The sequence below is a fragment of the Bacillus sp. WC2507 genome, assembly GCF_052656125.1.
Window position 1 is genome coordinate 1651793 of record NZ_JBQXPN010000001.1, and the last position, 114396, is coordinate 1766188.

At 35.1% G+C, this 114396-nt stretch carries 130 protein-coding genes, 1 pseudogene and 3 riboswitches (2 of these 134 only partly in view); of the genes and pseudogenes, 89 read left to right on the top strand and 42 right to left on the bottom strand.

The genetic code is table 11. From position 1 onward, the window contains the following. A protein-coding gene (locus ACUN28_RS08930; protein WP_000180385.1) for a nitroreductase family protein crosses the window boundary here: on the bottom strand, nt 1-225 show its start. It extends 393 nt beyond the left edge of the window; the window shows 225 of its 618 coding nt (coding positions 1-225); its start codon is at nt 223-225; its stop codon lies beyond the left edge, outside the window. 331 nt (nt 226-556) lie between these two features. On the opposite strand from ACUN28_RS08930, the gene ACUN28_RS08935 reads away from it, so the two are divergent. The 4 genes from ACUN28_RS08935 to ACUN28_RS08950 all read left to right on the top strand — a co-directional run bounded on the left by ACUN28_RS08935 (nt 557) and on the right by ACUN28_RS08950 (nt 4297). After that, entirely contained in the window at nt 557-1849 is a 1293-nt protein-coding gene (locus ACUN28_RS08935; RefSeq protein ID WP_016086455.1) for a GGDEF domain-containing protein, read from the top strand. A gap of 90 nt (nt 1850-1939) precedes the next feature. Then, nucleotides 1940-3076 (top strand): serine hydrolase domain-containing protein, encoded by a 1137-nt coding sequence (locus tag ACUN28_RS08940; protein ID WP_445423374.1) that lies wholly within the window; start codon nt 1940-1942, stop codon nt 3074-3076. Nucleotides 3077-3080: 4 nt separating this feature from the next. Continuing rightward, on the top strand, nt 3081-3959 hold the full coding sequence (locus ACUN28_RS08945; RefSeq protein WP_016086457.1) for an NAD(P)-dependent oxidoreductase: 879 nt from the start codon (nt 3081-3083) through the stop codon (nt 3957-3959). A 5-nt stretch (nt 3960-3964) separates the two neighbouring features. Next, entirely contained in the window at nt 3965-4297 is a 333-nt protein-coding gene (locus tag ACUN28_RS08950) for a DUF3909 family protein (protein WP_016086458.1), read from the top strand. 51 nt (nt 4298-4348) lie between these two features. Here ACUN28_RS08950 and ACUN28_RS08955 read toward each other — a convergent pair whose 3' ends face one another. The 6 genes from ACUN28_RS08955 to ACUN28_RS08980 all read right to left on the bottom strand — a co-directional run bounded on the left by ACUN28_RS08955 (nt 4349) and on the right by ACUN28_RS08980 (nt 9372). After that, nucleotides 4349-4624: a hypothetical protein gene (locus ACUN28_RS08955; RefSeq protein ID WP_016086459.1), complete on the bottom strand. Its 276-nt coding sequence runs from the start codon at nt 4622-4624 to the stop codon at nt 4349-4351. A gap of 307 nt (nt 4625-4931) precedes the next feature. After that, nucleotides 4932-5444 (bottom strand): 1,2-dihydroxy-3-keto-5-methylthiopentene dioxygenase, encoded by a 513-nt coding sequence (locus tag ACUN28_RS08960; protein WP_016086460.1) that lies wholly within the window; start codon nt 5442-5444, stop codon nt 4932-4934. Beyond that, on the bottom strand, nt 5422-6060 hold the full coding sequence (locus ACUN28_RS08965) for a methylthioribulose 1-phosphate dehydratase (protein WP_016086461.1): 639 nt from the start codon (nt 6058-6060) through the stop codon (nt 5422-5424). The genes ACUN28_RS08960 and ACUN28_RS08965 overlap by 23 nt, the downstream gene beginning before the upstream one ends. Beyond that, a complete protein-coding gene (gene mtnX / locus ACUN28_RS08970) occupies nt 6057-6716 on the bottom strand; it encodes a 2-hydroxy-3-keto-5-methylthiopentenyl-1-phosphate phosphatase (protein WP_016086462.1) in 660 nt (219 codons plus the stop codon). The genes ACUN28_RS08965 and mtnX overlap by 4 nt, the downstream gene beginning before the upstream one ends. Next, entirely contained in the window at nt 6713-7957 is a 1245-nt protein-coding gene (mtnW, locus tag ACUN28_RS08975) for a 2,3-diketo-5-methylthiopentyl-1-phosphate enolase (protein WP_016086463.1), read from the bottom strand. Before mtnW ends, mtnX begins: the two co-directional genes overlap by 4 nt. A 64-nt stretch (nt 7958-8021) precedes the next feature. After that, nucleotides 8022-8129: riboswitch (SAM riboswitch) on the bottom strand. A gap of 64 nt (nt 8130-8193) precedes the next feature. Beyond that, nucleotides 8194-9372 carry a pyridoxal phosphate-dependent aminotransferase gene (locus ACUN28_RS08980; protein ID WP_016086464.1) on the bottom strand — a complete coding sequence of 393 codons (1179 nt, stop codon included), beginning with the start codon at nt 9370-9372 and terminating at the stop codon, nt 8194-8196. Between the two features lie 14 nt (nt 9373-9386). On the opposite strand from ACUN28_RS08980, the gene ACUN28_RS08985 reads away from it, so the two are divergent. The 4 genes from ACUN28_RS08985 (at nt 9387) to ACUN28_RS09000 (ending at nt 13022) form a co-directional block, all read left to right on the top strand. Then, nucleotides 9387-10250, top strand: a complete 864-nt coding sequence (locus ACUN28_RS08985; RefSeq protein ID WP_016086465.1) for a carbon-nitrogen family hydrolase — start codon at nt 9387-9389, stop codon at nt 10248-10250. A 71-nt stretch (nt 10251-10321) separates the two neighbouring features. Beyond that, a riboswitch (SAM riboswitch) is annotated at nt 10322-10463 on the top strand. Nucleotides 10464-10552: 89 nt separating this feature from the next. After that, a complete protein-coding gene (gene mtnK, locus ACUN28_RS08990) occupies nt 10553-11734 on the top strand; it encodes an S-methyl-5-thioribose kinase (RefSeq protein WP_016086466.1) in 1182 nt (393 codons plus the stop codon). Continuing rightward, a complete protein-coding gene (gene mtnA, locus ACUN28_RS08995) occupies nt 11731-12786 on the top strand; it encodes an S-methyl-5-thioribose-1-phosphate isomerase (protein WP_016086467.1) in 1056 nt (351 codons plus the stop codon). The genes mtnK and mtnA overlap by 4 nt, the downstream gene beginning before the upstream one ends. 74 nt (nt 12787-12860) lie before the next feature. Further along, nucleotides 12861-13022 (top strand): YvrJ family protein, encoded by a 162-nt coding sequence (locus ACUN28_RS09000; RefSeq protein ID WP_000393331.1) that lies wholly within the window; start codon nt 12861-12863, stop codon nt 13020-13022. 132 nt (nt 13023-13154) lie between these two features. On the opposite strand, the gene ACUN28_RS09005 is transcribed toward ACUN28_RS09000, so the two are convergent. Further along, entirely contained in the window at nt 13155-13931 is a 777-nt protein-coding gene (locus ACUN28_RS09005) for a 3-hydroxybutyrate dehydrogenase (protein ID WP_016086468.1), read from the bottom strand. Between the two features lie 195 nt (nt 13932-14126). On the opposite strand from ACUN28_RS09005, the gene ACUN28_RS09010 reads away from it, so the two are divergent. From ACUN28_RS09010 to ACUN28_RS09025, 4 genes and pseudogenes are all read left to right on the top strand, one after another. Continuing rightward, nucleotides 14127-14459 carry a PadR family transcriptional regulator gene (locus ACUN28_RS09010; RefSeq protein ID WP_000107987.1) on the top strand — a complete coding sequence of 111 codons (333 nt, stop codon included), beginning with the start codon at nt 14127-14129 and terminating at the stop codon, nt 14457-14459. Then, the gene (locus ACUN28_RS09015) at nt 14459-15223 is read left to right on the top strand and encodes a DUF1129 domain-containing protein (RefSeq protein WP_016086469.1); all 765 of its coding nucleotides are present in this window, start codon (nt 14459-14461) and stop codon (nt 15221-15223) included. The genes ACUN28_RS09010 and ACUN28_RS09015 overlap by 1 nt, the downstream gene beginning before the upstream one ends. Before the next feature lie 16 nt (nt 15224-15239). Next, nucleotides 15240-16001 (top strand): DUF1129 domain-containing protein, encoded by a 762-nt coding sequence (locus ACUN28_RS09020; RefSeq protein ID WP_016086470.1) that lies wholly within the window; start codon nt 15240-15242, stop codon nt 15999-16001. A gap of 51 nt (nt 16002-16052) precedes the next feature. After that, nucleotides 16053-16351 (top strand): annotated as a pseudogene (locus ACUN28_RS09025) (DNA-binding protein). Between the two features lie 15 nt (nt 16352-16366). Here ACUN28_RS09025 and ACUN28_RS09030 read toward each other — a convergent pair. Continuing rightward, entirely contained in the window at nt 16367-16984 is a 618-nt protein-coding gene (locus tag ACUN28_RS09030) for an ImmA/IrrE family metallo-endopeptidase (RefSeq protein WP_016086471.1), read from the bottom strand. Between the two features lie 177 nt (nt 16985-17161). Between ACUN28_RS09030 and ACUN28_RS09035 the strand changes: the two genes are divergently transcribed. The 3 genes from ACUN28_RS09035 to ACUN28_RS09045 all read left to right on the top strand — a co-directional run bounded on the left by ACUN28_RS09035 (nt 17162) and on the right by ACUN28_RS09045 (nt 19327). After that, on the top strand, nt 17162-17455 hold the full coding sequence (locus ACUN28_RS09035; RefSeq protein WP_000288327.1) for a DUF3928 family protein: 294 nt from the start codon (nt 17162-17164) through the stop codon (nt 17453-17455). 107 nt (nt 17456-17562) lie between these two features. Next, nucleotides 17563-18012, top strand: coding sequence for an NUDIX hydrolase (locus tag ACUN28_RS09040; protein ID WP_033659765.1), 450 nt, complete (start codon nt 17563-17565; stop codon nt 18010-18012). 139 nt (nt 18013-18151) lie between these two features. Further along, nucleotides 18152-19327 (top strand): acetyl-CoA C-acetyltransferase, encoded by a 1176-nt coding sequence (locus tag ACUN28_RS09045; protein WP_016086473.1) that lies wholly within the window; start codon nt 18152-18154, stop codon nt 19325-19327. 29 nt (nt 19328-19356) lie between these two features. Here the strand turns inward: ACUN28_RS09045 and ACUN28_RS09050 are convergent, their stop codons facing one another. Both ACUN28_RS09050 and ACUN28_RS09055 read right to left on the bottom strand, forming a co-directional pair. Further along, nucleotides 19357-20082 (bottom strand): AAA family ATPase, encoded by a 726-nt coding sequence (locus tag ACUN28_RS09050; RefSeq protein WP_016086474.1) that lies wholly within the window; start codon nt 20080-20082, stop codon nt 19357-19359. A gap of 10 nt (nt 20083-20092) precedes the next feature. After that, entirely contained in the window at nt 20093-20362 is a 270-nt protein-coding gene (locus tag ACUN28_RS09055; RefSeq protein WP_016086475.1) for a hypothetical protein, read from the bottom strand. 148 nt (nt 20363-20510) lie between these two features. On the opposite strand from ACUN28_RS09055, the gene ACUN28_RS09060 reads away from it, so the two are divergent. Next, nucleotides 20511-21239 carry a DUF4184 family protein gene (locus ACUN28_RS09060; protein ID WP_016086476.1) on the top strand — a complete coding sequence of 243 codons (729 nt, stop codon included), beginning with the start codon at nt 20511-20513 and terminating at the stop codon, nt 21237-21239. A 36-nt stretch (nt 21240-21275) separates the two neighbouring features. Continuing rightward, on the top strand, nt 21276-22040 hold the full coding sequence (locus ACUN28_RS09065) for a hypothetical protein (RefSeq protein WP_016086477.1): 765 nt from the start codon (nt 21276-21278) through the stop codon (nt 22038-22040). A 46-nt stretch (nt 22041-22086) separates the two neighbouring features. Here ACUN28_RS09065 and ACUN28_RS09070 read toward each other — a convergent pair whose 3' ends face one another. Beyond that, a complete protein-coding gene (locus tag ACUN28_RS09070) occupies nt 22087-22518 on the bottom strand; it encodes a DUF3997 domain-containing protein (protein WP_016086478.1) in 432 nt (143 codons plus the stop codon). A 131-nt stretch (nt 22519-22649) separates the two neighbouring features. On the opposite strand from ACUN28_RS09070, the gene ACUN28_RS09075 reads away from it, so the two are divergent. From ACUN28_RS09075 to ACUN28_RS09085, 3 genes are all read left to right on the top strand, one after another. Further along, nucleotides 22650-23105 carry an RDD family protein gene (locus tag ACUN28_RS09075; protein ID WP_016086479.1) on the top strand — a complete coding sequence of 152 codons (456 nt, stop codon included), beginning with the start codon at nt 22650-22652 and terminating at the stop codon, nt 23103-23105. 250 nt (nt 23106-23355) lie between these two features. Beyond that, nucleotides 23356-23454, top strand: coding sequence for a hypothetical protein (locus ACUN28_RS09080; RefSeq protein WP_000145657.1), 99 nt, complete (start codon nt 23356-23358; stop codon nt 23452-23454). A 96-nt stretch (nt 23455-23550) separates the two neighbouring features. Next, nucleotides 23551-24027, top strand: a complete 477-nt coding sequence (locus tag ACUN28_RS09085) for an SDR family NAD(P)-dependent oxidoreductase (protein WP_016086480.1) — start codon at nt 23551-23553, stop codon at nt 24025-24027. 63 nt (nt 24028-24090) lie between these two features. Here ACUN28_RS09085 and ACUN28_RS09090 read toward each other — a convergent pair whose 3' ends face one another. Beyond that, complete coding sequence (locus ACUN28_RS09090; protein ID WP_016086481.1) at nt 24091-25191, bottom strand: ABC transporter ATP-binding protein; 1101 nt, start codon at nt 25189-25191, stop codon at nt 24091-24093. A 261-nt stretch (nt 25192-25452) separates the two neighbouring features. On the opposite strand from ACUN28_RS09090, the gene malL reads away from it, so the two are divergent. Continuing rightward, on the top strand, nt 25453-27129 hold the full coding sequence (malL, locus tag ACUN28_RS09095) for an oligo-1,6-glucosidase (protein WP_033659764.1): 1677 nt from the start codon (nt 25453-25455) through the stop codon (nt 27127-27129). Nucleotides 27130-27168: 39 nt separating this feature from the next. Here the strand turns inward: malL and ACUN28_RS09100 are convergent, their stop codons facing one another. After that, nucleotides 27169-28929, bottom strand: a complete 1761-nt coding sequence (locus ACUN28_RS09100) for an alpha-glycosidase (protein WP_016086483.1) — start codon at nt 28927-28929, stop codon at nt 27169-27171. Between the two features lie 323 nt (nt 28930-29252). On the opposite strand from ACUN28_RS09100, the gene ACUN28_RS09105 reads away from it, so the two are divergent. From ACUN28_RS09105 to malR, 4 genes are all read left to right on the top strand, one after another. Next, on the top strand, nt 29253-30512 hold the full coding sequence (locus tag ACUN28_RS09105) for an extracellular solute-binding protein (RefSeq protein WP_016086484.1): 1260 nt from the start codon (nt 29253-29255) through the stop codon (nt 30510-30512). Nucleotides 30513-30576: 64 nt separating this feature from the next. Then, nucleotides 30577-31878, top strand: a complete 1302-nt coding sequence (gene malC / locus ACUN28_RS09110) for a maltosaccharide ABC transporter permease MalC (RefSeq protein WP_016086485.1) — start codon at nt 30577-30579, stop codon at nt 31876-31878. Continuing rightward, complete coding sequence (gene malD / locus ACUN28_RS09115; protein WP_001022595.1) at nt 31879-32721, top strand: maltosaccharide ABC transporter permease MalD; 843 nt, start codon at nt 31879-31881, stop codon at nt 32719-32721. A 280-nt stretch (nt 32722-33001) separates the two neighbouring features. Then, nucleotides 33002-34024, top strand: coding sequence for a maltose operon transcriptional repressor MalR (gene malR, locus ACUN28_RS09120; protein ID WP_016086486.1), 1023 nt, complete (start codon nt 33002-33004; stop codon nt 34022-34024). Between the two features lie 14 nt (nt 34025-34038). Here the strand turns inward: malR and ACUN28_RS09125 are convergent, their stop codons facing one another. Both ACUN28_RS09125 and ACUN28_RS09130 read right to left on the bottom strand, forming a co-directional pair. After that, nucleotides 34039-35202 (bottom strand): aminotransferase A, encoded by a 1164-nt coding sequence (locus ACUN28_RS09125; RefSeq protein ID WP_016086487.1) that lies wholly within the window; start codon nt 35200-35202, stop codon nt 34039-34041. 123 nt (nt 35203-35325) lie between these two features. Then, on the bottom strand, nt 35326-35526 hold the full coding sequence (locus ACUN28_RS09130) for a hypothetical protein (RefSeq protein ID WP_000929285.1): 201 nt from the start codon (nt 35524-35526) through the stop codon (nt 35326-35328). Nucleotides 35527-35835: 309 nt separating this feature from the next. On the opposite strand from ACUN28_RS09130, the gene kinB reads away from it, so the two are divergent. Continuing rightward, entirely contained in the window at nt 35836-37110 is a 1275-nt protein-coding gene (kinB, locus tag ACUN28_RS09135) for a sporulation sensor histidine kinase KinB (protein ID WP_016086488.1), read from the top strand. 38 nt (nt 37111-37148) lie between these two features. On the opposite strand, the gene ACUN28_RS09140 is transcribed toward kinB, so the two are convergent. Beyond that, nucleotides 37149-37898, bottom strand: a complete 750-nt coding sequence (locus ACUN28_RS09140) for a DUF3967 domain-containing protein (protein ID WP_016086489.1) — start codon at nt 37896-37898, stop codon at nt 37149-37151. Between the two features lie 237 nt (nt 37899-38135). Here ACUN28_RS09140 and nucA point away from each other — a divergent pair, with 237 nt between their 5' ends. Then, nucleotides 38136-38570 carry a DNA-entry nuclease gene (nucA, locus tag ACUN28_RS09145; RefSeq protein ID WP_000811502.1) on the top strand — a complete coding sequence of 145 codons (435 nt, stop codon included), beginning with the start codon at nt 38136-38138 and terminating at the stop codon, nt 38568-38570. Nucleotides 38571-38605: 35 nt separating this feature from the next. Beyond that, nucleotides 38606-38995: a competence protein ComJ gene (comJ, locus tag ACUN28_RS09150; RefSeq protein ID WP_000424013.1), complete on the top strand. Its 390-nt coding sequence runs from the start codon at nt 38606-38608 to the stop codon at nt 38993-38995. A gap of 37 nt (nt 38996-39032) precedes the next feature. Here the strand turns inward: comJ and metE are convergent, their stop codons facing one another. Beyond that, nucleotides 39033-41321, bottom strand: coding sequence for a 5-methyltetrahydropteroyltriglutamate--homocysteine S-methyltransferase (gene metE / locus ACUN28_RS09155; RefSeq protein ID WP_016086490.1), 2289 nt, complete (start codon nt 41319-41321; stop codon nt 39033-39035). Between the two features lie 128 nt (nt 41322-41449). Continuing rightward, nucleotides 41450-41638: riboswitch (cobalamin riboswitch) on the bottom strand. 332 nt (nt 41639-41970) lie between these two features. Between metE and ACUN28_RS09160 the strand changes: the two genes are divergently transcribed. Beyond that, nucleotides 41971-42402, top strand: a complete 432-nt coding sequence (locus tag ACUN28_RS09160) for an NUDIX hydrolase (RefSeq protein WP_016086491.1) — start codon at nt 41971-41973, stop codon at nt 42400-42402. Between the two features lie 180 nt (nt 42403-42582). On the opposite strand, the gene ACUN28_RS09165 is transcribed toward ACUN28_RS09160, so the two are convergent. Both ACUN28_RS09165 and ACUN28_RS09170 read right to left on the bottom strand, forming a co-directional pair. Next, the gene (locus ACUN28_RS09165; RefSeq protein ID WP_016086492.1) at nt 42583-43158 is read right to left on the bottom strand and encodes a PadR family transcriptional regulator; all 576 of its coding nucleotides are present in this window, start codon (nt 43156-43158) and stop codon (nt 42583-42585) included. 151 nt (nt 43159-43309) lie between these two features. Then, nucleotides 43310-44851 (bottom strand): MDR family MFS transporter, encoded by a 1542-nt coding sequence (locus tag ACUN28_RS09170; protein ID WP_000445746.1) that lies wholly within the window; start codon nt 44849-44851, stop codon nt 43310-43312. A gap of 427 nt (nt 44852-45278) precedes the next feature. On the opposite strand from ACUN28_RS09170, the gene ACUN28_RS09175 reads away from it, so the two are divergent. Beyond that, nucleotides 45279-45779 carry a hypothetical protein gene (locus tag ACUN28_RS09175; RefSeq protein ID WP_016086493.1) on the top strand — a complete coding sequence of 167 codons (501 nt, stop codon included), beginning with the start codon at nt 45279-45281 and terminating at the stop codon, nt 45777-45779. 31 nt (nt 45780-45810) lie between these two features. On the opposite strand, the gene ACUN28_RS09180 is transcribed toward ACUN28_RS09175, so the two are convergent. After that, a complete protein-coding gene (locus ACUN28_RS09180; protein ID WP_016086494.1) occupies nt 45811-46044 on the bottom strand; it encodes a phage holin in 234 nt (77 codons plus the stop codon). 163 nt (nt 46045-46207) lie between these two features. Between ACUN28_RS09180 and ACUN28_RS09185 the strand changes: the two genes are divergently transcribed. Both ACUN28_RS09185 and ACUN28_RS09190 read left to right on the top strand, forming a co-directional pair. Beyond that, complete coding sequence (locus ACUN28_RS09185) at nt 46208-46849, top strand: diguanylate cyclase domain-containing protein (protein ID WP_016136806.1); 642 nt, start codon at nt 46208-46210, stop codon at nt 46847-46849. A gap of 653 nt (nt 46850-47502) precedes the next feature. Then, a complete protein-coding gene (locus ACUN28_RS09190; RefSeq protein ID WP_016086497.1) occupies nt 47503-48165 on the top strand; it encodes a YkyA family protein in 663 nt (220 codons plus the stop codon). A gap of 31 nt (nt 48166-48196) precedes the next feature. Here the strand turns inward: ACUN28_RS09190 and ACUN28_RS09195 are convergent, their stop codons facing one another. Beyond that, a complete protein-coding gene (locus ACUN28_RS09195) occupies nt 48197-48655 on the bottom strand; it encodes a YkyB family protein (RefSeq protein WP_000804864.1) in 459 nt (152 codons plus the stop codon). A 177-nt stretch (nt 48656-48832) separates the two neighbouring features. Between ACUN28_RS09195 and ppx the strand changes: the two genes are divergently transcribed. Both ppx and ACUN28_RS09205 read left to right on the top strand, forming a co-directional pair. Then, nucleotides 48833-50371 carry an exopolyphosphatase gene (gene ppx / locus ACUN28_RS09200; protein ID WP_033660115.1) on the top strand — a complete coding sequence of 513 codons (1539 nt, stop codon included), beginning with the start codon at nt 48833-48835 and terminating at the stop codon, nt 50369-50371. A gap of 107 nt (nt 50372-50478) precedes the next feature. Beyond that, complete coding sequence (locus ACUN28_RS09205) at nt 50479-52587, top strand: polyphosphate kinase (RefSeq protein ID WP_033660114.1); 2109 nt, start codon at nt 50479-50481, stop codon at nt 52585-52587. Between the two features lie 174 nt (nt 52588-52761). Here ACUN28_RS09205 and ACUN28_RS09210 read toward each other — a convergent pair whose 3' ends face one another. Next, on the bottom strand, nt 52762-52989 hold the full coding sequence (locus ACUN28_RS09210; protein WP_016086500.1) for a hypothetical protein: 228 nt from the start codon (nt 52987-52989) through the stop codon (nt 52762-52764). A gap of 97 nt (nt 52990-53086) precedes the next feature. After that, nucleotides 53087-53944 (bottom strand): metallophosphoesterase, encoded by an 858-nt coding sequence (locus ACUN28_RS09215; RefSeq protein WP_016086501.1) that lies wholly within the window; start codon nt 53942-53944, stop codon nt 53087-53089. Between the two features lie 243 nt (nt 53945-54187). Between ACUN28_RS09215 and fadH the strand changes: the two genes are divergently transcribed. The 3 genes from fadH (at nt 54188) to ACUN28_RS09230 (ending at nt 57096) form a co-directional block, all read left to right on the top strand. Further along, the gene (fadH, locus tag ACUN28_RS09220) at nt 54188-54952 is read left to right on the top strand and encodes a 2,4-dienoyl-CoA reductase (RefSeq protein WP_016086502.1); all 765 of its coding nucleotides are present in this window, start codon (nt 54188-54190) and stop codon (nt 54950-54952) included. Between the two features lie 255 nt (nt 54953-55207). Then, complete coding sequence (locus ACUN28_RS09225; protein ID WP_016086503.1) at nt 55208-56425, top strand: EAL domain-containing protein; 1218 nt, start codon at nt 55208-55210, stop codon at nt 56423-56425. A gap of 182 nt (nt 56426-56607) precedes the next feature. Continuing rightward, complete coding sequence (locus ACUN28_RS09230; protein ID WP_016086504.1) at nt 56608-57096, top strand: DUF3993 domain-containing protein; 489 nt, start codon at nt 56608-56610, stop codon at nt 57094-57096. A 93-nt stretch (nt 57097-57189) separates the two neighbouring features. Here the strand turns inward: ACUN28_RS09230 and ACUN28_RS09235 are convergent, their stop codons facing one another. Continuing rightward, entirely contained in the window at nt 57190-57426 is a 237-nt protein-coding gene (locus ACUN28_RS09235) for a glutaredoxin family protein (RefSeq protein ID WP_016086505.1), read from the bottom strand. Between the two features lie 233 nt (nt 57427-57659). Between ACUN28_RS09235 and ACUN28_RS09240 the strand changes: the two genes are divergently transcribed. From ACUN28_RS09240 to ACUN28_RS09285, 10 genes are all read left to right on the top strand, one after another. After that, entirely contained in the window at nt 57660-57896 is a 237-nt protein-coding gene (locus tag ACUN28_RS09240) for a YkuJ family protein (protein WP_000055151.1), read from the top strand. 216 nt (nt 57897-58112) lie between these two features. After that, the gene (locus tag ACUN28_RS09245) at nt 58113-58262 is read left to right on the top strand and encodes a hypothetical protein (RefSeq protein WP_016086506.1); all 150 of its coding nucleotides are present in this window, start codon (nt 58113-58115) and stop codon (nt 58260-58262) included. 74 nt (nt 58263-58336) lie between these two features. Then, complete coding sequence (locus tag ACUN28_RS09250; protein ID WP_000896654.1) at nt 58337-58855, top strand: ribonuclease H-like YkuK family protein; 519 nt, start codon at nt 58337-58339, stop codon at nt 58853-58855. A 108-nt stretch (nt 58856-58963) separates the two neighbouring features. Then, on the top strand, nt 58964-59155 hold the full coding sequence (gene abbA / locus ACUN28_RS09255) for an antirepressor AbbA (RefSeq protein ID WP_016086508.1): 192 nt from the start codon (nt 58964-58966) through the stop codon (nt 59153-59155). 170 nt (nt 59156-59325) lie between these two features. Further along, a complete protein-coding gene (cbpB, locus tag ACUN28_RS09260) occupies nt 59326-59769 on the top strand; it encodes a cyclic-di-AMP-binding protein CbpB (RefSeq protein ID WP_016086509.1) in 444 nt (147 codons plus the stop codon). 143 nt (nt 59770-59912) lie between these two features. Next, the gene (locus tag ACUN28_RS09265; protein ID WP_016086510.1) at nt 59913-60797 is read left to right on the top strand and encodes a LysR family transcriptional regulator; all 885 of its coding nucleotides are present in this window, start codon (nt 59913-59915) and stop codon (nt 60795-60797) included. Nucleotides 60798-60868: 71 nt separating this feature from the next. Then, the gene (gene dapD, locus ACUN28_RS09270; RefSeq protein ID WP_016086511.1) at nt 60869-61591 is read left to right on the top strand and encodes a 2,3,4,5-tetrahydropyridine-2,6-dicarboxylate N-acetyltransferase; all 723 of its coding nucleotides are present in this window, start codon (nt 60869-60871) and stop codon (nt 61589-61591) included. A gap of 60 nt (nt 61592-61651) precedes the next feature. Beyond that, on the top strand, nt 61652-62782 hold the full coding sequence (locus tag ACUN28_RS09275) for an N-acetyldiaminopimelate deacetylase (RefSeq protein ID WP_016086512.1): 1131 nt from the start codon (nt 61652-61654) through the stop codon (nt 62780-62782). 254 nt (nt 62783-63036) lie between these two features. Beyond that, the gene (locus ACUN28_RS09280; protein ID WP_016086513.1) at nt 63037-63903 is read left to right on the top strand and encodes a cytochrome d ubiquinol oxidase subunit II; all 867 of its coding nucleotides are present in this window, start codon (nt 63037-63039) and stop codon (nt 63901-63903) included. Nucleotides 63904-63986: 83 nt separating this feature from the next. Beyond that, entirely contained in the window at nt 63987-64652 is a 666-nt protein-coding gene (locus ACUN28_RS09285; RefSeq protein WP_000504032.1) for a potassium channel family protein, read from the top strand. Between the two features lie 38 nt (nt 64653-64690). Here ACUN28_RS09285 and rnjA read toward each other — a convergent pair whose 3' ends face one another. Together rnjA and ACUN28_RS09295 are read right to left on the bottom strand one after the other, a co-directional pair. Continuing rightward, a complete protein-coding gene (rnjA, locus tag ACUN28_RS09290; protein ID WP_000670370.1) occupies nt 64691-66358 on the bottom strand; it encodes a ribonuclease J1 in 1668 nt (555 codons plus the stop codon). A gap of 4 nt (nt 66359-66362) precedes the next feature. After that, nucleotides 66363-66575, bottom strand: coding sequence for a DNA-dependent RNA polymerase subunit epsilon (locus ACUN28_RS09295; RefSeq protein WP_016086514.1), 213 nt, complete (start codon nt 66573-66575; stop codon nt 66363-66365). A 546-nt stretch (nt 66576-67121) separates the two neighbouring features. Between ACUN28_RS09295 and ACUN28_RS09300 the strand changes: the two genes are divergently transcribed. Beyond that, entirely contained in the window at nt 67122-67895 is a 774-nt protein-coding gene (locus ACUN28_RS09300; RefSeq protein ID WP_016086515.1) for a Cof-type HAD-IIB family hydrolase, read from the top strand. A gap of 58 nt (nt 67896-67953) precedes the next feature. On the opposite strand, the gene def is transcribed toward ACUN28_RS09300, so the two are convergent. Together def and ACUN28_RS09310 are read right to left on the bottom strand one after the other, a co-directional pair. Beyond that, entirely contained in the window at nt 67954-68508 is a 555-nt protein-coding gene (gene def / locus ACUN28_RS09305; RefSeq protein WP_016086516.1) for a peptide deformylase, read from the bottom strand. Between the two features lie 166 nt (nt 68509-68674). Beyond that, nucleotides 68675-68821: a YjcZ family sporulation protein gene (locus ACUN28_RS09310; RefSeq protein WP_000274562.1), complete on the bottom strand. Its 147-nt coding sequence runs from the start codon at nt 68819-68821 to the stop codon at nt 68675-68677. A 513-nt stretch (nt 68822-69334) separates the two neighbouring features. Here ACUN28_RS09310 and pdhA point away from each other — a divergent pair. The 5 genes from pdhA to ACUN28_RS09335 all read left to right on the top strand — a co-directional run bounded on the left by pdhA (nt 69335) and on the right by ACUN28_RS09335 (nt 74695). Continuing rightward, the gene (gene pdhA / locus ACUN28_RS09315) at nt 69335-70450 is read left to right on the top strand and encodes a pyruvate dehydrogenase E1 component subunit alpha (protein WP_000536893.1); all 1116 of its coding nucleotides are present in this window, start codon (nt 69335-69337) and stop codon (nt 70448-70450) included. Nucleotides 70451-70453: 3 nt separating this feature from the next. After that, nucleotides 70454-71431 carry a pyruvate dehydrogenase complex E1 component subunit beta gene (gene pdhB / locus ACUN28_RS09320; protein WP_000068162.1) on the top strand — a complete coding sequence of 326 codons (978 nt, stop codon included), beginning with the start codon at nt 70454-70456 and terminating at the stop codon, nt 71429-71431. A gap of 93 nt (nt 71432-71524) precedes the next feature. Then, on the top strand, nt 71525-72814 hold the full coding sequence (gene pdhC, locus ACUN28_RS09325; protein WP_016086517.1) for a pyruvate dehydrogenase complex dihydrolipoyllysine-residue acetyltransferase: 1290 nt from the start codon (nt 71525-71527) through the stop codon (nt 72812-72814). 5 nt (nt 72815-72819) lie between these two features. Then, complete coding sequence (lpdA, locus tag ACUN28_RS09330; protein WP_000260106.1) at nt 72820-74232, top strand: dihydrolipoyl dehydrogenase; 1413 nt, start codon at nt 72820-72822, stop codon at nt 74230-74232. A gap of 235 nt (nt 74233-74467) precedes the next feature. Continuing rightward, entirely contained in the window at nt 74468-74695 is a 228-nt protein-coding gene (locus ACUN28_RS09335) for a hypothetical protein (RefSeq protein ID WP_016086518.1), read from the top strand. 1 nt (nt 74696) lies between these two features. Here the strand turns inward: ACUN28_RS09335 and ACUN28_RS09340 are convergent, their stop codons facing one another. Next, nucleotides 74697-75089, bottom strand: a complete 393-nt coding sequence (locus ACUN28_RS09340; RefSeq protein WP_016086519.1) for a DUF1885 family protein — start codon at nt 75087-75089, stop codon at nt 74697-74699. Nucleotides 75090-75216: 127 nt separating this feature from the next. Here ACUN28_RS09340 and ACUN28_RS09345 point away from each other — a divergent pair, with 127 nt between their 5' ends. From ACUN28_RS09345 to ACUN28_RS09360, 4 genes are all read left to right on the top strand, one after another. After that, nucleotides 75217-75513 carry a DUF3055 domain-containing protein gene (locus tag ACUN28_RS09345; protein ID WP_033659890.1) on the top strand — a complete coding sequence of 99 codons (297 nt, stop codon included), beginning with the start codon at nt 75217-75219 and terminating at the stop codon, nt 75511-75513. A gap of 194 nt (nt 75514-75707) precedes the next feature. Beyond that, on the top strand, nt 75708-75836 hold the full coding sequence (locus tag ACUN28_RS09350) for a GapA-binding peptide SR1P (protein WP_000536778.1): 129 nt from the start codon (nt 75708-75710) through the stop codon (nt 75834-75836). A 59-nt stretch (nt 75837-75895) separates the two neighbouring features. Then, nucleotides 75896-76024 carry a GapA-binding peptide SR1P gene (locus ACUN28_RS09355; protein WP_016086521.1) on the top strand — a complete coding sequence of 43 codons (129 nt, stop codon included), beginning with the start codon at nt 75896-75898 and terminating at the stop codon, nt 76022-76024. A gap of 45 nt (nt 76025-76069) precedes the next feature. Next, nucleotides 76070-76165, top strand: a complete 96-nt coding sequence (locus ACUN28_RS09360) for a GapA-binding peptide SR1P (RefSeq protein ID WP_016086522.1) — start codon at nt 76070-76072, stop codon at nt 76163-76165. A gap of 67 nt (nt 76166-76232) precedes the next feature. Here the strand turns inward: ACUN28_RS09360 and ACUN28_RS09365 are convergent, their stop codons facing one another. Together ACUN28_RS09365 and speA are read right to left on the bottom strand one after the other, a co-directional pair. Next, a complete protein-coding gene (locus tag ACUN28_RS09365; protein WP_016086523.1) occupies nt 76233-77063 on the bottom strand; it encodes a protein-glutamine gamma-glutamyltransferase in 831 nt (276 codons plus the stop codon). A gap of 75 nt (nt 77064-77138) precedes the next feature. Further along, the gene (gene speA, locus ACUN28_RS09370; protein WP_016086524.1) at nt 77139-78611 is read right to left on the bottom strand and encodes an arginine decarboxylase; all 1473 of its coding nucleotides are present in this window, start codon (nt 78609-78611) and stop codon (nt 77139-77141) included. 366 nt (nt 78612-78977) lie between these two features. On the opposite strand from speA, the gene ACUN28_RS09375 reads away from it, so the two are divergent. After that, nucleotides 78978-79247, top strand: a complete 270-nt coding sequence (locus ACUN28_RS09375; protein ID WP_016086525.1) for a UPF0223 family protein — start codon at nt 78978-78980, stop codon at nt 79245-79247. Nucleotides 79248-79328: 81 nt separating this feature from the next. Here ACUN28_RS09375 and ACUN28_RS09380 read toward each other — a convergent pair whose 3' ends face one another. Further along, a complete protein-coding gene (locus ACUN28_RS09380; RefSeq protein WP_000175087.1) occupies nt 79329-79955 on the bottom strand; it encodes a YktB family protein in 627 nt (208 codons plus the stop codon). 206 nt (nt 79956-80161) lie between these two features. Between ACUN28_RS09380 and ACUN28_RS09385 the strand changes: the two genes are divergently transcribed. Further along, the gene (locus ACUN28_RS09385) at nt 80162-80350 is read left to right on the top strand and encodes a hypothetical protein (RefSeq protein ID WP_001250166.1); all 189 of its coding nucleotides are present in this window, start codon (nt 80162-80164) and stop codon (nt 80348-80350) included. An 88-nt stretch (nt 80351-80438) separates the two neighbouring features. Next, complete coding sequence (locus ACUN28_RS09390; protein ID WP_016086526.1) at nt 80439-81230, top strand: inositol monophosphatase family protein; 792 nt, start codon at nt 80439-80441, stop codon at nt 81228-81230. 44 nt (nt 81231-81274) lie between these two features. Here ACUN28_RS09390 and ACUN28_RS09395 read toward each other — a convergent pair whose 3' ends face one another. After that, a complete protein-coding gene (locus ACUN28_RS09395) occupies nt 81275-81454 on the bottom strand; it encodes a DUF5325 family protein (RefSeq protein WP_000400129.1) in 180 nt (59 codons plus the stop codon). Nucleotides 81455-81594: 140 nt separating this feature from the next. Between ACUN28_RS09395 and typA the strand changes: the two genes are divergently transcribed. The 3 genes from typA to ACUN28_RS09410 all read left to right on the top strand — a co-directional run bounded on the left by typA (nt 81595) and on the right by ACUN28_RS09410 (nt 84187). Further along, the gene (typA, locus tag ACUN28_RS09400) at nt 81595-83439 is read left to right on the top strand and encodes a translational GTPase TypA (protein WP_000914755.1); all 1845 of its coding nucleotides are present in this window, start codon (nt 81595-81597) and stop codon (nt 83437-83439) included. Nucleotides 83440-83595: 156 nt separating this feature from the next. Continuing rightward, nucleotides 83596-83898 carry a YlaH-like family protein gene (locus ACUN28_RS09405; RefSeq protein ID WP_016086527.1) on the top strand — a complete coding sequence of 101 codons (303 nt, stop codon included), beginning with the start codon at nt 83596-83598 and terminating at the stop codon, nt 83896-83898. A gap of 13 nt (nt 83899-83911) precedes the next feature. Beyond that, nucleotides 83912-84187: a hypothetical protein gene (locus tag ACUN28_RS09410; protein WP_001258133.1), complete on the top strand. Its 276-nt coding sequence runs from the start codon at nt 83912-83914 to the stop codon at nt 84185-84187. A gap of 35 nt (nt 84188-84222) precedes the next feature. Here the strand turns inward: ACUN28_RS09410 and ACUN28_RS09415 are convergent, their stop codons facing one another. Further along, on the bottom strand, nt 84223-84423 hold the full coding sequence (locus ACUN28_RS09415; protein WP_001995040.1) for a YlaI family protein: 201 nt from the start codon (nt 84421-84423) through the stop codon (nt 84223-84225). A 145-nt stretch (nt 84424-84568) separates the two neighbouring features. Here ACUN28_RS09415 and ACUN28_RS09420 point away from each other — a divergent pair, with 145 nt between their 5' ends. Together ACUN28_RS09420 and ACUN28_RS09425 are read left to right on the top strand one after the other, a co-directional pair. Then, nucleotides 84569-85024: a pyridoxamine 5'-phosphate oxidase family protein gene (locus ACUN28_RS09420; RefSeq protein WP_016086528.1), complete on the top strand. Its 456-nt coding sequence runs from the start codon at nt 84569-84571 to the stop codon at nt 85022-85024. Nucleotides 85025-85270: 246 nt separating this feature from the next. Then, nucleotides 85271-86599, top strand: a complete 1329-nt coding sequence (locus ACUN28_RS09425; RefSeq protein ID WP_000358079.1) for a PhoH family protein — start codon at nt 85271-85273, stop codon at nt 86597-86599. A 45-nt stretch (nt 86600-86644) separates the two neighbouring features. Here the strand turns inward: ACUN28_RS09425 and ACUN28_RS09430 are convergent, their stop codons facing one another. Next, entirely contained in the window at nt 86645-87142 is a 498-nt protein-coding gene (locus tag ACUN28_RS09430; protein WP_016086529.1) for a hypothetical protein, read from the bottom strand. Nucleotides 87143-87292: 150 nt separating this feature from the next. On the opposite strand from ACUN28_RS09430, the gene ACUN28_RS09435 reads away from it, so the two are divergent. From ACUN28_RS09435 to pyc, 3 genes are all read left to right on the top strand, one after another. After that, complete coding sequence (locus tag ACUN28_RS09435) at nt 87293-87580, top strand: YlaN family protein (protein WP_000135695.1); 288 nt, start codon at nt 87293-87295, stop codon at nt 87578-87580. Nucleotides 87581-87705: 125 nt separating this feature from the next. Next, nucleotides 87706-88887 carry a putative lipid II flippase FtsW gene (gene ftsW / locus ACUN28_RS09440; RefSeq protein ID WP_016086530.1) on the top strand — a complete coding sequence of 394 codons (1182 nt, stop codon included), beginning with the start codon at nt 87706-87708 and terminating at the stop codon, nt 88885-88887. A 323-nt stretch (nt 88888-89210) separates the two neighbouring features. Beyond that, on the top strand, nt 89211-92657 hold the full coding sequence (pyc, locus tag ACUN28_RS09445) for a pyruvate carboxylase (RefSeq protein WP_016086531.1): 3447 nt from the start codon (nt 89211-89213) through the stop codon (nt 92655-92657). Between the two features lie 85 nt (nt 92658-92742). Here pyc and ctaA read toward each other — a convergent pair whose 3' ends face one another. Next, nucleotides 92743-93678 carry a heme A synthase gene (gene ctaA, locus ACUN28_RS09450; protein ID WP_016086532.1) on the bottom strand — a complete coding sequence of 312 codons (936 nt, stop codon included), beginning with the start codon at nt 93676-93678 and terminating at the stop codon, nt 92743-92745. Nucleotides 93679-94175: 497 nt separating this feature from the next. Between ctaA and ctaB the strand changes: the two genes are divergently transcribed. From ctaB to ctaG, 6 genes are all read left to right on the top strand, one after another. Next, complete coding sequence (ctaB, locus tag ACUN28_RS09455) at nt 94176-95099, top strand: protoheme IX farnesyltransferase (RefSeq protein ID WP_001015062.1); 924 nt, start codon at nt 94176-94178, stop codon at nt 95097-95099. A 93-nt stretch (nt 95100-95192) separates the two neighbouring features. After that, entirely contained in the window at nt 95193-96242 is a 1050-nt protein-coding gene (gene coxB / locus ACUN28_RS09460) for a cytochrome c oxidase subunit II (protein WP_000745268.1), read from the top strand. Between the two features lie 60 nt (nt 96243-96302). Next, entirely contained in the window at nt 96303-98138 is a 1836-nt protein-coding gene (ctaD, locus tag ACUN28_RS09465; RefSeq protein WP_170959983.1) for a cytochrome c oxidase subunit I, read from the top strand. Next, complete coding sequence (ctaE, locus tag ACUN28_RS09470) at nt 98138-98761, top strand: cytochrome c oxidase subunit III (protein WP_000557861.1); 624 nt, start codon at nt 98138-98140, stop codon at nt 98759-98761. The genes ctaD and ctaE overlap by 1 nt, the downstream gene beginning before the upstream one ends. Before the next feature lie 3 nt (nt 98762-98764). After that, nucleotides 98765-99097, top strand: a complete 333-nt coding sequence (gene ctaF, locus ACUN28_RS09475; protein ID WP_000985703.1) for a cytochrome c oxidase subunit IVB — start codon at nt 98765-98767, stop codon at nt 99095-99097. An 85-nt stretch (nt 99098-99182) separates the two neighbouring features. Next, complete coding sequence (ctaG, locus tag ACUN28_RS09480; RefSeq protein ID WP_016086534.1) at nt 99183-100088, top strand: cytochrome c oxidase assembly factor CtaG; 906 nt, start codon at nt 99183-99185, stop codon at nt 100086-100088. A 36-nt stretch (nt 100089-100124) separates the two neighbouring features. Here the strand turns inward: ctaG and ACUN28_RS09485 are convergent, their stop codons facing one another. Further along, nucleotides 100125-100490, bottom strand: coding sequence for a YugN family protein (locus tag ACUN28_RS09485; protein ID WP_016086535.1), 366 nt, complete (start codon nt 100488-100490; stop codon nt 100125-100127). A 206-nt stretch (nt 100491-100696) separates the two neighbouring features. On the opposite strand from ACUN28_RS09485, the gene ACUN28_RS09490 reads away from it, so the two are divergent. The 6 genes from ACUN28_RS09490 (at nt 100697) to ACUN28_RS09515 (ending at nt 104232) form a co-directional block, all read left to right on the top strand. Further along, nucleotides 100697-101731, top strand: a complete 1035-nt coding sequence (locus ACUN28_RS09490; RefSeq protein WP_016086536.1) for a CAP domain-containing protein — start codon at nt 100697-100699, stop codon at nt 101729-101731. 185 nt (nt 101732-101916) lie between these two features. After that, complete coding sequence (locus ACUN28_RS09495) at nt 101917-102360, top strand: YlbD family protein (RefSeq protein WP_016086537.1); 444 nt, start codon at nt 101917-101919, stop codon at nt 102358-102360. 12 nt (nt 102361-102372) lie between these two features. Further along, nucleotides 102373-102618: a YlbE-like family protein gene (locus ACUN28_RS09500; RefSeq protein WP_001200991.1), complete on the top strand. Its 246-nt coding sequence runs from the start codon at nt 102373-102375 to the stop codon at nt 102616-102618. A gap of 82 nt (nt 102619-102700) precedes the next feature. Further along, on the top strand, nt 102701-103273 hold the full coding sequence (locus ACUN28_RS09505; RefSeq protein ID WP_033657734.1) for a histidine phosphatase family protein: 573 nt from the start codon (nt 102701-102703) through the stop codon (nt 103271-103273). A gap of 116 nt (nt 103274-103389) precedes the next feature. Further along, nucleotides 103390-103839: a YlbF family regulator gene (locus ACUN28_RS09510; protein ID WP_000634355.1), complete on the top strand. Its 450-nt coding sequence runs from the start codon at nt 103390-103392 to the stop codon at nt 103837-103839. Nucleotides 103840-103965: 126 nt separating this feature from the next. Then, the gene (locus ACUN28_RS09515; protein WP_002080814.1) at nt 103966-104232 is read left to right on the top strand and encodes a YlbG family protein; all 267 of its coding nucleotides are present in this window, start codon (nt 103966-103968) and stop codon (nt 104230-104232) included. Between the two features lie 55 nt (nt 104233-104287). Here ACUN28_RS09515 and ACUN28_RS09520 read toward each other — a convergent pair whose 3' ends face one another. Next, nucleotides 104288-104677, bottom strand: a complete 390-nt coding sequence (locus tag ACUN28_RS09520) for a DUF7147 family protein (RefSeq protein WP_000616012.1) — start codon at nt 104675-104677, stop codon at nt 104288-104290. Between the two features lie 600 nt (nt 104678-105277). On the opposite strand from ACUN28_RS09520, the gene rsmD reads away from it, so the two are divergent. Then, the gene (gene rsmD, locus ACUN28_RS09525) at nt 105278-105844 is read left to right on the top strand and encodes a 16S rRNA (guanine(966)-N(2))-methyltransferase RsmD (RefSeq protein ID WP_016086538.1); all 567 of its coding nucleotides are present in this window, start codon (nt 105278-105280) and stop codon (nt 105842-105844) included. Next, the gene (gene coaD / locus ACUN28_RS09530; protein WP_016086539.1) at nt 105841-106332 is read left to right on the top strand and encodes a pantetheine-phosphate adenylyltransferase; all 492 of its coding nucleotides are present in this window, start codon (nt 105841-105843) and stop codon (nt 106330-106332) included. Before rsmD ends, coaD begins: the two co-directional genes overlap by 4 nt. Here coaD and ylbJ read toward each other — a convergent pair. After that, nucleotides 106324-107553: a sporulation integral membrane protein YlbJ gene (gene ylbJ, locus ACUN28_RS09535; RefSeq protein ID WP_016086540.1), complete on the bottom strand. Its 1230-nt coding sequence runs from the start codon at nt 107551-107553 to the stop codon at nt 106324-106326. The two genes, coaD and ylbJ, sit on opposite strands and share 9 nt — an antisense overlap. 112 nt (nt 107554-107665) lie before the next feature. Here ylbJ and ACUN28_RS09540 point away from each other — a divergent pair, with 112 nt between their 5' ends. Continuing rightward, the gene (locus ACUN28_RS09540; protein WP_016086541.1) at nt 107666-108457 is read left to right on the top strand and encodes a patatin-like phospholipase family protein; all 792 of its coding nucleotides are present in this window, start codon (nt 107666-107668) and stop codon (nt 108455-108457) included. Next, nucleotides 108450-109475, top strand: a complete 1026-nt coding sequence (locus ACUN28_RS09545) for a SepM family pheromone-processing serine protease (protein ID WP_016086542.1) — start codon at nt 108450-108452, stop codon at nt 109473-109475. Before ACUN28_RS09540 ends, ACUN28_RS09545 begins: the two co-directional genes overlap by 8 nt. Nucleotides 109476-109499: 24 nt before the next feature. Here the strand turns inward: ACUN28_RS09545 and ACUN28_RS09550 are convergent, their stop codons facing one another. After that, the gene (locus tag ACUN28_RS09550; RefSeq protein ID WP_367888057.1) at nt 109500-110741 is read right to left on the bottom strand and encodes a nucleotidyltransferase; all 1242 of its coding nucleotides are present in this window, start codon (nt 110739-110741) and stop codon (nt 109500-109502) included. Nucleotides 110742-110894: 153 nt separating this feature from the next. Between ACUN28_RS09550 and ACUN28_RS09555 the strand changes: the two genes are divergently transcribed. The 3 genes from ACUN28_RS09555 (at nt 110895) to ACUN28_RS09565 (ending at nt 112267) form a co-directional block, all read left to right on the top strand. Further along, nucleotides 110895-111395 (top strand): YceD family protein, encoded by a 501-nt coding sequence (locus ACUN28_RS09555; RefSeq protein WP_000872144.1) that lies wholly within the window; start codon nt 110895-110897, stop codon nt 111393-111395. Nucleotides 111396-111456: 61 nt separating this feature from the next. Beyond that, nucleotides 111457-111630, top strand: coding sequence for a 50S ribosomal protein L32 (gene rpmF / locus ACUN28_RS09560; protein ID WP_001984764.1), 174 nt, complete (start codon nt 111457-111459; stop codon nt 111628-111630). Between the two features lie 130 nt (nt 111631-111760). Further along, the gene (locus ACUN28_RS09565) at nt 111761-112267 is read left to right on the top strand and encodes an RsfA family transcriptional regulator (RefSeq protein ID WP_016086544.1); all 507 of its coding nucleotides are present in this window, start codon (nt 111761-111763) and stop codon (nt 112265-112267) included. A 35-nt stretch (nt 112268-112302) separates the two neighbouring features. Here the strand turns inward: ACUN28_RS09565 and ACUN28_RS09570 are convergent, their stop codons facing one another. Continuing rightward, the gene (locus tag ACUN28_RS09570) at nt 112303-112776 is read right to left on the bottom strand and encodes an N-acetyltransferase (protein WP_016086545.1); all 474 of its coding nucleotides are present in this window, start codon (nt 112774-112776) and stop codon (nt 112303-112305) included. A 363-nt stretch (nt 112777-113139) separates the two neighbouring features. Between ACUN28_RS09570 and panE the strand changes: the two genes are divergently transcribed. Together panE and bshC are read left to right on the top strand one after the other, a co-directional pair. After that, a complete protein-coding gene (panE, locus tag ACUN28_RS09575) occupies nt 113140-114030 on the top strand; it encodes a 2-dehydropantoate 2-reductase (protein ID WP_016086546.1) in 891 nt (296 codons plus the stop codon). A gap of 79 nt (nt 114031-114109) precedes the next feature. After that, nucleotides 114110-114396, top strand: partial view of a bacillithiol biosynthesis cysteine-adding enzyme BshC gene (gene bshC, locus ACUN28_RS09580; RefSeq protein WP_016086547.1) — the 5' end (the start) only. 1330 nt of this gene lie beyond the right edge of the window; the window shows 287 of its 1617 coding nt (coding positions 1-287); it begins with the start codon at nt 114110-114112; its stop codon lies beyond the right edge, outside the window.

Sequence of the window (114396 nt, forward strand, 5' to 3'; positions counted from 1 at the left end):
ATCAAGAATTTGTTGCTGGTTATAAGCAATTGGATGTAATCGTTTTTGTACATCTTCACCTTGGAATACAAGGAATTTCCAGTGCTGTAAGTTCCAAGCAGAAGGTGCTTGAGCAGCGCCCTTTAAAATCTCGTGTAACTCTGTAGATGAAATTTCTTTCTCTGGGTTGAATGCACGTGTAGATGTGCGTTCATATAGCACATTAAAAAAGTTGTCGTTTGTCATTATTTATCCTCCAAATTACATATCAAATTATGAAAAAATAAATGTAATATATTCTACTTACATTTTGTAAGTTGTCGAATTTAAGAATATAATATCTTTATTTTAATTGTCAAGTTTTAAAGAGGAATCTAGGGCATTCGTACAAACGATACAATTCCTATAATCATACACTAAAAAAGGAATTTATAGAGTGAAAAAGCGAAGATAACATTCTCAATTAGCTTGTTAATATGTATCCCTCACTCATTAAAGTTTTTAGAGAACAGTTTTTTATAAAATGTTTGTGAGGAATTCAGTAGAACAAGATATATGAAGTGAGTGAAGACTAGTGATGAACATACTACATTTTTTATTAGAGAATACGGTTTTCCAAGATGTATTACAAGATCTTCAGTTAAATGTCCTTTATATAGAAAATGGATGCACACATCAGCAAACGATAGAAAATATCCATCCAAAATGTATGTTTATAGCAAATAGTTTTGAAGAAGGAGAAGTATTGTTTCAGAGGACTAAACCACATATTGTAATTATGTATGTAACAGATGTTTCTCAAATAAAATATATAAAGAATATGTATAATCCACAAAGTACATTTATTGTAATTTGGGATCAACAGATAACAAGCGAGTTTGCAGAGGTACTTACGTTAGGAATACGTAATATTGTGATAGCCCCTGTGACTCCACAAATGGTGTTAGAGGAAGTGAATAAGAGTTTGTATCAACTTTCTTTAGTGAGGCAAGTAGGTTTGCAACAAGAACTACTTCAAACGATGTTTGATTTTCAAAATGACCTATTATTTATAGTAGAAGACGATGAGATTGTTGATTGTAATACAAATTTTTTAGAGTTTTTCGGATATGAAAATTTGTTTACCTATCGTGAGCAACATTTAGTATTTGCTGAACATTTGATTAGAGAAACTGGATACTATTCAACAACTCATGATATAACATGGTTAGATGATACATTATCCTATGATAGAAGAATTAAGATGTCCAATTATGAAGGGGAAGTGTCAACTTTTTTATTGCGTGCGACACCACTGCCAGAAGATTTATCAAGATTTATTGTGAAGTGTACAGAGATTACAGAATTAGATGAAATCTATCGAGAACAAGAAAGGCTTGCTATGATAGATTCATTAACAGAGATTTATAATCGTTTGAAGTTCCAACAAATACTAGAGGCAGAATGGGATAATGCAATGCGTAACGATGAAAAAATAGCACTTATTTTATTTGATATAGATAATTTTAAAACAGTAAATGACACATATGGTCATGATTTTGGTGACTTAGCATTAATTCAGCTTGCAGAGCTTATGAAATCTAAAGTGGAGCAGCAACATGTATTTGCAAGGTGGGGAGGAGAAGAATTTATTATATTAGTAACGAATACAGTAGAAAAAGAAGCATTTCAGGTTGCGGAATCATTACGATTTTTCATTGAAACAAAGCAATTCTCAGGAATTTCGAAATTAACAGCGAGTTTTGGAGTCGCGTTATATGAACAAGGGATTACAAGAGAAGAATTAATGCAACGAGCGGATATTGCATTATATGAAGCAAAAAAAAATGGGAAAAATCAAGTGTGTGTATATAGAAAAGAAAAAAAGTGATTTTTCGCAACAAATTGTTGCGATTTTTTTTTATTGTTTGATAATAGAGTGTGGGGGGGATTTTGAACGAAGGAATTATGGAGGAACAACATGATAAAAAAAATAATGACGATGGCTTCGCTGTCTGCTGTATTTTGTGGTGGAGTATACTATTTTCTCTATAATCCCAATATAAAGGAAAGCACTGTATTAACAACTAAAGTGAATCCTACTATTGAATCAGAAGTACAAGAGAATATAGACGAAAAAGAAGAACAACAAATTGATTATGCTAGTATATCTCAAAAATTAGATCAATATTTAATAGGAAAGCAATTTAATGGAACAGTTTTAGTAACAGATAAAGAGCATGTTGTATTGAATAAAGGCTATGGATATGCTGACGTTCGAAATAAGATAGAGAACACGCCTCAAACAAAATATCGTATCGGTTCTATTACGAAAACAGTCGTGGCCACATCTATTTTACAGCTACAGGAACAAGGGAAGCTAAATATTCAAGACAATGTAAATAAATATATTCCCTCTTTTCCAGTAGATAAAAATATCACCTTATATCATTTGTTAACACACACATCAGGTTTACCAGAAAGTGGAAAAGGTAAAGTGAATGCGGCTTCCCGTAAAAATTTAGTAAATTGGATTGGAAGTCAAAAATTAGAATTTCCACCAGGATCAGGTTGGAGATATACAGATTATAATTATATGGTGCTTGCTTATATTATAGAAAGTATATCAAAAAAACCTTTAGGAGATTACATAAAAGAAAATATATTTGCTAAAGCAGAAATGCATGAATCTGGTATGGGAAATATGGCTCAGGGAGATCAGCATTTTACTAAAGGATATGTAAAGAAAGAGAATGTACTTGAACCTGCACAAAAATTGTTAATGGATTGGTTATACGGATGCGGTGAGATGTATACGACAGTTGGCGATATGAAGAAGTTAGACGAAGCGATTATAAATGGGAAACTTCTTTCTGAACAAAGTATACAAGCGATGTTTTCACCTTCAGCAGAACGAGAATATGCATTTAGTTTTTATATATATCCGGATTATTTTCATAATCATGGTGTACTATCTGGTTGGAACACTTTCAATAATTTTAATAAAGAAAAAGGAACTTTTGTTATTTTATTTTCAAATGTGAAAAATAGTATGGATGATGAATTTAATAAAGAGTTCCGAAAGACGGTAAGTGATTTATTAGAACAAAGGGGATGAGAAAATGGAACGTAAAAATGTATCAATAGGTTTCATCGGTATTGGTGTAATGGGAAAAAGTATGGTGCGTCATTTAATGCAAGACGGTCATAAAGTATATGTATATAATAGAACGAAAACGAAGACAGATTCTTTAGTACAAGATGGTGCGAATTGGTGTGATACACCGAAAGAGTTAGTGAAGCAAGTTGATGTTGTAATGACTATGGTTGGATATCCACATGATGTAGAAGAAGTGTACTTTGGGATAGATGGAATTTTGGAGAATGCAAATGAAGGCACGATAGCAATTGACTTCACGACATCTACACCAACATTGGCAAAACGTATTAATGAAACAGGTAAAAGTAAGAATGTATATACGTTAGATGCGCCTGTATCTGGAGGAGACGTTGGTGCGAAAGAAGCAAGACTCGCAATTATGGTTGGTGGCGAGAAAGAAATATATGAAAAATGTTTACCGTTATTTGAAAAACTAGGAACAAATATTCAGTTGCAAGGACCAGCTGGAAGTGGACAACATACAAAAATGTGCAATCAAATTGCGATTGCTTCTAATATGATTGGAGTATGTGAAGCTGTTGCTTATGCAAAAAAAGCTGGACTAGACCCAGATAAAGTATTAGAGAGTATTTCAACGGGGGCAGCAGGTAGCTGGTCATTGAGTAATTTAGCTCCTCGAATGTTGAAGGGAGATTTTGAACCAGGGTTTTATGTAAAGCATTTTATGAAAGATATGAAGATTGCTTTAGATGAGGCTGAAAAATTGCAATTACCAGTACCAGGTTTAAGTTTGGCGAAGGAATTGTATGAAGAGTTAATGAAAGATGGGGAAGAGAATAGCGGAACACAAGTGTTATACAAAAAGTACATAAGGGGGTAATTGAGATGGATCTTCAAAAATTTGATGAGATGATTGATGCTGTACAACGAGCAACTTGTATACAAATTAGTGAAAAACAAAAAGAAGCTTTTAAACAAAAATATGATTTTGAACCGAAATTCGAATATGGACGAGATGAGAAAGGGCATTACGTCATTCGAACTTCAAAAAAGATGCTAGAAGAAATGGAATTTTATTTGGCATTGAAATATGATCGTGATGGAGTTGATCTTTATATGCAAGCAGAGATTGACGGTATATGTCACGTATCTGTTAGCTATAATGAAGATGTCCTACATTTACAAGAATTGTTTCAATTTCTAGAAGAAAATAAATAAAAGTCCTCATTTGAGGGCTTTTATTTATTTAGGTATATTTAATTTTTATAATTATAAGCTAGAAGCCCGGCGGCACCGTTCAATTGGGAATGGAATAACTTGCGCGATGTGATTAGGACCAAATTGTTTTGTACGAGCATGGCGTACTATATAAAATGCACACAGAATTGAAACAGGAATAGCACCGAACAAACCAAAAAATAAAGCGCTTACACAAGATGCGACAAAACCTAAAACACCAACTTCTAACTCTTCCATAATAGCTCCTAGAATAACAGGAAGTGCTCCACACGTAACCCCCAGTATAAGTGCGATAAGTAAACTCATGATTATCCCCCTCTGTTTGCGATATTCTTTTCCTTTTTAGTTAATTGTAGTATATCATATACAAAACAGAATTTTCAGAAAAAATTCAAAAAAAGTTCAATAAATGTTCAAAAAGTATTAAGAAATACACTTGAAAACTAGAAGGAGAAGATTGTTTTTGAACGGATGGATTCATACGTTTGAGAAAAATAAAAAATCAGGCTTATTTCATTTTTGAAATAAGCCTGTTCCATAGGAGGATGTATATATGTAGAGTGAATAAAAGGTTGGAAAAGGGGGTCCAAGTCCTTTTATTCAACTAACTACCTTAATAGATTGGAACCCAGCCTTCAGTTGTAACAAAAATACGAATAGCTACAACTTGGCGATCATCTTGCAAGGTAAAATAATGTCTTGCATTTTCAGGAACAGATATGAGATCGCCTGGCTCAAGTTCAACGTCAAAGAACTTCCCATCTTTTCCTTCAATAGCAAAGATGCCATGCCCACTAACAATAAAGCGAACTTCATCATCAGTATGATGGTGTTCTTTTTGGAAATTAATTAACAATTCATCAAGGTTAGGTGTGCTATCAGAAAGTGAAATGACATCATGTGCTTTATAACCTCGGCGCGCTGAAACATCAGCGATTTCTTTTGAAAACACAGCTAATATTTCAGCCTTGTTTTCATCTGTTAACGAATAATTTTCATTTAAATGAGTAGGAAGCTTAGAGATGTTCCATTTCTCATATAAAACGCCTTCCTCTTGTAGAAATTTAGATACTTCCACCTCATTTTCAATGCGAGTATTTATTTCATGAATACGAATTTGCGCCATTAGAAACGCCTCCTTGAATTGATAATAGTTTTATATGAAATTGGAATAAAAACTCGTAAGCCTCTAATCTTTTCTTTGCATCAAAGCTATCTCGTCCCCATACGGTAATACCATGGTTACGGATTAATACTGCTCCCGAGTCACCTTGTATATGCTTTCGGAAGTTTTCTCCAAGCGTTGGGATATGGGCATGGTTTTCAATAATAGGAATGTGAATTGTTGCATCTTCTTCCCAAATATCGAGAGCTTTAATAATTTCTTGATTTTGAAGGGTGACTACATCACCATATAAATTTGTGATGACATTGTTATCAGTTGTATGAACATGAAGTACGCACCCGGCATTCGTATTGTTATAAATATGTGTATGCAAGATTGTTTCTGCTGAAGGACGTAATTCAGTCTCTAATACGGGAACCCCTAGATAATCTACTAATAGAAAATCATCTGGAGTAGTTTTTGTTTTATCTTTACCACTTGCTGTAATGAGAAAAGTAAGTGGTTCATGACTAACCTTTATAGAAATATTACCACTCGTTGCTGGAAACCAATTTCGTGTTGTTAATTCTTTTTTTATCTCGCTTAAGTCATACCATTGACGAAACAGTTGTTTCATAATTTCACCTCCAACAAATGTTTTAATGCAGCTTGAACATCGTGAAATGTTTCAAAAGGTGTATAAGAAATATGATTTTCTTCACACTTTTTAATAAGGAAATCACGAGCGAACACTTTATCCGCTTGTTTCGCAGCTTGTAAATCAGTAATTGAATCTCCAATCACAATATGGAAGTCATTCGTATCACTTAATTTACGGATTAGTGATGATTTACATAATCCGCAATGATTTTGACAATGATGATCACAAGGATGAGGCCACTTAACGGTAATGTATTCACTTGAAAAATCTGTTTCATTACAGTAAATTCGCTCTTTTGGAATGAGTCCTTGTAAGAGTGGATAGACGAAGAAATCCATTCCACCTGATATAACGTAAAAAGAAATATTCTTTTCATTTACAAATTGTATAAATTCATGAAAACCACTACGGATTTCAGCAGTTTCTATTAAAAACTGAATCATATCATCGTGCAGATTAGTAGGTATTAATTGAAATAATTGAGAAACACCTTCTTGAATAGACAGCTCTTGTGATAAAATTCTATTCTTTACTTCTTCGGCTTCTGGTGGTGCGAATTTTTCCATAATGGACATAATGTTATCATTATTTGTAATCGTTCCATCGAAATCACAAAATACTTGAATACTCATAATTTCACCCCATGAGAAGGATTTCCCCATATTTGTAGTGCACTATGCAAATTTATGTCATTTACTTCATGGAGTGGTTTATTTTGCAAAGTAGCATCAATTGCAGTACGGAAAGCTTTACCGCCGCCCTGTGCTCCATTTGGATGTCCGTGTATTCCTCCGCCAGCATTAATAACAACATCTTTACCGAAATCTCGTAGAATAAAGGGAACGAAACCAGGGTGAATACCAGCAGACGGAACAGAAAAACTCTTCTTGAAAAATGCATCGTCTTCAGTTAAATGTTTTGAGATAGCAAGAACTTCCTCTTTTTCTAACGCAACACTTCCGTATGGAGATGGGAATAATGAAAAGTCAGCGCCAGCATAACGTAATAGCTTTCCGAGTAATAATGGAGATGAAATTCCATATAACTTTGATGCTGAGTAAGCACCACTTACAGCAGGGTGTGCCATAATAGGGACTGGGATTTCATCATCTTCTGCAAGTGATTGTAGTACATCTAGTCCGTAAGCAAATACGTTAAATAATAGAATATCAGCCCCAGCTTGCACTGCGCGTTTCGCATTTTCTTTTAAATCAAAAGTTCGTCCTGTTAAATTTACGGTATATAACGTTTTATGTCCGTATGTTTCATATACGGATCGTAAAACTTCTTTTCCAGATACAATGCGTTTCGTAAGAGGTGTTAATGTATTCTCAAATAATATTTCATCATCTTTTACTATATCTACACCACCAATTGCTTGATCGCGTAATTGCGTTTTTAAATACCCAATATTTCGTCCAATCATTCCTTTAAAAATACTCATTAAAAGGGGACGATCATGCACTTGTAAAAGGTTTCGAATACCATCTATGCCGAACTTTGGACCAGGAAAATGTTTTTTTAACTCGTCTGAAAAAGTTAAGTCAATTAATTTCACTTCGCCATCAAGTGATAGTTTTCCGAATGTAGTTGTTAAAATTGCTGGTAAGTCTGGACTGAAGTTTAATAACGGATATTCGATTTTAATAATCCCGCGTTTTACTTTTTTACGTAAATACGAATTGGTATGTTCTTGTTCAGCTAATTCCTCAACATGGATGACGTTACCTTTATGCTGTTTTAGTTGCTCTTGCAATAAGTGTGGCAAATGAGTCCAAGAGCCAATTGTTAAACCGAGTGCAATTTGCTCGGCCTTTTTTTCTAAGTTATGTGAATCATCATGGATTAAATACGTCGCTATAATTCCGCTCATTGTTATACCCTCCTAGTTAAATAAAAAAACCTCTCAGCTAAGGAGAGGTTTTTTTACAACCAGCTCCTTATCTGTCAGCGTAATGCTGCGAGAATTAGCACCGTGTCTACAATTATGTAGATCGGTTGCCGGGCTTCGTCGGGCTCGTCCCTCCACCTGCTCTTGATAAGAAGTATTTAGAAATGTTTAAATTTTTAAGATAACTGAATTTTGTCAGATATTTTTCATGTTGTCAATTATTTTTTGAAAAAATTTAATTTATCAATTCGATTAATGGCTTCTCGTAATCTATCTTCTGTATGCAAGAGACCAACGCGGACATAGCCTTCGCCGTGCTCACCAAATCCAACACCAGGAGCAACTGCAACGTGTGCTTTTTCTAGTAAAATATCAGAGAATTGCTCAGATGTATATCCTTCTGGTACAGGAAGCCATGCAAAGAATGATCCTGTTGGAATGTCTACATTCCAACCAATTGAGTGACAAGCTGAAATAAGAGCATTTCTGCGAGATTCGTAACTATTTACAAGATCTACGACGCAAGATTGTGAACTTAAAAGTGCTTCACGGGCAGCATCTTGAACTGCACCAAAAATACTAACATACATATGATCTTGTAATAAGTTAATTGTTTCAATGACACTTTCATTCCCTACGGCAAAAGCAATACGCCATCCAGCCATATTGAAAGTTTTCGATAAAGTGTAAATTTCAATTCCTGTATCTTTGGCACCGTCTGCTTGTAAGAAACTAACGGGCTTTTGACCATCAAACCCAATAGCACCGTAAGCAAAATCGTGAACAACTAATATATTATGTTTATTTGCAAAATGAATGGTCTCATCAAAGAAATCTTTTGATGCAGTAGCACCGGTAGGATTATTTGGATAGTTTAAAAACATTAATTTCGCACGCTCGGCAATAGAGTTATCAATTTTTGTATAATCTGGTAAAAAATTATTTTCTGCAATAAGCGGCATTGTTTCAAATTGTGCTTTTGCTAAAGCAACTCCTGATAAATAATCTGGATAGCCTGGATCTGGAACAAGAATAGTATCACCAGGGTTTGTAAAACAAACTGGTAACTCTACTAATCCAGCCTTTCCGCCAAACAAAATAGCAACTTCTGTTTTTGGATTTACTACTACATCATATTCACGTTGATAGAATGTTGCCACGGCTTCTTTTAAGCTTTCGTGTCCGCGAAATGGCGGATATTTATGATGAACGGTCTTTTCAGCAGCATTTTGTAAAGCTTTTACGATATGCTGCGGTGTTGGTTGATCTGGATTACCTTGACCTAGATTAATAACATCGTGACCAGCTGCAACGACTTTGTTAACTTTTGCAACAAGTGAAGCGAAAAATTGTGTTGGCAATGATGTTACTATCTCAGAAGGTTGAAATAATTTCATACTTTCCACCTCTTTTGAAAGTTGTTACAATTCTAGTGACAAATGATATAATCTTTCCAGTATTTTGTAAAGAAAAAATTATGAATGGGGCTGACAAAATGAAAGTCGCATGTATTCAAATGGATATTGTCTTTGGAGATGTAGAAAAAAATATTGAGAACGCTAAAAGTAAAATAAGCGAAGCGATGAAGGAAAGACCAGATGTTATCGTCTTACCAGAACTATGGACAACAGGATATGATTTAACAAGACTTTCTGAAATTGCAGATAGGGATGGATTGCAAACGAAAGAAAAGCTGAAAGAATGGTCGAAGCAATATGGTGTACATATTGTCGGTGGGTCTATAGCGAAGCAAGCAGAGCAAGGTGTTACAAATACAATGTATGTAGTAAACAAGGAAGGAGAACTAGTCAATGAATATAGTAAAGTTCATTTATTTCAGCTTATGGATGAACATAAATATTTAATCGCTGGAAATAGTACAGGTGAATTTAAGCTAGATGATGTTGAGTGCGCCGGCACAATTTGTTATGACATTCGTTTCCCAGAGTGGATGCGTGTTCATACTGCTAAAGGTGCAAAGGTTTTATTTGTTGTAGCAGAATGGCCATTAGTTCGTTTAGCACATTGGCGTTTGTTATTGCAAGCAAGAGCAGTCGAAAATCAGTGTTATGTTGTTGCATGTAATAGGGCAGGAAAGGATCCGAATAATGAGTTTGCCGGTCATTCTTTAATTGTCGATCCTTGGGGCGAAGTTGTTGTGGAAGCGAATGAAGAAGAATCAATTTTATTTGGAGAGCTTACATTCGAGAAAATTAAAGAAGTACGCAAAGGAATTCCGGTTTTTGCAGATCGTCGTCCAGAATTATACAAATAAAATGTTGACAAGTGATTTTTATTCTTGGTATAGTCTTCAACATAAAGTTAAAAATTCAAAAAATTATACAACTCTTATCAAGAGCAGGTGGAGGGATTTGGCCCGATGAAGCCCAGCAACCGACCGTAATACCATTGTGAAATGGGGCGTTTATTTACGCCAAAAGGCACGGTGCTAATTCCAGCAGAAAGTTTACTTTCTGGCAGATAAGAGGGGAGAAGATAAACTTCAAACCTCTTTCTTAGTGGAAAGAGGTTTTTCTGTGTTAGAAAAACCTCTGAATTTAAAAGGGGGAGAAGACGATGGGATATTATTCATTAACTGAAACAACAGCTATACAATATGCAAAAGAACACGGTTATTTTGAAAAGAAAGCAAATGTAGTTTGTCATGAAATTGGAGATGGAAATTTAAATTACGTGTTCAAATTAGATGATGGAGAGAAGTCTATTATATTAAAACAAGCATTGCCATATGCGAAAGTAGTTGGTGAGAGCTGGCCATTGTCTATAAAAAGAGCAACGATTGAAAGCAAGGCACTGCAAATCTTTGCGAAGTATGTACCAGATTATGTTCCGGTAGTGTACAGTCATGATGAAGAGTTAGCGGTAACAGTCATAGAAGACTTATCAAGGTTAACAATTACAAGAAGGGGATTGATAGGCGGAGAAGAGTACCCACTTTTATCTCAGCATATCGGTCGTTTTCTAGCACATGTTTTATTTTACACCTCAGATTTCGGTTTGCAGTCAGAAGAGAAAAGGGTACTAGAAGGTACATTTGTAAACCCAGACCTTTGTAAGATTACAGAAGATTTAGTGTTTACAGATCCGTTCGGTCATTACGATACGAATGATTATGAGCCGGAGTTACAACTAGCGGTTGATGAATTGTGGAGTGACAAAACTTTAAAGTTAAAAGTCGCGCAATATAAATATAAATTTTTAACGAGAAAAGAAGCGCTTATTCACGGTGATTTACATACTGGTAGTATTTTTTCATCACCTTCTGAAACGAAAGTGATTGATCCGGAATTTGCAACATATGGCCCATTTGGATTTGATCTTGGTCAATTTATTGCAAATCTATTATTAAATGCTCTATCTAGAGAAGAAGAACAGAGAAATTTGCTATTTTTCCATATAGAGAAGACGTGGAGTTATTTTGTAGAAACTTTTACGAGGTTATGGATTGGAGAAGGTGTAGAGGCATATACGAAAGAAAAGCAATGGCTACCAATTATTTTGCAAAATATTTTTACGGATGCTGTCGGATTTGCCGGATGTGAGCTTATCCGTAGAACAATTGGCTTAGCACATGTAGCTGATTTAGATGAAATAGCAAATAAAGAAGCGAGAATTCAAGCTAAGAAACAAGCGCTATCCTTAGGTAAAGAACTAATAAAATATGAATCTAAGAGTGCTGATATTCAACTGTTCCGAACATTATTTCAACAGACGGTTTCTGGAGGGATAAAAGCATGAGTACAATTGTTACTATTCCGAGGTCTGTCAGTTGGAAAGGGGATGCTATTGCAGTATTAAATCAAACAAAGTTGCCGCATAGCACAGAATATAAAACATTAACGACGATTGAAGAGGTATGGAAGAGTATTGTCATGTTAGAAGTGCGAGGAGCACCTGCAATTGGAATTGTAGCTGCATTTGGCTTGGCGCTTGCATCCAAAAAATATAACACTGTACATATGGAAGAATTTCAAAAGAAGTTTAATAGAGATTGTAATTATTTAGGAACATCACGTCCGACAGCAGTCAATTTATTTTGGGCAATCGATCGTATGAGAGAATCTATTCAAGATATTACTACAATAAAAGAAGCACAAAAAATATTAGAAGAAGAAGCGCTTCTCATTCAGCAAGAAGATGAAGCGGTATGCCGGAGTATTGGAGAACATGCATTAACATGCTTTAAAGACGGGAATAATATTTTAACAATTTGTAACGCTGGCAGTATTGCAACTGCTAGATATGGTACTGCATTAGCACCGTTTTATATTGGGAAAGAAAAAGGTGTACATTTACATGCGTATGCGTGTGAAACGAGACCTGTTTTACAAGGCGGACGTTTAACGACCTGGGAATTAAAACAGGCAGATATTGATGTAACACTTATTACAGATAATACGGCAGCGCATGCTATTCAAACGAAAGAAATAAACGCGATTATTGTAGGGGCGGACCGAATTGTTGCAAATGGAGATACAGCAAATAAAATCGGAACAATGAATTTAGCGATATTAGCAAAGTATTTCGATATCCCGTTCTACGTTGCAGCTCCGTTATCTACGTTTGATATTACGAAACAAACAGGTGCAGAAATTGTTATTGAAGAAAGAGATGAAACAGAAGTTACGAAAATTTTTGGGAAACAAGTGGCGCCAATTGGAACTGATGTTTATAATCCTGCATTTGACGTAACACCTAATGAATTAATTACAGGTATTATTACTGAAAAAGGAATTATACGTGGGGATTATAAGCGAGAAATTGCATCATTGTTTGAAAAAACAAGCTAATACATAATAGCTTGTTTTTTTATGCCTAAATATGTTCTTTTCTCTTATTTATATAATGAAAGGAGGCGAAAAAGATGGAAGAGTGGATCAAAATGATAGGTAATGTAGGGTTTCCCATTGTTGTAACATTATATCTACTCCATCGAATTGAAAGTAAATTAGATGGGGTAATTGTTGCAATAGAAAAGTTGCCGCGGCAATTACTACAGTATGACGATCCTCGGGATAAAAAATAAGGTTTGCTCTTCGTGAGCAAACCTTATTTTTTATCCCGCATTAATGGGCAGTAAGACCCCACCTTAAACTTCAGTGAAAGCAAAGAAGTTAGGTGGGGGATAAAGAAAACCCCCACTCAATAAAGTTTCACTTTATTGAGCAGTATAACCACCATCGATAACGACAGCTTGTCCAGTTATCCCTTTAGCTTTTTCACTTGCTAAAAACATAGCATAATCCGCGATTTCTTGTACTTGTAATAAGCGTTTTTGTGGTACAAGTGGATAAATGACATCTTCTAAAACATTTTCAAGTGGTACATTTCGTGTAGTAGCTAAATCTTGTAGTTGATTACGCACAAGAGGGGTATCGACGTAACCAGGACAAAGAGCATTTACAGTAATACCGTGAGTAGCGCCTTCTAAAGCGGCAACTTTTGTTAATCCAATTACGCCATGTTTCGCGCTATTGTAGGCAGCTTTTCCAGCGAATCCAACGAGGCCATTAATGGAAGCTACATTAATAATACGACCATATTTTTGCTTTTTCATAATTGGGAAAGCATGCTTAATTGCGATAAAAGGGGCGATTTGCATAATTTTAATAAGTAGTTCGAACTTTTCGGTTGGAAAATCTTCAATTGGTGACACGTGTTGCATTCCTGCGTTGTTAATTAATATATCTAATGAACCGAAATGATTAATTGTTTGAGAAATTGCAGCTGTAACTTCTTCTTCAGATGTAACATCACATTTTAAACCGATAGCTTGATAGCCTTCTTTTTGTAATTGGTTAGCAGCTTCTATTGCACGTTCTTCAAGACGATCGGTAATAACAACTTTTGCACCTTCTTTTGCAAAAGCGTTTCCCATTTCATAACCAATACCACTTGCAGCACCTGTTAAAAAAACAACTCGATTCGTAACCATGGTGAAAAACATCCTTTCGTAATAAAGTTCTCATATTGCTCTATTTAGAGAGTGGATAATAAAAATCCTGCAAAGATTTGGAAAAATATCGCTAGCTATCTTGCTTTACAAAATAGTCCTTGCTATACTATTTTGTAAAGCAAGATACTTACGCTTGTCTATCTTGTAAAACAAGATAGTGGGAGGATTTGAGTTATGTCGACAAGTCAAATGCTGAAAGGGATTTTAGAAGGATGCTTACTTGCTATTATTTCTGAAGGTGAAATATACGGTTATGAAATGAGTGAAAAGCTAGCGAAGTATGGCTTTACCATGGCAAGTGAAGGAAGTATTTATCCGTTATTAATACGAATGCAAAAGGAAGGATTAATAACAAGTGTAATGAAGGAATCTCCATCTGGACCAAAGCGAAAATACTATACATTAACAGAAAAAGGCGAGGAAGCACTTAATGAATTTATGGATCGCTGGGAAGCGATGCAAAGTAGTGTAGAGCGTCTACTTGAGGGGAAGGGGAGAAAAAAATAATGCTATCCAGTGAAGCACGAAAGTTTTTATTAGATATGAGATTATTTTTAGCGGCAAAGAGTGTGAAAGAAAGTGACATCGAAAGCTTTATCGAAGACGCAGAACTTCATTTAATAGAAGGTGAGAGTGATGGGAAAAGCGTAGAAGAAATTTTCGGAAGCTCACCGAAAGAATATGCAAATGAACTTGTAAAAGTAATGGAAAGGGATAGACAGGAAACGTGGAAGCAAATTGGATTTACGGTAATGAATATCGTGTCGTTTTGGATTATTGCTTCCATCTTAATAGTGAATAACGGAGTTTTACAAATTTCACTTATTCAGTGCATTGGCTATAGTTTTACATTGATCGTAGCTGTAATGGGTCCTAATTTTCTACTTCGGAAAATGACCTTCGTAACAAGATTTACAAAAACATGGTTTTCTATGTGGTCTTTAGTCATGATTGCGCCAATGTTTTTAATAGGAGCTGTTAGTATATTAGATGTGATATATCCTACAAAAATGCTCACATTCACCGAAATGCAAAGTTATATATTAGCTGGAGGTATTTTTATTATCACAGTAGCGATAAATATGTATGTTGAAGGATGGTTTAAAAACTTATATTTAATTATTCCACTTTCTATTATGTTAGTGTTTAAAACATTTACATCTGAAGATCTCGTGCCAATGTTATTTCAAATTATATGTTTATATGGAAGTTTATTTATTTTAATTTTCCTTGAAATTATGATGAAGACGAATAGAAGAGAAACTGTTTAATAAGGGAGGGATTATTATGAAGATTTCTAAAGAAGGGAAAAAGTTTTTAATTGATACGAAAGTGTATTTAATAACAAAGGGAATGAAAGAAGAAGATGTGGATGCCTTTATAGAAGATGCAGAGCTTCATTTAATAGAAGGAGAGCAAGAAGGAAAGACGGTAAGTGATATATTTGGTGATTCACCAAAAGAGTATGCGGAAGAATTAGCGAAAGAGATGGAGAAGGATAAAGGCGGGAGTATAAAGACTATTTTAGGAATGATAATTGGGATAGGTGGATATTGGTTACTTACAAATATTTTATTTGAAAGTCCGAATCATGAATTTACATTAACGAATGTACAATTGATTGGGTACCCAATTGTTTTAATGATTACTATTGTGGGTATTATCTTTGCTTTTAAGATGTCATCATTTAAGAGTAAAATAAAAGAATTTAGCATTATTTATGTAGCAGCATTGCTACCAATTTTATTACTAGTATTATTAATGTTTATGAATAAATGGTATGGGACACCTGTATTACAATTAACTACTATGCAAAGTTATATACTAGCGGGAATGGTTTTATTAGTGCTGTTAATAGGTGAAGCGTATATACTTGGATGGATTGGAATACTAGCTGTTATCGTACCACTATTCATTATGTTTGTATTTAAAGAATTAGGGAAGAACAACTCATATTGGGGAATGCTAGAGCCTTTATTTCTGTACGGAAGTATATATGTATTAATGAGATGGTCTTTGAAAAATGAGGAGAAAAAAACTGTAAGCTAGCTTTATATTAATAGTGCACGAACTGAATCTTTTATTAAGGGGGGAACAAATATGCAAAGTATATTTCTAGGTATATTGTCTATTATATTTTAGGTTTAACGATTTTGGGGCTATATACTACCTTTTCGAAAAAGGTACATGATGACTATTTCAATACTTTATTAGATGACACATCGGGTTATGTTTTGTTCTTCGGTTTAATAGGAAAGTGGCTGCTTTGGATATGCAAAAAATTATTTCCAAAGAAATATTATATAGGGATTTTTAGAGGTGTTACGTTTATGGTTAGTTACCTATTTTTATTTCTAGCAGCCGGGATTTGGTTTGTGGATTGGAATAAGTTGTTTTAAACAGTAACAAGGTCGTTACTGTTTTTTTCTTTGTAATAAAGAGCTTTGTAAAGAGAGTGCTTTTTGTTCGTTTGTTATTAGGGACTGAATATGAACATTTTCTGGGCGCGGGACTATCGGATACATAAGGTTTGTTGGAGAGGGGTGGTGCTCCGAACCAGTTGGGGAATGAGGATCTGCGTGAGTAAGTTTTCCGTGAACACGTCTTGTAAATAAAATATGACCAATTTCATGAGCGAGCGTATATATGTTTTTTATGGGAGCAGCTGAATTTGTTAAAACGATATAACCAGTAAGTTGCTGCTGTTTTGCTAAAGAGTAAGCACAGGCAATTACTGCTGTTTCTTTGAAATAATCACTGCCAATATAACAAATATAAAGGTCGCATGCAGGAGCTTCATTTACACATGTTTGGAAAAAGGATGCTAATTTTTCCTGACTTTGAATAGAATCTTTATAACTAATTTCACGGTCAGAAAAACGGAAAATTTCATTTAAAACAATTACTTCTTGAATTTGAAATGTAATGGGGTGCCAAATTGACTCTGCAACTGCTAAATCTTTTGCAATACGGTCATCAGAAATATCAGCGCCTGGAGTAATGCAAATACATATATTGACGTATGGATCCATAAGGAACACCTCAACTGAAGAAATTCTTCCTATAATATATGTGGAAAAAAGGTACTATGTATGGATAAACGCCTTGTTTATTACGCGAATATGTAGATTAGAAGTCAAAAAAATTTCATAGTTCTATAACGTAGTGTGATCGTCTTTTTGATATAGTAAAGGAAAGGGGGAGAATATATGTATACATTAAAAATCGTTTCAGACAGAGAAGCTCTTTATCAATTTGCAAGTTATGTAAGAGTTGTGCAAGGGGTGGAAGATGTATATGTAGAGGTGGGAGAACCTTTATATGAACATCCATTAATGAAGTTTTATGTACATATTAAGCTGGAGGAAACATATGAGCAACATAAAGCGTTACAAGAAATAGCAAGATTAGTAGAATTAGGTCGTTTTACATATGTCCATTATCGTAATGATGAAATAGAAGAAGCTTTTGAAGCTGTAAAATATGAAAGTTTTAAGAAATAAAGGTGAAAAAAGGAGGCGAAAGCTTCTTTTTTTCTTTAAAATTACATCAACAAAAGGAGAAAAATTTTGTTATGATAAGGGAGGGTGAGGAAAGGAGAGTTTACATATTGGGGTATATTGAAGAGTTACGCAAAGTCGTTGGTACAAGGCCGCTTATTCTAGTAGGGTCAGCAGTTATTATCTTAAATGATAATCAAGAAGTATTGCTTCAATATCGTTCAGATACATATGATTGGGGTGTACCTGGTGGCGCGATGGAGCTAGGAGAAACGACAGAAGAAACTGCTCGCAGAGAACTATTTGAAGAGACGGGACTCAATGCGAAAATTATGCAATTTATCGGGGTTCTTTCGGGAAAAGAAGTGTACTTCCAATATCCAAATGGAGATGAAATTTTTAATGTCATTCATCTGTATCAGGGGCATCATGTGAGTGGGGAAGTTAAACTTGATCATGAAGGATTACAGCTTCAATATTTTCCGGTAGATAAGTTACCGAATTTGAATAAAACAACAGAGAAGATTTTACAAAAATTCCTATACGCATTAACAGAATAGAAGGTTAATTCCTTCTATTTTTATTATATTAAATATTTTGATTTTTTAGTATGTTTATAGTATGATAGTTGTAGACATACATCTTATGGAATTTCACCTAAAAACTGACTAGGGTACATAAGAGAGGGGCAAGTGCAAAATGCATAATGTTGTTATTACAGCTGCAGTTCGTTCGCCAATTGGAACTTTTGGAGGAGCGCTAAAAAATGTAACGCCAGTAGAATTAGCTGTTCCTGTACTTCAGGAAGCTGTAAAACGCGGCGGGGTAGAACCACACGAAGTTGATGAAGTGATTTTAGGTCATTGCATTCAAAGAACTGATGAAGCAAATACGGCGAGAACGGCTGCATTAGCGGCAGGATTTCCTGACACAGTTACGGGTTATACAATCCAACGCCAATGTTCTTCAGGTATGCAAGCAATTATGTCAGCTGCAATGCAAATTCAATTAGGTGTAAGTGATGTTGTGGTTGCAGGTGGAGTAGAAGCAATGAGTTCAAGCCCTTATGCATTAAAACAGCACCGCTGGGGACAACGTCTACAGCACGGAGAAATTCGTGATACAGTGTGGGAAGTGTTAGAAGATCCAATCCATCATATTATGATGGGGGAAACAGCGGAAAACTTAGTTGACCAATATGAAATTACAAGAGAGGAACAAGATGAAGTTGCACTTCGTAGTCATACATTGGCACTAAATGCAATCGAGTCTGGATACTTTGACGATCAAATTGTTCCTATTACGATAAAAGAACGTAGAAAAGAAGTAGTATTTTCGAAGGATGAACATCCACGTGCAGATATTACAGCGGAAAAATTAGCAGGATTAAAACCAGCTTTCCGTAAAGATGGATCTGTAACGGCAGGGAATGCATCTGGCCTTAATGATGGAAGTGCTGTTCTTGTATTAATGAGCGAAGAAAAAGCGAAAGAAAAAGGCTTACAACCGTTAGCTAGAATTGTTGGATATTCAGTAGCTGGAGTAGATCCGAAAATTATGGGTATTGGACCAGCACCAGCGATTCGAAAAGGATTAGAAAAAGTAGATTGGTCATTAGAAGATGCTGATTTACTTGAAATTAATGAAGCTTTCGCGGCTCAATATTTAGCTGTAGAGAAAGAATTAGGTTTAGACCGTGAAAAAGTGAATGTAAACGGTAGTGGTGTAGGACTTGGGCACCCAATCGGTTGTACGGGAGCTCGTATTACGGTAAGTTTAATTCATGAATTAAAACGACGTGGCTTGGAAAAAGGAATTGCTTCTCTATGCGTCGGTGGCGGTATTGGGGTAGCATTATTTATAGAAGCACTATAAAAAAGAAGCAGCTATTGCTGCTTCTTTTTTTACGATTCAAATAAATGATGGAATAATCGATCGCGATTTTCAAAGAAAAGTTTCGTCGTTTGGTAATGCTCGGTTTCTTCTAATGTGGATTCGTGAATTCCTTCTTGTGTTAAAGAATAAATAGTGGATTCAGGATAAGCCATTAAAATAGGAGAGTGAGTTGCGATAACAAATTGTGAACCTTGTTCCGCTAGTTCGTGCATTCGAATGAGCATGGAAAGTTGTCTCATTGGTGATAGAGCGGCCTCAGGCTCATCTAAAATGTATAAACCTTGTCCTGAAAAACGATTCATAAATAAGGAGAAAAATGATTCACCATGGGATTGCTCATGAAGTGAAACACCTCCATAAGATTTTATAGCATCTATTTCATCAATATAAGAAGCAACGTTATAAAATGATTCAGCGCGAAGAAAGAAACCGTCGTTTGGTGTATTGAAACTTTTGGAAATTCGAAGGTATTCATGTAAAGTTGAATGTGAATCGTTTGTGCTAAAGCGGAAGTTTTTCGTTCCACCTTCTGCATTAAATCCTAAAGCAATTGCAATTGCTTCGAGTAATGTTGATTTACCCGTTCCGTTTTCTCCAATAATGAATGTTACATTTGGATGAAAAGCTAATGATTGTAATGTTCGGATAGCGGGTAAACAGTAAGGATATGCGGAAAAACTAGGGATATTTTCTTTTTTTAATGTGACATTTTTTAAAAAGGGTACGTCAATCAATATATAAACCTCAATTCATAACGGATTTTGATTCTAAAAAAGAAGCAAATACAAGGGTAAGACAACTTGCGAATAAAATTGTATATTGAAGTGCGCCAAAACCGAGACCTTCCCAGCCCCAAGACATTCTCTTCCATATAAATATGAAAAGAACACTCATAAAGCCAACGAGAGCAGGAAGGTATTTTATAATTTTTAAGTGCTTCCACAGAAAAAAGCCGATGTATGTAAATACAAAGAAGATAAGCAGAATGAGAAAAAAGGCAAGTGTTAATGACACGTGAACTCCTCCTTATTTTCTGAATATTTCATGTGGATTATAACATGTAAACTATCATATTCCAATGTGAAAATAAATATTGCATGAAGATCAATTCTCTCGTTATGATAGATGGTATTCTATTGAAAATATGAAAAGGAGTCAACGTATGCCGTTTACATTCGCACATCCAGCAGCAGTTCTTCCTTTTGTGAAAAAGCAGTCCAAATATATTTCAGTAACGGCTCTTATATTAGGGAGTATGGCGCCTGATTTTGAATATTTTTTACACTTTAGACCGTATGGTGTTATTGGCCATACATGGCTTGGGTTTTTATATTTAAATTTACCGCTCGTATTTCTGTTAGCATACATATATCATTACATTTTAAAAAAGCCGTTTATAACACATTTACCTAAACCATTTGCTGGCTATTATACATATGCAGTAGATAAGAGGTGGGGGCTTCATACATGGAAGGATTTCTTTGTATTTTGCTATTCTGCTTTATTTGGTATGCTAACGCATGTCGTTTGGGATGCGTTTACTCATAATACAGGCTATTTCGTTAGGGTAATACCATTTTTACAAAGAGAATTATATAGTATTCCAGTGTATAAATATATGCAACACGGTAGTACATGTGTTGGTTTATTATTACTATTATACGCACTATGGAAGTGTAGAGATGAAACAGGGAAAGATATTATGATAGCTGCAGAAAAAAGGAAGTATTGGGTTTCGGCAATCATTGTGACAGCTCTTATATGTATCGTTCACGCGTTCGTAAATCCCTATTTTCATATTTTCCAAATAGGAGGTATAATAGTATCTGGACTGACAAGTTCGTTTTGTGGACTTCTCATTGTTTCTATAGTTTACAAGGCTAGGGACTAATTTATATTAATGAATGATAGTGTTAGGAGAAATTATATGATGAAAGCATGGAAAAGTATTTTTGTTTTATGTAGTTTTCTTCTTATGTTAAGTGGTTGCTTCCATCAAGAAGAAAAGAAAGTTGAACCGAAGAAGAAAGAATCTATTCCTGAAACAAAAGAATATGGCGGGCGTGAGCTGAAAAAAGTAGGACAAAAAGTGAAAGAAACAGGGTGGGGTACTTTTAAGTTAGAACAGATTCAATCTGTGAATCAAACATTTGAAGCAGCACCAATGAAAATTCATGTACAAGAGGTGAAAGTAATCTCTTTATCACAGATGAGTGAAAAGGCAAAAAATACATTAAAAATATATACGGCATTAACTCCTGAAGAAGTAAAGCGTAGATTAGGAGATAAAGTAAGTCAAGAGGATGCAGAATTATATGCATCGCTAAGTGGAACAGAGATTAGTGATACGATTCGTTACGTTGAAATTACATATAAGGTGGAAAATAGCGGGAATAAAAATATGCAATTTTTCTCTATGAATGATGTTGCGATTAACGATAAGCAACATTTTAAAGTAGCGACTCAAAACTTTTTATATGATGAGGACACGCTAGTTGGTACAAAAAATGTATCAAGAGAAGACTATAAGCCTGGTGAAACAAGAGATGGTATTATCGGTTTAATACTTGATGATGGAAAAGAGAAGGTAAAGGATATTAAGTTTACAACAGATAACGTAGTGGCAGGAGATACAGAAACGCAAGATGTTGTAAAAGAGCCACAAACTTTTACTATCTCACTTTCTGAGTAAGATGTTTTTAAAAACATGTAAGAAAAAACAGTCAGCACTTAAAATATTATGCTGACTGTTTTTTCTGTTCTTTTATGTATGAATCTACATTTTGAAAAGGTACCTTAATTTTAAACGCATCTTTTTGTTCATTAAATTGCTTTTCATTATAGGGACCGAAACGTTTATTATGCTTTACGTCAATAATCCAATAATGTTCACTTTTTTTATTTGCAATTGCTGCGTCAGGGTTATTCGGATCCGACTTATCCTCAGTTTGTTTTGCAATAATGTATTTATCATCCCAACCAATGTCTGTAATTTTTGCAGGGATGTATTGTGTGGCATATACAGCATCTTGCGTGGGGAAAAGTTCAAATGCATTCCCAGAAGTACGTATGAGTTCGTATTCATCGTTAATCGTATAAGCTATATGATTTGTATTTCCTGCACAACCGGTTAATAGGAAGGTGATAAATAGGATTATCCATTTTTTCAATATGGGAACCTCCTTTACAATGCTGTTGTAACACATTGTACAAGAAAAGTAAGAGAAACGCTAGTTTACAATGTTTTTTAGAAGTGGTACGATGAGACGGGTAAAGAAGGATATGAAGGAGTCGACATAAAATGAAGTTAAAGATGCATCGTCCAGCGCTTGTAATGAATCGCATAGGTGCTTCCCTAATTGATATGTTTTTAATCTCGGTTATGTATGGTGCAGTAGTAGCTGTTATGACCGGAAATTATAGTGCTATTTTTAATCGCTTTAATATTAGTTTTGGTGATTATAGATATGATCTTGCAGTAGTTTTTATATTAATGGCGATATATTTTATTTTGGTACCCTTTATTTGGAACGGTGTTACACTTGGTAAAAAGATAACGAGAATAAAATTAATTTCATTGAAGAGTGAAAAGTTAACATTGCAAACATTAATTATAAGATTTTTTGTATTGTTATTACCGAACATATTACTACTTGGAATTCCGATATTATGTAACGTATATATGATGTTATTCCGCAAAGATAATTGTGGTTTTCAGGATTTAATTACAAAAACGAAAGTGATAAGTCTTGTATAATACACAGAGCCCTTTTTATTTCTAAATAAAAAGGGCTTTTTTATCCCGCTATTTGCGTAGCCCGATTGGCAGGGGCTACTAGTCAGTGTGAGGATGGCCCTCCTCACGGATGAAAGTTTCACCAATATATTTTGAGAGTGATAAACTAAGTAAAAAGTAAGCTACATCATTTTAATTTCAATAGATTGAAAATTAAGAAAATGTTATAATGATTAAAATAATATCTTTATATAATAAGGGGGAAATTGAAATGACTGGAGGTAGCGTAATCTTTTGGGGGATTTTAATTTTCATCGGTTTAGTTTTCGATCAGCGTAATAGTAAGAAAAAAGAAGGAGTAAAAAAGTAATCGCTTACAAATAAAAGAGCAACTTTTCTTGCTTGCAGACTAATCTCATAAAGCAGTATACTGAATGCGGTAAGACTTAAAGAAGGGGTAATGAAAATGAAGCTTGCAGGAAAAGTTGCTATCGTAACTGGTGGTGGCATCGGTATTGGACGTAATACAGCTCTTTTGTTGGCTAAACAAGGCGCAAAAGTGATTGTGACGGACATTGATCAAGAAAGTGGACAAGCAACAGTGGAGGAAATTACGAATCTAGGCGGAGAAGCCCTTTTTGTATCCTATGATATGGAAAAACAAGGAGATTGGCAACGCGTAATCAGTATTGCTTTGAATGCATTCAGTCGCATTGATATGCTTTTTCAAAATGCTGGTTTATATAAAATAGATTCTATTTTTTCTCGCCAACAAGAGAACGATTCCAATGTACTTTGTATTAATGACGTTTGGATAGAGATAAAACAATTAACGTCATCTTTTATGAAACAGCAAGAAGAAGTGGTGCTGAGTGACTTACCGATTTTCGGTATTATTGGCACGAAAGGACAATCATTTCATACAGTAGAAGCCCTCGTATAATAATGAAAACCGCCCTCGATATATGTGGACGGTTTTTTTGTATGTTATATAGAAAAATATTTTTTAACGAATACGTTGTTCAGTTTGACTATCAAAGAAATGCGCTTTATTCATATCAAACGCTAGTTTAATTTGATCTCCAGGTGAAAATGTATGTCTTGCATCAACACGTGCTGCAAAATCTTGACTTCCAAGTTTCATATATAAAATGGATTCAGCACCTAACAACTCAGCAACTTCGATTTTTGTTGTGAAATTAGTAGATTGTGAAGCTTCTAAGAATAATAGTTCATCATGAATGTCCTCAGGACGAATACCTAAAACAATTTCCTTATTTACATAGCCTTGTTCACGTAGCATCTTCATTTTTCCTTCAGATACTTTGATTTTTATTACATTATCTATAACGAAATCGGTTTCAGTTAATTTACCACGGAAGAAATTCATTGCTGGAGAACCGATAAATCCACCAACGAAAATGTTTTCAGGTGTTTCATATACTTCTTTTGGAGTGCCGATTTGTTGAATCTTTCCGTCTTTCATAACAACGAGACGTGAAGCCATTGTCATTGCCTCTGTTTGATCATGTGTTACATAAATTGTTGTCGTTCCAAGGCGGTGGTGTAATTTAGAAATTTCTGAGCGCATTGCAACACGTAATTTAGCGTCTAAGTTGGATAAAGGTTCGTCCATTAAGAAAACTTTCGCGTCTCGAACGATTGCTCTACCTAACGCGACACGTTGACGTTGTCCACCAGATAACGCTTTCGGTTTTCTATCTAAATATTGTTCCAGTCCTAAAATTTTTGCTGCATCTTTCACACGACGATCGATTTCATCTTTTGGTATTTTTCTAAGTTTTAATCCAAATGCCATATTATCATACACACTCATATGTGGATATAAAGCATAGTTTTGGAAGACCATTGCGATATCGCGATCTTTTGGAGGGACATCATTCATTAGCTTACCATCAATTGAAAACTCTCCTTTTGAAATATCTTCAAGTCCAGCCACCATTCGTAATGTTGTAGATTTTCCGCATCCAGAAGGACCGACAAAGACGATAAACTCTTTATCTTGAATGTGTAAATTAAAATCGGTTACAGCTGTTACGTTATTATCATATATTTTATAAATGTTTTCTAATTTCAATTCTGCCATGGTATTGCCCCCTAGAAAAATTATGCAAACGTTTTCTTTGAGTTCATTATAAACTAATAGATTCAAAAAATAAACAAAAATATAAAACGTTTTCATTTATTAGAGGAATATTAGTAATTTTCGTATGTTTTCTTAGAAAAATAAGAACAAAAGTTGTAAGCGCTATTTTAAATTAAGATAGAATCTGTTATCATTCATTAATGAAAACGTTTGCGCCTTAAAAAAGAGAAAATCGAATTATTAATGAAATGGGGTAGCATAATGGAAAAACAGTGGTGGAAAGAAAGTATAGTATATCAAATTTATCCTCGTAGCTTTATGGATAGTAACGGTGATGGTATTGGGGATCTTCGTGGTATTATTTCAAGGCTAGACTACTTAAAAGAATTAGGGATTAATGTCATTTGGTTATCCCCAGTCTATGAATCTCCAAATGATGATAATGGTTATGATATAAGTGATTATTGTAAAATTATGAACGAGTTCGGAACAATGGAAGATTGGGACGAGCTATTACATGAAATGCATGAACGTAATATGAAACTTATGATGGACTTAGTTGTTAATCATACTTCTGATGAACATAATTGGTTTATTGAATCACGTAAATCAAAAGATAATACATATAGAGATTACTATATATGGCGTCCTGGAAAAGAGGGAAAAGAGCCGAATAACTGGGGAGCGGCTTTTAGTGGATCTGCATGGCAGTATGATGAAATAACAGATGAATATTATTTACATCTGTTTTCTAAAAAACAGCCAGATTTAAATTGGGATAATGAAAAGGTAAGACAAGATGTTTATGAAATGATGAAGTTTTGGTTAGAAAAAGGAATTGATGGATTCCGTATGGATGTAATCAATTTTATTTCTAAAGAAGAAGGTTTACCAACTGTTGAAACAGAGGAAGAGGGATATGTTTCAGGTCATAAGCATTTTATGAACGGCCCAAATATTCATAAATACTTGCATGAAATGAATGAGGAAGTATTGTCTCATTATGATATTATGACAGTTGGTGAAATGCCTGGTGTAACGACAGAAGAAGCGAGATTGTATACTGGGGAAGAACGAAAAGAATTGCAGATGGTATTCCAATTTGAACATATGGATTTAGATTCGGGAGAAGGCGGAAAATGGGATGTAAAACCATGTTCACTCCTTACTTTAAAAGAGAATTTAACAAAGTGGCAAAAAGCATTAGAGAATAAAGGATGGAATAGTCTGTATTGGAATAACCATGATCAGCCTCGCGTTGTATCTCGTTTTGGTAATGATGGAATGTATCGCACTGAATCTGCGAAAATGTTAGCGACGGTGCTTCATATGATGAAAGGAACACCGTATATTTATCAAGGAGAAGAAATCGGAATGACGAACGTTCGATTCCAATCGATTGATGAATATCGAGATATTGAAACATTAAATATGTATAAGGAAAAAGTTATAGAGCGCGGTGAAGATATAGAGAAAGTGATGCAGTCTATTTATATAAAAGGCCGAGATAATGCTAGAACACCGATGCAGTGGGATGATGAGAATCATGCTGGATTTACAACAGGTGAGCCGTGGATCTCGGTAAATCCTAATTATAAAGAAATTAATGTGAAGAGTGCAATCCAAGATGAAAACTCAATTTTTTATTACTATAAAAAATTAATTGAGTTACGCAAAAATAATGAAATAGTTGTGTATGGATCGTATGATTTAATATTAGATAATAATCCTTCTATTTTTGCATACGTAAGAACATATGGAGAAGAAAAACTTCTTGTTATTGCAAACTTTACGGCGGATGATAGTGTATTTGAAATGCCTGAGGATATTAGTTATAGTGAATCAGAGTTATTCATACACAATTACGACGTAGAGAGTGGATCAATAGATAACATTACATTACGTCCATATGAAGCGATGGTATTTAAATTAAAATAAAAAAATCCTTATGCCACACCTTGGCATAAGGATTTTTTATTACCATTTTAAGATTGAAAATCCATATGGAGGAAGTGTAACTTGTAATGCACTTGCTTCCGCTGAAAATTCTTCGTTTGTATAAATGTTAATGATTTTCTTTCCAGTAACATGGAGAGGCAGTGAAGCTGTAACATCACTATTAGTCGGATTTAAAACGAAAAAGATAGTTTCATCTTTATATGTTTTCGTATAAGAAATATAATTATGTTCATCATTTGCTTCGATGAATTGGAAAGTACCATGTCCTCCAAATGCTTTATATTGTTTCCGTAATGAAATTAATGTTTGTACATGTGTAAATAATAGATGATCTTGTTCTTTCGTATCCCAAATCATACATTTGCGGCAATCTGGGTCCATACCGCCGTCCATACCAATTTCGTCTCCATAATAAATACAAGGAGAGCCGATGAAAGAAAGATGGAATACATAAAGTAGCTTTAACTTATTTTTATCTCCGTTACATGTTGTCAATATTCTTGGTGTATCATGGCTGTCTAATAAATGAAACGCTGCTTCATTTACATTCATAGAATAGGAATGTAGAGATTCTGTAATTTGTTTCATAAATTCATTTGCCTTAATGGAATCGTTAGCAAAGTAAGATAGTAGAGCATTTGTAACAGGATAGCTCATTACAGCATCAAATTGATCTCCTTGTAGCCATGGAAGTGCATCGTGCCAAATTTCGCCTAAAATATATACTTCAGGATTTAATGCCTTTATCTCACTTCGGAATTCTCTCCAAAAGCTGTGGTCGACTTCATTTGCTACATCAAGGCGCCAACCGTCTATATTGAATTCTCTTACCCAATAACGCCCTACTTCAAGTAAGTATTCTTTTACATCTGGGTGTGCTGTATTTAATTTAGGCATATACGGTGTAAACGCGAAAGTATCATAATTCGGAAGGGGCTTAGTTCTAATTGGGAACTCATGGATATGGAACCACTCTTTATAAGCTGATTTCTCACCATTTTCCAGTACGTCTTGAAATTTATCGAAAAAGTATCCGCTATGATTAAACACGGCATCGAGCATTACTTTTATACCGTGTGTATGACATGCCTGAACGAGTTCTTTGAAAGTTTCTTTTGTACCAAATTGCGGATCGATTTCCATGTAGTCAATCGTGTCATATTTATGGTTTGAATGTGCTTTGAAAATAGGTGTGAAATAAATTCCCGAAATTCCAAGCTTCACAAGGTAATCAAGGTTTTGAATAATACCAGCAAAATCTCCCCCGAAAAAATTAGTTGGAGTTGGCTCAGCGCTGCCCCAAGGAAGGGTGTTTTCTGGATTTAGTGCACGATCCCCATTCGCGAACCGTTCTGGGAAAATTTGATACCAAACGGTGTCTTTAATCCAAGAAGGTGCTTTGAATACGTCGTTTGCATGAATAAATGGGAAACAGAAAAAGTTACCAACATCATCATTTGGAATATTGGAAAAAAATCCTCGCTCTGCATAAATAAGAGTTTCTGTATCATTTTTTAATTCGAATCCATAACGTAAGCGCTTAAATTTTGGTTCGATGGAAATAGACCAATAATCAAACAATGCAGTAGAACCAGTTTTTTTCATCAGTGTACTTGATGAAATCCATTTCCCATCTTTCCATTCGTATGGATCACCGTAAATAAGAGTTGTACTGTGAACATCGTCTTTCTTTGTGCGTATACGAATGTGAATTGTTTTTTCATCGTAAGCGTATGCATAATTATCTTTTGGCCTATGATAAATGGCTTCTTTAAGCATATAGAAAATCCCCCTTTAATATCTCCATGCATATTGTTCCCTTAAGTATAATAATAAAGCATATGTTGCAAACGATTGCTTTTTACATGGCTTTAATATTGCTTATAAGAGTAGTATTCATTTCATATAAAGTCAATGTATAAAGAGTATAGTAATAATATTTTAAAATTAATATTTGCAAAATGAATAAAAGAATGTATAATGATAGACAAATAGCGCAAACGTTTTCATAGAATGAGATATTGTTTGCGCTTCTATTAAACTATTCAATGCAAACGTTTTCAATTAGTAAGGTACATATACAATTTAGGGAGGTTTTTGGGATGAAGAAAGCATTATCATTATTAACGGTTTCAGCATTATCAATTGGTATGTTATCTGCATGTGGACCGAAAGATTCAGGGAAAAAAGAAGAAAGTAAAGCAAAGAAAGATTATGATCTTCTCGTTTGGGAAGATGATAAAAAAGGTGTTGGCTTAGAACCAGCAGTGAAAAGCTTTGAGGAAAAATATAAAGTAAAAGTAAAAGTTGTTGAAATGCAAATGACAGATCAAGTGAAGAAGTTACGCCTTGATGGACCAGCGGGGACGGGACCAGATGTTGTAACATTGCCACATGACCAAATAGGAAACGCAGTAACAGAAGGTTTACTTTCTGAAGTGAAAGCTGATGATGCTGTAAAGAGTAAATTTACTGATTTATCAATAGAAGCACAGACATATAATGGGAAATTATATGGTTTACCAAAAGCGATTGAGACACCAATCTTTATTTACAATAAAAAATTAATGCCAAAAGCACCAGAAACGATGGACGAGCTGTTTAACTTCTCAAAAGAATTTACGAAGGATGGCAAGTACGGATTCTTAACATTAGGAGATAACTTCTACTTTGCTAATGCATTCATGGCAGGTATGGGTGGTTATGTGTTTGGTGAAAAAGATGGAAAGCCAAATGCAAGTGATGTTGGATTAAATAATAGCGGAGCAGTACAAGGTGCTGAATATCTTCAAAAATGGTACAAAGAAAAGTTATTCCCGAAAGGTATTATCGGTGAATCTGGTGGACCTGCTGCTGATGGACTATTTAACGAAGGAAAAGCAGCATCTATCATGAACGGCCCATGGGCGTTCCAAGCAATGGAAAAGAACGGAATTGATTATGGTGTGGCTCCAATGCCGAAATTACCAAATGGTCAACCGATGAAAACATTTGTTGGGGTTAAAGGATGGCATGTAACAAGTTTCTCTAAACAAAATGATTTAGCTACAAAGTTCACTGAATGGGTAACGAATGAAGAAAACGCAAAAATTCGATTTGAGAAAACAAAAGAAATTCCTCCAGTAAAATCAGTAATGGAAGATCCAATTATTAAAGAAAATGAAGCTGCAAAAGCAGTTGCAACGCAATCAGAAAATGGCATTCCAATGCCGAACATTCCAGAAATGCAAGAAGTATGGAAACCAGCTGGGGATGCACTTCAATTAGTTGTTACAGATAAAGAGGCACCAAAAGCAGCACTTGATAATGCTGTGAAGCAAATTAAAGGTAATATTGAGGCAAATCATAGTAAGAAAAAATAAGGTGAAATTCGTGCCTCTAGTATGAGAGGCACGAATTCTCTCCCAGAAAAAAGGGGGAAGGAACATGCAAACATCTATGGAACCAGCAAACGTCATAAATGGTTCAAAACATAGGAAAATGGCAACCATGTTATCAATCATTCCAGGCATGGGCCAAATGTATAATAAACAATTTGTAAAAGGTCTTATTTTTCTAGTATTAACAGGTTCATTTATTGTAGCCTTTGCTGATTTATTAAATATGGGATTATGGGGAATTGTAACGCTTGGTACAGAAGTTCCACGTGATCATTCTGTCTTTCTATTAGTGGAAGGGATCTTGGCACTTATCGTCATCGTGTTTGGACTCGGAATATATGGATTTAATTTATATGATGCATACCAAAACGGGAAGAAACGTGATATAGGAACCCCATTAAACTCTGTAAAAGAGCAATACCGTAATTTACTAGATCAAGGTTTTCCATATTTAATGGTTTCGCCAGGTTTTCTATTACTTATCTTTGTAGTTGTATTCCCAATCATCTTCGTAATTTTAATTGGATTTACGAATTATGATTTATATCATTCTCCTCCAGCTAAATTAGTAGATTGGGTCGGATTTAAAAACTTTATTGATATCTTTACATTACCGATGTGGAGAGAGACATTTTTAAGTGTATTCTCTTGGACTGTCATTTGGACATTCGTTGCAACGACATTACAAGTTGCGCTTGGTATTTTCTTAGCGATTATCGTAAATCAGCCTGGTATTAAAGGGAAGGCAATTATTCGAACAATCTTCATTTTACCGTGGGCGGTCCCAGCATTCGTATCTATTCTTGTTTTCTCTGGTATGTTTAATGAAACATTTGGAGCAATTAACAATCAAGTATTGGCTTTATTCGGAATTGAAAAGATTGCTTGGATGACAGATCCATTTTGGGCGAAGATTGCTTTAATTATGATTCAAACGTGGCTTGGATTCCCGTTCGTCTTTGCAATGACGACAGGTATATTGCAATCGATTCCAGGAGAATTATATGAAGCAGCTACAGTAGATGGAGCTACAGCGTGGCAACAGTTTCGTAAAATTACATTGCCACTCGTTCTATATGCAACAGCACCAATATTAATTACGCAATATACGTTTAACTTTAATAACTTTAGTATCATCTATCTATTTAACGGCGGAGGTCCTGCTGTAGCTGGACAAGACGCAGGTGGAACAGATATTTTAATTTCATGGATTTATAAGTTAACGATGACTTCGGCGCAGTACGGGAAAGCAGCAGCTCTTACAATGATCTTATCGTTAATCGTTATTACAGTTGCGTTATGGCAATTTAAGAGAACAAAATCATTCCAAGAAGAGGATATGATGTAAATGAATATTAAAAGACAAAAGATGTTACGTCTCTCATTAAGTTATTTCGTTATTTTCGTAATGTGTGCCATCATTTTCTATCCATTATTATGGATTATTGGCTCATCATTTAATCCGGGTGATAGTTTATCTGGATCAAGTATTATTCCGCAAAATGCAACGTTAGATCATTATCGTAAGTTATTAGATTTAGAGAATAGTAATTATTTACTATGGTATAAAAACACATTAAAAGTAAGTGTTTTAACGATGATTTTCTCAGTATTAGCAATTAGTTTTACTGCTTATGCATTTTCGAGATACCGTTTTGTTGGAAGAAAAAATGGTTTATTAACATTTTTAATTCTGCAAATGATTCCAAACTTTGCAGCGTTAATCGCTCTATACGTATTAGCGCAGTTAACAGGATTAATTGATACACACCTTGCATTAATTTTAATTTATGTAGGCGGGGCAATCCCAATGAATACATGGCTTATGAAAGGGTATTTTGATACGATTCCGAAAGAATTGGATGAGTCAGCTCGTATGGATGGGGCAGGACATTTCCGTATTTTTTGGCAAATCATTATGCCGCTTGCAAAGCCAATCGTAGCAGTTGTAGCGTTATTCACTTTCATCGGTCCATTTACAGATTTCATTTTAGCGAGTATTATTTTGCGCACACCAGAAAATTATACTTTAGCAGTTGGCTTATATGAAATGGTAGCGAAGAAATTTGGTAATGAATTTACAACGTTTGCAGCGGGTTCAGTATTGATTGCGATTCCAATTTCAATTTTATTCCTATCACTACAAAAATACTTTATCTCTGGTTTAACTGCTGGAGGTACGAAAGGATGAAAAATGGGACATTACGTCCCATTTTTCTTTTCATCTCCCTATAAAAAACTTTATAGGGAGATGAAAAGAGATTTGACATCACATATGAAAAGAAGTGAAATAAATAGTATATTATAGTATAGGAAAAAAGAGCTATATCCCTTACAATACATGGAGAGGGAGAATATGATAGGTTTTGCAAGATAGTATCAATGAAAGTTTATGACTTCTCCTATTACTTGCAACGGGTGCAAGATGAAAATATATATAATGGCAGAGAAGTGAAAGGAGGGGGATTTTTATGACAGTTACAATTAAAGATGTGGCGAAGAAGGCAAACGTAGCACCATCTACCGTTTCTCGTGTAATTGCTGATAATCCAAGTATAAGTGAAAAAACAAAGCGTCGTGTTCGGAAAGTAATGAGTGAACTAGGGTATCATCCCAATTTAAACGCAAGAAACCTAGCTAACCAAACAACAAAAACACTTGGACTTGTTATGCCGAGTTCTGCAAGTAAAGCTTTTCAAAATCCGTTTTTCCCAGAAGTTATAAGAGGGATTAGTTCATTTGCACATGTGGAAGGATACGCGCTTTATATGTCGACAGGTGAAACGGAAGATGAAATTTTTAATGGTGTTGTAAAGATGGTACAGGGGCGCCAAATTGGTGGCATTATTCTTTTATATTCAAGAGAGAATGATCGGATTATTCAATATTTGCATGAACAAAATTTCCCGTTTGTTTTAATTGGGAAACCATATGATCGAAAAGATGAAATTACATATGTAGATAATGACAATTATACAGCTGCAAGAGAAGTAGCAGAATATTTGATTTCATTAGGTCATAAACAAATCGCGTTCATCGGCGGTGGATCAGATTTACTTGTAACGAGAGATCGTTTGGCTGGTATGAGTGATGCTTTAAAATTAGCAGACATTGTATTACCGAAAGAGTATATTTTACATTTTGATTTTTCAAGAGAAAGTGGTCAACAAGCTGTTGAGGAATTAATGGGGCTGAAGCAACCACCCACAGCAATTATGGCAACGGATGATTTAATTGGACTTGGTGTGCTAAGTGCACTTTCTAAAAAAGGATTTGTTGTACCGAAGGATGTTTCCATTGTAAGCTTTAACAATGCGTTATTATCAGAAATTGCGAGTCCGCCACTTTCGACAGTTGATGTGAATATATATCAGCTAGGATATGAAGCTGCAAAAGCTTTAGTTGATAAAGTAGAGAATGCTGAGTCGACTGCAAAGTGTATTATTATTCCGCATAAATTACTGAAGCGTCAAACCTGTGATCATTATGCATAAAAAAAGCTAAGAGTTTAACTCTTAGCTTTTTGTTGTAGAAAGGCTTCTAAACGGTCACAGCCTTCTTTTAAAGTTTCGATACTATACGCATAGGATAAGCGAAGGTAGCCTTCACCATATTCAGAGAATGCTGTTCCAGGAACGACGGCTAGTCCAGCTTCTTTGACGAGATCAAGTGCAAAATCAAATGATGAAGATGTTAAATGGCCAACATATGGGAATAAGTAAAATGCACCTGTTGGCTTTTCAACTGTTAAGCCCATTTGAATGAGTCTATTATATACGTAATCACGGCGTTTTTTGTATTGGTGGCGCATCATTTTTGGTGCATCTTTAGCAGCTGTTAATGCTTCAATTGCAGCATATTGAGCGATTGAAGTAGCGCACGTTACGTTGTATTGATGAACTTTTAATATATGTCCTGCTAAATAGCTTGGTGCGAATAATAGACCGATACGCCAGCCAGTCATAGAATGAGATTTTGATAAACCGTTAATGACGATCGTCTTTTCACGCATTTCTGGGAAATGAGCGATAGATGTATGCGTTTGTTCATATACAAGTTCGCTATAAATTTCATCAGAAAGGACGAAAATGTTTTTATCTTTTAAAACATCTACAATAGCTTGTAGTTCTTCTTTTGATAAAGTTACACCAGTTGGATTAGAAGGATACGGCAGTACGACGCATCTCGTTTTTTCTGTAATGGCATTTTCTAGTGCTTCGGCTGTTAAACGGAACCCAGTTTCACGAACATCGATAAAAATAGGTGTAGCGCCGCATAATCGAATAATCGGTTCGTATCCTGGATAAATAGGAGCAGGTAAAATGACTTCTGTTCCTGGCTCTAAAATCGTTCGAAATGCAACATCAATTGCTTCACTGGCACCGATTGTAACGATGGTTTCGTTTTCAGGTGAATAAAGTAAATCGTAGTTATTTTTTACAAAGTTACAAGCTGCCTTGCGTAATTCTAGTAAACCGGCGTTATGTGTATAGCTTGTATAATTTTCTGTAATAGCCCGTTTTGCCGCTTCTTTTACAAGAGAAGGTGTAGGGAAATCGGGTTGTCCAATTGTTAAAGAGATAAGATTATCATAGCTTTGAATCATGTTAGAGAATTGACGGATTCCAGAAATTTGGATATCCTTCACTCTAGGATTAATGAATTGTTCCATTGTATCTCCCTTTCTTCCGTTTGAAAATTAAGTTCATTTTAACATATTTTCTATGATTTCGCTTGCGTATATGTTATGTAAAAAGAGAGGGATAATAGAAAAAAAGCCGCTGTAAGCGACTTTTTAATATCCGTACTCCCAATCTATTTCATCTTCATTCCAAAGTACAGAGGATACTTTGCCAAGGTGAACAACTGATTCATTCACAGCACATGTGCAATTTTCTTCTCCTGTTTTATGCTGTAACTCTTCATATACTGATTTTTCAACATTTTCTAGAACGACCAAATTTTCTTCTTTTAAAACAAGCGTAGTACCCGCCATATTTATCTTCCTCCTACTAAAATAATGATCACTTATTTGTAAACATAGATAGTATGGATTATATGCTGTATTTTGCTATAGTTGTCCGTCTCATGAAGTATTTTTTATTTTCTTTGTAATCCGTATTCATTGTATACTGCCCGACGGAAATTTGGTACAGGGTTTACATTCATTTCGAAAATCTGTAACAATTATTATGTGTTGTTAACAAAGAATTAACAAATATGTTAAGAAAAATCAAAATTTTAAAACAAATAAACCCGTAAAATGATATAATCATATCAAAATACATATAGGGGATGAGAGGCTATGGAGCTGATCCGTGATTTAATGATCCAAATTGCCATCATTATTTTGCCATTATTTTTATATGAAGCGATTCGTTTAAATCGTTATCAAGAAATGCCTCCGAAGCCGAACCGCTACTTTATTATGTTTTTATCCAGCATTACACTCGTTCTCTCCATGACATACTCTATTTGTTTTGGTAACGTTTGTGGGTATAACTTTCATCCAATCCCGATTGTTAGTGGTTTTCTATACGGTGGGATTGTTGGTTTAATCCCGGCCGTTATTTTTGTTGCATCTGAATGGGCGCTCAAGGGAATGAGCCTTCTTCCAGTCATAGAAGTACTATTTTTATTGATAGTTCCATTATTTTTATCAAAGAAATGGTCTCTATTTTCAAGGGACAAGAAGCTAATTTTAGCATTTATGATTTCATCATTGTACGTACTTGTTTCTTTAGTGATTGGCATGATTAACGTTCTGTTAGAAACGGGGTTTACACCGTATATTTCGAACCTATATAGCGGATATATATTTGCTTCGCTTACTATGGTTATGACAATGGTATTTCAGGTGTACTTAACGGAATATTTAAATGAAAATGCAATACTACGTACAGAGATGCAAAAATCAGAAAAGCTTAATATTGTAAGTGAGTTAGCAGCAAGTGTTGCACATGAGGTTCGAAACCCGCTCACTGTTGTTCGTGGTTTTATTCAATTGCTAGAAAGTACAGAAGATGTGAAGAATAAGGATTATATGCGTCTCGTATTAGCTGAATTGGACCGGGCAGAACAAATTATTTCAGATTATTTGAATTTAGCAAGGCCACAAATTGAGAAAAAAGAACACATTTGCTTATCAGCTCAATTAATAGAAATGACAACTCTTATGTCATCATTTGCAGCGATGCAAGGTGTATATTTACAAGTTGAGATTTCTGAAAGTCTTTATACGATCGGTGATAAGACGAAATTGAAGCAAGCAATTATGAATGTTGTTAAAAATGGTATTGAAGCAATTCAAGGAAATAAAGGATACTTAAAAGTAACCGCTATGCAAAAAGATGAAACGATTGTAATAAGAGTTAAAGATAGTGGTGTTGGAATGACGAACGAACAGTTAGGAAGGCTGGGACAACCATATTATTCTTTAAAAGAAAAAGGGACAGGATTAGGGCTTATGGTAACTTTTAGTATTTTACAAGCACATAATGGTACACTGGAATATAAAAGCGAAAGTGGGAAAGGAACTGAAGCGATTATTATATTACCAGCTGTAAAAAATAAGGAATAAAAGTTACCGGTGGAAGGTAACTTTTTATTTTATATTGTTTATTCATTTGTTTTTTCTTGTTTTGTTCGACTAAATAAACTTTTAAATGATTGCAAGAATCCTTGCTCTTTTGAGGCAGCAACCATTCTTTTTGTTTCTTGAATTTCACGAATAACTTGCATAAGTTGTGCATCACGATTACTGTCTTTATTATAAATTTGATTAACGAGTTTATTCATTTTTTCTTCCTGCTTAGATTCTCGTTTATACATATGATTCATTAATAAGTCCATCTTTTCTTTTTGCAGGGCATCTGTTTGAGCTGCATGATCTACTAACTCTTGTAGCATTTTTTCTTGAGAGCCTTCTTTTACATAAACTTGTTGCATCAATTCATCTAGCTTTTCATCTTTTAAACGATTTTGGGTAATAAGGGTAGAATTTTGATGAATAATTGCTTCATTTAATTGAGCGAGCATTTCAAGTTTTAACATGAACTCCTCAAAGTTACGCCCATCTTCTTTTTCTTTCGTTTGTATTTCTTGCTTATCTTGTATAGCGGGTACAGGCGGGGCCTCTTTTTCTTTTAAAATAATAGGTATCGTTTCTGAAATATCTTCTTGCAGTGTAGCAGCTCTTTCATGTATAGATTTCAATAGTTTTAAATCATCCAGTTTATAAATGCGAGCGTCAGCTGTTTTGGAAATGATGTAACCATGATCCTCTAACAGTTGACTATATTTGCGAACTATATGTTTTGGGATGCCTGTTTTATTCGTGACATCTTTCGTTTTATAGGTAGCTTCCATAATATTTCCTCCCCAAAAAGTATCGTATATATCATTTCAATCTTTTATGAGGACTTCCTTTGAAAAAGAATGTCGGAAGGTTATTAGTTTTCTACAGCATTAGTGAAAAGATGAAGGAAAATGAGAGTTTTTTGGCGGAATGGCGAAGAAGAGCTAAAATAATGTCTGAAAACATATACAGGAGAAGTTTGTTATAATAACTGAGGAAAAGAAACTGGTAGAATCATGGAGGTATACATGAAGCAATTAAAAGGTATTATCATTTCAATTATTGCAATTCTTTCTATTGTAGTAGCGGTGTATGAAGTACTTGTTCCAGAAGAAACAAGTATCAAAAAAACAAATGCGTATGATCAAGTTCTAGAATTTCCGAAAGAGCGATATCCAGAGACAGGGAAACATATTACGGATGCTATAAAAGAAGGGCATTCAGAAGTTTGTACAATCGACCGTGGTGGCGCTGCGGATAGAAGAAAATTATCGTTAGCTCCATACCCATCAAAAAAAGGGTATGATCGTGATGAATGGCCAATGGCGATGTGTAAAGAAGGCGGAAAAGGAGCACATATTGAATATATAAGTCCAGCCGATAATCGCGGGGCAGGGTCTTGGGTAGGAAATAAGTTAGATAAATACCCAGATGGTACACGTGTGAAATTTGACGTAAAGTAGTAGTTGCATATTTCATAATGAAGGAGAAGTGACCTATGGAGTTAACAATTTCGTATTCGCAATTAATGTTGATGAACTATGACGGTGATCAGCCTTACGTTGACTGGACGGATGAAGATTTTGAAAGAGGTTATGCGAAGGCGGATGGAACTGTTATTTTTGAAGCACTCTCTGATTATACTTGTGAAGTAAAAGTGACTTGCGGGAAGCATATTGAGAAAGAAGAAGTGATTAGAACGGTTACAGTTCCTTTTACAATTGAAAATGAATGTATCGTTGTAACAAGTATTCTTTCAAATAAATTTCAAATCCCTATTCCGAATGGTGAGTATACAGTTGTATTACAGGCAACTCCTCTTGAAGAACCAACGGATGATGAATTATATAAAATACAATACGAATTCTTTTTTGAAAGTAAAGAATAAAAAATGGGTTATCCTCAAAAAGGATAACCCATTTTTGTTATGCGTTTGTTTTTAGTAGGGAACGAGCATCTTTTGCTGCTTGCACCATGTGTTCTAAAGCCGGGATAACTTCTTCCGTTCTTCTCGTTTTTAAACCACAATCAGGATTAATCCAGAAATATTTAGGATCGCATACTTCTAAAGATTGTTCCACGATTTTATACATTTCATCTTTACTCGGTACACGTGGACTATGAATATCATATACACCTAGACCGATGCCTTTTTCATATGTTGTATGTTTTAATGTATCAATAAATTCTCCGTGGCTTCTTGATGTTTCGATAGAAATCACATCTGCATCTAATGCGCGAATCGCGTCAACAATATCTTCGAAATTACTGTAACACATATGCGTATGAATTTGTGTTTCATTTGCTACAGAAGAAGTTGCTAAAAGGAAGGATTGTACTGCCCATGTAATATAAGCGTCCCAATCTTTTTCTTTTAGTGGCATTCCTTCACGAAGTGCTGGCTCATCGACTTGGATTACTCGAATTCCGGAAGATTCAAGTAGTTCAATTTCGTGACGAAGAGCTAATGCAATTTGATACGAAACTTCTTTTCTTGGAATGTCATTTCGAACGAAAGACCAATTTAAAATCGTAACAGGTCCAGTTAACATTCCTTTTACAACTTTCTCTGTTAAGCTTTGTGCATAAACCGTTTCCTTAATAGTCATTCCGTTAATAAAGGCAACATCACCATAAATAACAGGTGGTTTTACGCAGCGAGAACCGTATGATTGTACCCAACCGTTTTTAGTGAATGAGAAACCAGCAAGGCGCTCACCGAAATATTCGACCATGTCAGTTCTTTCGAATTCACCATGTACAAGGACATCAAGACCAATTTCTTCTTGGTAACGAATCCATTTTTCTGTCTCTTTTTCAATAAATTGCTCATATTGTTCATTTGAAATAACACCGTTACGCCATTCTTTTCGCGTTTGACGAACTTCAGTTGTTTGCGGGAAGCTACCAATAGTCGTTGTTGGTAATAACGGTAACTCTAGGGCAACTTGTTGTAATTCGTATCGTTTTTCAAATGGAAGAGGACGTGAAAAATCTTCTTCTTTTAGTGCTGTTCGTGCTGCTTTGACATCTTCACGGTTACGTACAGCAGATGAACGAATTGTATGATGTACATTTCGATATGTTTCTAGCTCATTACTAATACTTTCTGTACCTTTAGTGAGAGCAGAGTGAATGAGAACTAACTCTTCTAATTTTTGATTTGCAAATGCTAATGCATCGAATAGTTCAGTCGATAAGTGAGTTTCTTCTGTTTTATCGATTGGTGTATGCAATAAGCTACAAGAAGGCTGAACGATGAAATCTTTCGTTTGGACTTGTTTTTGTAACGTTGTAAATAACGTAAGAACTTCATCAAGGTCAGCTCTCCAAATGTTACGGCCATCTATACAACCGACAGCTAAAGTTTTATCAGCTGGGAATCCATATTGTGAAATAGCATGTAGATTACCTTCTTTACCATGAACGAAATCTAATCCAATACCGGATACAGGGAATGTAATAATTTCTTCATAGTTTTCTTCTACGCTATCAAAATATGTTTGTAAAAGAAGATTCGCATTTGGAACTTCTTTACGAATAGCTTCATAAATTTCTTTTGCCTGTTGAACTTCTTCTTTCGTTAAAGAAGCGAAAATCGGTTCATCAACTTGAATGACTTGTGCACCAGCTGCATGCAATTCTGAAAGCAGTTGTACGTAAGGTGCAACTAATTGTTTTAAAATGGTAGTAAATTGCTCTTGTGTATAGCCTTTAGCTAATTTTAAGAAAGTATATGGCCCTAAAATAACAGGCTTTCCATCTACTCCTAATTCTTGTTTTGCCTCTTCGTATAAGCGAAGTGGACGATTATCTTTTAAAGAGATTTGTAATCCCTCTTCATATTCAGGAACGATATAATGATAGTTTGTGTTAAACCATTTTGTCATTTCGGAAGCTACGTGATCTTTAGAGCCGCGCGCCATTGCGAAATATACATCAAGGTAAGATGTAAACTCAGAAAAACGTGATGGGATAAATCCTAGCATATAAGCAGTATCCAAAACGTGATCATAATATGTAAAGTCGCCAATTGGAATGAGTTCAATCCCTTTTTCTTGCTGTACTTTTACGTGTTGAAGGCGAATTTCTTTCATTGTTGTTAAAAATTGTTCTTCATCGATTTTATTGGACCAAAAAGCTTCTAATGTTTTTTTCCACTCTCTTTGTAGTCCGATACGTGGATAACCTAAGTTACTCGTTTGAATTGCCATTTTAAATTCCTCCCTAATTGAAAGTAAGCATTTCCGTTTACTAGGAAATACCTATAACAAAAAGTACAAAGGCATAGAAAATAAGCCTTCCTTTTTGTTTTAACACCTCATCATCATCCGTGAATCTATCAGTGTTGTTAAAACAGGCAGGTCTCCTGACTTATGCTTCATATAATTTCTTTCACCTTCCCGTTTTCACAGTGGCACTAAAAAAGAAATCTCAGCATTTACAGTGGCGGGACCGTGCTGGAGTTTCACCAAGCTTCCCTATTAAACACGAAACGAAATGTTCGTGTACCTATTTTCCTTTTGAAAGGAAGTTAACAAGCGATATGATATTGAAACAAATTCTAACACAATTTTTGGAATTTTGTCTACTGTTTTGAAATAAGAAAATTCTAAAGTTTTTTATTTTTTATTATTCTTATTTTTCTGACTAATAAAGAGGGGTGAATTGGATTAAACTTATAAAGAAGTGTGTACTTGTACAGAGATAAGACGCTAGTTATGTTGTTTAACAATCGGTCCATATTCTGGAATAAGGAAGGGGATTGGGGGGTTCATTTCGAAATAGTAAGTTATCACAAAAAAGAACAAGATTGCTGTATAAAGATGAATATACTAAGTTTATAGAAATGGGGAATTTCACTTGGAACAAAGCACACAAAATGTTTATTTACCGCCAAAACATATAGTTTCAGCAGCGACAATTGTAATGAATGAACAAAAAGAAATTCTATTAATTAAGGGACCTAGAAGAGGGTGGGAAATGCCAGGTGGACAAGTCGAAGAAGGAGAGTCTTTGAAAGATGCTGCAATAAGGGAAACTAAAGAGGAAACAGGTATTGATATTGAGGTTTTAAAGTTTTGTGGAGTATTCCAAAATGTGAATCATTCAATATGTAATACGTTATTTTTAGCTAGGCCAGTTGGCGGTAAATTAACGACTACACCAGAAAGTTTGGAAGTAGGGTTCTATCCTATTGAGCAGGCGTTAGAAATGGTGAATTTTATGAATTTCAGACAAAGGATTGAATACAGTTTGGATGAAAACCAACATCCTTTTTATATAGAATTTTAAGAAACAACCTTCCATTATGGGACGTTAGTGATGAATAAATCTTAGATTTTTAAACGACTGTATTGTTATATTTTTGAGCGCAGTGAAGTATCTTATATCGAAAATTAAACAGCTATATGATACCCCTGTCCTAAATTAGAACGGGGGTATGCTTATTTTAGGGTTTAAAAGTAAATAACTTTATTGTCTTTTTACAGTTTCTTCTTTATCTATATCAATTTCTGAAAGTCGCCCTGCAACTGCATCTGTAAGAAGGGTGTTTAACCATTGCAATTCAACTGTAATATGTTCAATAACGCTTTGCAAAATATATAGTTGTGCACGTGGAATTTGGCCTTTGCTACAATCATAAATAGTTTGCATATTATGTAAATATTGAATGGTATCATTTTTCTTCTTTTCTAAAATAGGAACTAACTCTTGATCATTACCAAACTGAGCGAAAGAGAGTGCTGAATAAATTGGTTTATATATTTGGTTTTTTGCTTCGAATTGCTTTAATAGTAACGTGTGAAATAACCGTTTACCTTCTCCTGTTATATGAAAGATTGTTTTATCTGGTCTATTCGTGTCTCGAACAATCGTGGTAATACGAATTGCACCTTGCTTTTCTAATTGTTCGAAGGCGTAGTAAAGTGATCCTTTTGCATATTTAATATAACAATCCATTTGTCTTTCTTTCATGATGTGTTGCACTTCATATGGATGTTTATCCCCTTCGAGTAGCAAGCCGAGAATGACTAATTTCATGCTCATTCTGTTTCAACTCCTGTATATAGAAACTTTATCCCTTACCAATCGGGATAATAATCAGTGGGAATGGTTCCTTACTGATTAAAGATTTACTTTATATATTATAAACGGCATACCCTTTTTCATAAAGGGTATGCCGTTTCTTTTTTCTATACTAACTTACCTGCTTTTGTTTTTGTTTCGTTTTTGGACCTGTAAAGAGGCGTTCATTTCCCATAAGTAAAATACAAATAATGCTTAGTACAGCCGGGATAAGTGCCCAGAAGAATGTACTGGCAATAGAGGTAGCGAGAGCTTCTTTAATACCAGTTAATATTTCAGCTGGTATTTTATCAGTAGCACCTGGTGATAATAAGAAACTTGTGTCTCCGCCCTTTGGAGCTAATTTAGCTAGTTCCGGAGGGAACAAAGTGTTTAGTTTATCTGTAAAAATATGATTTTGAATTGTACCGAAAATCGTTACACCAAGAGTCATACCGAGTGAACGGAAGAATGAGTTTGTTGATGTAGCAGAACCACGGTCTCTCATTTCTAATTTGTGGATAGAAGACATACTTAAAACTGAGAATGAGAAACCAACTCCAAGTCCAGCGAGAACCATAAATAGCGTTACGAGTAGACGTGGTGTGTCCATTGTTAAAGTACTTAGTAAATAAATACCAAGAACGAAGAAAACGCCAGATGCCATCATGATGTTACGATAACTTGTTCGAGAAGCTAACTGTCCACCTGTTTGACTTCCAATTACAGAGCCAACCATCATAGGTGTTAAAATTAATCCAGCATTGGAGGCTGAACCGCCGAGAACACCTTGAACGAAGATTGGTATATACACTGTACAGATGATAAAGGCAGCACCATAGAAAAAGGCAACTCCTTGGCTAGCTGCAAATAAAGGTTTTTTAAATAGATGAAAAGAAATGATAGGCTCAGTTGCTTTTCGTTCTACGAAGAAGAAAATAATAAGCATAATAACAACTGTTGTAAATAAACCGATAATAACAGTGGAATTCCATGCGTATTCTTTACCACCAAGTTCTAAGGCGAACATTAAGCAAACGATACTAATAACAAGTGTAATAGCGCCAGCCCAATCAATTTTTTGTTTTCTAAATTCTAGAGATTCACTGTAGTATTTCGTAATGAAGAAGAAGGAGATAAGTCCTAATGGAATATTAATATAGAAGACCCAATGCCAACTTATATAGTCTGTAATATAAGCACCTAATAAAGGGCCGAATACACTAGATGTTCCAAAAACCGCACCGAATAGCCCTGTCATTTTTCCACGTTTTTCTGGTGGGAATATATCGTACATAATTGTGAAGGCGATAGGCATAAGAGCGCCGCCACCGATTCCTTGAATTGCTCTATAAATACTTAGCTGCTCAATACTAGATGCTGTTCCGCAAAGTGCAGAACCGAATAAGAAAAGAATAAGACCACCAATATAAAAGCGTTTCCGTCCGTACATATCAGAAAGTTTTCCGAAGATCGGCATCCCTGCCATTGTTGCTACCATATATGCAGACGTGACCCAAACGAATTTGTCAAATCCTCCTAGGTCTCCAACAATCGTTGCCATTGCGGTTGCAACAATTGTATTATCCATTGCTGCCATTAAAATACCAAGTAGTAAACCAGCAACAACAAATTTTGTCTTGTTGGAGTCTTTTTTTGATAATTGAGATTCCAAATATAACCCTCCTTTAATAATAAGTAAACTATATTAAGTTTTGAGTGCGACGCATAAAAATTTAAAGTATAGTTCTTTCAAATTAATTTACACAAGTACACTGACAAAGCCATAAAGATTATTATAGTCAAATTTGACTAAAAGGCAAACTTTTTCTTCCGTCAAAATATTCTGTTGTATGGACAGCGAAAGAGTGAGCGATACTTAATATTGGTATAAAGTCAATGAAGGAAATTGTAAAAAAATATTTCAGGAAGAATACCGTCTGTTAACAGAGGAAAAATGGTTTTTTCTTTATATTGTCGAATAGGATAAAAGGAAGAGTAATAACTATATATTGTTTGTAACAAGCATTATTAATATTGGTGGGTAGAGAGGCAGAATAAAGTCGTATGGATGATGCATCTGAAATGGGGTGAATATTATTATGAAAATATGGAAACGAATTTCAGATCAAGGAAGGCGTTCAATACCGCTACAACCGGTATTATGGATTGATGGCTCAAAAAAGGAAAACGAATGTCCTAATGTAGCAGTTACATTGCAAATCCGTAGTATGTATAAAGAAAAATTTTCATATGAACTGACCTATGATGTAAACGACATACTTATTATTCGAATTGAAGTTGAAAATAAAGGAATGGAAATGATTTCACGAGTTGTAGTAAGTCATATGATTCGAGATTATTTTGCATATATCCCAAATTCATTAAAAACGGATAAAGGGATAAGTGAGTTTTTGTTCCAGCTTGTAAGGTGGCGCATCGATAATTTATTGCCGAATGAGAAGGTTGAATTAATTTGTAAAATAAAAGCAAATAAAGATAAAGCACTCAAAAACGCATTATTTCAGGCTACATATACATTTCAATATAAAGGAGTATCATATGGTCCGCTCCAAACAAATGAAGTTGTTGTGCGGCAATGATAAAAAGGAACCTGCATGAAAGGTTCCTTTTTTAGTGAAGGTTATGCTTTTTGAGTACTTTTTTTTGCTCGATTCCTTTTTTTCCTACATAATTATTTTTATAACCAAAATATAGAATAAAAAGAAAGGAAGCAACATTTACAATAGCGTCAATTTGATTGTTTGTAATAAAGTTCACTCCGAAAGAATTAAATAATAATTTTAAAGATAACAGAAAACCTGCTAGTAAACGTACAATATCTGATAGATTTTCTTTTTTTAGCATATAGGTCACCTCTTTCTAAAACGATATATAGTATATATATGAAATAGAATAGAAATGGGAGACAAGCTTAAGCGGAAATGTACATTGCATATGTACATTTTTTATTTTGTAGAAAAACATAATTGTTATAGAAACATATATTGGTATAGAAGGGGGGGGAAGTATGAAACATAAAGGGAAAATTAGTGGATTATTACTTGGGAATACAGTGGCAGTTACAGAATGGATTGCGCTTCAGGATGTAATTACAAAACTGGATTCGCGATCATTTTATACTGTCTTTATTATTTATATATTGCAAATGATACTCAGCTATTATTTTGGACATTGGTATGATAGAAGAGCGAGTGAGCGTATGGATACGGAAGTAGGGGGAATGGCAAGTAATGATTTTGTAGTTGATTTCTTTGAGAAAGTAGCTGCTTTATCAGAACGGGATTCTCATAATATTACAGTGTACATTCTTTCTGTGAAAGAATGGAAAGAACTAAAAGAAACAGTGCAAGAAAAAAAAATGGAGGTGTTAGTACAAAAATTGGAGAGTACGATTGTGAAGACAATTCGTAAAGGGGATGTTGTTACGAGGTGGGATGAAAATAAGTATGTTATTGTGGCGAATGATAACGGACATGAAAAGTCGACAATAACAAACCGATTAATGAAAAATATTGAAAGTGAAATAGAAAATGGCTTGTTAAGTATGACTCTATTATTTGGAGCTGCTAGTTATCCAATAGAAGGAAAAACTTTTGAAGAATTGTTAAGAAAGGCACAAAATCAATTGTACCAGCGTAGAAATTTGTAAGGCAATAAGTGAAACTTTGATTTAAAGAAATATGAAATGAAGAAGTTTTGATTGTAACATTTTTTTGACTTTTATTACAAAAAGAACTTTTTTTGTAATAAAAGTCTTTAAAAATATATGGAATAAGCATATAATTATGATGGATGTGTCAATGCATTTTGCACAATGTGTTTCATTTTAAAAGTGTAGAGGAAAGCATGCTCTACACTTTTCCTTTTTAGGGAATGACAAGAATAATTGTAAGTTGTTGCAAGATAGCATTTATACTGTGTAAAATGAACAAATAGATTATTTGATAGAAAGCCGGAAAGGGAATGATAGAATGATAGACGTGAGAGAACAACGATCATCTTTTATTAGGTGAATTATTATTGCTGTTGTTCTTCAAATTATTATGGCTGTGATGAATTCCGTTGTAATTTTATGTAATACATAGTATGAACAGGTTTTAAAAAGTGCCAAGTAAAAGATGGATATGAAACTACTATTTGGTTCAAAAAAGTAAAATGTGATTTTAAGTAATACAATTTGTACAAGCATTATAAACAATATCAATGATTTTCGTAAAAAAGGTGCGAGTATGGAGTTTATAGAAGGATATGTAATTTTCATAGCTTTTTACACGATGATCGTATATAAGTAGGAGGAAGAAGATGTTGAAATATAGTAAATTAGCAATTGTAACTGCATTATCAATGACTTTACTAGCTGGTTGTTTCGGACCGAAACCAGAAGAGGAATTATATGTTGCATTTGAAAATGCTGCAAAGCAAGAAAAAACAATGTTTGAAGATGCAAAGAAACTTGAAACTTTAGAAAAAGAGGGACAAGAATTATATAACCAGATTGTTCAAGAAGGAAAAGATAATAATCAAACTGTTAAGGAAAAACTGAACCAAGCAGTGAAAAATACAGATGAACGAGACAAAGTGCTTAAAAAAGAAAAAGAATCTTTAAATAAGGCACAAGAAGAAGTGAAGTCAGCAGATAAATATGTGAAGAAAATTGAAGATAAGAAATTGAAAGATCAAGCGGATAAAGTGAAAAGCACATATGAGAAACGACACGATTCATTTAACAAGATGTATGATAGCTATAATAAATCGTTAAAACAAGAAAAAGAATTATATACAATGTTACAAGATAAAGGTACAAAATTAAAAGATATTAGTGAAAAAGTAAAAGTAGTAAATCAATCTTATAAGGATATCGAATCAGAGAAAGACAAGTTTAATGAATTTACGAAATCTTATAATACAGAAAAAATAGCTTTTTATAAACAAGCAAATATTAAAATTAAAGAAGAGAAAAAATAAAACAGTTTGGCCTACAATTGGCCAAACTGTTTTATTTTTTTGTATAAGTACGACTATACCATGGGACAGGTTCACTTAATTTTTTTTCTTGTTTCAGTGCTTCAGGACCAATATAATCTTGAAGTGTTTTTTTTGCTACTGTTAAAGATAAGGTTGTTTTCGGATTTCGATAGGAGGATTCAAGATGACCAAGATGTGGTAGGATTCGAAAATCTTCTTTTGTAGGAGGAATATGGAAAAAATAATCACCTAAACGTATAAGAACATCGGATTGTTGTTGGCTAAAACGTGGATTTCTAGAAAAATGTAATCCTTCTTTAATAGCTTTTTTTTCAGCAATTAAGCGTTCTAAAGCCGTCTTTTTTAACCAGTATAAATACTTCGGATTAGTTGCAGCTTTAGCATGACGATTCACAACGAAAATAGATTGAGCTAGTCGATTAATAGAATGTTGGTTTTGTAATTGAGATTGTGGTTGTGAAGGTTTCATATTGAATCTCCTTTCAATTTTTCATTATTATACCATAAATAAAAGAGGTTTTTATTATATGCAAAAAGTGATTGTATATATTTTCAATATTAAAGCAATATTGTTACAAAAAACAACTATTTTGTATAATAGTAATAGAATGTGTTTTAGAAATTTGATAATGAAAGAGTGAGAAGTTTGAAAGAAATATTAAAACAGCAATATGCCATTATAGATATTGGATCTAATACAATGCGTTTAGTTATTTATGAAAAGCAAAACGGAGGGTTTTATAAGGAGATTGAAAATACGAAAGTGGTTGCTCGGTTAAGGAATTACTTAGTTGATGGTGTGTTGATTGAAGAAGGAATAGAGGTATTGTTACAAACCTTATTTCAATTTCAAGAAAGTACACGATTCCACCAGTTGCATCATGTCCTTTGTGTTGCAACTGCAACAATTAGACAGGCTGAGAATCAAGAGGCAATTAAAAAACTTGTTGAAGGACAAACAGACTTTACTCTTAGAGTATTATCAGAATATGAAGAAGCACGTTACGGCTATTTAGCAGTTATGAATTCAACTTCGTTCTCTGAAGGAATTACAGTAGATATTGGGGGAGGAAGTACGGAAGTTACATACTTTCGAAATAGAGAGATTTTAGAGTATTATAGCTTTCCTTTTGGAGCACTTTCTTTAAAGCAACAATTTATTAAAGAGGATATACCTACTGAAGAAGAGTTGGAAAAGATTCAAACGTACTTAGAGTATCAATTTCGAACATTACCATGGTTAATTGATAAGAAATTGCCTCTTATTGCAATTGGTGGTAGTGCGAGGAACTTAGTGAAAATTCATCAAAATTTAATTTGTTATCCTATAGCAGGGGTACATTTATACAAAATGAAAGAAGCAGATATTAAAAATGTGAAAGAAGAATTGAAAGCATTGTCGTTCATAGAACTTCAAAAATTGGAAGGATTGGCAAAAGATCGAGCAGATACAATTGTTCCAGCAGTCGAAGTATTTCATACGCTTGTTAACGTTATAGAGGCACCAGCATTTGTATTAAGTAGAAAGGGATTACGAGAAGGTGTTTTCTATGAAGAGTTGACAAAAGATTTGGGGATTTCATATTATCCGAACGTAGTCGAAGAAAGTTTGTATTTATTATCACATGAATATGAGATGGATATGGAATTTGTAATACAGCTTATTAAACATGGAAGATTGATTTGTCAACAGCTTGAAGAAACAGGGCTGATTTCTATGTCAGCAAAAGATTGGGAAATATTCCATCAAGCAGCGAAAGTATTTAATATAGGCAAATATATAGACGAAGAAGCGAGTCGTTTACATACGTTTTATTTATTAGCGAATAAAACAATTGATGGTATGATGCACAAAGAGCGAGTTAGATTAGCGCTTATTGCGTCTTATAAATCAAAAATGTTATTCAAACAACATTTGTCCCCATTTGAAGGATGGTTTGATAAAAACGAACAAAAAAAAATTCGCCTATTAGGGGCTGTTTTACAATTTTCAGCAGCTCTAAATATAAGACAAAGATCGCTTGTTGAATCGATATCTATTACAGAAAGTAAAGAAGGATTAACATTTAAAATAGAATGTGAGCAATCGGCATTAGCGGAAAAAGTGCAAGCTGAAAAGCAAAAAAAGCAGCTGGAAAGAGTATTGAAAACGTCTATTAATTTATCCTTTGAATCAAAACATTAGGTTGTACGGATGTCTTTACAAAAAATTAACACTTTGGAATATTGTAATTTGTTAAAATGAAGGTAACTAAATTATAGTAAAAAAGTTTCAAGGGAAGTGTGAAGAGGATGGAAATGTTGAAGGGGAATATAGTAAATTTAAATGATACAGCTCATTACAATAATCGAGAATTAAGTTGGTTAGCATTTAATGAACGTGTACTACAAGAAGCACAGGATGAAATGAATCCGCTCTTGGAAAGATTAAAGTTTATTAGCATTTTCAGCTCAAATTTAGATGAATTCTTTATGGTACGCGTGGCAGGATTGAAGGATCAAGTGAGTGCTGGATTTAACCAGCCAGAAAATAAGGCTGGCTTAACACCAAAAAAGCAATTAAATAAAATTGCGATAAAGGCCCATGAATTAATGACTGTACAATATGATACGTTTAAAAATTATGTGTTGCCAGCGCTGGAGTTAGAGGGAATTGAGCGTTTAACATTCCACGATTTGACGAAAGAACAGAGAGAATTTATAGAAGAGTATTTTGATGAGCAAATATTCCCGGTCTTAACACCTGTAGCTATTGATGCATATCGTCCATTTCCGATGTTATTAAATAAAAGTTTGAATTTAGCTACTCTTTTATATGATGAGAAACAAGTGGAGGAAGAAAACCGCACGAAGTTAGGAATTGTACAAGTTCCTTCATTACTTGAACGATTCATATTTTTGCCGAGTGAAGGGCAAAAGCATAAATTTATTTTATTAGAAGATGTAATTAGTGGTTTTACTCATAAATTATTTACAGGATATAAAGTATCGTCTGTTACCCGTTTCCGTATTACACGAAATGCGGATTTAACAATTCATGAAGAAGGTGCGAGGGATTTATTAAAGGTAATTGAAAAAGAATTAAAAAAGCGTAAGTGGGGAGCTGCTGTACGTTTAGAAGTTGGCAAAGAGCATATTGATGAAAGAGTATTAGCATTATTATATGAGGTGTTGGAAGTAAAAGATGAAGATGTGTATATAATGGATGGACCGCTAGATTTAACATGTCTATTTTCTTTATATAAAAAACTAGCTCCTTTATATGAACATCTTGTATATTCGGCTCTTATTCCGCAACGGCCTCAAGATTTAGGGGATGCGGAAGATGTATTTGAAAAAGCAATTGAGCATGATATTTTATTACATCATCCCTTTGAATCGTTTCAGCCAGTAGTTGATTTTGTCCGTGATGCGGCAGACCATCCGAATGTACTTGCGATCAAACAAACATTATATCGAGTAAGTGGGGATTCGCCGATTATTCAGGCGCTAAAGGTAGCGGCTGAAAAAGGAAAACAAGTGACGGTATTAGTTGAATTAAAGGCCAGATTTGATGAAGAAAATAATGTGCATTGGGCTAAAGAATTAGAAAAGGCAGGATGTCACGTTATTTACGGTGTAAGTCATTTGAAAACACATAGTAAAATTACGCTAGTTGTAAGGAGAAAAAACGGAAAAATTGAAAGGTTCGTACATCTTGGGACTGGAAATTATAATGACGCAACAGCAAAGTTATATACTGATTTCGGGTATATTACATCACGAAAAGACTTTGGGGTCGATGCAACAAATTTCTTTAATTATTTGAGTGGTTATACAACAAAACCACATTTTCATCATTTATCGGTTGCACCATTTGATATAAGAAAGCAATTTATGGATTTAATAGATGAAGAAATCCGTTATCATAGGCAATATGGAAATGGATATATTATCGCTAAGATGAATTCATTAACAGATAAACCATTAATAAAAAAAATGTATGAAGCTTCACAAGCTGGAGTAAAGGTAGAGCTCATTGTTCGAGGAACATGTTGTTTAAGGCCTGGTATTCCAAATGTAAGTGAAAATATTCGGGTAGTTAGTGTTGTCGGGAGATATTTAGAGCATAGTCGAATTTATTATTTCCATCATAATGGAGAGGAGAAGATATATTTATCTTCAGCTGATTGGATGACGCGAAATATGGAAAAGCGAGTAGAAATATCTTTCCCGATATTAGATATTGAAATGAAGGCGAGAATTAAGGCGATTTTACAGCTTACTTTAGCTGATAATGTAAAAACGCGTGAACAAAATAAAGACGGTGACTATTATTATGTTATTAATGGTAGTACAGAAGAAATTGATAGCCAAGTGAAGTTGTTTAAGATGGCGTATCAAAACACGGATGCTGAATAATGAGAACAAAGTAAAAAAACCTCTTAAAAAAGAGGTTTTTTTACTTTGTTCTCTACTTATTATACGTTCTCTAATAGAAGGATGCGTAGAGAGAATAGTTTTTATTGTAAGCATGTTAATAGATTATGGATCAGTTAAGAGAGGGAATAACATTGGTAGAATTGTTGCAGTACATTAATAATAGTATGGTTGTTGACAAGGTCCACCATAACAAGGATAAGGTGGTGGCGGTGGGAAAGGTGGTGGATAATACGGTCTAGGACCGAAAGCTAATGCTCCGCCGAGCAGTCCACCAGCAATGCCAGCTAGAAATGGGACGCCAAAAAACGGAAAGAAGCGTGAGTCGCCTACTGGACCAATAGGTGCTGAACGGACTGGGATTGGTTGATAATATGGATACATGAACAAACCTCCTTTATTGGACTCACTTTTATCATATGGTAAATGAAACGTGGATGAGCGCGTACAAGAAAGGATATGCAAGAAAATAGGCAAATGATTACGAATGTTGGAGCGTGAAAATCGTGATTTCAGGTTTTGACATAAATCGGAATGGGACACGTGTTCTTCCAAGGCCTCGATTGACATAGAGAGCTAAATCTTGAATTGTATAGAAACCTTCAACATAGTTTTTAGCAAGTGATGGGGTAATAATAGCGCCTAAAAAAGGAATTTGTACTTGTCCGCCATGGCTATGACCAGAAAGTTGTAAGTTAACTGGATATGTAGCAATTTTAGGTGCAATATCTGGCTCGTGGACAAGAACAATATTATAAGTGTTTTGCCTCGCGTGCTGTAATGTCTCCGCTATTTTTGGTTTGCCTAGTAGTATATCATCGAGACCGAAAATTGAAATTTCACTATTATCCAGTAGACGAATTCTCTTTTCGCTATTTAGTAATAGTTCAAATCCAGATTCACGCATGATGTGTTCGTAGTATTCCGTTCCATATCCCCCGTGATCATGGTTACCATAAATAGAAAATTTACCGAAGGGTGCTTGTATATTTTTTAAAATGGATGCAACGAAAGGAGTGTCAGTATATGTTTGATAATTATCAATAAGATCACCAGTAAAAAGAACAATGTCGGGTTTTACAGCATTAATTTGTGAAACGATTTGAGCTAAATGTTGAAGAGAGAAATAGTATCCGAGATGTAAATCGCTAAATTGAAGAATTTTCATACCATGAAAACTTTTGGGTATAAGTTGTGACTTAAGTGTATGCTCTGTCAAAGAGAGTAAATGAGGCTCAATATATTTAGCGTAATAGTATCCGATGCTAGTGGTTATAAATGAATATAGACAAGTACGCATTCCAGCTTTTAAAAAATCTCTTCTTGTAATATTCTTCATAAAAATATGAGTATACCTATTTGACTTATATCATATGTGTTCGTTATATTTACAGGTTACTCAAATCTCCTTTCAGTTTATTTAAAATATATTTTAAATAATAAAAAAGTAGTATAGATTACGAAAAAATGAATGAAAAGAAACCTCTTTACGTTAAAATATCAGAAAAGTTTAAAAATATAAAGATTTCTATTAAATAAAATGATAAAATGAATGTGTATTCATTTTTGGGAGGGGATGTATGTGAAAGAAAAGGTAGTTATTATAACAGGTGGATCCAGCGGAATGGGAAAAGGAATGGCGACTCGTTTTGCAAAAGAAGGGGCACGAGTTGTTATTACAGGACGTACAATGGAAAAACTAGAGGAAACAAAATTGGAAATTGAACAATTTCCAGGACAAATATTACCTGTACAAATGGATGTAAGAAATACGGATGATATTCAGAAAATGATTGAACAGATTGATGAGAAGTTTGGGCGAATTGATATTTTAATAAATAATGCAGCTGGAAACTTTATTTGTCCAGCAGAAGATTTATCCGTGAATGGCTGGAATTCGGTCATTAATATTGTGTTAAATGGTACATTTTACTGTAGTCAGGCTGTCGGAAAATATTGGATTGAAAAAGGTATAAAAGGGAATATCATTAACATGGTAGCAACATATGCATGGGATGCAGGTCCAGGAGTTATTCATTCGGCTGCAGCGAAGGCTGGAGTATTAGCGATGACGAAGACGCTTGCTGTTGAGTGGGGCCGTAAATATGGAATACGAGTTAATGCTATTGCGCCAGGACCAATTGAACGTACGGGTGGTGCTGATAAATTATGGATTTCAGAAGAAATGGCTAAGCGTACGATACAAAGTGTTCCACTTGGAAGGTTGGGTACGCCAGAAGAAATCGCAGGTCTAGCTTATTATTTATGTTCAGATGAAGCTGCTTACATAAATGGAACTTGCATGACAATGGATGGAGGACAACATTTACATCAATATCCATTTTAAAAGGGATGAGAAAATGAATGTTTGATTCATTTTTCTACGGGTAAATGTGACGGAATTGTGACATGTGAAAGAAAAGTGTTTACAAGAGGTCATATATACGTTATATTTAAGACCTCTTTTTTCTTCATAGTAGAATTGCTAATTCCCCTTAGCATTTTACCCCTCTAATCCCTTCAGGAGAACTGAAGGGATTTTTTATTATTTTTCCGTAAATATCATGTTATAATTTTTGAAAAGTAAAGGGAGGGAAGCACGTTGATAGATGCATTAGATGTAATGAGTAACTTGGATAAAGTCCTTCCTTATTATCAAGCTATTTTTAGTGCTGATGAGCATACTGTAATTGGATATGAAGTAGTAGGGCGTATTCAAACAGAAGAGGGCATACAAAGTTTAGCTTCTTTCTTTCATGATGATTCCATTCCAAGTGAGTTTCAACTGGAAGCGGATAACATTATAGTAGAAAAAGCTTTAAACCGTTATTTAGAAAGTGATCAAAAACTATTATTATTTATACATCGGAATGCGAACGTATTAATGAACGATGATGATGAAAGTTTACTTCAACTTTTATTGATGTATGAAGAGCAAGGTTTAAATTTGAAACACATTATTTTAGAGATTACAGAACATGAATGTAAAGAAGATATAGAGCAATTTAATCATTTGCTTATGTATTATCGTACATATGGTATTCAAATTTCGATTAATAAAGTCGGAACAGGTACAAGTAATTTAGAACGTATTAGCGTGTTAGCACCGGATATTTTAAAGGTAGATTTAACAAACTTAAGGCAAACTGCACTTTTACAATCTTATCAAGATATTTTATATTCTTTATCATTACTTGCTAGAAGAATTGGTGCGACATTGTTATATGAAGAAATAGATGCTTTTTATCAACTACAATATGCTTGGAAAAACGGTGGTAGATACTATCAAGGGAATTATTTGAAAGAATGCTTACCTGATTTTATTGAAACGAATGTTTTGAAAGAACGACTTGGTAATGAGTGTCATCAATTTATTCAACATGAAAAGAAAAAGTTACAAAAGATTTATAATTTAACAGAAATGTTACGTGATCGAATCGGTGATGTTCTAGCGAAACAAAAAAAGAATGAAGATATAAATGATTGGTTATTACAATTTAGCCAAAGTGTATCACAATGTAGTTTTCGCATATTTATTTGTAACGAAGATGGTTTCCAACAATCAGGAAACGTTATGAAAAAAGATGGGGAATGGATTGTGATGCCTGAGTATTATATGAAAAACTGGAGTTGGCGCCCGTATTTTCTAGAAAATATTATGAAAATGCGCTTTGAGAATAAGGCAAGACTTTCAGATTTATATGCTGATATCGAAACAGGTGAAATGGTACGAACATTCTCTTTCCCAATTGATGATGAAAACTTTTTATTTATAGATTTATCGTATGAATATTTATATGAAGAAGATGTTTTATTTTAATGCACGAAGAAATTCGTGCATTTTTTGTTTGTTTTTATCATAAATTGGTAATAGTGAAAATGGTGCTGAAAATGCTGTCTATCGTTGTAAAGATTTTACGAACGAAACCAACCCATTCTTTGCATAATCATTGTTACAATGAATACTACAAAGACAAGTTTTCTTAAAAGGAAGGTGAAAAAATGAGGAAATATGGAATATGGTTAGTTCTATTTGTATGCGTTGCCTTTCTAGTTGGTTATAGTGTTACAACTGTTTTAGGAAAAGAGGAAGTGAAAGTCGATCGGAAAGAAGTGTTTACAACGATACAAAAGGGCTATGAAACCCAATTTTCAATTCGTGGGAAGCATTTGCCGATGAATAAGATGATAGAAACGTTATCACCATATTTTACAGAGAATTTCCTTCAAGTATTTACAGATGAAAATAGTAGAAGTGATAAACAAAGTGGTGAATATTTGCTTCCAGCAAAAGAAGCACCGTTTTCTTTTCATTCAGAAACGAAAATGTCATATGATGAAGAGCATAAAATTTTATATGTATATGAGCGGGCGAAAAGTGGACAATATCAAATTGTAACATTACAAAGAGATCAAGGGAAATGGAAATTGGCCGGATATCATGAAAGCCAAGAACTTTTAACTGAAATAAAAAGATTACAACAATTATAAAGTGAAACTTTAATCAGTGGGGGATGTTCGTCTCGCGCTACTTAATAGACCGCAAATAGCAGGATAAAAATAGGAATAGGTTTTTACCTATTCCTATTCTATATTGAGTAGCTGTTGTAATTTTTCAATTTGAAAACCAGCAACAACCTCTCCATCAATTACAACTGTTGGAGTTGAATAAGAATCATAGTCATATAAAAGACGATCGCGTGCAGCAGTGTCTTTTTTTACGTCAAATTCTTCATATACAACGTTATTATGCTTTAAAAATTCTTTCACAATGACACATGGCGGACAATCAGGTTGTGTGTAAACCTCAATTTTTTTCATTGTAATTCCTCCTTTTTTCTGTTTTTTATTATATTCTTCCAGTATAAAAATCGCAATAAAGAAGGGAAAAGATGTTTTTTCTGTTTTTTCCTTCGCATTTCGACAAATTTTTAGTTGAGTTTCTGGCCAATAACCTTTATCCTAGAGTGTGGAACATTTTTTCTGTTATGACGGATAGAATGAGTATAGCTGTAAAACCTATTGGTAGGAAGATCAGAGAAAGGAGAGATTTCATGTCTCTACTCCAAGGAATTTTAACTCGACTTGTTAGTCTACAAGAACAAGCTGAAAGCGGTGAAGTAGCACAACGCTATTTTGAAGTGAACGGTGAGCGCAAATGTAGCGTGAAATTTTTCGATAAAAGTGAAATGTATGAGTTAGAAGTGTATCAACAAGGTGAAAAACCTCAAGTGTATCAATTCGATAATATCGACATGGTTGCAATTGAGATTTACGATATCATTTCTTGATACATATAAAAAAGGTGTTGCCATATGGCAACACCTTTTTTAGTTCTATTACTTTTTAGCATATATGTATAGGGATTTTTCATTTTTCCTACAATGGTAATAAAGTGAAATTGTAATCAGTGGGGCTTCTTCGTCCTATACTGATTATTAGCCATCACCAATTGGGTGTTTATGGGTAGCAAATAGCGGGATAAAAATAACGAGGAGGTGTGTTGTATGGAACGTTTACCAGTTGTGATTTGTCCTAAATGTCACAATTCTGCTGAGATTATTCATGTATTAACGGCTCAATCGAATCAAAATGTAATTTATACGTGCCAAGTTTGCCATTTTGTAATTCGAAATATTGAAACGAATAAAGGGTAGGAAGTTATAATTTTTATTTTTGTCCCATACAATGAGAATACGAAGAGTCTGTCTAATTGAAAGGACGTGACTATGTGGCCGGTGAACATACATTTTATAATGTTTCAGAGAGACATTTAAATTTTGATATGGTCTTTAGCCGTATTTGTAGTTTCATTGAAAAGGATCCACGAAATTTATATCGCTTATCCATTGGGACAGACTCACAAGCACATCAAAAGGATACGAGGTTTATTACGGCAATTCATATTCATCGCGTTGGAAAAGGTGCCTGGGGCTGTTTACACCATAAATCAGTAAAAGATAAGCCAGCAACTTTACGTGAGAAAATATATTTAGAAACGCAGTTTAGCCAAGAAATCGCATGCCTATTTACTCCAAACCATATACAAACAATATGGGATTTATTGCATCCATATGCTCAAGATGGGGCTGGATTTATAATGGAAATTCACTTGGATATCGGAAATGATGGTTTAACAAAAGAATTTATTCTAGATATGACAGCGAAAATTCAAGCGATGGGATTAACTGCAAAAATTAAGCCAGATGCTTATGCAGCGTTTAGTTATGCAAATCGATATACGAAATAAAAAACAATTTTTATATATCTTTCACTAAAAACTGAATATTACATCTATTAAATGAGTTGGAAATTTTATATAATAAGAGTAACGATGCGAGTATAAGGAGAGGGGTATATGAAAAAGGAATTTGTTTTAACGGAAGAAGAAGAGAGTTTGTTACTAGATATTCTATTTCAGCAAAATTATGCGAGTGAAATTTTAGCTGTGGAACTTACAGATATTGAGAATGGGTTAAAACGGACAGATGTGACGCAATATAAAAAAATCACAAGGTTATTTTACAGATTAAAAAATAAGGGGTATTAAGCGCTACCGGAATGGTAGTCTTTTTTTTGTGTTGTATGCTAAAATAACTGTGTAATTTTGTTTTTATTGAAATAAAGTAAGGACAAAATAATAATATGAAAACGCTGTCATAAAATGTGAATAGAGTCGGTGATTAAAAGTAGTAAAAAGGGAAGATGGGGGGATGTAACATGATTAGTATTCCGAAAGACGAGTTCCAACAAATTTTTGTGAAAGATTTAATGATTTCATCAGAAAAAGTAGCGCATGTCCAAATGGGGAATGGTTTAGAGCATGCTTTACTCGTTCTTGTGAAATCTGGATATTCGGCGATACCTGTTTTGGACCCGATGTATAAATTACATGGGTTAATTAGTACTGCTATGATTTTAGACGGTATGTTAGGGTTAGAACGCATTGAGTTTGAAAGACTTGACGAAATGAAAGTAGAACAGGTGATGAAGGAAGACATTCCAGTTCTTAAGTTAGAAGATTCATTTGCAAAAGCTTTAGAAATGACAATTGATCATCCTTTTATTTGCGCTGTCAATGAAGAGGGGTATTTTGAGGGGATTTTAACACGTCGAGCTATTTTAAAATTGTTAAATAAAAAAGTAAGGCAACATAATCGATAATGTGAGAAAAGTGACTTCATAGAAGCGGAGAAGTCACTTTTTTTTCGTGCATATCAGTTGTGTATGTATTATATTTAAAAAGATAAAAAATATAAGAGTATTGAAGTTAAATTAAGGATGAAAAGCTTATTGAGATAAGGTGTATGGAAGCTAAGGAAAGAGGGAGAAAGTTGCAAATTGATGATTTTCAAATGATGGTTGTGTTAGCTCAGGAATCAAATATGAGAAAAGCGGCGGAACGTTTATTTGTTTCACAACCTGCGCTTAGTCAGCGATTACAATCTATGGAGAAACAATGGGGAATGAAGTTTTTTATTCGTTCACAAAAAGGATTGACAATTACACCTGAAGGGGAAAAAGTCGCAAATTATGCAAAAGAAATGCTACAAAGGGAAGAGGATATTAAAAGTGAGCTAGCTGTTTTTAGAACAGAAACACATGGAACGTTAAAAATAGCTGTTGCATCAGTTATTGGTCAATATTGGCTTCCTCCTGTTTTGAAGAAGTTTGTGCATAAATATCCTTCTGTGAAAATATCGCTGTTTACTGGCTGGAGTAGTGAAGTACAAAAGCAATTTTATGAAGGAGACGTTCATGTTGCTATATTGAGAGGAACACAAGAATATAAAGGTCAGAAGCAACAATTATTTGAAGATGAACTTTATTTAGTGGATAAAGAAATAAAAGATATTACGATGTTAAAAGAGACAAATAGGCCGTTTATTCAATTTAAAAGTGACTCGACTTATTATGGACAAATACAAAATTGGTGGTATGGTTTATTTTCTAATCCACCTAAGAGAACAATTGTGGTTGATCAAATTGAGACTTGTAAACAACTCGTTTTAAATGGTATAGGTTATGCTCTTTTACCTTCTACTGTTTTAAAAGAAGTACAGGAAAATATGTATAAAACACCTGTTCAATTAACGAGAGAAACATGGTTATTGACGAGTGAGTCGGCTAGACAATTGAAGCAAGTACAAGCATTTTTAGAAATTATCGAAGAAATTCAAATGGAAAAATAGGATTATTATCTTGCTACTCGCTCTATCGTTTGGTAGAGTAACATTATAAATGGATTTAGGAGGCAACAAGAATGAAAATGATGGACGCTAACGAAATTATTTCGTTTATTCAAAAAAGTGAAAAGAAAACTCCTGTAAAGGTATACATAAAAGGGGATTTAAAAGAAGTAACATTCCCTGAAACGGTACAAGCATTTGTAAATAAAAAGTCTGGTGTATTATTTGGAGAATGGTCTGAAATTAAGACAATTCTTGATGAAAATAGCAAGCACATTGTTGATTACGTTGTTGAAAATGACCGTCGTAATTCTGCAATTCCAATGCTTGATTTAAAAGGTATTAAAGCTCGTATTGAGCCGGGCGCGATTATTCGTGACCACGTTGAAATCGGCGACAACGCTGTTATTATGATGAATGCAACAATTAATATCGGTGCTGTAATTGGTGAAGGTTCTATGATCGACATGAACGCAGTACTTGGTGGACGTGCAACTGTTGGTAAGAACTGTCACGTAGGTGCGGGTGCCGTACTTGCAGGTGTTATTGAGCCGCCTTCAGCAAAACCAGTTATCGTTGAAGATGATGTTGTAATTGGTGCTAACGTAGTTGTGTTAGAGGGAGTTACAGTAGGTAAGGGTGCAGTTGTAGCAGCAGGAGCTGTTGTAACAGAAGATGTACCTCCATATACAGTTGTTGCGGGTACGCCAGCACGTGTAATTAAAGAGATTGATGAGAAGACAAAAGCAAAAACTGAAATTAAACAAGAGCTTCGTCAATTAAACCCAGAGAAATAAAAACAAAAAAGCGTAAGAGCATAACCGGCTCTTACGCTTTTTATAGATAGAGGTGCAAAAATGGCAGTAAGCAAATTCGTTCAAATTCGTAGAGATTTACATAAAATACCGGAAATTGGATTTAAAGAGTGGAAAACACAACAGTATATTTTAGATTACATAGGAACGCTTTCGAATGAGCATGTGGAAGTGAAAGTATGGAAAACGGGTGTCATTGTTAAAGTAAATGGGAAAAATCCAGAAAAAATTATCGGTTATCGCGCAGATATAGACGGTTTACCAATTACAGAAGAAACTGGATATGAGTTTGCTTCTATTCATGAAGGAATGATGCATGCATGTGGACATGATTTGCATACAACAATCGGTTTAGGCCTTCTAACAGCAGCTGTAACAGAAAGAATAGATGATGACCTTGTGTTTCTATTCCAACCAGCTGAAGAAGGGCCTGGAGGGGCTCTTCCTATGTTAGAGAGTGAAGAGTTAAAAGAATGGAAGCCGAATATAATTCTTGGTCTGCATATTGCACCTGAATACGCTGTAGGAACAATTGCTACAAAAGAAGGGCTATTATTTGCAAATACATCAGAGTTATATGTTGATTTAAAAGGAAAAGGTGGACATGCAGCCTACCCGCATACTGCAAATGATATGATTGTTGCAGCAAGTCACCTTGTTACACAACTTCAATCCGTTATTAGTCGTAATGTGAATCCTCTTGATAGTGCAGTAATTACCATCGGAAAAATAACCGGTGGTACAGTTCAAAATATCATAGCAGAAAAGTCTCGGTTAGAAGGAACGATCCGAACGTTATCAGTGGAATCAATGAGTCGTGTTAAAAGTAGGATTGAGGCAATTGTTGCAGGTATAGAAGCTTCCTTCCAATGTGAAGCGGTTATTGACTACGGAGCGATGTATCATCAAGTATATAACCATGAAGCATTAACGAGAGAGTTTATGCAGTTTGTAAGTGAACAAACTGATATGAATGTAATTACATGTACTGAGGCAATGACAGGTGAAGATTTTGGTTATATGCTTCAAGAGATTCCAGGATTTATGTTTTGGCTTGGGGTAAATTCAGAATATGGTTTACACCACGCAAAATTAAAACCAGATGAAGAGGCTATTGAGAAAGCTATTGTATTTTTAGATCAATATGTGAAGTGGAAAGGAACTAGAAAGTAAACTTGCTCGCCAACTTTGCAAAAACTTACAGTGGGCACTTCTTAGTTCCAAGATGAAAATATCGTTCATATTTGCTTTGGATAGTCATCTGCATACAAATGGATAAAATAATGAGCAGTGGTTTTGAGCCGCTGCTCATTATTCATTATCGCTTATTGAGAAGATGATTAGTGAACTAGCTTATATATGTTTACATTTCGTGTGAAAAGTGTGTAAAATCAATGTGAAACATAGAAAAAAGGGTGGGGAATTACGTGCAAATTAGCAGTGCGATGTTGTGTTTCGTCTTATATGCGTATGTTATTATTGCGGCGGTTTATTTTGGGATAAGTTTTTATGCCTACCGTTTAGTAGATAATCATGAATATGACGAAACATATAAATGGGTGAAGAGATATTTATCACCTGTATTAGAAATTATGAATGGGTTTGTACTCTTTTTATTTATTGGATTAATTGCTTTCTCAACGAGTTTGGTAGGGAATAAAACGACATTATTTGTACTAGGTATCATTATTTTTATGTTGCTAGGAATACGGATTGGTAACACGGTGTTTTGGAATGAAAGAAAAGTAGATGGCTGGACTGGAATGTTAATCCCGTGTATGTTAGCGGCTATCGTGACAAACATAGAACATGAGTATTATCAATTACATTTTTGGCTCATTATCGTTTTAACAATTCTTTCGGTTTTGTATATAAGTACCGTAGTACTAACATACATTGCACATGAAAAAGGTGATGTTAAAGGAACTCGCTATTTTAGAGGGCGAGCACTATTCTGGAGTGTGCCAACCATGGCGGTTATAGGAATTATTGCGATATTAGTAAATGGATATCAATTTACTAATTGGCAACTGTTTTTAGAAAGTTGGTGGATTTTCATCATTTCGTTTATCGCTTTTTTAGGTGCAACGCATTATTTATTCCATCAACATCATTATATATTGGCATTGCTATTCGCATTTATACAACTATTATTTGCTTTCTTCGGACAAGAAACGTTATTATTCGTTTTTGAAACATTTAGTTCATTTGGAAATATATTTGTATTTGGTATGTTAATTTTCAGTATCGCATTTTATTTACAACAGTATTTTTATATGCAAAAACAAAAATAAGAATGATATACAGATTTTTGTAGCAAATCTAAAGTATGTTACAATAAAAATACATAGTATTCGATGTTATTGGAGGAATTCCTGTGGGTGAAAAAGAGAAAGAATTTGCTGTCATTGGGCTTGGACGTTTTGGTGGAAGTATTTGCCGGGAACTCGCTCAATTAGGTATGGAAGTAATGGCAATTGATTCAGATGAGGATAAAATTAATGAGTTTGCAAATATAGCTTCACATGCTGTAATTGCAGATTCAACAGATGAGATGGTATTAAAAAGTCTTGGTATTCGTAATTTTGATCATGTAGTCGTTGCTATTGGAGACAATTTAAATTCAAGTATTTTAACAACATTAATTCTGAAAGAGTTAGGTGTAAAAAATATTACTGTAAAAGCTCAAAATGATTACCATGAAAAAGTGTTAAGTAAAATAGGGGCAGATCACATTGTGCACCCAGAGCGTGATATGGGAAAAAGGATTGCTAATAATATTGCATCAAGTAATGTATTAGACTATCTTGAGCTTTCAGATGAGCATAGTATTGTAGAGATTATAGCAAATAAAAAAATTGATGGTCATTCTTTAATCGAATTAGATATTCGTGCGAAGTTTGGATTGAATATTGTAGCGATTAAACGTGGTAAAGAAGTCATTGTATCTCCTCGAGCTACGGAAAATATTCAAGCGGGAGATATATTAATTGTAATTGGTCATGACGATGAAGTAGATCGTTTTAAACACTTTTTAAGATAAGAGAAAAGGACAATACCTTCACGGTATTGTCCTTTTTCTTATATCTCCATAATGATTGGTAAAATCATTGGACGACGTTTCGTTTTCTCATACAGGAATGGTGCTAATGTGTCTGTAATTTCATTTTTAATTTCAGACCATTGTGTTGTTTTGCGTTCCATTACTTTTTCTAAATGAGTTGTAATCAATGTTTGAGCATCATTAATTAAATCACTACTTTCCCGCATATAAACGAAACCACGTGAGATAATATCAGGTCCTGCTGCAACTTTAAATTCTTTCATATCAATGCTTACAACTACAATAACAAGTCCTTCTTCAGAAAGGATACGACGATCGCGTAATACGATATTACCGATATCTCCAATACCATTTCCGTCAATATAGACAGAGCCAGATGGTATTTTACCAGCTACGCTTGCTTCATCAGAACGTAAGGCAAGAACATCTCCATTATCCATGATGAAACAGTTTTCTTCTGGAATACCACAATCATTTGCTAATTTCATATGCATACGTTGCATACGATATTCACCATGAATTGGCATGAAATACTTCGGTTTAATTAGACGAAGCATTAGTTTTTGTTCTTCTTGTCCGCCATGTCCACTCGTATGAATGTTTGACAGTTTTCCGTGGATTACATCAGCACCAGCACGATACAACATGTTAATTGTACGGCTTACGCTAATTGTATTACCAGGGATTGGTGAAGAAGAGAAAACAACTGTGTCGCCAGGAATGATTTGAATTTGACGATGAGTACCATTAGCAATACGTGAAAGTGCTGCCATTGGCTCACCTTGACTACCTGTACATAAAATAACAACCTTATTCGCTGGTAGGCGGTTTAGTTGAGCTGTATCTATGAATGTATCCTTTGGACAGCGAATATAACCAAGGTTTTGTCCGATTTCAATCGCTGCTTCCATACTTCGACCGAACACAGCAACTTTACGATTGTTTTCAACAGCTGCTTCAACAACTTGTTGTAGACGATGGATATTTGATGCAAAGGTTGCGAAGATAATACGACCTTCTACTTTGCGGAAAATATCTTGAATACTATCACCAACACGGCGCTCAGACATTGTAAAGTTTGGAACTTCACTGTTTGTACTGTCAGATAAGAGACAAAGTACACCGTCTTTTCCGATTTCAGCCATTTTTGTTAAGTCCGCTGGTTCACCGACTGGTGTAAAATCAAATTTGAAATCACCAGTATGAACAACTTGTCCTTGAGGTGTTTTCACAACAACTCCGTATGAATCCGGAATACTGTGAGTTGTACGGAAGAAGGAAACAGACGTCTTTTTAAATTTAATAACATCATCTTCTTGAATTTCATAAAGTTTTGCTTTACGAAGTAATCCGTGCTCTTCTAATTTGTTTTTGATTAGTGCAATTGCTAATTTCCCACCATAAATCGGAATGTTTACTTGACGTAATAAGTAAGGAATTCCACCGATATGATCTTCGTGACCATGTGTAATGAATAATCCTTTAATTTTATCTTCGTTTCGCACAAAATAAGTGTAATCTGGTATTACATAATCGATTCCGAGGAGTTCGTCTTCTGGAAATTTAATTCCAGCATCAATAATAATAATTTCATCTTGAAATTGAACAGCATATGTATTTTTACCGATTTCTCCAAGTCCACCTAAAGCGAAAACGGCAGCCTGATCATTCTTTAGAAATTTCATATGACTATACGATTTCCGCTAATGTTAAATCAGCGTTTTGTTTTTCATATTCAAGATGAGCACCAGTAACAGATTGAACGAACTCGATATTATATGCGAACTTATTTAATTTTTTACGAACATCCTTTTCAGACGTAGCCTCTAAATATAAAACTTTTGTATTTTCACGTACTGGAACCTCAGTCGTTTTTTCTTGATAAAATACTTTAAAAATCATTTGGAAAACCTCTCCTTGTCTATGTTTTGCATTATCTGTTACTTATTATAAAGCAAACAGTCACGATTTTCATGTTTTTTCGAATGAGAATGAAGAAAAAGCCCGAAATGGGCACAATTTAAGCGATTGTCTTTTTACGGACTAGATCTTTTAAATAACGCTTGAGCTTTTTCTTCAGCTTCTTCAGCATGATTACTCCTTCCTTTCCTTATTTTAAACATGCATATTACTAGTGAAAACTCCGTCTCTGATAAAGAAAGAGGACAAAAGTGAATGTTGAATCTTGTCCTTTCGCATACAGGGAAAGTTATTCTATAGTAACGATTAGTAGCCGTTAGTTATAGGTATAGTATGAGAAAGAATAGAGAAGAAAATTCATACGAACAAGTATCCACATTTTTTACTAATATATATATGCAGGTTTCATAAATAAGGTCAGAAAGTGAACGCTTTCTTCACAGATGTTTAATATGTTATACTTTTTTTTAGCATTTGAAAAGCGATAATCAAAATAGGAATATAGAGTACCAGAAAGGATTTTGACAAATGAATGATAAAATTGTCTTTTTTGATATTGATGGAACATTATTAGATCATGATAAAAAAATTCCGCAATCTACACGAGATGCAGTAAAGCAGTTACAAGAAAAAGGTGTGCATGTAGCAATTGCAACTGGACGTGCGCCGTTTATGTTTGAAGATATTCGTAAGGAACTCAATATACATAATTATGTTAGTTTTAATGGACAGTACGTTGTATTTGAAGATGAGGTAATATTTAATAACCCGTTACATCCGGCTGCCTTGCATAAGTTTACTCAGTTTGCAAAACAAGAAGGATATCCACTTGTATATCTTGATCATCAAGACATGAGAGCATCAGTAGAATATCATGATTATGTGAAAGAAGGTTTTGGGAGTTTAAACTTTGAACATCCGGCATATGAACCTGATTTTTATGAGAAACGTAATATTTATCAAACACTTCTTTTCTGTGAAGTGAATGAGGAGGAAAAGTTTATTAATCAGTACCCAGACTTTCATTTCATTCGCTGGCATGCGTATTCAATGGATATCATTCCAAATGGTGGTTCTAAGGCAAAAGGGATTGAAAAATTCATTGAGAAATTAGGATTTAACCGTGAACAAGTGTATGCATTTGGAGATGGCTTAAATGATTTAGAAATGATTGAAGCGGTTGGGACAGGTATTGTGATGGGAAATGGTCATGAAGACTTGAAAAAACTTGCAAATCACGTGACAAAGGATGTTAGTGAAGACGGCATATATCATGGATTAAAATGGGCGGGATTGCTATAAGTGAATATGAAACCCATTTCATATAAAAAAGGCGGAAGATTAACTCCCGCCTTTTTTATTATCGCTCTAGAGGTTTTGAATCGTCAGGAGCAGCAAATGGATTTTCTTTATTAATGTGGTCATAGAACATAACACCATTTAAATGGTCAATTTCATGCTGAAATACGATTGCTGGTAAACCTTTTAAACGTAATTTTACTTCTTCACCGTTGATAGATGTTGCTTTCACTGTAATTCTTGTGTAACGGGGGACATAACCAGGTACTTCGCGGTCTACAGAGAGACAGCCTTCCCCGCTTTGTAAATATGTACGTTCAACAGAATGACTAATGATTTTTGGATTGAATAATGCATGACTATATAACGTACCGTCCGTATCAGTTACATGAACCGCTATCATTTTCTTTGAAATACCGATTTGCGGAGCCGCTAATCCGATTCCAGGGCGTAAACTATATTTTTCAGCCATTTCAGGATCTTGGCTATTTATTACGAATTCAATCATTTCTTTAAGGGTAGTTGTATCTTCTTCGCTCGCCGGCATTGATACCTCTTCTGCAACGTTTCGCAAAATAGGATCTCCTTCGCGAATTACATCTTTCATTGTAAGCATATGTAATCTCTCCTTTCTTTTTTAGTCTACCAAAGGAGAGGGGAAAAGTCATCGACAAGTAGTGTAAGCGCTTTGGAAAGCGTTCTACTATAGAATATTTATGTATGTAATAAAAAGAAAAGACGGCAAAGCCGTCTGTTTCTTTCCATAGTTGTTTCATTTTACATTAGCGAATGCAAGCAGCACCAACGATAATTAAAAGAATAAACAACACAACGATTAAGGCGAAGCCGCGTCCAGATCCGCCACAAGAACCGCCATAACCGTAGGAAGGATATGAACAAGTTGGATAGCAATATGAGTATCCGTACATGAGATGACCTCCTTTATCATTTCCCGCTAATACTGCGGTTACTATAATGTATGGAGGGGAGAGTAGAAATGTATGGGTAATTACCTATAAAAGGAAGAAGAGTTTGTATATTTTTGTTAAGAAGAGAGAAAAACTAAAGAGAATTAAATCGTTTACATATTATTCTAAGAGAAAAAACAAGTTAAAAAGGGAATAATATAACAGTAGGTCAATGCTTACTAATACAGATGTGAAAAATAAAAACACGTTTGTGTAGAAGAAACCTGCAGATTATTTATAAAAAAACGTATTCAAAGTAATTGACATCGTAATTAGAATAGTTGTAAACTAAAAAACGTGATCAAGATTGTATTAATATGTTTCTGAAAAAACATTAGTACAGATTGTTAGGTACACAAAATTATTCTCAACCGACAGATAAATTTGTTGGTTTACATTGTTGCGTTTTCAGTCTAGCTAATAGATAGTGAAAGCGTTTCAGAATATGGTTCAAGAGAGGAAGAGGTGAACGGAATGGGTACTAAAACAAAAAAGACCCTATTTAATGTTGATGAGCAAATGAAAGCTATCGCAGCTCAATTTGAAACATTACAAATTTTAAATGAAAAAGGCGAAGTTGTGAATGAAGCAGCTATGCCTGAATTATCTGATGATCAATTAAAAGAATTAATGCGCCGTATGGTGTATACTCGCGTACTAGATCAACGTTCTATTTCTTTAAACCGTCAAGGACGTTTAGGTTTCTACGCACCAACAGCTGGACAAGAGGCTTCTCAATTAGCAAGTCATTTCGCACTTGAAGCAGAAGATTTCATCTTACCAGGATATCGTGATGTGCCACAATTAGTATGGCACGGTTTACCATTATACCAAGCATTCTTATTCTCTCGTGGACATTTCATGGGTAACCAAATGCCTGAGAATGTAAATGCACTTGCTCCACAAATCATCATCGGTGCGCAAATCATCCAAACTGCTGGTGTTGCGTTAGGTATGAAACTACGTGGTAAAAAATCTGTTGCAATTACTTACACTGGTGACGGTGGTGCTTCACAAGGTGACTTCTACGAAGGTATGAACTTTGCGGGTGCATTCAAAGCTCCAGCAATCTTCGTTGTACAAAACAACCGTTATGCAATCTCTACTCCAGTAGAAAAGCAATCTGCAGCTAAAACTGTAGCGCAAAAAGCAGTAGCAGCAGGTATTTACGGAATTCAAGTAGACGGTATGGACCCATTAGCTGTATACGCAGCAACTGCTTTCGCTCGTGAGCGTGCAGTAAACGGCGAAGGCCCTACTTTAATCGAGACTTTAACATTCCGTTACGGTCCACATACAATGGCTGGTGATGACCCAACTCGTTACCGTACAAAAGATATCGAGAACGAATGGGAACAAAAAGATCCAATCGTACGCTTCCGTGCATTCTTAGAAAACAAAGGCCTATGGTCTCAAGAAGTTGAAGAGAAAGTAATCGAAGAAGCAAAAGAAGATATCAAACAAGCAATTGCTAAGGCTGACCAAGCTCCAAAACAAAAAGTTACTGATTTAATGGAAATCATGTACGAAAAAATGCCTTACAACTTAGCTGAACAATATGAAATTTACAAAGAAAAGGAGTCGAAGTAAGCCATGGCTCAAATGACAATGATTCAAGCAATCACTGATGCTTTACGCGTTGAAATGAAAAATGACCCTAACGTACTTGTGTTTGGTGAAGACGTTGGTGTAAACGGCGGTGTATTCCGTGCTACTGAAGGTTTACAAGCTGAATTCGGTGAAGATCGTGTAATGGATACTCCACTTGCAGAGTCTGGTATTGGTGGACTTGCAGTTGGACTTGCATTAGAAGGCTTCCGTCCAGTTCCAGAAATCCAATTCTTCGGTTTCATTTATGAAGTAATGGATTCAGTTTCTGGTCAATTAGCTCGTATGCGTTACCGTTCTGGTGGACGTTGGACTGCTCCAGTAACAATTCGTTCTCCATTCGGTGGCGGTGTTCATACTCCTGAACTACATGCTGATAGCTTAGAAGGATTAGTGGCTCAACAACCTGGTCTAAAAGTTGTTATTCCATCTACTCCATACGATGCAAAAGGTCTTTTAATCTCTGCGATTCGTGACAACGATCCAGTTATCTACTTAGAGCATATGAAATTGTACCGTTCATTCCGTCAAGATGTACCAGAAGGCGATTACACAATTGATTTAGGTAAAGCTGATATCAAACGTGAAGGTACAGATGTATCTGTTATCGCTTACGGTGCTATGGTTCATGCTGCATTAAAAGCTGCTGAAGAACTTGAAAAAGAAGGTATCTCTTTAGAGGTAGTTGACTTACGTACAGTTCAACCATTAGATATCGAAACAATCATCGCTTCTGTTGAAAAAACAGGCCGCGTAGTTGTAGTTCAAGAAGCACAAAAACAAGCTGGTATTGCAGCTAACGTTGTAGCGGAAATTAACGACCGTGCAATCTTAAACTTAGAAGCTCCAGTTGTACGTGTTGCAGCTGCTGATACAGTATTCCCATTCTCTCAAGCTGAGAGCGTATGGTTACCAAACCATAAAGATATTGTTGAAGCTGTTAACAAAGTAATGAACTTCTAATTTTTAGCTTTTCATGTGCAAAAGAAATCAGCACATGCTGGTTTCTTTTGTACATATTCCATAATAATGAAATGAATCAGGGGGCTGAATTCCGTGGCATTTGAATTTAAACTACCAGATATCGGTGAAGGTATCCACGAAGGTGAAATCGTAAAATGGTTTATTAAACCAGGCGATGAAGTAAACGAAGACGATGTACTTCTTGAAGTACAAAATGATAAAGCAGTAGTAGAAATCCCTTCTCCTGTTAAAGGTAAAGTACTTGAAGTACTTGTAGAAGAAGGAACAGTTGCAATTGTAGGAGATACATTAATTAAATTTGATGCTCCTGGATACGAAAACCTTAAATTTAAAGGTGACGATCATGATGCAGCTCCAAAAGCTGAAGAAGCAGCAGTAGAAGCTCCAGCAGCGGAAGCTACTCCAGCAGCAACTGCAGAAGTAGTAAATGAGCGCGTAATCGCTATGCCATCTGTTCGTAAATATGCTCGTGAAAACGGCGTAGACATTCATAAAGTAGCTGGTTCTGGTAAGAACGGCCGTATCGTAAAAGCTGACATCGATGCATTTGCAAATGGTGGACAAGCAGTAGCAGCAACTGAGGCTCCAGCAGCAGTAGAAGCTACTCCAGCAGCAGCGAAAGAAGAAGCACCAAAAGCACAACCAATCCCAGCTGGTGAATATCCAGAAACTCGTGAGAAAATGAGTGGTATCCGTAAAGCGATTGCAAAAGCAATGGTTAACTCTAAGCATACAGCTCCTCACGTAACATTAATGGATGAAATTGATGTAACTGAGCTTGTTGCTCACCGTAAGAAGTTCAAAGCTGTTGCAGCTGACAAAGGTATTAAATTAACTTACCTTCCATACGTTGTTAAAGCTTTAACATCTGCATTACGTGAATACCCAATGTTAAACACTTCTTTAGATGATGCTTCTCAAGAAGTAGTTCATAAACATTACTTCAACATCGGTATCGCAGCTGATACAGACAAAGGTCTATTAGTACCAGTTGTTAAAGATACAGATCGCAAGTCTATCTTCACTATTTCTAACGAGATCAATGATCTTGCTGGTAAAGCACGTGATGGTCGTTTAGCTCCGGCTGAAATGAAAGGTGCTTCTTGCACAATTACAAACATTGGTTCTGCAGGTGGACAATGGTTCACTCCAGTTATCAACCACCCAGAAGTAGCAATCCTTGGTATCGGCCGTATCGCTGAGAAGCCAGTTGTGAAAAACGGTGAAATCGTTGCAGCTCCAGTATTAGCATTATCTCTAAGCTTTGACCATCGTTTAATTGACGGCGCAACTGCTCAAAAAGCATTAAACCAAATTAAACGTCTATTGAATGACCCACAATTATTAGTAATGGAGGCGTAATAACAATGGTAGTAGGAGATTTCCCAATTGAATTAGATACAGTCGTTGTTGGTGCAGGTCCTGGTGGATACGTTGCGGCAATTCGTGCAGCACAATTAGGTCAAAAGGTAGCAATTATCGAAAAAGCTAACCTTGGTGGCGTATGCTTAAACGTTGGATGTATTCCTTCAAAAGCGTTAATCAATGCAGGTCATCGTTATGAGAATGCAATGCATTCTGATGACATGGGTATCACTGCAGAGAACGTAAAAGTTGACTTTACAAAAGTTCAAGAATGGAAAAACGGCGTAGTTAAGAAATTAACTGGCGGTGTTGAAGGCCTTCTTAAAGGTAACAAAGTTGAAATCATTCGCGGTGAAGCTTACTTCGTAGATGCTAATACATTACGCGTAATGACTGAAGATGCAGCACAAACGTATACGTTTAAAAATGCTGTTCTTGCAACTGGTTCTACACCAATCGAAATTCCAGGATTCAAATACTCTAAACGTGTTATCAACTCTACAGGCGCTTTAAGCTTACCTGAAATTCCTAAAAAACTTGTTGTAATCGGCGGCGGTTACATCGGTATGGAATTAGGAACTGCATATGCTAACTTCGGTACAGAAGTTACTGTAGTAGAAGCTGGCGACGAAATCTTAGCTGGTTTCGAAAAAGCTATGAGCTCTGTTGTTAAACGTGCTCTTCAAAAGAAAGGTAACGTAAATATCCATACAAAAGCTATGGCTAAAGGCGTTGAAGAAACAGAAACTGGCGTAAAAGTTAGCTTTGAAGTTAAAGGTGAAATCCAAACTGTAGAAGCAGATTACGTATTAGTAACTGTAGGTCGTCGTCCAAACACTCAAGAAATCGGTCTTGAGCAAGTTGGAGTTAAAATGACTGACCGCGGCATCATCGAAATCGATGAGCAATGTCGTACAAACGTATCAAACATCTATGCAATCGGTGATATCGTTCCTGGACCACCATTAGCTCACAAAGCTTCTTACGAAGGTAAAGTAGCTGTTGAAGCAATTAGTGGCCATGCATCAGCAATCGATTACATCGGAATTCCTGCAGTATGCTTCACTGATCCAGAATTAGCATCTGTTGGTTACACTAAGAAACAAGCTGAAGAAGCAGGAATGACAGTAGCTGTATCTAAGTTCCCATTCGCTGCAAACGGTCGTGCGTTATCATTAAACAGCACTGACGGTTTCCTACAACTTGTAACACGTAAAGAAGATGGTCTTCTTGTAGGTGCTCAAGTTGCAGGTGCAGGCGCTTCTGATATTATCTCTGAGATTGGTTTAGCTATCGAAGCTGGAATGACAGCAGAAGATATCGCTCAAACAATCCACGCTCACCCAACATTAGGTGAAATCACAATGGAAGCAGCTGAAGTTGCTCTTGGAATGCCAATTCACATTGTAAAATAATTTAAGTAATGAAAATAACCCATCTCTTATTGAAAGAGATGGGTTATTTTTATTTTAATAAAATGGCTTGCAAGGTCTTTATATGTACTTGTCGAATGAATATATAATACTTTAAATGAACCGTTAGAACATATGTTAATTCAAAAGTAGTATATATGCTTTCCTATATTATGTAATTGATTCAAACTTAATCCCATATATTAATAAAATAGAGCATGTCAAAGGAGAAGGTTCCATGAGAATATTACATGTTATATTTTATCATTTTTTATTATGGAGTGGTTTTTCCGTTGTATTATCATTGTCAAATGGTGATAAGTTGCATTACAAGGTAATGCTATTTTTTGTATTTCTTTATTTAGCATATGTGATCGCATATTTTGTATTGCATACCAGAAAGCAGGCTTTATTCCTTACGTGTTCAAATTGCATACTATTTTTAATTATATTTTCTATTTCTTAAATTAACGTTTATAGAAATACATTGTTCTTCCATTAAATAATTGTAATTCTCCTTCTAATTTCTTCGCTAGAAAACGGCAAAATTCATTTGCTTTTCCTTTATCACCAAATGTTGCATTAGGTGGTAAAGAAATCTGAATAAAAGATTGTTCCTTTTCTATACCAACACCAACATATATGGAGTCATATCGATCGTGAGTAGATTGTAGTTTTAATGTTGTTGCTGATGTGTCTAAAATTTCATAGGGAAAAGCGGTATTTGTATAAGCGTAATTAATTTGAACACCAGTTTTGGAAGTAACTGTTTGATAGTAAAGAAAAAGTTGTTTTATATCATCTATTGAAACAGAGTGTTGATTGGATTTAGGTACAAGCGTAATAAATGCATGTTGCATATAAGTTCCCCCTAACTTAGTAGAATACTATCATTCTACATCCTACTGAATTTTTTGACAATTAAAAGGAGTATTCCTTTTTTTGTTTAATATACTAGTGAAAGGTGATGTAGAAAGGTGGAAACCGATGTTTGAAAAATTGTATGATGAGCATGAAAGTGTGAAGGTACGATTTTTGGGGTTTATGACACATGATACTCGTTATGATTTTGGTGTTATTTATACAAATATGTTTTTTGGAAAGCCACTCATTGTTTGCATGCAAACAGGAAGGTCTACTTTACTTGGACGAGATGATGTAGAGAATGTTCAACATATACAGGAAATTTTTAAATTAGGGTCAGAAGAGGAAGCGGCAGAGTTAGCTCAGTTTTTCAAATTTTTAGTCCCATCTACTTCTTTGCATGCGGAATATGAAGAATAGTTAATGTAAAACAGTCGTATGTATAAATATGGCTGTTTTTTTGTTTGAATATCGCATACTAATTTAAATTAAAAATATTTAATGTGTTATACTAAAAACCTATTGACGTAAAAAGTATAACATATTAAAATAAAGACAGAAAGTTAAGCGGTTACAAAAGTTTTTGGGATTATAAACTTAGGGGGAAATGAAAAATGGGAACGATCGTATGTCAAGATTGTGAAGGTACAATTGCACACTTCGAGGATGAAAAAGTAACGGTACTTTACGGGAAATGTGGATCTTGCGGATGTGATCACACAGAGCATACAAAAGCCCAATAATTAATAGGAAATGGACAACTAAAAGTTTTTAGGACCATAAACTTAGGGGGAAATGAAAAATGGGAACAATCGTATGCCAAGTATGTGAAGGAACAATCGGTCATTTTGAAGATGAAAAAACGACAGTGCTTTACGGGAAATGTGGTACAAATTGTGAATGTGCTAAAAGAGACAAGGCGAAAGCTTAATTATAGATAAGTAGATTATTATTAAAACTCAGGGGGAAATGAAAAATGGGAACAATCGTATGCCAAGTATGTGAAGGAACAATCGGACATTTTGAAGATGAAAAATCAACAGTACTATACGGGAAATGTGGATCTCATTGAGAATGTGACCATAAAGAACATACAAAAGCTTAAATAAGAAAAAGCGCCTACATATGTAGGCGCTTTTTTAATAAATTGTAGTTGTATTGCCAACAGTTGCAACGATTGCATCATCTCTAATTGGAATAAATCCTATCGATGTCTGTGGAGTGCTAGGAGAGGCGTAGTGGCTCATGAGACGGCTATCAATACGGGTAATAGTATCGGTCAAGAAAGCTGAAATAAAAGCGTAAGGGACTCGTCGTTCATTTAGTGAGTATATAATTTCCTCTTTTGTTTTCACACCTACGCCATGTCCGTAAAAAAAGAAATTTCCTAGATAGATTGTATTTTCTCCTTGCCACTCGATTGTAGCTGGATTCACTTGTGGATTTTTAAAATAAACGAGGTCACCTGGAACAAGATCGCCACCCGTTTTTGTTATGAGCTTTAAATCTTGATCGTAGTCCCACGTATATAGTAAAAGGTTTGCAAAGAGACGGTTGAAAGTTTCTTCCTCATACAATGATAGTAAAGCTTTGTAAAAAATAATAATCATAGCGGTGGCACATTCAGTTCCATATAGTTTTCCGTTTTTGAAAATATCTTGTATGGCAATGGAAGGGGGTATGTTTGGAAGGAGCTCGAACCCTCCAAGTGACGTTCTTTTCCAATACTGAGGGTTGCAAAAGGATTGTTGAAATGTGCGAAACTGAAATCCACTTTGAAAAAGTTCTAATGCAGAAGTAATAATATTAACGCGCAAATTTAGATCAAAGCTGAGTTCATCAGATGTTCGGAAGGAATAAATTTCTTGATTTCCTGCCATTATCGATAAAATTTGTTGTTTCTCAGCTGCAAATGGCTCATATTCATTTGTGATATAAGGATGTACAATAGAACGGCCTATTACAATCATAATAGTATCCCCACCTATACGTTACATTACTTAATATCGTATGAGAAAAGGGAAAAAGGGTGAAAGAAAAGCCTATCAACTGATAGGCTTGTACTCTTTAATCACACGTAAAGTTTGTAATGTCATATCTTCAGGACCTTGTACAGGTAAACCTGCTTCTAAGTTTTTACGAATATACTCTAAGTTATCTTGTGTAATAATTTCCCCCGGAGTAAAGATTGGAATCCCTGGCGGATAAACCATAACGAAATCAGCTATAATACGACCTGCTGCATTTTCAAATGGAATGACTTCTGTTTCCGAATAAAAAGCATCTCGAGGAGAAAGTGCTAGCACTGGTATTTCTGGAATTTCTACTTGTATTTGAACACCTTTATCGGCTTGATTTCTAAATGTTGCTGCTAAATCTTGTAATGCTGCAATAAGTGTATTTGTCTCACTTTCTGTATCTCCGAAAGTGACAAGACATAGTATGTTGTATAAATCTGAGAGTTCTACTTCAATGTTATATTGCTCTCTAAGCCATACTTCAGCCTGATGGCCTGTAATACCTAAATCTTTTACAGATACAATTATCTTTGTAGGATCATAGTTAAAAGTAGCATCCGTACCTAACATTTCTTTCCCAGGACAGTAAAGATGCTCAATATCATTTATAGCATCACGAACTTGTTCTGCTAATTGTATTGTTTGTTCTATGAGTGCTGTTCCTTCTGTAGCAAGACGTTTTCTAGCAACATCTAGGGATGCTAACAAGATGTAAGAAGTTGATGTAGTCGTAAGCATGCTAATAATAGATTGAACATGTTTTACGTTCACAAGCCCTTCCTTCACATTAAGAATAGAACTTTGCGTTAAAGATCCTCCTAATTTGTGAACACTTGTTGCTGCCATATCTGCACCGGCTTGCATCGCTGACATCGGCAATTCATCGTGAAAATGAATATGAACACCATGAGCCTCATCAACTAGTACAGGGATATCATAAGAATGTGATAATTGTACAATTTGTTCTAAGTCTGCAGCAAAGCCAAAGTATGTTGGGTTAATAACAAGTAAGCCTTTCGCATCTGAATGCTCTTCAAGTGCCTTTTTGACAGATTGAATTGTAATTCCATGTGAAATACCCAGTTTTGGATCGATTTCAGGATGCATGAAAATCGGTTTTGCACCTGAGAAAATAATAGCTGACATTACTGATTTATGCACGTTTCGTGGCACTAGGATTTTGTCACCAGGACCGCAAACGCTCATCACCATTGTCATTATTGCACCACTTGTACCTTGAATAGAAAAGAAAGTATGATCTGCACCAAATGCAGCTGCTGCTAAATCTTGTGCTTCTTTAATCATACCTTTTGGATGATGTAAATCATCGAGTGGCGCAATATTAATTAAATCAATTGCTAATGCATTATGCCCAATAAATTCGCGAAATGTAGGATCCATGCCCTGTCCTTTTTTATGACCAGGAATATGGAATTGAATTGGATTTCGCTTACTGTGCTCAACTAAAGCGGTAAACAATGGTGTTTCGTATTGGGACAATCTATACACCCCTTCTTTTTCATAATATTTATTAGAGTTTGTTTTATATAATCTTGTTCTAAAAAAGTTAAGTGCTTTTTAGAATGAGACTTGTTTTTCTGCCAATCACAAAAGCGTTTTTGAGATGGTAGGTTCACTTTATTTTTTATAAAACAAAAGCATTATATCACCAATAATTATAGATGTATAGAAAAAAATATTTTTACAGTAAGTATGTTAAATAGTTATTTCCAATTAACTTATAGAGGAAGACAATTCCATCATAAGGAATAAATAGTGTATAATGCAAAGTGGCTATAGTAAAGAAGAAAAAATTTCTTTAAGATAGCATATTGAAATAAGAAGAAATGATAAATGAGGTGCAAAATGGAATATCAATATCCGCTAGATTATGATTGGTCAAATGAGGAAATGGTAGCAATTGTGAAGTTTTATGAAGCAATTGAGAAAGCATATGAAAAAGGAATTATAAGAGAAGAATTAATGGGATTATATCGTCGTTTTAAAGAGATTGTTCCATCGAAAGCAGAAGAGAAGAAAATTGATAAAGAGTTTCAAGAAATAAGTGGGTATTCTATATATCGTGCGATTCAGAGGGCTAAAGAAGTCGAAGAACAAAAGCTTGTGAAAATGTAAAAAATATTTTGAAAAATAAAAACTGAAGTGATATAATGTGATAACAACTAAAAACGGACAATATAAATTGTCCGTTTTCTACTATCGATTACAAAGTGCATATAAAGGAAGGAGTGATTGCATCGTAGATTCAATCTTAGCAAGGAATTGTTCGTTGGTCATTGCTGAAAACTCCTCTGGTGATATATGAATACCAACTAATAATTCTGCTTTTTTCACAGTAGCTAGACGTTCAATCATCTTTTGTAAGTCTTCTGTTTCAAGTGTTTTATGTAATTTTACACTTGGTTTAGTATGGTCAATGGACCAAACGAAGTCATTTGGAATATTTGTTTTTAAATCATTTAAATGTTCTAAGAAGGCGTGAGCCGTCTCCACTTTTTGTGGACACTCATAGATTAAACCAAAGTATATGAAGGCATGAGTACCCCATAACCCAATTTGGAAATGTGGCAGCATTTTATATCCGCGTTTATTTGTTGAAAAAGCAACCCAAGTATCGTTTGGTGGATTGACTTTGCGACGTGCATGTTTTGCTACATGATAAAAAAAGTTCTCATCAGTTTGTTTGGATAAATACGTTGCAAACTGTTCCCCTAAAGCTTCCAGCTTAGGATGAATGTTCGTTTTAATTGCACTCATTCGTTCTTCGAGACCATCAACTGTAAAGACCTCAAAATCAGTTGACTTGAATGTTTGTAGTGTCATGATTGTTCCTCCAACTCCTATTTTGCTTTTATTTTAGCACAGCTTGTACTATTCATAAAAAAAACAGCACAAAAAAATTTAAATAAAAAAATATAATTTTGTTGCATAGATGATTTATCCAACATAGTATAGTATAAAACAAAAAATCAGAAAATTGAATTAATTCTAGTCCGAGGGCAGACGAATATTGGGAGGAGGCAAATAATATGAGACAGGTGATTAATGCGTTAAAGAGAACAGATGCTGAAAAGAGAATACCGGTGCTACGTTTGGAGCTAGATTATGAATTAGCAACTTTATATGATGCGATGATGGAAAATGATAAACTGAAAAAAGAAGAGTGTGTACAAAAGTTAGAAGTGTTAAGACTTGAAATGATTCGTTTAGAAGCGTAATAATAGTATATGTATAAAAAATTAGTTGGTGCGAACCTTATAAAGGGTTCGTTTTTTCTGTGAACAGTATAGATCGGAGTGTTTAAACATGCAAGAAGTATGGAAAGACATCGATGCACACGCCAAACAGTGGATTCGAGATGCAGGAGAGTTTTTAATGGCATCAATGGAAAAAGCACTTATTATAGAAACGAAATCCAATGCAGCTGATTTAGTAACAAATATGGACCGAGAAATAGAACAGTTTTTAATTGGGAAAATTAAAGAAACATTCCCGAACCATAATATTTTAGGAGAAGAAGGTTATGGAGATGAGGTAAGTTCTTCTGATGGGGTTGTTTGGTTAATTGATCCAATTGATGGCACGATGAACTTTGTTCATCAAAAAAGAAATTTCGCAATTTCAATTGGAATTTATGAGAACGGTATCGGAAAGGTTGGACTTATTTATGATCCAGTTCATGATGAATTATACCATGCGGTAAAGGGAGCTGGAGCATTTTGTAATGAAGTACCAATACCTTTATTGGAAAAAGGAACTGTAGAGCAAGGTATTGTAGCTTTAAATGCGATATGGCTTACCGACAATTCATTGCTTAATAAGGAAAGTATGATGGCACTGGTTAAGAAAGCGAGAGGCACGAGATCATATGGCTGTGCAGCGTTAGAGATGGTATACGTTGCAACAGGAAGAATAGATGCATATGTAACGCCGAGATTATCACCATGGGATTTTGGTGGGGGACAGATAATTGTAGAGGAAGTTGGAGGCAAGGTGACAACATTTTCTGGAGCCCCGCTTTCTATCGTAGAGAAGAGCAGTGTATTAGTTGCAAAACCAGGAGTGTACGAAGAGGTGTTACGATTTATAGCGGAGTAACAAAAAAAGTAAGAGGCTGTATAAGCGCTTCTTACTTTTTGACGTTATTGCGATTTACGCATTTTTCTTTTTGTTACAAAACCGTATCCAACTGTAACAAATGTGCCGATAATGCAAATAATAATACCGATGGGACTATTTTCAGCAACCATAATACCAATACCGATTAAGAAAATAACACCGATAATTGCAGTTAATAAAAAGCGATATTGAATGTGTTCCATTTCTTCACCCTCCAATCTCATTTTACTTTCACAAAAGTAAGAATACAACTATATTTTCATTCTTGATTTTATTTTGATTGCCATTGTATCCCCTTCGCTCTTATAATAGAGAAGGATTAAAAAGACATTAGGAGTTGGACATGTTGAAAAAACGACAAGATTTACGAAATATAGCAATTATTGCCCACGTTGACCATGGTAAAACAACACTTGTTGACCAGTTATTACGTCAAGCGGGGACGTTCCGTGCGAATGAACATATTGAAGAACGCGCAATGGACTCAAACGATCTAGAAAGAGAACGTGGTATTACAATTTTAGCGAAGAATACTGCGATTCACTATGAAGATAAAAGAATTAACATTTTAGATACACCTGGTCACGCTGACTTTGGTGGAGAAGTAGAACGTATTATGAAAATGGTTGATGGTGTTCTACTTGTTGTTGATGCATATGAAGGTTGTATGCCACAAACACGATTTGTTTTAAAGAAAGCTCTTGAGCAAAACTTAACTCCAATCGTTGTTGTAAACAAAATTGACCGTGACTTCGCTCGCCCTGATGAAGTAGTTGATGAAGTAGTTGACTTATTCATCGAACTTGGTGCAAACGAAGATCAATTAGAGTTCCCAGTTGTATTTGCATCAGCAATGAACGGAACAGCAAGCTTAGATTCAAATCCAGCAAATCAAGAAGAGAATATGAAATCATTGTTTGACACAATTATTGAACATATTCCAGCACCAGTTGATAACAGCGAAGAGCCACTTCAATTCCAAGTAGCACTTCTTGATTACAATGACTATGTTGGTCGTATCGGGGTTGGTCGCGTATTCCGTGGTACAATGAAAGTAGGACAACAAGTTGCATTAATGAAAGTTGATGGAACTGTAAAACAATTCCGTGTAACGAAATTATTTGGTTACATTGGATTAAAACGTCAAGAAATTGAAGAAGCAAAAGCTGGAGATTTAGTAGCTGTTTCAGGTATGGAAGACATTAACGTAGGTGAAACAGTATGTCCGGTTGAGCATGAAGAGGCTTTACCATTATTACGTATTGATGAGCCAACACTACAAATGACATTCCTTGTAAATAACAGCCCATTTGCAGGTCGTGAAGGTAAATTTATTACATCTCGTAAAATTGAAGAGCGTCTTCGTTCACAATTAGAAACAGATGTAAGTTTACGTGTAGATAATACAGATTCTCCTGATGCGTGGATCGTATCTGGACGTGGAGAATTACATTTATCTATCCTAATTGAAAACATGCGTCGTGAAGGTTATGAACTACAAGTATCTAAGCCTGAAGTAATTATTAAAGAAGTTGATGGCGTAAGATGTGAGCCTGTAGAGCGCGTGCAAATTGATGTACCTGAAGAATACACTGGTTCTATTATGGAATCTATGGGTGCACGTAAAGGTGAAATGTTAGATATGGTGAATAACGGAAACGGTCAAGTTCGCCTTACTTTCATGGTTCCAGCACGTGGTTTAATTGGTTACACAACAGAATTCTTAACATTAACTCGTGGTTACGGTATTTTAAACCATACATTCGATTGCTACCAACCAGTACACGCTGGACAAGTTGGTGGACGTCGCCAAGGTGTTCTAGTTTCACTTGAAACAGGAAAAGCATCACAATACGGTATTATGCAAGTTGAAGACCGTGGTGTAATCTTCGTTGAACCAGGTACAGAAGTATATGCTGGTATGATTGTCGGAGAACACACTCGTGAGAATGACTTAACAGTTAACGTTGTAAAAATGAAACAACAAACTAACATTCGTTCTGCGACGAAAGATCAAACTTCAACAATGAAAAAACCACGCTTGATGACTTTAGAAGAGTCATTAGAGTACTTAAACGATGATGAGTTCTGTGAAGTAACTCCAGAATCAATTCGTCTACGTAAAAAGATTCTTGATAAGAGCGAGCGCGAAAGAGCTGCTAAGAAGAAGAAATCTGTAGAAGCGTAAAATAATAGAACAGCTGCCTTTGAAGGGTAGCTGTTTTTTTTATTGTATATATTTTTGGAATATTTACTCTTTTTTGTGGACAGTATTTTTTTTGCGGGTTACTCTTGTATTAAGTACATAAATAAAATTTGTTTTTGTGAGAAAGGGGGATGAATGATGTTAGAAAGAATGTCGTTTTTTGCGAAATTATGTAAAGTTGATGAAAATCCAGAACTAGGGATGTGGTTGCTGTATGGCATCATTGTTATATTAAGTGCACTTGTGTATAATTTAGGTTTTGCAAGAAAACTATCAATAATAAAAAATATAGTGATATATATATCGTTAGCGATTGGGTGTACAGTTTTAACTTTCTTTGCAGTTTTTTTACCTGTTGGAGAGGGGCTTGTTGTAGCGGCAATTGTACTTGGGATTTATAGGTTGCGTTCACGTCAAGCAAGACAACAAAAAGCAGGGTGAGGGGGGGAGTTTTATGCGCTCAGTACAAGATGCATTATATAATTGGTTAACAATTAAAACAGTTGCCGAAGCACGTCCAGATGATCGTGCTGCAAAAGAAACGTATTTGTTATTTCAGAATATGATATATGAGGAACATAAATTAAAGAATGTGGAAGTTAAAAAGAATGAAGAAATGTATTTGATTACATATGAAATGAATGGAGAAAGAAAATCTGCAAGGTTTCCATTAGAAGCTATTGATTGTTTTTTGGATCAAATGAATCGTGAACCTGAAAAATATAAATAAGTCCTTATCTATATGATTAAGGACTTATTTACATTTTACCAATCGTCTTCGACTTTTTTATCACGATATAATCGAAAATTACCACTTGCATGACGTTCCATCGTACGTTCTGCAATTCGTTCCGAACATTCCATGCACATATATGTATGAATAGGGCGATTACGCAGTTTTTTTGCCATAGGATTTTCATCATCTAACATATCTTTTTTATCACAAATCATGCATTTGACTCTCATTTCGTCACCTCAATACGAATTCTATCAGTATAAGTATATCATGGAAGTGTAATGTTTTTGAATAATAGCGGGAAAAAATAATATTTTCGCAATTCGAAAAATAAGTTATGATAAGGATATATTAAGTATATTTGGAGGTGGAAATATGGCGAATGTAGTAGAGCCTACATTAACAGATGATTTAGTACAAACGTTACGTAAAGAATGTATTGTTATGGTAGCAACAACAGATTTCGAAAAACAAGTTCCTAACGTAAGTGCTATTTCTTGGGTGTATGCAGTAAGTAAAACTAGTATTCGATTTGCAGTAGATCAACGTTCACGTATTGTGGAAAATATACGGCATAGTACTGGGGTAGTATTGACTATAATGGCGAATGAATCCGTATTTTCCATAAGTGGTGCAGGTGAAATTTTGACTGATAGAATGGAAGGCATTTCTCTAAAATTAACTGTAATAGAAGTAAAGGTACAAGAAGTACGTGATGTTATGTTTTATGGTGCAAAACTTGCAACTGAACCAACATATGAAAAAACATATGATCTTCGGGCAGCAAAAAAGCTTGATAACCAAGTGTTAGTAGGAATGAAAGAATTATAAATGTGATAAATAAGAGAGTCAGTTATGAACTTTTGTAATCAGTTATTGTGATTTTATGTTAATAATTATAATTAAAAGTAATATATTGAATAGAAATGAATAAAAAATAAATAAAAGGTTTAATGGCTATAAATTTCGATTCTACCTCGTTTATACGGTACATATAATTATAACAATGGTTCGTCCATATTTTATGGATGAAACCCTTGTTCTACAAATTTAAAAGTGGAGTCAGGGGGTAACAGGTTGGATAAAATTTATGTGTTAGATACGAATGTACTTTTGCAGGATCCTTTATCTATTTTTTCATTTGAAACCAATGAAGTAGTGATTCCAGCAGTTGTATTAGAAGAGGTTGATTCGAAAAAACGTTATATGGATGAAGTAGGACGAAACGCTCGTTATGTCTCTAAGTTAATAGACAAATTTCGTGAAATAGGAAAGCTGCATGAAAGTATTCCGCTAGAAAACGGCGGTACATTTCGTATTGAGTTAAATCATCGTTCATTTGTTCAATTACAAGATATTTTTGTAGAAAAAACAAATGATAATCGAATTTTAGCAGTAGCAAAAAATCTATCTTTAGAAGAACAAGAAAAAGAGGACGGGAAATCTGTTATTTTAGTAAGTAAAGACGTGCTCGTAAGGGTAAAAGCTGATGCAATTGGTTTGAAGGCGGAAGATTATTTAAGTGATCGTGTAATTGAAGTAGACAATATATATTCAGGATTTTTAGAAGGGTATATATCAAAAGAGCAATTGGATTATTTTTATGAAAAAGGCGAATTGCCTTTATCCGAAATTGCAAATCATCCTTTTTATCCAAATCAGTTTGTAGTAATGAAAGATGCATTAGGGGGATCAAGTTCAGCACTTGGCATTGTGGATCACTTAGGTAAGAAGGTAAAGAAACTTATTTTTCACAATGAACAAGTATGGGGGATACGCCCACGAAATGTGCAGCAAATTATGGGATTAGAATTGTTGCTTCGTGAAGATATTCCGCTTGTAACATTAACGGGGAAAGCTGGTACAGGAAAAACATTACTAGCGTTAGCTTCGGGGCTCATGCAAACGGAAGATTTAGGGCTATATAAAAAACTACTCGTTGCAAGGCCAATTGTTCCAGTCGGAAAAGATATCGGTTATTTACCAGGAGAAAAAGAAGAAAAGTTAAGACCGTGGATGCAACCGATTTTTGATAATCTAGAGTATTTATTTAATACGAAAAAGCCAGGAGAGTTAGATGCTATTTTAGCTGGAATGGGTTCGATTGAAGTAGAAGCTCTTACCTATATACGTGGGAGAAGTATTCCAGATCAGTTCATTATAATTGACGAAGCGCAAAATTTAACGAAGCATGAAGTGAAAACGATATTAACGAGGGTAGGAGAAAAAAGTAAAATCGTATTGATGGGAGATCCTCAGCAAATTGATCATCCGTATTTGGATGAATATAATAACGGTTTAACATATGTTGTAGAGAAGTTTAAAGAGCAACGTATTAGTGGTCATGTAAAGTTTGTTAAAGGGGAGCGATCTAATTTAGCTCAACTAGCAGCAGATTTATTATAAAAGGAGTGAGCCTTGGCTCACTCCTTTTTCTTCCAAGTATACATTTTAAATCATTGTAAATTTACGGATGTTACGGATTGGATTTTGTCTATTAGATCCATCATTGTAATATAGATGAACAGGTCCATCCTCTTTTAATGGTTTTCCTTCTTTTGAAAAACCAAGAATAGCATTTTTGACAGTTTCTAATGGAAGCGTTATTGTATCGTCTACTGTTTCGATCTCGACTTGCGTAGCGTCCTCTAAAATTTCGGCGTTAGCAAGAAATGGATGAAATGGTATACCAAATGTCCCGGTAATCAGTTGTTCTTTTTTATATTTCTTTACACTTTGTTGTATTGGCGGGAAGGCAGCACCATCACGGATTTCACGATCCCAATGTTCTGAAGTGTTTTTTAAGTAAGCTTCTAGTTCAGACGTGTTTTCTCTCGTTTCATCAAAGTAAGTTGTCAAATCTACTTTTCGATCATCAAAGATCCAAACGGTTGGATCGATAGTGATTGGAAAACGAACTTTTCCATTAATAAATAAAATTTCGCTCATTGTTGTTCCCCCATTTGTGTTATACTCCCACTTTTCAGTATAATAGTATTAGACACGGTTGTCACAAAAAATGTTTCTATTGCAATTTATTAAAACTATCGCTAATATTAATAGATATGAGAGAGTAGGACGGAAACGGAGGGAATCAATTTGGCGTCTGAGACAGTATCAAATCATCAGGAAAAGGCACTAGCCCTTCTACAAGCGGATGCGGAGAAGATTTTAAGACTTATTAAGGTGCAAATGGACCATCTTACAATGCCGCAATGTCCATTATATGAAGAAGTGTTAGACACGCAAATGTTTGGACTATCCCGCGAGGTCGATTTTGCAGTTCGCCTTGGTCTTATTGCAGAAGAACAAGGGAAGGCAATGTTAGGAGAGCTTGAACGTGAGTTATCTGCACTTCATGAAGCATTTACAAACAAACAACAATAACGGGTTCAAATAAGGGGGCTCAAACTGAAAAAGTTTGGGCTTTTTATTTGTATAATAAAGCAGGAAGAATCAATGTACATATGGAATACAACAATAATTAAATTGGAACAGAGAGAGGAAATGAAATGAAAAGAGTATGGAAATCAATGGATTATTCATTATTACTTCCTCTTGTTATCTTATGTGTGTTGGGAGTTATAATGGTATATAGTTCTAGTTCCATTGTCGCGATTTCATCGAAATATAACTGGCCAGCAGATTACTTTTTTAAAAAACAATTAGTTGCTCTTGCTATTGGAACGGTAATGCTTGTGATTGTCGTTATAATCCCTTACAAATTTTGGAAGAAAAAAATAGTTCTTACAGCGATGGGGTTAGGGAGTATTGGCTTACTAACAGCAGCTTTCCTTTTCGGTAAGGTAATCAATGGTGCAAAAGGGTGGATACTAGGTATACAACCAGCTGAGTTTGTAAAAATAGCAGTTATTATTACGCTAGCAAGTTTTTTTGCTAAGAAACAAGAGAGGCAAACCCCTTTTTTCCAAGGGATAATACCTCCCCTATTTGTTGTCGGTGGATCGATGGTATTAATTTTATTACAAAATGACTTAGGGACTGACATATTAATAGGTGGAACAGTGTTAATTATGTTCTTCTGTTCAGGAGTTAATGTTAACTTATGGATAAAAAGATTTTTATTAACATCTGTCGTGTGGATTCCGGCGTTGTATTTTATCGGAACCTATAAATTAAGTGACTACCAAAAAGCTCGATTTTCAGTTTTTCTTGATCCATTTAGTGATCCGCAAAAGGATGGATTTCAATTAATAAATTCGTTTATTGGAATTGCTTCAGGTGGGTTAAATGGTAGAGGATTAGGAAATAGTATACAAAAGTATGGCTACTTACCAGAGCCACAAACGGATTTTATTATGGCAATTATATCTGAAGAACTAGGTTTTGTAGGTGTAGCTATCATTTTAATCTGTTTATTACTTATTATCATTCGCTCGTTTAGAGTGGCACAAAAATGTAAAGATCCATTTGGAAGTTTAATTGCGATCGGAATCGCAAGTTTAATTGGAATACAAACTTTTGTTAATGTTGGTGGTATGTCTGGATTAATACCGCTTACAGGAGTACCTTTACCGTTTATTAGTTATGGTGGTAGTTCCTTATTGGCTAATCTAATCGCGATGGGTATATTATTAAATATTGCTAGTCATGTAAAACGACAAGAGAAACAACAAAATGAGATAACGAAAGAAAGAGAGCAAGATGGACCACGTCTTGTAGTTGTAAAATAAAAAACACATTGTGCTTTAGAGCATGATGTGTTTTTTATTTTTAAATATGATGTATTAATTTCTCTTTTAGTTAAAAGATATATCACATTAAGTTTAATGTGATATACAATTAAGTTGTTAGAAAAGGAAGAGGTATGCTATACTATTTTTGTGAAACAAATTGATCAGAAAACTTATCATTTGTTAAAAAATAAGGTATGATGGATAAAAATAAAGTGAAGCTTTCTAAGTATAATATAATATGGAAAGTGAAGAACTTCACGCTCTTTATGGTGTGTATATATTTTATCTCTAGAGTGGTAGGAAAGTAGAGGGGGAAAATCATGACAAAGCTGCAACGTATTCAAAAAGTATTGGTAGCTAACCGTGGAGAGATTGCAATTCGTGTGTTTCGAGCTTGTTCGGAACTTGGATTAAAAACAGTTGCAATCTATTCTAAAGAGGATAGTGGTTCTTATCATCGTTATAAAGCCGATGAGTCCTATTTAGTTGGCGAAGGAAAAAAACCAATTGATGCTTATCTAGATATTGAAGGCATTATTGAGATTGCAAAAAGTAATCATGTAGATGCAATTCACCCTGGATATGGTTTCTTGTCAGAAAATATTCAATTCGCAAAACGTTGTGAAGAAGAAGGGATTATCTTTATCGGTCCAAAAAGTAAGCATTTAGATATGTTTGGAGATAAAGTGAAAGCAAGAACACAAGCGCAGCTAGCACAAATTCCAGTTATTCCTGGTAGTGATGGGCCAGTAAATTCAATAGAAGAAGTCGAAGAATTTGCTGAAAAGTTTGATTACCCGATTATTATTAAAGCGTCCCTTGGTGGTGGCGGTCGTGGTATGCGTATTGTACGTGCTAGTGAAGAATTAAGAGAATCGTATAATCGAGCGAAGTCAGAAGCGAAAGCAGCCTTTGGTAATGATGAAGTGTACGTTGAAAAATTCGTTGAAAAACCTAAACATATAGAAGTTCAAATTTTAGCAGATGAAGAGGGAAATGTTGTTCATTTATACGAGCGTGACTGTTCTGTACAACGTCGTCACCAAAAAGTCGTAGAAATTGCACCTAGTGTGTCACTTTCAGATGATTTGCGTCAGCGTATTTGTGATGCTGCTGTTAAGTTAACGAAAAATGTAAATTATTTAAACGCAGGAACAGTAGAATTCCTTGTAAAAGGTGATGAGTTTTATTTCATTGAAGTAAATCCGCGTGTTCAAGTTGAACATACGATTACAGAAATGATCACAGGAGTGGACATCGTTCAATCGCAAATTTTAATAGCTGATGGACATGCATTACATAGCAAAATGGTAGGTGTTCCGAAGCAAGAGGAAGTCGTTGTACATGGATTTGCGATTCAATCTCGTGTAACAACTGAAGATCCGTTAAATAATTTTATGCCGGATACAGGAAAAATTATGGCATATCGATCAGGCGGTGGTTTTGGTGTTCGTCTTGATACAGGAAATAGCTTCCAAGGTGCAGTTATTACACCGTACTACGATTCTTTACTTGTAAAAGTTACAACATGGGCGCTTACTTTTGAACAAGCTGCTGCGAAAATGGAACGTAACTTAAAAGAATTCCGTATTCGTGGTATTAAAACAAATATTCCATTCCTAGAGAATGTAGTAAAACATAAAAACTTCTTATCGGGAGAATATGACACGTCATTTATTGATGCGTCACCTGAACTATTCGTGTTCCCGAAACGTAAAGACCGCGGAACGAAAATGCTAAATTATATTGGTACAGTAACAGTAAATGGTTTCCCAGGAGTAGGGAAAAAGGAGAAACCAATTTTCCCAGATGCTCGTATACCGAATGTATTACACTCAGAGCCGATCCAAAATGGAACGAAACAAATTTTGGATGAGCGTGGAGCGGACGGATTAGTAAAATGGGTACAAGATCAAAAACGTGTACTTTTAACGGATACAACATTCCGTGATGCACATCAGTCATTACTTGCAACTCGTATTCGTACAAAAGATTTACATCAAATTGCAGAGCCGACAGCGAGAATGTTACCGAACCTATTCTCTGCGGAAATGTGGGGCGGTGCAACGTTTGATGTTGCATATCGTTTCTTAAAAGAAGATCCATGGGAACGATTACTAGATCTTCGTGAAAAAATGCCAAATGTTTTATTCCAAATGTTACTTCGTTCTTCAAACGCGGTTGGCTACAAAAACTATCCGGATAATTTAATTCAAAAGTTTGTGGAATGTTCTGCTCAAGCTGGAATTGATGTGTTCCGTATTTTTGATAGCTTAAACTGGGTAGAAGGTATGAGAGTTGCGATTGATGCTGTACGAGATACTGGTAAAATTGCAGAAGCAACAATGTGCTACACAGGAGATATTCATGATCCGTTACGTAGTAAATATGATTTAAATTACTATAAAAATTTAGCAAAAGAATTGGAAGCATCAGGAGCTCATATTTTAGGTATTAAAGATATGGCGGGCTTACTAAAACCAAATGCAGCATATGATTTAGTTTCTGCATTAAAAGAGACAGTGTCGATTCCAATTCATCTGCACACGCACGATACGAGTGGAAATGGTATATTAACGTATACGAAGGCAATTGAAGCAGGTGTTGATATCGTAGATGTAGCAGTGAGTTCTATGGCTGGTCAAACGTCACAACCAAGTGCGAACACGCTATATTATGCGTTAGGTGGAAATGAAAGACAGCCAGACGTTAATATAGATTCATTAGAAAAATTATCTCATTATTGGGAAGATGTACGCAAATACTACGCACCGTTTGAAAGTGGTATGAATGCTCCTCATACAGAGGTATATATGCACGAAATGCCAGGCGGACAGTATAGTAATCTACAACAACAAGCGAAAGCGGTTGGCTTAGGAGATCGCTTCGATGAAGTGAAAGTAATGTACCGTCGTGTGAATGACATGTTTGGCGATATTGTTAAAGTAACGCCATCATCTAAAGTTGTCGGTGATATGGCATTATTTATGGTTCAAAATCACTTAACAGAACAAGATGTTTTAGAGCGTGGGCATTCTATGGACTTTCCAGGATCTGTTGTTGAAATGTTCTCAGGAGATTTAGGACAACCGTATGGTGGTTTCCCGAAAAAGTTACAAGAAATTATTTTAAAAGGGAAAGAGCCATTAACAGTAAGACCAGGTGAATTATTAGAACCAGTAGATTTCGACGCGTTAAAAGAAGAGCTATTCCATAAACTTGGACGCGAAGTGACGATTTTTGATGTAGTTGCATATGCATTATATCCAAAAGTATTTATGGATTACGAAAAAGTTGCTGAGCTTTATGGAAGTGTATCTGTGCTTGATACACCGACATTCTTCTATGGTATGAGACTTGGTGAAGAAATCAATGTGGAAATCGAACAAGGTAAAACATTGATGGTTAAACTAGTATCAATCGGAGAGCCACAGCCAGATGGAACTCGTGTTCTTTACTTGGAGTTTAACGGTCAACCACGTGAGATTGTTGTGAAAGACGAAAGTGTGAAAGCAACAGTGGCACAACGTGTGAAAGGAAACCGTGAAAATCCAAACCACATTAGCGCAACAATGCCAGGAACGGTTATTAAAGTAGTTGTCAAAGAAGGCGATGAAGTGAAAAAAGGTGATTCTATGGCAATTACAGAAGCGATGAAAATGGAAACGACAGTTCAAGCGCCGTTCAATGGTAAAGTGAAGAAAGTATATGTTAACGATGGAGATGCAATTCAGACGGGTGACTTACTTATTGAATTAGATCACTAAAATAGAAAAGAGCTGTGTACATGCAGCTCTTTTTCTTTATTGCAAAAAATACCTTGCCGAATCGGCAAGGTATTTTAATTTAACTTTATTTTGTTTGTTTAGAAGTTGTTTCAGCTTCTTTTGCATTGACTTTACTTCTTGTACCTAACATAACTAAATAGCATAGTACAGCAAACAAGCAAGAAATGAATAGCGAATGTAATAATGCCATTGCTAAACTAGCATTTGTAAATACGACTAAAATTCCTACTATAGCTTGAAGTGTAACAAGGATAAATGAAATGATCCATCCCCAGTATACGACAGGCTGCTGCTTGTAATGGCGAATAGCGAGAATCATCGCGTATAGTATCCAAGCGAAAATTAACATTGCTGCAACTCTATGTCCCATTTGAACCCACTCATGTAGTTGAGTTGGCATAGGTCTATTTTTGCTACATAAAGGAAAGTCAGGACAGACTAAGCTAGCTCGTTCGTGACGTACTAAAGCTCCTGTATAGACAACGATATAACAGTAAATTGTTACACCATAAATATGAAATTTCATTTTTTTGTCCATAATGAGTGAACGTGCATCAAATTTCTGGTCAATTTCAAAAATAAGACACGTTAATAAAATGACAGAAGCAAATGAAATTAAGGAAATACCAAAATGGATAGCAAGTACAGCTGGCATTTGTCCCCAAACAACTGCTGCGGCTCCCATTAATGCTTGTGCAACTAAAAATACGAAGGATAAAATTGCTAACGTTTTTGTTTCACGCACATGTTTATAATATTTCCAGGACAAAATACAAAGGAGAGTGACAAGAATTCCTGCTGATCCTGATGTAAGGCGGTGACTTAGTTCAATAATAGTTTCCATTGATAAATTAGATGGAACCAATTCACCGTTACAAAGTGGCCATGATTTACCGCAACCTTGGCCGGAACCTGTTTTTGTAACTAAAGCGCCTCCTAATAAAACTATTAATAAATCAAGACTCGTAATGACTGCTAACCATTTAATAAAGCGTTGCAATCTCTTTCACCATCTTTCTGCTATGAAGTTATTGCGAAATATTTTCATTCCATTATGTATAGAATAAAACGCGCTAGTTCCTATGATATATAAAAAATAATAAAATAGCAAAGAAATGGCGGGGGAAGACAGGGGAGAGAAAATGGGTCTGGAAATAGGATTTACAAGGGAAATTTTAGGTGGAAAATAGGCTATTTTGAAAAGAAATGGGGAGAATACGTGTTAAATGTGACAAAAAAGTTTATTATAGAAGGTAACATCATGTTATGATAAGGATAAGTAAGAATTAGGTTTTTTATATTCGACACAAAAAGTTCATGTTTTCTTCACAAAATGTTCGGGAAATATGATTTAATATATTGGAGTATGGGCGTAGATTAGTAGTAGAATGGGTTAACAGTATCTCTACTGTAATAATATTGCTATATAGAAGCGAATTATTTCATTCAAAATAGGCGCACAAAGAAAGAGGAAAGTTTTAAGAGGGGGTTAAAGTGATGAACCATGCAACAAGTGAGCTGCATGATGAGTCAGCTGTAACAAGTGTACCGGAAACAACTCGGCTACAAGATTTATCAGCGCTCGTTAAAATGGGGATTGTAAACTCAAATACACTTACTGTATTTACAGGATTTTGGTTGGCGTTACACTTTAATGGATTAAGTGTGATGGACAATCTGGATAAGTTATTCTTTACAATCGTTGGTTCTGGATTAATTATGGCAGGGGTATGTTGTTTAAATAATTATATTGATCGAGACATCGATCCGTTAATGGAAAGAACAAAAACCCGTCCAACGGTTACTGGAAAGTATAAACCAGGATTTGCACTTACATTTGGACTAGTTATATTACTTCTTGGATTTGTATTCTTATTATTAACAACACCGATGGCAGTATTAATGGGATTTATTGGTGCTTTCACATATGTTGTCTTATATACTTTATGGACAAAGAGAAAGTATACACTAAATACTGTTGTAGGTAGTATATCTGGAGCAGTTCCACCTTTAATTGGATGGGCAGCAATTGATCCATCTTTAGGCCATCCAATTGCTTGGATGTTATTTTTAATTATGTTTATTTGGCAAATCCCACATTTCCTCGCATTAGCGATGAAACGTGTTGATGAATATCGAAATGCAGGAATTCCAATGCTTCCTGTAGTTCATGGATTTGAAATTACGAAACGCCAAATTATGATTTGGACAGTATGTTTATTACCACTACCATTTTATATGAGTGGACTAGGGATAACATTTATGGTAATCGCAACATTGCTTAACATCGGATGGATCGTTTTAGGATTTTATGGCTTCCGTAAGCAAGATGACATCAAATGGTCCGTACAAATGTTTGTTTATTCCCTAAATTATTTAACAATCTTATTTGTATCAATGATTGTAGTTACATTCTTCTAAGACAACGACATAATTGGATTTCTTTACGTTGAGATTTACTTTACTTAACTATAAAGTACAATCTAATTCACAAGGAAAGTGGGGGTTGTTTGTATGAAGAAACAGTGGCGACTGCTTTCGTTCGTTTCACTGCTGGCTTTACTGTTAGGGGGATGCGGTAAAGCCTTTCAATCTACTTTAATTCCGCAAGGAGAAGTAGCAAAAATGCAATATGATCTGCTCTTACTAGCAAGTGCGATCATGGTAGGAGTAGTACTAGTAGTTACTATTATTTTCTTATATGTAATTGTGCGTTTCCGACAAAAGAAAGGTCAGGAAGATTATATTCCGGAGCAAGTTGAAGGGAATCACAAACTAGAAATTATATGGACAGTTATTCCGATTATTCTTTTGCTAATCTTAGCTGTTCCGACGGTTACATATACATTCAAACTTGCTGATGTAAGTGCGATGGAGAAAAAGAATATTGATAAAGATACTATCGTTGTTGATGTAACAGCGAATCTTTATTGGTGGGAATTTTCTTATAAATCAGAAAAAATAGTAACTTCTCAAGATTTAGTCATCCCCACAGGTAAGAAAGTGTATTTGAATTTGAAGGGTGCCGATATTAAACACTCGTTTTGGGTTCCATCTTTAGCTGGGAAAATGGATACAAATACAGATAATGTGAACAAAATGTGGTTAAAGGCAGATAAATCGGGCACTTATAATGGTTTTTGTACAGAATTTTGCGGCCCATCACATTCTTTAATGCAATTCAAAGTGAAAGCTTTAGATGAAAGCGAGTACAAAAAGTGGCTTGCTGATATGAAGAAGATTGATGGGAAGAAAGAAGTAGCTTCAACAAAGGCGCAAGAGGGCCAAGAAATATTTAATAAAAGCTGTATTGGTTGTCACGCAGTTGGATCTAATGATAGTAGACCACCTTCCGCTCGTATCGCACCGAACTTAGCAAACTTTGCTGATCGCGATATGGTTGCCGGTATTGCCGAAAATAATGAAGAAAACTTAAAAAAATGGCTGAAAGATCCTGAAAATATGAAACCAGGAAATAAAATGACTGGTAAATATGGCAACTTAACGGATGATCAAATTGATGCATTAAATGCATACTTACAAACGTTAAAAGTTGAAAAGTAAAGAGGGATTATTCGCGAAGGGGAGGTTGAAAACGTGAGTTCTGTAGCAAAAAAACAGGGGATGGGTGCTGTCATATGGGATTATTTAACGACAGTAGACCATAAAAAGATTGCCATTCTCTATTTAATTGCAGGTGGATTGTTTTTTATAATAGGCGGAATAGAAGCACTATTTATTCGCCTTCAATTAGCGATTCCTAACAACGCTTTTCTTGTTGGGGATGCTTATAATCAAGTATTAACGATGCACGGTACAACAATGATTTTCCTCGCAGCTATGCCACTCGTGTTTGCATTTATGAACGCCGCTGTACCACTTCAAATTGGTGCACGTGATGTAGCGTTCCCGTTTTTGAATTCACTCGGATTTTGGTTATTTTTCTTTGGTGGAGTATTTTTAAATTTAAGTTGGTTTCTAGGTGGAGCACCTGATGCAGGATGGACATCTTATGCATCTTTAGCTTTAGCTTCTAAAGGCCATGGTGTTGATTTTTATGTACTTGGCTTGCAAATCTCTGGTATTGGTACATTAATTGGAGGTATTAACTTCCTTGTCACCATTATAAATATGCGTGCGCCAGGGATGACGTATATGCGTATGCCGATGTTTACATGGACGACATTTGTAACATCTTCGCTAATATTATTCGCTTTTCCGCCGTTAACTGTAGGATTAGGACTTTTAATGTTAGATCGTTTATTTGGAACAAGTTTCTTTAATCCAGCATTGGGCGGGAATACAATTATATGGGAGCATTTATTCTGGATTTTCGGTCATCCAGAAGTATACATTCTTATACTCCCAGCTTTCGGAATATTCTCAGAAATCTTTGCAACATTTTCGAAAAAACGATTATTTGGTTATTCGTCGATGGTGTTTGCGACAGTATTAATTGGATTCTTAGGATTTATGGTATGGGCGCATCATATGTTTACTGTTGGGCTTGGTCCAGTTGCAAATGCTATTTTCTCAGTTGCAACAATGGCGATTGCGGTTCCGACCGGTATTAAAATATTCAATTGGCTCTTTACAATGTGGGGCGGAAGTATTCGTTTTACGACACCGATGATGTGGGCAGTAGCTTTCATTCCATCATTCGTAATGGGGGGAGTTACAGGTGTTATGCTAGCATCTGCACCAGCTGATTATCAATTTCATGATAACTATTTCGTAGTAGCGCACTTTCATTATGTAATCGTCGGTGGTGTTGTATTTGGTTTACTTGCAGGAGCTCATTATTATTGGCCACTGATGTTTAATAAAGTATTGAATGAAACGTTAGGAAAGATAACATTTTGGCTATTCTTTATCGGTTTCCATTTAACATTCTTCATTCAGCATTTCCTTGGGTTGATTGGTATGCCGCGTCGTTACTACACATATCTTGAAGGTCAAGGATTGGAAATGGGGAATATGATTAGTTCTATTGGAGCGGTGTTTATGGCTCTTGGAACGATTGTTCTTCTATTTAATGTAATTAAAACAACAGTATCAAAAGAAAAGGCTGGTCGTGATCCATGGGATGCACGAACGTTAGAATGGACAATGCCAGCACCTACACCTGAATATAACTTTAAACAATTACCGTTTGTTCGCGGGCTAGATCCGTTTTGGATTGAAAAACGTGAAGGGAATAAAGAGATGACAGCGGCGGAACCAGTTGGTGATATTCATATGCCAAATCCATCATTTTCACCATTTATCATTTCTTTAGGATTGTTTATAGCGGCATTCGGTGCAATGTATATGCAAGGTGGAAAAGATAAGTTTTGGTTATTAGTAGCAATTATTGGTTTAATCATTACATTTGGCACAATGCTCCTACGTTCAGTAATCGATGATCATGGATATCATATTCATAAGGAAGATTTAGAAGATAAGGGGGGCAAGGCATAATGCATGTAGATGAAAAATTAACGAATGAAACATTTCCAGCAGAGCCTGAAAAAGCAACCCTTGAGGGGAAAAATAAGTTTGTCGGTTTTTGGTTATTTCTTGGAGGCGAAACAGTATTGTTCGCTTCCTTATTTGGCACATACTTAGCGTTAAAGAATTCTACAAATGGTGGACCAACATCTCAAGAGATGTTCCAAATGCCACTCGTTTTTATTATGACGATGCTTTTATTAACGAGTAGCTTAACGAGCGTATATGCGATGTATCATATGAAAAACTTTAACTTTAAAAAAATGCAACTTTGGCTACTGGTAACAGTGTTGCTAGGTTTAGGGTTTTTAGGATTTGAGATATATGAGTTTTATCATTATACGCATGAATTTAAGCATACTATGAGAAGTAGTGCATTTGGTTCCGCGTTTTATGCTCTTGTTGGTACACATGGACTCCACGTATTGTTTGGGTTATGTTGGATTTTAACATTAATCTTTAGAAATGCGAAGAGAGGTCTAAATTTATACAATGCACCGAAGTTTTATGTTGCATCGATTTATTGGCACTTTATTGACGTAGTTTGGGTGTTTATTTTCACTGTAGTATATTTAATGGGAATGGTGGGATAAACAATGGCGATAAAGCAAACGAATAATCCTAAAGTTGATCTTGTTTATCGGAAGAGAAAAAGTGCGGAGGAAATGAAGCATCAAGTTATTACGTTTGCATTAATGATTTTTTTAACATTAGTTGCATTTGTAGCAGTAGCATATCCAAAAACTTTTAGTCCGACTTTCTCAGTACCATTTATTTTACTATTAGCAGTGGTACAAGTAATTTTTCAATTGTATTATTTTATGCATATGAGTCATAAAGGACATGAAGCGGCTAGTTTCTTTCTTTATTCTGGTCTGTTAATCGGGTTAATTACAATTTTAGCTTTTATGACAATTGTGTGGATTTGAAAAGTGAAAAATAAGGGAGCTTGTGTTGTCACAGCTCCCTCTTCATATTATGTGAAAGGATAACCTTAAGAAGGTAGGTGTGACAATGAGTAACTTGTGGATATTTGGTTTTCAAGCTCTATGGAGTCCAATCTTTTTATTATTTATGCTTTCGATCCTTATTGGGTACTTTTTAATTATTGGGCCATATAGAATGCGATTTGAACATGCGACGAAGGTAAGTAAGAAGCAAATTTTTTATTTTACGACCGGGATTGTTCTTTTGTATTTTGTAAAGGGAGGGCCTATTGATTTAATTGGTCATATTATATTTAGTGCACATATGTTTGAAATGGCAGTCATGTATATTGCAGTTCCACCGTTATTGTTACTTGGTATACCAGTTTGGTTATATCGTTATATTACTTCTTTTAAGTTCGTTCAAATTATATTGAAGGTATTTGCTAAGCCACTTATTGCATTGTTTGTATTTAATGGCCTGTTTTCTTTTTATCATTTACCAGTTGTTTTTGATACAGTAAAACAAAGTCAAATTGCTCATCCTATTTGTCTCGCTATATTGTTCTTTACGGCAATCATGATGTGGTGGCCGATGCTAAATCCATTACCAGAATATCAAACGTTAAGTGATATAAAGAAACTTGGTTATATGTTTGCTAATGGTATATTATTAACGCCAGCTTGTGCGTTAATAATTTTTGCAACTGCACCGTTATTTGCAACGTATACAGATCCGGCTGCTTGGATGAAGGCGATGGAACTATGTGTACCAGCGGGAACTTTATCAGATTTAAATATAACTGGACCAGAATTTTTACACTGGATGCCAGTCGTACAAGACCAACAAACAGGCGGCATCATTATGAAAATTGTCCAGGAAATAGTGTATGGTACAATTATCGGGTATGTATTCTTTCGATGGGCGCGTCGAGAGCGTGAAAAGGATAAAGAGCAGTTGCAACAATTGCCGCCTTATTTGCAGACGAAATAAAAAGCGAGTGCATCAGTATGATGCACTCGTTTTTGGTTACTCGATAATTTGGAACTCTTTTAACTCTTTTTCGATATTTTGTAAGAGTTGTTCACTTTTTTGAAGTACATTCGTTGGGAAAGTTTCACCATCACCGTATTCAACGCCGTGAGGATAATAATGCTTACCTAATAAGGGAGTAAGTAGCTTTATTTCAGCGTGTCTGCTACCAATGTCACCTTCAACAGCTAAACCTTGTACACGCAAATAATAAATATCGTTTAATATTTCAAATTTATAATCGTATGTAACCCGTTCATAATCCCACTGTCCAGCAAGTACAAAATGGTTCTTTTCCATAATCTCTGTTAATAGTGCTAAATCAACGACTGCCCCATTAAATTTCGTATTTGTAAATTGCATATAATACCTCCTCTTTTAATGTTACACCATTATTTTTATAATAGTATGAATAATAAGAAAGTGCAATTCGTATTGAGAGAAAAGGGATAATCCAGACTTTTTTTACGAAAATATGATATAGTGAAAAGAGTACGGTACACACAAAAAAGGAAAGAAAAGGATTTGTGTATATCTCAATTTTATGTTTTATGCAGGAGGTATATCGATTGAAGAAATTATTGCGTATCGTAATGATTACATTTTTAATTTTAGCTGTTGATTTATACGGGAAATTACTCGTTTCACAATATATATTAACCCCATCTGAATCAAAACAAGAAAATAAAATTGTGAAAAAGAAAAAACAAGTAAATGAAGACCCTTCCGATACTGTTTTAAATATGATTGGTGGGGACTCTGAAAATTTATTAGCAAAATGGGGAGAACCTTCTCGAATAGAGCCATCTGCTTACGGATATGAATGGTGGGTATACAATCAAGATTTAGCTCAGTATGTTCAATTTGGGGTTGCTGAACGAAAAGTTGTAACGGCGTATGTTGCTGGTGAGCAAGTTAAGGTGCCGCCTTATTATATAAATGAAAAGTATGAAGATGTTTATAAAAAGAATCCACTCTCTCATGAGATTTCGTTAAAAAGAGGGAAGAATAGTTATCAATTTGAGTTATCTGATACCGAAGTAATGGAACAACCATTAATACCTGTAGAAGATGGCTGGGCACAATTATATTTTGATCATTTTACACATGAGCTTGTTGGTGTTCGTTATATGGATGACGAAACGTTATTACGCCAAAGACCATATCAGCTTGTTTATTCAGGTGAATTACTAGCAGAACAACCATTGACTCCAGATAAATTGAAACAAATAGAGAATGGGAATATGCAACAAATTTTTGATTTAACAAATATTATTCGAAGTCGTCATAAGTTACCGTTGTTAGCATGGGATCAACAAACAGCAGATGTGGCTATCGGTCATAGTAAAGACATGAAGGATAATAATTACTTTTCGCACGATTCACCTGCTTTAGGTACGTTAGGAGATCGTTTACAGCGTGGGAAAGTAGGATTTCAACTTGCTGGTGAGAATATAGCTGCGCAACATAGCGATGGAATTGCGGCGGTGCAAGGTTGGTTAAATAGTGAAGGTCATAGAAAGAATTTATTAAATGAACAATTTACAGGATTAGGTGTTGGGGTATACGATAAATTTTATACACAAAACTTTATTCGAAAATAAAGTTTTGTGTAAGTAGAGGGATGTACATCTCCCGGTTATTTACTCCGTATCCACTGAATTGTAGGTTGGAATCTTACCCTATGCAAATAGCAGGATAAAAAGGTGCATGAATCGTCTAAAAATAGGCGAACCATGCGCCTTTTTTTTCTTACTATATAGTAGATATACATGAAGAGGTGAGGATTATGCCAACAACAAAAGGACCGTTACATCCATCGGTTCAACAGTTTAAAGAGTTTGTAAACCATCACCCTAAAATGGTCCATGAGGTTAGAAGTGGTGACAAAACTTGGCAACAGTTTTATGAGGAATGGTACTTACTTGGTGAAGAAGATCCGATATGGGCAACTTTTAGACCAGATGGAGCGCCTGCTTTTTCTTCGGTAAAAGAAAATAAAAAAGAAAAAGAAAAGGATAATCGAACTGAAGAGGAAAAAACTGCTGATGTGATGGGACAAATGCTTTCTTTCTTTAAAAAGCTAGATGTAGAACAAATGCAACACCATTTAGCCAATGTGACGAGTGCTATTGGTAGTGTGCAACAAGTTATTCAACAATTTCAAGGGAAGCCCGCGCGGCAAGAAGAGAGTACTTCCGAAAATAATCCATTTTTCTTTCAGAAGGATTAGGGGGGAAAGAGGATGAGAGCAGAAATTATGGAGTTTATAAAGGCTGATGAGGATTTATCTCGCTACATTAGAGAGCAACCGTACTGGTATAGAAAACTAACGCGAAACCCTGAAGAAAAAGAGGCATTTGAGTTAGCGGCTATGCAGCATTTCAAAAAAACGATACCAGATAAAGTTGAGAAATTTCAAAACCAATTGGCAGTTGCCTCCATTATGATCGATATGTTTCAGTATATGAAGCAGCAAAATACAACATAATTGGAAGGGAAAACTATGTCCGTCATGCAGAACTTTTGATACAATAGAAGCGGATTATTTAAAAAGGAGTTGCAGCATGAGCATGACGGAAATTTGTTTAGTACGACATGGACAAACTGATTGGAATTTTCAAGAGATTATTCAGGGACGTGAAGATATTCCACTTAATGAAGTGGGAAAGAAGCAAGCAAGTCAAAGTGCAGTTGCTTTGCAAGCGGAAGCATGGGATGTAATTATAAGTAGCCCATTAATTAGAGCGCACGAAACAGCTAAGGAAATTGCAGGAGCTGCAGGATTGCAATCGATTTTATTAGATGAGCGATTTGTTGAACGTAATTTTGGCGAAGCTTCTGGGAAGCCGGTTGCGACTGTTAGGGAGCTAATTGCAGAAGGTAAAGTAGAAGGTATGGAGCAAGATGAAGAGATTGTAACTCGTTGCTTTGCTGCTATAAAAGATGTTGCAGAAACTCATTCTGGCAAACGTATTATCATTGTAGCTCATTCACATGCGATAAAAGCAATTTTACATGCAATTGCACCGGAAGATATTTCGTTTAAGACACCATTAAAGAATGCATGTATTAGTTATGTGAAAGAAAATAGTGGGAAATGGGATGTTCTGAAATATAATATTGCCGAACATATTAATGTATAAGTATGTGCTGGGATTGTACGGAAAATAGTTAGAGTGATATCTTTCTGTTTAGTGAGACACTTCAATTAGTAGTTCTATTCTAAATGTGGTATGATGAATACTCGGAGGTGTCTCTCATGATTGTAGCGACGCTGGAAAGCGTATTGATATTAGATAAGGCAGAGCAGCTTGCAAAAGCGATTATCTGTTCAGATATAGCAGAAGACTATCGTAAGTGTTATAAAGAATTGCATGAAGATATGGAAGTTCAGACGTTAATTCAGCAATTTACAGCGATGAAAGAACGATATGAAGAAGTGCAACGTTTCGGTAAATACCATCCTGATTATACTTTCGTTTCGACGAAAATGAGGGAGTTAAAGCGTTCTGTAGACTTACATGATAAGGTTGCAGCTTTTAAACGAGTAGAAACAGCTTTGCAAAAGTTGTTAGATGAAGTTAGTGTAGCAATCGGTTCTGAGGTGTCTTCTTCCATCAAAGTTCCAACAGGAAATCCATTTTTTGATGCTGGTGGCTGTGGTGGCGGTTGTGGTACCGGCGGAGGTTGTGGCTGTAAAACGGGGTAATTTACCCCGTTTTTTAGAAGATAGAAGAAAACGTATACAGAGTTTGTCCTGTAATGTCATAAATTTCTGATTGGTTTTCATAAAATATAAAATATATGTTTTTAAAAGGAGAAGATGGAGAAGATTATGTTCGGGCAACGACAAAGTATGATTGTTTATTTACATTCATTGAAACATGCCAAGATTTTAAGGAAATATGGTAACATACATTACATATCAAAACGCTTAAAATACGCAGTAGTATATTGTGATATGGAACAAATTGAGCATATGATGCAAAAGTTGAACAAACTTCCTTTTGTGAAGAAGATAGAACAGTCGTACCGCCCATATTTAAAAACGGAATTTGAAAATTCACGTCCTGATCGGGCAAAAGAATACGATTATAGTTAATAGAAAAAATCCCCTGCTAATTTTAGCGGGGGATTTTTTCACTTGAAATAACAATTTATTTCATTGGAGGAATGAAATTATTCATTCGTAAAATACCAATTAAATGATTGAAAAACAGTTCTTTTTCTGGGAAAGTTGTGGATGGTTTTACCGTAAAGGTAGTCACTTTTCTTCCTAGTTGTTCTGCCGTTTCTTCAAATAAAATGACGCGTTTACTTTTTTTATTTTCAAGTACAGGAATGCCTTCACGACATATGTATAATGGTTGGAAATCACCAGTAGTAGTTGGTTTTAATATTACAACAAGTGAGCACACTTTTTTTTCATTTTTAATCGTTTCAAATTGTAACATATGTGTTATACGTTCTTGATTTGCTTTGGCAATTTCAAGTAATTCATATAAATCAGAGTAGCCTTCTCCGAGTTCTATAAAGCGTTGAATCATATTTTTTCCTCCTCTTTCTTTTACTGTACCACCTCACTTTTTAAATGAAAAGTAGACAAAGAAAAAAAACCCTGCAAAGCAGGGCCCTTCTTATACTAGCATGTACTAGTAAGAAGGCAAAGGGAGAGGAGAAACCGGAGGAAGAACTTATGGGGAAACGTAAGTCTTCTCCGCGGTTGGCAACAACATCGAAGGTGATGTTGTTATAATTATTTATGTCCAATCTAAATGAAGATATACATCATGAAATTAAATTTTATGTTGGGCTTTTTATTTTTCTTTTTTTTATTTTATGATAGGATAAAAAAAGATAAAGTGAAACTTTAATCGGTGGGGCATTCCCTGCTGATTATTAGCCTTCACCAATCGGGCGTTAACGCGGGATAAAGTGAGACAAATATACATAATGGGTTCGTGTTAGCGAATGGTGAGATGAATACATAAAAATGCAGAGCGGTTATTTTAAGCCAAAGTTCTCTTAGTGTTAGTTGAAAGATGAATGGGAAACTTCATGGAATAGTATAGTTTGGTAGCGGTTACCGAATGGAGAATGGTTTTCTATACTTGCTCGATAGATTGAAATAAAGGTAGTGACAACAGATGAGAGTAGTTTCAGGAAAATGTAAAGGGCATCCACTTAAAGCGGTGCCAGGTAATACAACACGTCCAACGACAGATAAAGTAAAAGAATCAATTTTTAATATGATAGGCCCTTATTTTGATGGCGGTATCGCTCTTGATTTATTTGGTGGTAGTGGTGGTCTTGGAATCGAGGCTATAAGTAGAGGGATTGATAAAGCAATTTTTGTTGATCGAGATAATAAAGCAATAAAGGTGATCCATCAAAATTTAGAAAGTTGTCGAATACAGGAACAAGCTGAAGTATATCGAAATGATGCAGAACGTGCGGTAAAGGCTCTTATAAAACGTGAAATATCATTCGATCTTATATTGATTGATCCTCCATATAAAGATCAAAAAATTGTATCTTTAATTAGTGTGATGGATCAACATGGATTGCTACATAAAGATGGATTAATTATGTCAGAGCATGGTAATGATGTGGTTTTACCTGATTCTATAGGGAGCCTTGTAAAAGTAAGAGCTGAAAATTATGGGATTACAGCAATATCGATTTATAAGTATGAAGGTGAGGGGACGGAATGACTAGTATAGCTATTTCTTCGGGAAGTTTTGATCCAATTACCCTTGGGCATCTGGATATTATTAAAAGGGGAGCAAAAGTATTTGATGAGGTATACGTAGTAGTTTTAAACAACTCGTCAAAAAAACCGTTCTTTTCAGTTGAAGAGCGCTTAGATTTAATTCGAGAAGCAACAAAGGATATCCCGAATGTAAAAGTAGATTCACATAGTGGACTACTAGTTGAGTATGCGAAAATGCGTAATGCAAACGCGATTTTACGTGGGTTACGAGCGGTTTCTGATTTTGAATATGAGATGCAAATTACTTCTATGAATCGAAAATTAGATGAGAGCATTGAAACCTTTTTTATTATGACAAACAACCAATATTCATTTTTAAGCTCGAGCATTGTGAAAGAAGTTGCGAGATATGGAGGAAGCGTAGTAGATCTTGTACCTCCTGTTGTAGAACGTGCTTTAAAAGAAAAGTTTCAAACCCCGTTAAAGTGAACGGGGTTTTTCTTTGTTGCTACGAAAAAATAATAAGATAACATATACATATAAACAAAATAAAGTAAATATCGGTCCATAGTGTACAAAAGATGTCCAAATCTCATGCAGTGTAGAAGAAGAATTCGATAAAAATACGGGGATATCTTTTTGCATAGGTGAAAAAGAGCTTACTTTTTCATAAAATGGTTTCCAAAATATAAAAGTAAAGATAGGTGCAAGAATACTTTGGATAATTCGTGCGAAAAAATAGGGCTTAAATCGGATGTCTGTTTCAGCTAATATGCTAGCAACTTGTGCCTGAATAGAAAGGCCGCTAAATGCTAAAATAAAGCTTGTTACCATAGCTTGCTGCAGGAGGGGTGTTTCATTTATTTGACTAATCATTTGGCTTCCGAGTGTCATTTCAAAAATGCCTGATAATATCGGAATACTAAATTCGGTAGTTAATTGGAAGAATGATAAAATATGTTGCATAATAAAAGAAAGGGCTGCTGTAATATGAAATACAGTAATCATTTTATTTAAAACAGAGAATAAAATAATAAATCCACCAATCATAAGTAACGTTTGAATAGAAGAAACGATAGCGTCCCCAAGTAATTTTCCTATTGGTCTTTTTTCTTGCATGCGTGTCTCGTGTAGGATTGAAAAAGGGTTTTGAAAAGGACGTTTTTTAGTAGTATGTTTATCATTCATGGAAATGTTGTTATTGCCGTAAAAACGCATCAGTAACCCGACGGCAAAGTTACTTAAATAATGTGCAGCAGCTAATACGATTCCTAATTTCGGATTATTGAAAAAACCGATAGAAACAGCTCCGAAAATAAAAAGTGGATTAGATGAGTTTGTAAAAGATACGAGGCGCTCTGCTTCGATTTGTGTTAGCTGATTACTTTTACGCAGTCTAGCGCTTAATTTGGCGCCAGCAGGGAATCCTGAAGCCATTCCCATTGCCCAAACAAATCCGCCTATCCCTGGGACGCGAAAAAGTGGTCGCATGAGTGGTTCTAATATAACGCCTATAAATTTTACAACACCAATACTAATTAGAAGTTCCGCAATGATGAAAAACGGTAAAAGTGAAGGGAATACAACTTCCCACCATATATTTAACCCACGAATGGAAGCTTGCAAAGCAGCTTGGGGGTGGAGTACAAGAGAAAAGGTTAAAAACAATGTTGATATGGTAAGGAAAGCCGTTTTCCATTTTTCATACATGTAAGTAAATCCCCCTTTGTCCCAAAAACGTTCATTTCAGTATACGTGGATACGTGGTGAATTTAGACCATAAGTATGAAAAAGGAATGAAAAAAATTAAAGGGTGAGAAAAATGAAAGAACCGAAAATTGGTTTAGCTCTTGGATCTGGGGGCGCAAAAGGGTTTGCTCATATTGGTGTTATAAAAGTTTTAAGGGAAAATGGTATACCGATTCATATGATTGCAGGAAGTAGTATGGGGGCGTTAGTAGGTACATTTTATGCAGCTAGCTCTAACGTTGAAAGACTGTATAAACTGGCAAATGTATTTAAGAGGAAATATTATTTAGATTTTACGGTTCCGAAAATGGGATTTATTGCTGGAAAACGTGTCAAAGATATGATTAAAATGTTTACATATAATAAAAATTTAGAAGAGTTAGATATCCCGACGGCTGTTGTGGCTACTGACATCTTGAAGGGGGAAAAAGTAGTTTTTACAAGTGGTCCTGTTGCAGAGGCGGTAAGAGCTAGCATATCTGTACCTGGAGTGTTTGTACCAGAGAAAATAGATGGAAGATTATTGGTGGATGGCGGAGTGATTGATCGTATTCCAGTATCGGTTGTGAAAGAGTTAGGTGCTGATATTGTCATTGCTGTTGATGTATCCCCAATTAAAGTAAATGGAGAGGTTACGTCTATTTATGATGTAATTATGCAGAGTATTGAAATTATGCAACATGAGCTTGTGATGAATAGACAAATTGCATCGGATTTAATGATGCGACCAGCTGTAGAACAATTTAGTTCACGTGCTTTTACAAACATTGAAGACATTATTCGAGTTGGTGAGATAGAAGCGGAAAAACATGTTGCAAATATTTATTTATTAATTGAGCAGTGGAAGGAGAAATATAATGTTTAAGCGTTTTCGGTTTATATATGCAATTTTAATAGGGGTTATATTGGCGATGTTACTTGTTTACGTACGTTTACCGTATTATGTAACAAAACCAGGAATGGCTGCCAAATTAGAGCCTTACGTTCAAGTTGAGGGGGGGACAAAAGAATCTGGTGATTTTATGCTTGTTACGGTTTCAATGGGGCCGGCAAACGTGGTGAATTTAATAGCAGCGCAGTTTAATAAGTATACACATATTTCGAAAGCGGAAGAAATATTGCAAAGAGGTGAGAGTGATGAAGAATATCAATTTCGCCAAAATTATGCAATGAAAGATTCGCAAAATGCAGCAATCTATAATGCTTATAAACGTGCAAATCGTACTGTTTCTTTTGAAAATAAAGGAGTATTGGTTGCCGGTGTAGCGAAAGGGATGCCGTCAGAAGGAAAGCTTAAACTTGGGGATGTTATCATAGGTGTAGACGGAAAATCATTCGAAAAAACGGAGCAATTTATTGAATATATGACAGGGAAAAAAGAAGGAGATACAGTAAATATTGAGTACAAGAGGAATGGAAAACAGTTAAAAGAAAATTTAAATGTAAAGACCATTCCGAATGGAAATGGGCGTGTAGGTATAGGTGTTTCTATCGTTACGGAAAGAGACTTAGTGGTAGATCCGAAAGTGAAAATTGATTCTCATGAAATAGGCGGACCATCGGCAGGCCTAATGTTTACACTAGAAATATATAATCAACTTGTGGAAGAGGATTTAACAAAAGGGCATGAAATAGCTGGAACAGGTACGATTAATGAAAAGGGAGAAATTGGCCCGATTGGTGGTATTCAGCAAAAAGTGGTCGCTGCAAGTGATGCTGGTGCCGAAGTGTTCTTTGCACCAAATGAAAAAGGTGCGGAGAAATCGAATTATAAAGATGCGCTTGAGGCTGCGAAAGATATTAAAACAAAAATGAAAGTTGTGCCAGTTGATACACTGGAAGATGCATTAATGTATTTGGAGAAAATGGGCGAGAAAAAATAAACCTCTCTGAAAAAGAGAGGTTTTTTATAGGAATTTTGCAGTTGTTTCATCATAACGAATTGGATGATGTGTTGCATCTTGTTTTAGTAGTTGTGTTCGTAATGGTTCTTGCATGATGGAGAAATATACAGAATTGGCTTTTCGCTCTATATGTAAAGTAGGATGGTCAAATGTTTTTGTATGGGTAAGGATGGGAAGCTCTATTTTTTTCTTGTTTTTTGAAAGGTAAGTTTGTCCTTTTTGTGACATGCCTAGTAGACGAATATACGGTGCATGCTGCTCTATATTTGCGCTATGTATTTCTTCTTTTGTTGTATTTGTTAAAATATGTGTACAAGCTCTTTGTAATCTAGTCCACGTATAACGCTTCGTTTTTAATGCTTCCATGAATGAATGGAAGGAGAAACTGGTTTGGATTTTTGATAAAATACGATGCTCTAAACCTTCTTCTATTTCATATATATGTCGTAAGTTCTCTGGAGACATCGTCATGAGTTTGTATTTGAAAAATGAAAAGTATTGTTCCCAATTATGCAATATCCCGTAGTTTTGCTTGTAACTTGCTAAAAGAGAAGCAGTCGCTTCTGGGATAAAAGGCTCAATTGCTGCAAAGGAACTATTTTCGCTAAAAAGTTGTTTGCGAATACTTGTTGCGCTTGCAATATGTTGGTCGTTAAATGTTTCATCATGATAATGAGATGCGAATCTTTTTATCGTTTGTGCTTGTATAGAACTATTTTGTGAGAGGATTGCTTTCATGTATTGGAAACCTAAAATATTATTTGGTTGTGACATGTCTATGTTTTTTTCAGAAGGTAAAATGTGTAGGAAAGCTTCAGATGTAGCTTTTGCGTAACTATTACCTGCGTTCATAAATTGCTTTACAAGACGATTAAAAGTCTCTTCTTCATTTTTTTGCACAGAGATGGTGTTATAAAAATTTTCGATTTGTCCATCTTCACTACCGAAACAAATTTCAGAAACGTGTAAGGCGTTTAAAATAGAAATAGCGCCATTTGCAAAGGTTTCAGCCTTTTGTGTTGAAAAGGCATATGGAAGCTCTACAACGAGGTCTACACCGCATGATAAGGCCATTTTGGTGCGATACCATTTGGATATGAGTGCCGGCTCACCACGCTGTAAAAAAGGGCCACTCATAACAGCGATTGTAATATCAGAGTGTGTTAACTTTTTTGTTTGTTGCACATGATAATCATGACCGTTATGAAAAGGGTTATATTCAACAACAATACCACTGGCTTTTATGGTAATCTCTCCTTTCGATGTAGCATCTTTTTGAAAAACGTGATACTCTATATAATATTTACTATGATGACTTCATTATAGTGTAAAGAAAAAACATTGACAAATATAAAATGGCTAGCTATAATTTTGTTTGTTGCCTTGAGGTGATATGATATGAAATGGTCCATCCATCAATTGAATAAATTGAGAAATAAAGGATTGACATTGGATGAGATGGTAGATGTAAGTGAGCTAAAAGAGGTCGAGAAAGATATTCGTGAAATTAATCCTGTTCATGTAACAGGAAGAGTTGATTTTGGCTCCGGTAAGTTTACGTTCCATCTACATATAACTGGAAGCATGGTTTTACCATGTTCTCGCTCTTTAGTAGATGTGACATTACCATTTGACATTAAAACAACTGAGGTGTTCCAAACTTCACAAGAAGAATTTGAAACTGAAGCTGAAATTCATTGTTTAGAAGGAGAAGTACTTGACTTACTGCCCGTAATCAAGGAAAATATACTTTTGGAGATTCCAATGCAAATTTTCAGTGATGATGTTTCTGGTGGAGCACCGATGCAAGGTCAAGACTGGCAAGTGATTTCGGAAGAAAACAAAGAAAAGACTGTTGATCCAAGATTAGCAGGACTTGCAAAGTTTTTTGACAAATAATCGGAAGACTGGTTCAGGCCTTCATATGAAAATAACTATTTCTTTTAAGGAGGTGGGAAGAATGGCTGTACCTTTTAGAAGAACTTCTAAAACAGTAAAAAGAAAGCGTCGTACGCATTTCAAATTATCAGTACCTGGTATGGTAGAGTGCCCAAGCTGTGGTGAAGCGAAATTAGCTCACCGTGTATGTAAAGCATGCGGTACTTACAAAGGTAAAGAAGTAATCAGCAAGTAATTGCGGGAAAATAAACGTAGAAGATATCTTCTGCGTTTATTTTTTTTTGTCTTATTCTTTATTTGTTGTATTCTATCTTTTCTAGTAACTGCATATGCTTAATAAAAAATGCATAGGGAGGACTAGAGAGATGGCGACAACAAGACAAGATGCTTGGACTGATGATGAAGATTTGCTTCTGGCAGAAGTAGTACTCCGGCATATTCGAGAAGGTGGAACGCAATTATCTGCCTTTAAAGAAGTGGGAAGACATTTATCTCGTACACCAGCAGCATGTGGCTTTAGATGGAATTCTTACGTTAGAAAGCAATACAAAGAACGTATTGAAGAAGCGAAGCAACTACGTAAAGTAGAAAATTATGAAGTGAAAGAGACAAAGGTATTAGAGCCTACGTCAATTACATTGAATGATGTTATTGATTTCTTACAAAATTATAAAGATGAAAATTCTTTAATGGTGTTGCAACAGCAAATTGAATCGTTACAAACAGAGAGAGAGAGTCTTTTGGAGCGGTTATCAGTATATGAGGAAGAATATAGAACATTGCTTGATTATATCGATCAAAAAAGAAGTGTAATGGTAGCAGAAAGAAATAGCGCTCGTTCGAATGGGAAATTGGAGAAGTTAAAGAAATAAAAAAACAGCTGCTATGTAGCTGTTTTTTTTATTTCTTATGCAGACTCTTCGTTTGTAACCGTATTCAAATTTGTTTCTGGGTTCCAAACATAAAAATCACCATCAGGTACTGATACAGGATGGAAATTTAATTTATCCCAAAAACCAGCTGAATGGATACGTGCGATCGTTTTAATTGGGAACTGCAGCCCCTTCGCATAATTTACAAGCATTTCTCCGAATCCTTGTTTTTGGAATGTTGGTAACACTTCAAGTTTATAGAGTTCTAGGTAAGTACCTGTAATTTCGAATGGTTCTCCGCCGTTCCTTTTCATGTATAGACTCATACGTGCAATTAGTGATCCGCCATAATAAATACCGTAAAATGGAGATTCACTATCGTTTTCAATAATGTTTGCTTGTAATTCTTCTAACATGGATAGTTCTTGAGCTCCGCAACCTTTAAATTTTTTAAATTCGTCTAATGTTTTATAATTGATGAGCAAGCGCTCAACTTTTGGGAATCCCATAACATCACATCCTTTTCTTGTCTCGTTGAATGCAGAAAAGTAAAAATATTTATAATAATATTATAACTCATTTTTTTATATTTATGAAGAAGATAGTATATTTCTTTTATTATTTTTTTGAGGATTTGCTAAACTAAGAGTAGAAGCACATTGATAGGTAGTATATACATATTGAAAGAAGGGGCTGCATTTGGTAATGAAATTGTCGACTGTGTTAATGTAATTGAGGAAGATAAAGTGAAACTTTAATCGGTGGGATTGGTTCACCTTTAATTAATTATTATTCCGCACCAATCTGGCGTTTGCGGGATAAAAAGGGGAGGGAAAAGGGACTTATGTTTCTTGTTCATATGAGTTCCTTGTGTGAAAATGAAAATCGGAGTTGTGGGACCAGGAGCAATCGGTCTATTGTATGCATTTTATTTACAAAAAAGTAAGCAAGATGTTACGTTGTTTACAAGGACAGCTAAACAGGCTGAGGAATTGAATGTAACGGGTGTAACTTGTATGAGGGAGGGAAAACGTGAAACGGTATTCCCGTCTGTTTTGCCAATAGAAAATATGCGAGACCAGAAGCTAGACTATATATTTATTGCTGTTAAGCAATATCATATAACTGACATACTACCTTTTGTGCGAGGGGAATCCTCATTAATCTTTTTGCAAAACGGAATGTCGCACCTTCATGCTATGCAGAAAATAGGGAATGAAAATATTGCAGTGGGGATTGTAGAGCATGGTGCAAAAAAAGAAGAAAGACATACCGTCTATCATACGGGGATAGGTGTGACGAAGTTTGGAATCGTGCACGGCCGGTCTATACATTTTGAAAAAATATTTAATTGCTTTCCTTTTCCTCATTTTCCGATTCAAATAGAAGATGATTGGAAGGATGTCATGCACAAAAAATTAGTAGTTAATGTATGTATCAATCCATTGACAGCATTATTACAAGTCCAGAACGGAGAGTTGATTACGAACCCGTTTTTTTATCGATTGATGGAGCAAGTATTTCAGGAAGTCGCTTTTCTTGTTAAAGAAGAAAAAGAAATGGTATGGAAAATGGTACGCCACGTATGTGAAAGAACGTCGCATAATACATCATCTATGCTGGCAGATGTAAGAGCGAATAGACAAACGGAAATTGGTGCGATTGTTGGATATGTATTAGAAGAAGCTAAGAAACAGCAACGATCCGTTCCGACACTTCAATTTTTGTTCGATGCAATAAAAGGATTAGAAGTAAAAGTATAAGTGTAATTCTTTGCTTTTACGTGAAACATTGACTACAATGTGGATTGGTGAGAGAACAGGATACGAAAGGAAGAATTATATGGAGATAAAAGAAATCTCTGTTCCGCAACAAGGTGTTGTAGCGGACTATATGAACGGTAAAAAAGAGATACAGTCGTGTTTTGACTATATGTTAACAGAAGATGCTTTTAAACAGCGTGTACATGATTTGCGTGAGAGGGAGTTTTTCCGCCAAGATTTAGTAGCGCATTTATTAGAATATAATACAAAATTACAAGCGGGAGAAGCTACGATTCAAAATGTAAAAGCGCTTGGAGATGAAAATACATATGTTGTTATAGCTGGACAACAAGCTGGGTTATTAAC

Bases quoted from the DNA above. Each gene is read 5' to 3' on its own strand.
- ACUN28_RS08935 (WP_016086455.1), top strand. From the start codon at position 557: ATGAACATACTACATTTTTTATTAGAGAATACGGTTTTCCAAGATGTA.
- ACUN28_RS08940 (WP_445423374.1), top strand. From the start codon at position 1,940: ATGATAAAAAAAATAATGACGATGGCTTCGCTGTCTGCTGTATTTTGT.
- ACUN28_RS08945 (WP_016086457.1), top strand. From the start codon at position 3,081: ATGGAACGTAAAAATGTATCAATAGGTTTCATCGGTATTGGTGTAATG.
- ACUN28_RS08950 (WP_016086458.1), top strand. From the start codon at position 3,965: ATGGATCTTCAAAAATTTGATGAGATGATTGATGCTGTACAACGAGCA.
- ACUN28_RS08955 (WP_016086459.1), bottom strand. From the start codon at position 4,624: ATGAGTTTACTTATCGCACTTATACTGGGGGTTACGTGTGGAGCACTT.
- ACUN28_RS08960 (WP_016086460.1), bottom strand. From the start codon at position 5,444: ATGGCGCAAATTCGTATTCATGAAATAAATACTCGCATTGAAAATGAG.
- ACUN28_RS08965 (WP_016086461.1), bottom strand. From the start codon at position 6,060: ATGAAACAACTGTTTCGTCAATGGTATGACTTAAGCGAGATAAAAAAA.
- mtnX (WP_016086462.1), bottom strand. From the start codon at position 6,716: ATGAGTATTCAAGTATTTTGTGATTTCGATGGAACGATTACAAATAAT.
- mtnW (WP_016086463.1), bottom strand. From the start codon at position 7,957: ATGAGCGGAATTATAGCGACGTATTTAATCCATGATGATTCACATAAC.
- ACUN28_RS08980 (WP_016086464.1), bottom strand. From the start codon at position 9,372: ATGAAATTATTTCAACCTTCTGAGATAGTAACATCATTGCCAACACAA.
- mtnK (WP_016086466.1), top strand. From the start codon at position 10,553: ATGGGATATTATTCATTAACTGAAACAACAGCTATACAATATGCAAAA.
- mtnA (WP_016086467.1), top strand. From the start codon at position 11,731: ATGAGTACAATTGTTACTATTCCGAGGTCTGTCAGTTGGAAAGGGGAT.
- ACUN28_RS09000 (WP_000393331.1), top strand. From the start codon at position 12,861: ATGGAAGAGTGGATCAAAATGATAGGTAATGTAGGGTTTCCCATTGTT.
- ACUN28_RS09005 (WP_016086468.1), bottom strand. From the start codon at position 13,931: ATGGTTACGAATCGAGTTGTTTTTTTAACAGGTGCTGCAAGTGGTATT.
- ACUN28_RS09010 (WP_000107987.1), top strand. From the start codon at position 14,127: ATGTCGACAAGTCAAATGCTGAAAGGGATTTTAGAAGGATGCTTACTT.
- ACUN28_RS09015 (WP_016086469.1), top strand. From the start codon at position 14,459: ATGCTATCCAGTGAAGCACGAAAGTTTTTATTAGATATGAGATTATTT.
- ACUN28_RS09020 (WP_016086470.1), top strand. From the start codon at position 15,240: ATGAAGATTTCTAAAGAAGGGAAAAAGTTTTTAATTGATACGAAAGTG.
- ACUN28_RS09030 (WP_016086471.1), bottom strand. From the start codon at position 16,984: ATGGATCCATACGTCAATATATGTATTTGCATTACTCCAGGCGCTGAT.
- ACUN28_RS09035 (WP_000288327.1), top strand. From the start codon at position 17,162: ATGTATACATTAAAAATCGTTTCAGACAGAGAAGCTCTTTATCAATTT.
- ACUN28_RS09045 (WP_016086473.1), top strand. From the start codon at position 18,152: ATGCATAATGTTGTTATTACAGCTGCAGTTCGTTCGCCAATTGGAACT.
- ACUN28_RS09060 (WP_016086476.1), top strand. From the start codon at position 20,511: ATGCCGTTTACATTCGCACATCCAGCAGCAGTTCTTCCTTTTGTGAAA.
- ACUN28_RS09065 (WP_016086477.1), top strand. From the start codon at position 21,276: ATGATGAAAGCATGGAAAAGTATTTTTGTTTTATGTAGTTTTCTTCTT.
- ACUN28_RS09075 (WP_016086479.1), top strand. From the start codon at position 22,650: ATGAAGTTAAAGATGCATCGTCCAGCGCTTGTAATGAATCGCATAGGT.
- ACUN28_RS09080 (WP_000145657.1), top strand. From the start codon at position 23,356: ATGACTGGAGGTAGCGTAATCTTTTGGGGGATTTTAATTTTCATCGGT.
- ACUN28_RS09085 (WP_016086480.1), top strand. From the start codon at position 23,551: ATGAAGCTTGCAGGAAAAGTTGCTATCGTAACTGGTGGTGGCATCGGT.
- ACUN28_RS09090 (WP_016086481.1), bottom strand. From the start codon at position 25,191: ATGGCAGAATTGAAATTAGAAAACATTTATAAAATATATGATAATAAC.
- malL (WP_033659764.1), top strand. From the start codon at position 25,453: ATGGAAAAACAGTGGTGGAAAGAAAGTATAGTATATCAAATTTATCCT.
- ACUN28_RS09100 (WP_016086483.1), bottom strand. From the start codon at position 28,929: ATGCTTAAAGAAGCCATTTATCATAGGCCAAAAGATAATTATGCATAC.
- ACUN28_RS09105 (WP_016086484.1), top strand. From the start codon at position 29,253: ATGAAGAAAGCATTATCATTATTAACGGTTTCAGCATTATCAATTGGT.
- malC (WP_016086485.1), top strand. From the start codon at position 30,577: ATGCAAACATCTATGGAACCAGCAAACGTCATAAATGGTTCAAAACAT.
- malD (WP_001022595.1), top strand. From the start codon at position 31,879: ATGAATATTAAAAGACAAAAGATGTTACGTCTCTCATTAAGTTATTTC.
- malR (WP_016086486.1), top strand. From the start codon at position 33,002: ATGACAGTTACAATTAAAGATGTGGCGAAGAAGGCAAACGTAGCACCA.
- ACUN28_RS09125 (WP_016086487.1), bottom strand. From the start codon at position 35,202: ATGGAACAATTCATTAATCCTAGAGTGAAGGATATCCAAATTTCTGGA.
- ACUN28_RS09130 (WP_000929285.1), bottom strand. From the start codon at position 35,526: ATGGCGGGTACTACGCTTGTTTTAAAAGAAGAAAATTTGGTCGTTCTA.
- kinB (WP_016086488.1), top strand. From the start codon at position 35,836: ATGGAGCTGATCCGTGATTTAATGATCCAAATTGCCATCATTATTTTG.
- ACUN28_RS09140 (WP_016086489.1), bottom strand. From the start codon at position 37,898: ATGGAAGCTACCTATAAAACGAAAGATGTCACGAATAAAACAGGCATC.
- nucA (WP_000811502.1), top strand. From the start codon at position 38,136: ATGAAGCAATTAAAAGGTATTATCATTTCAATTATTGCAATTCTTTCT.
- comJ (WP_000424013.1), top strand. From the start codon at position 38,606: ATGGAGTTAACAATTTCGTATTCGCAATTAATGTTGATGAACTATGAC.
- metE (WP_016086490.1), bottom strand. From the start codon at position 41,321: ATGGCAATTCAAACGAGTAACTTAGGTTATCCACGTATCGGACTACAA.
- ACUN28_RS09165 (WP_016086492.1), bottom strand. From the start codon at position 43,158: ATGAGCATGAAATTAGTCATTCTCGGCTTGCTACTCGAAGGGGATAAA.
- ACUN28_RS09175 (WP_016086493.1), top strand. From the start codon at position 45,279: ATGAAAATATGGAAACGAATTTCAGATCAAGGAAGGCGTTCAATACCG.
- ACUN28_RS09180 (WP_016086494.1), bottom strand. From the start codon at position 46,044: ATGCTAAAAAAAGAAAATCTATCAGATATTGTACGTTTACTAGCAGGT.
- ACUN28_RS09185 (WP_016136806.1), top strand. From the start codon at position 46,208: ATGAAACATAAAGGGAAAATTAGTGGATTATTACTTGGGAATACAGTG.
- ACUN28_RS09190 (WP_016086497.1), top strand. From the start codon at position 47,503: ATGTTGAAATATAGTAAATTAGCAATTGTAACTGCATTATCAATGACT.
- ACUN28_RS09195 (WP_000804864.1), bottom strand. From the start codon at position 48,655: ATGAAACCTTCACAACCACAATCTCAATTACAAAACCAACATTCTATT.
- ACUN28_RS09205 (WP_033660114.1), top strand. From the start codon at position 50,479: ATGGAAATGTTGAAGGGGAATATAGTAAATTTAAATGATACAGCTCAT.
- ACUN28_RS09210 (WP_016086500.1), bottom strand. From the start codon at position 52,989: ATGTATCCATATTATCAACCAATCCCAGTCCGTTCAGCACCTATTGGT.
- ACUN28_RS09215 (WP_016086501.1), bottom strand. From the start codon at position 53,944: ATGAAGAATATTACAAGAAGAGATTTTTTAAAAGCTGGAATGCGTACT.
- ACUN28_RS09230 (WP_016086504.1), top strand. From the start codon at position 56,608: ATGAGGAAATATGGAATATGGTTAGTTCTATTTGTATGCGTTGCCTTT.
- ACUN28_RS09235 (WP_016086505.1), bottom strand. From the start codon at position 57,426: ATGAAAAAAATTGAGGTTTACACACAACCTGATTGTCCGCCATGTGTC.
- ACUN28_RS09240 (WP_000055151.1), top strand. From the start codon at position 57,660: ATGTCTCTACTCCAAGGAATTTTAACTCGACTTGTTAGTCTACAAGAA.
- ACUN28_RS09245 (WP_016086506.1), top strand. From the start codon at position 58,113: ATGGAACGTTTACCAGTTGTGATTTGTCCTAAATGTCACAATTCTGCT.
- abbA (WP_016086508.1), top strand. From the start codon at position 58,964: ATGAAAAAGGAATTTGTTTTAACGGAAGAAGAAGAGAGTTTGTTACTA.
- cbpB (WP_016086509.1), top strand. From the start codon at position 59,326: ATGATTAGTATTCCGAAAGACGAGTTCCAACAAATTTTTGTGAAAGAT.
- ACUN28_RS09265 (WP_016086510.1), top strand. From the start codon at position 59,913: ATGGAAGCTAAGGAAAGAGGGAGAAAGTTGCAAATTGATGATTTTCAA.
- dapD (WP_016086511.1), top strand. From the start codon at position 60,869: ATGAAAATGATGGACGCTAACGAAATTATTTCGTTTATTCAAAAAAGT.
- ACUN28_RS09275 (WP_016086512.1), top strand. From the start codon at position 61,652: ATGGCAGTAAGCAAATTCGTTCAAATTCGTAGAGATTTACATAAAATA.
- rnjA (WP_000670370.1), bottom strand. From the start codon at position 66,358: ATGAAATTTCTAAAGAATGATCAGGCTGCCGTTTTCGCTTTAGGTGGA.
- ACUN28_RS09295 (WP_016086514.1), bottom strand. From the start codon at position 66,575: ATGATTTTTAAAGTATTTTATCAAGAAAAAACGACTGAGGTTCCAGTA.
- ACUN28_RS09300 (WP_016086515.1), top strand. From the start codon at position 67,122: ATGAATGATAAAATTGTCTTTTTTGATATTGATGGAACATTATTAGAT.
- def (WP_016086516.1), bottom strand. From the start codon at position 68,508: ATGCTTACAATGAAAGATGTAATTCGCGAAGGAGATCCTATTTTGCGA.
- ACUN28_RS09310 (WP_000274562.1), bottom strand. From the start codon at position 68,821: ATGTACGGATACTCATATTGCTATCCAACTTGTTCATATCCTTCCTAC.
- pdhA (WP_000536893.1), top strand. From the start codon at position 69,335: ATGGGTACTAAAACAAAAAAGACCCTATTTAATGTTGATGAGCAAATG.
- pdhB (WP_000068162.1), top strand. From the start codon at position 70,454: ATGGCTCAAATGACAATGATTCAAGCAATCACTGATGCTTTACGCGTT.
- lpdA (WP_000260106.1), top strand. From the start codon at position 72,820: ATGGTAGTAGGAGATTTCCCAATTGAATTAGATACAGTCGTTGTTGGT.
- ACUN28_RS09335 (WP_016086518.1), top strand. From the start codon at position 74,468: ATGAGAATATTACATGTTATATTTTATCATTTTTTATTATGGAGTGGT.
- ACUN28_RS09340 (WP_016086519.1), bottom strand. From the start codon at position 75,089: ATGCAACATGCATTTATTACGCTTGTACCTAAATCCAATCAACACTCT.
- ACUN28_RS09345 (WP_033659890.1), top strand. From the start codon at position 75,217: ATGTTTGAAAAATTGTATGATGAGCATGAAAGTGTGAAGGTACGATTT.
- ACUN28_RS09350 (WP_000536778.1), top strand. From the start codon at position 75,708: ATGGGAACGATCGTATGTCAAGATTGTGAAGGTACAATTGCACACTTC.
- ACUN28_RS09355 (WP_016086521.1), top strand. From the start codon at position 75,896: ATGGGAACAATCGTATGCCAAGTATGTGAAGGAACAATCGGTCATTTT.
- ACUN28_RS09360 (WP_016086522.1), top strand. From the start codon at position 76,070: ATGGGAACAATCGTATGCCAAGTATGTGAAGGAACAATCGGACATTTT.
- ACUN28_RS09365 (WP_016086523.1), bottom strand. From the start codon at position 77,063: ATGATTGTAATAGGCCGTTCTATTGTACATCCTTATATCACAAATGAA.
- ACUN28_RS09375 (WP_016086525.1), top strand. From the start codon at position 78,978: ATGGAATATCAATATCCGCTAGATTATGATTGGTCAAATGAGGAAATG.
- ACUN28_RS09380 (WP_000175087.1), bottom strand. From the start codon at position 79,955: ATGACACTACAAACATTCAAGTCAACTGATTTTGAGGTCTTTACAGTT.
- ACUN28_RS09385 (WP_001250166.1), top strand. From the start codon at position 80,162: ATGAGACAGGTGATTAATGCGTTAAAGAGAACAGATGCTGAAAAGAGA.
- ACUN28_RS09390 (WP_016086526.1), top strand. From the start codon at position 80,439: ATGCAAGAAGTATGGAAAGACATCGATGCACACGCCAAACAGTGGATT.
- ACUN28_RS09395 (WP_000400129.1), bottom strand. From the start codon at position 81,454: ATGGAACACATTCAATATCGCTTTTTATTAACTGCAATTATCGGTGTT.
- typA (WP_000914755.1), top strand. From the start codon at position 81,595: ATGTTGAAAAAACGACAAGATTTACGAAATATAGCAATTATTGCCCAC.
- ACUN28_RS09405 (WP_016086527.1), top strand. From the start codon at position 83,596: ATGTTAGAAAGAATGTCGTTTTTTGCGAAATTATGTAAAGTTGATGAA.
- ACUN28_RS09410 (WP_001258133.1), top strand. From the start codon at position 83,912: ATGCGCTCAGTACAAGATGCATTATATAATTGGTTAACAATTAAAACA.
- ACUN28_RS09415 (WP_001995040.1), bottom strand. From the start codon at position 84,423: ATGAGAGTCAAATGCATGATTTGTGATAAAAAAGATATGTTAGATGAT.
- ACUN28_RS09420 (WP_016086528.1), top strand. From the start codon at position 84,569: ATGGCGAATGTAGTAGAGCCTACATTAACAGATGATTTAGTACAAACG.
- ACUN28_RS09430 (WP_016086529.1), bottom strand. From the start codon at position 87,142: ATGAGCGAAATTTTATTTATTAATGGAAAAGTTCGTTTTCCAATCACT.
- ftsW (WP_016086530.1), top strand. From the start codon at position 87,706: ATGAAAAGAGTATGGAAATCAATGGATTATTCATTATTACTTCCTCTT.
- pyc (WP_016086531.1), top strand. From the start codon at position 89,211: ATGACAAAGCTGCAACGTATTCAAAAAGTATTGGTAGCTAACCGTGGA.
- ctaB (WP_001015062.1), top strand. From the start codon at position 94,176: ATGAACCATGCAACAAGTGAGCTGCATGATGAGTCAGCTGTAACAAGT.
- coxB (WP_000745268.1), top strand. From the start codon at position 95,193: ATGAAGAAACAGTGGCGACTGCTTTCGTTCGTTTCACTGCTGGCTTTA.
- ctaD (WP_170959983.1), top strand. From the start codon at position 96,303: ATGGGTGCTGTCATATGGGATTATTTAACGACAGTAGACCATAAAAAG.
- ctaE (WP_000557861.1), top strand. From the start codon at position 98,138: ATGCATGTAGATGAAAAATTAACGAATGAAACATTTCCAGCAGAGCCT.
- ctaF (WP_000985703.1), top strand. From the start codon at position 98,765: ATGGCGATAAAGCAAACGAATAATCCTAAAGTTGATCTTGTTTATCGG.
- ctaG (WP_016086534.1), top strand. From the start codon at position 99,183: ATGAGTAACTTGTGGATATTTGGTTTTCAAGCTCTATGGAGTCCAATC.
- ACUN28_RS09485 (WP_016086535.1), bottom strand. From the start codon at position 100,490: ATGCAATTTACAAATACGAAATTTAATGGGGCAGTCGTTGATTTAGCA.
- ACUN28_RS09495 (WP_016086537.1), top strand. From the start codon at position 101,917: ATGCCAACAACAAAAGGACCGTTACATCCATCGGTTCAACAGTTTAAA.
- ACUN28_RS09500 (WP_001200991.1), top strand. From the start codon at position 102,373: ATGAGAGCAGAAATTATGGAGTTTATAAAGGCTGATGAGGATTTATCT.
- ACUN28_RS09505 (WP_033657734.1), top strand. From the start codon at position 102,701: ATGACGGAAATTTGTTTAGTACGACATGGACAAACTGATTGGAATTTT.
- ACUN28_RS09510 (WP_000634355.1), top strand. From the start codon at position 103,390: ATGATTGTAGCGACGCTGGAAAGCGTATTGATATTAGATAAGGCAGAG.
- ACUN28_RS09515 (WP_002080814.1), top strand. From the start codon at position 103,966: ATGTTCGGGCAACGACAAAGTATGATTGTTTATTTACATTCATTGAAA.
- ACUN28_RS09520 (WP_000616012.1), bottom strand. From the start codon at position 104,677: ATGATTCAACGCTTTATAGAACTCGGAGAAGGCTACTCTGATTTATAT.
- rsmD (WP_016086538.1), top strand. From the start codon at position 105,278: ATGAGAGTAGTTTCAGGAAAATGTAAAGGGCATCCACTTAAAGCGGTG.
- coaD (WP_016086539.1), top strand. From the start codon at position 105,841: ATGACTAGTATAGCTATTTCTTCGGGAAGTTTTGATCCAATTACCCTT.
- ylbJ (WP_016086540.1), bottom strand. From the start codon at position 107,553: ATGTATGAAAAATGGAAAACGGCTTTCCTTACCATATCAACATTGTTT.
- ACUN28_RS09540 (WP_016086541.1), top strand. From the start codon at position 107,666: ATGAAAGAACCGAAAATTGGTTTAGCTCTTGGATCTGGGGGCGCAAAA.
- ACUN28_RS09545 (WP_016086542.1), top strand. From the start codon at position 108,450: ATGTTTAAGCGTTTTCGGTTTATATATGCAATTTTAATAGGGGTTATA.
- ACUN28_RS09555 (WP_000872144.1), top strand. From the start codon at position 110,895: ATGAAATGGTCCATCCATCAATTGAATAAATTGAGAAATAAAGGATTG.
- rpmF (WP_001984764.1), top strand. From the start codon at position 111,457: ATGGCTGTACCTTTTAGAAGAACTTCTAAAACAGTAAAAAGAAAGCGT.
- ACUN28_RS09565 (WP_016086544.1), top strand. From the start codon at position 111,761: ATGGCGACAACAAGACAAGATGCTTGGACTGATGATGAAGATTTGCTT.
- ACUN28_RS09570 (WP_016086545.1), bottom strand. From the start codon at position 112,776: ATGGGATTCCCAAAAGTTGAGCGCTTGCTCATCAATTATAAAACATTA.